This is a genomic window from Paenibacillus alginolyticus DSM 5050 = NBRC 15375, assembly GCF_000422905.1.
In the GTDB taxonomy this organism is placed as follows: Bacteria; Bacillota; Bacilli; order Paenibacillales; family NBRC-103111; genus Paenibacillus_E; species Paenibacillus_E alginolyticus.
This window is the reverse complement of the sequence record NZ_AUGY01000019.1, coordinates 1-104,352: the sequence shown is the minus strand read 5'-3', so window position 1 is coordinate 104,352 and position 104,352 is coordinate 1. Positions and strand designations below refer to the sequence as shown.

At 45.6% G+C, this 104,352-nt stretch carries 94 protein-coding genes, 1 tRNA gene, 1 pseudogene, 2 riboswitches and 2 other annotated features; of the genes and pseudogenes, 21 read left to right on the top strand and 75 right to left on the bottom strand.

The annotated features are described in order from the left end of the window. Window positions 1–333 (top strand): IS1595 family transposase (locus tag G519_RS52100; protein ID WP_036632625.1); only part of this gene is annotated, 333 nt, incomplete at its 5' end. A 770-nt stretch (window positions 334–1,103) separates the two neighbouring features. Here the strand turns inward: G519_RS52100 and ruvB are convergent. The 4 genes from ruvB to G519_RS0110755 form a co-directional block, all read right to left on the bottom strand. After that, window positions 1,104–2,111, bottom strand: a complete 1,008-nt coding sequence (gene ruvB, locus G519_RS0110770; protein ID WP_029194687.1) for a Holliday junction branch migration DNA helicase RuvB — start codon at window positions 2,109–2,111, stop codon at window positions 1,104–1,106. Window positions 2,112–2,209: 98 nt separating this feature from the next. Further along, window positions 2,210–2,839: a Holliday junction branch migration protein RuvA gene (gene ruvA / locus G519_RS0110765; protein ID WP_029194686.1), complete on the bottom strand. Its 630-nt coding sequence runs from the start codon at window positions 2,837–2,839 to the stop codon at window positions 2,210–2,212. Continuing rightward, a complete protein-coding gene (gene ruvC, locus G519_RS0110760) occupies window positions 2,836–3,339 on the bottom strand; it encodes a crossover junction endodeoxyribonuclease RuvC (RefSeq protein ID WP_029194685.1) in 504 nt (167 codons plus the stop codon). The genes ruvA and ruvC overlap by 4 nt, the downstream gene beginning before the upstream one ends. Before the next feature lie 123 nt (window positions 3,340–3,462). After that, the gene (locus G519_RS0110755) at window positions 3,463–4,143 is read right to left on the bottom strand and encodes a BofC C-terminal domain-containing protein (RefSeq protein WP_029194684.1); all 681 of its coding nucleotides are present in this window, start codon (window positions 4,141–4,143) and stop codon (window positions 3,463–3,465) included. 561 nt (window positions 4,144–4,704) lie between these two features. Here G519_RS0110755 and sigW point away from each other — a divergent pair. Beyond that, on the top strand, window positions 4,705–5,316 hold the full coding sequence (sigW, locus tag G519_RS42595) for an RNA polymerase sigma factor SigW (protein ID WP_051253315.1): 612 nt from the start codon (window positions 4,705–4,707) through the stop codon (window positions 5,314–5,316). A 71-nt stretch (window positions 5,317–5,387) separates the two neighbouring features. Here the strand turns inward: sigW and G519_RS47370 are convergent, their stop codons facing one another. The 5 genes from G519_RS47370 to G519_RS0110725 all read right to left on the bottom strand — a co-directional run bounded on the left by G519_RS47370 (window position 5,388) and on the right by G519_RS0110725 (window position 10,646). Then, a complete protein-coding gene (locus G519_RS47370; RefSeq protein WP_029194683.1) occupies window positions 5,388–6,752 on the bottom strand; it encodes a LysM peptidoglycan-binding domain-containing protein in 1,365 nt (454 codons plus the stop codon). Window positions 6,753–6,981: 229 nt separating this feature from the next. Then, on the bottom strand, window positions 6,982–7,845 hold the full coding sequence (gene pheA / locus G519_RS0110740) for a prephenate dehydratase (RefSeq protein WP_029194682.1): 864 nt from the start codon (window positions 7,843–7,845) through the stop codon (window positions 6,982–6,984). After that, window positions 7,842–8,819, bottom strand: a complete 978-nt coding sequence (gene thrB, locus G519_RS0110735; protein ID WP_029194681.1) for a homoserine kinase — start codon at window positions 8,817–8,819, stop codon at window positions 7,842–7,844. Before thrB ends, pheA begins: the two co-directional genes overlap by 4 nt. A 27-nt stretch (window positions 8,820–8,846) precedes the next feature. After that, window positions 8,847–10,133: a homoserine dehydrogenase gene (locus G519_RS0110730; RefSeq protein WP_029194680.1), complete on the bottom strand. Its 1,287-nt coding sequence runs from the start codon at window positions 10,131–10,133 to the stop codon at window positions 8,847–8,849. 30 nt (window positions 10,134–10,163) lie between these two features. After that, window positions 10,164–10,646 carry an ACT domain-containing protein gene (locus tag G519_RS0110725; protein WP_084160112.1) on the bottom strand — a complete coding sequence of 161 codons (483 nt, stop codon included), beginning with the start codon at window positions 10,644–10,646 and terminating at the stop codon, window positions 10,164–10,166. Window positions 10,647–10,813: 167 nt separating this feature from the next. Here G519_RS0110725 and G519_RS0110720 point away from each other — a divergent pair, with 167 nt between their 5' ends. Further along, window positions 10,814–11,323, top strand: coding sequence for an NUDIX domain-containing protein (locus G519_RS0110720; protein ID WP_029194678.1), 510 nt, complete (start codon window positions 10,814–10,816; stop codon window positions 11,321–11,323). Window positions 11,324–11,381: 58 nt separating this feature from the next. Here the strand turns inward: G519_RS0110720 and G519_RS0110715 are convergent, their stop codons facing one another. The 20 genes from G519_RS0110715 to G519_RS0110620 all read right to left on the bottom strand — a co-directional run bounded on the left by G519_RS0110715 (window position 11,382) and on the right by G519_RS0110620 (window position 28,097). After that, a complete protein-coding gene (locus G519_RS0110715; RefSeq protein WP_029194677.1) occupies window positions 11,382–12,170 on the bottom strand; it encodes a C40 family peptidase in 789 nt (262 codons plus the stop codon). Between the two features lie 226 nt (window positions 12,171–12,396). Next, window positions 12,397–13,470, bottom strand: a complete 1,074-nt coding sequence (locus tag G519_RS42585; protein ID WP_036632623.1) for an anthranilate phosphoribosyltransferase — start codon at window positions 13,468–13,470, stop codon at window positions 12,397–12,399. 554 nt (window positions 13,471–14,024) lie between these two features. Next, window positions 14,025–15,326: a GTPase ObgE gene (gene obgE, locus G519_RS0110705; RefSeq protein ID WP_029194676.1), complete on the bottom strand. Its 1,302-nt coding sequence runs from the start codon at window positions 15,324–15,326 to the stop codon at window positions 14,025–14,027. A 52-nt stretch (window positions 15,327–15,378) separates the two neighbouring features. Then, entirely contained in the window at window positions 15,379–16,071 is a 693-nt protein-coding gene (locus G519_RS47365; protein WP_161632916.1) for a Spo0B domain-containing protein, read from the bottom strand. Between the two features lie 328 nt (window positions 16,072–16,399). After that, a complete protein-coding gene (rpmA, locus tag G519_RS0110695) occupies window positions 16,400–16,711 on the bottom strand; it encodes a 50S ribosomal protein L27 (protein WP_029194675.1) in 312 nt (103 codons plus the stop codon). 4 nt (window positions 16,712–16,715) lie between these two features. Next, window positions 16,716–17,069 carry a ribosomal-processing cysteine protease Prp gene (locus G519_RS0110690; protein ID WP_029194674.1) on the bottom strand — a complete coding sequence of 118 codons (354 nt, stop codon included), beginning with the start codon at window positions 17,067–17,069 and terminating at the stop codon, window positions 16,716–16,718. Window positions 17,070–17,080: 11 nt separating this feature from the next. Further along, window positions 17,081–17,392, bottom strand: a complete 312-nt coding sequence (gene rplU, locus G519_RS0110685; protein WP_029194673.1) for a 50S ribosomal protein L21 — start codon at window positions 17,390–17,392, stop codon at window positions 17,081–17,083. 12 nt (window positions 17,393–17,404) lie between these two features. Next, window positions 17,405–17,493: a sequence feature (ribosomal protein L21 leader region), on the bottom strand. A gap of 52 nt (window positions 17,494–17,545) precedes the next feature. Beyond that, window positions 17,546–18,709, bottom strand: a complete 1,164-nt coding sequence (locus G519_RS0110680) for an Rne/Rng family ribonuclease (protein WP_029194672.1) — start codon at window positions 18,707–18,709, stop codon at window positions 17,546–17,548. A gap of 23 nt (window positions 18,710–18,732) precedes the next feature. After that, window positions 18,733–19,608, bottom strand: a complete 876-nt coding sequence (locus tag G519_RS0110675) for a M50 family metallopeptidase (RefSeq protein WP_029194671.1) — start codon at window positions 19,606–19,608, stop codon at window positions 18,733–18,735. Beyond that, the gene (locus tag G519_RS0110670) at window positions 19,601–20,491 is read right to left on the bottom strand and encodes a M23 family metallopeptidase (RefSeq protein WP_029194670.1); all 891 of its coding nucleotides are present in this window, start codon (window positions 20,489–20,491) and stop codon (window positions 19,601–19,603) included. Before G519_RS0110670 ends, G519_RS0110675 begins: the two co-directional genes overlap by 8 nt. Window positions 20,492–20,603: 112 nt before the next feature. Further along, window positions 20,604–21,752: an FtsW/RodA/SpoVE family cell cycle protein gene (locus G519_RS0110665; protein WP_029194669.1), complete on the bottom strand. Its 1,149-nt coding sequence runs from the start codon at window positions 21,750–21,752 to the stop codon at window positions 20,604–20,606. 7 nt (window positions 21,753–21,759) lie between these two features. After that, entirely contained in the window at window positions 21,760–22,554 is a 795-nt protein-coding gene (minD, locus tag G519_RS0110660; RefSeq protein ID WP_029194668.1) for a septum site-determining protein MinD, read from the bottom strand. Window positions 22,555–22,594: 40 nt separating this feature from the next. Then, window positions 22,595–23,254, bottom strand: coding sequence for a septum site-determining protein MinC (gene minC / locus G519_RS0110655; RefSeq protein WP_029194667.1), 660 nt, complete (start codon window positions 23,252–23,254; stop codon window positions 22,595–22,597). A gap of 72 nt (window positions 23,255–23,326) precedes the next feature. After that, window positions 23,327–23,854, bottom strand: coding sequence for a rod shape-determining protein MreD (gene mreD, locus G519_RS0110650; RefSeq protein WP_036632618.1), 528 nt, complete (start codon window positions 23,852–23,854; stop codon window positions 23,327–23,329). Between the two features lie 13 nt (window positions 23,855–23,867). Next, a complete protein-coding gene (gene mreC / locus G519_RS0110645; RefSeq protein ID WP_244280088.1) occupies window positions 23,868–24,731 on the bottom strand; it encodes a rod shape-determining protein MreC in 864 nt (287 codons plus the stop codon). 21 nt (window positions 24,732–24,752) lie between these two features. Continuing rightward, a complete protein-coding gene (locus G519_RS0110640; protein ID WP_029194664.1) occupies window positions 24,753–25,787 on the bottom strand; it encodes a rod shape-determining protein in 1,035 nt (344 codons plus the stop codon). A 36-nt stretch (window positions 25,788–25,823) separates the two neighbouring features. Beyond that, entirely contained in the window at window positions 25,824–26,513 is a 690-nt protein-coding gene (gene radC / locus G519_RS0110635; protein WP_029194663.1) for a RadC family protein, read from the bottom strand. A 111-nt stretch (window positions 26,514–26,624) separates the two neighbouring features. After that, window positions 26,625–27,074 carry an RrF2 family transcriptional regulator gene (locus tag G519_RS0110630; protein ID WP_029194662.1) on the bottom strand — a complete coding sequence of 150 codons (450 nt, stop codon included), beginning with the start codon at window positions 27,072–27,074 and terminating at the stop codon, window positions 26,625–26,627. Between the two features lie 120 nt (window positions 27,075–27,194). Next, on the bottom strand, window positions 27,195–27,797 hold the full coding sequence (locus G519_RS0110625; RefSeq protein WP_029194661.1) for a Maf family protein: 603 nt from the start codon (window positions 27,795–27,797) through the stop codon (window positions 27,195–27,197). Between the two features lie 57 nt (window positions 27,798–27,854). Continuing rightward, window positions 27,855–28,097: a DUF4321 domain-containing protein gene (locus tag G519_RS0110620; protein WP_029194660.1), complete on the bottom strand. Its 243-nt coding sequence runs from the start codon at window positions 28,095–28,097 to the stop codon at window positions 27,855–27,857. A 146-nt stretch (window positions 28,098–28,243) separates the two neighbouring features. Between G519_RS0110620 and G519_RS0110615 the strand changes: the two genes are divergently transcribed. Next, window positions 28,244–29,491 (top strand): N-acetylmuramoyl-L-alanine amidase, encoded by a 1,248-nt coding sequence (locus G519_RS0110615; protein ID WP_029194659.1) that lies wholly within the window; start codon window positions 28,244–28,246, stop codon window positions 29,489–29,491. A gap of 139 nt (window positions 29,492–29,630) precedes the next feature. Here the strand turns inward: G519_RS0110615 and G519_RS0110610 are convergent, their stop codons facing one another. The 6 genes from G519_RS0110610 to G519_RS0110585 form a co-directional block, all read right to left on the bottom strand. Next, a complete protein-coding gene (locus G519_RS0110610) occupies window positions 29,631–30,980 on the bottom strand; it encodes an SPOR domain-containing protein (RefSeq protein WP_029194658.1) in 1,350 nt (449 codons plus the stop codon). A gap of 160 nt (window positions 30,981–31,140) precedes the next feature. Continuing rightward, on the bottom strand, window positions 31,141–32,529 hold the full coding sequence (gene murC / locus G519_RS0110605) for a UDP-N-acetylmuramate--L-alanine ligase (RefSeq protein WP_029194657.1): 1,389 nt from the start codon (window positions 32,527–32,529) through the stop codon (window positions 31,141–31,143). Between the two features lie 7 nt (window positions 32,530–32,536). Beyond that, entirely contained in the window at window positions 32,537–33,913 is a 1,377-nt protein-coding gene (locus tag G519_RS0110600) for a bifunctional folylpolyglutamate synthase/dihydrofolate synthase (RefSeq protein ID WP_029194656.1), read from the bottom strand. Between the two features lie 70 nt (window positions 33,914–33,983). Beyond that, entirely contained in the window at window positions 33,984–36,653 is a 2,670-nt protein-coding gene (locus G519_RS0110595) for a valine--tRNA ligase (protein ID WP_029194655.1), read from the bottom strand. Between the two features lie 99 nt (window positions 36,654–36,752). Continuing rightward, window positions 36,753–37,005, bottom strand: a binding site (T-box leader). A 178-nt stretch (window positions 37,006–37,183) separates the two neighbouring features. Beyond that, window positions 37,184–38,218, bottom strand: a complete 1,035-nt coding sequence (locus G519_RS0110590; protein WP_029194654.1) for a LysM peptidoglycan-binding domain-containing protein — start codon at window positions 38,216–38,218, stop codon at window positions 37,184–37,186. A gap of 117 nt (window positions 38,219–38,335) precedes the next feature. Next, on the bottom strand, window positions 38,336–39,223 hold the full coding sequence (locus G519_RS0110585; protein WP_029194653.1) for an RluA family pseudouridine synthase: 888 nt from the start codon (window positions 39,221–39,223) through the stop codon (window positions 38,336–38,338). A gap of 281 nt (window positions 39,224–39,504) precedes the next feature. On the opposite strand from G519_RS0110585, the gene G519_RS42575 reads away from it, so the two are divergent. Further along, a complete protein-coding gene (locus G519_RS42575; protein WP_051253312.1) occupies window positions 39,505–40,983 on the top strand; it encodes a phosphodiester glycosidase family protein in 1,479 nt (492 codons plus the stop codon). A 62-nt stretch (window positions 40,984–41,045) separates the two neighbouring features. On the opposite strand, the gene hemL is transcribed toward G519_RS42575, so the two are convergent. Beyond that, on the bottom strand, window positions 41,046–42,344 hold the full coding sequence (hemL, locus tag G519_RS0110570) for a glutamate-1-semialdehyde 2,1-aminomutase (protein ID WP_036632617.1): 1,299 nt from the start codon (window positions 42,342–42,344) through the stop codon (window positions 41,046–41,048). 70 nt (window positions 42,345–42,414) lie between these two features. On the opposite strand from hemL, the gene G519_RS0110565 reads away from it, so the two are divergent. Continuing rightward, window positions 42,415–43,074, top strand: a complete 660-nt coding sequence (locus tag G519_RS0110565) for a Crp/Fnr family transcriptional regulator (RefSeq protein ID WP_029194651.1) — start codon at window positions 42,415–42,417, stop codon at window positions 43,072–43,074. Here the strand turns inward: G519_RS0110565 and hemG are convergent. The 15 genes from hemG to lonB all read right to left on the bottom strand — a co-directional run bounded on the left by hemG (window position 43,071) and on the right by lonB (window position 60,786). Beyond that, a complete protein-coding gene (gene hemG, locus G519_RS0110560; RefSeq protein ID WP_029194650.1) occupies window positions 43,071–44,537 on the bottom strand; it encodes a protoporphyrinogen oxidase in 1,467 nt (488 codons plus the stop codon). The genes G519_RS0110565 and hemG overlap by 4 nt on opposite strands. After that, the gene (hemH, locus tag G519_RS0110555; RefSeq protein ID WP_029194649.1) at window positions 44,534–45,481 is read right to left on the bottom strand and encodes a ferrochelatase; all 948 of its coding nucleotides are present in this window, start codon (window positions 45,479–45,481) and stop codon (window positions 44,534–44,536) included. The genes hemG and hemH overlap by 4 nt, the downstream gene beginning before the upstream one ends. A gap of 1 nt (window position 45,482) precedes the next feature. Further along, entirely contained in the window at window positions 45,483–46,547 is a 1,065-nt protein-coding gene (gene hemE / locus G519_RS0110550; RefSeq protein ID WP_029194648.1) for a uroporphyrinogen decarboxylase, read from the bottom strand. 235 nt (window positions 46,548–46,782) lie between these two features. Further along, complete coding sequence (hemB, locus tag G519_RS0110545; RefSeq protein WP_029194647.1) at window positions 46,783–47,775, bottom strand: porphobilinogen synthase; 993 nt, start codon at window positions 47,773–47,775, stop codon at window positions 46,783–46,785. A 74-nt stretch (window positions 47,776–47,849) separates the two neighbouring features. After that, complete coding sequence (gene cobA / locus G519_RS0110540) at window positions 47,850–49,382, bottom strand: uroporphyrinogen-III C-methyltransferase (protein ID WP_029194646.1); 1,533 nt, start codon at window positions 49,380–49,382, stop codon at window positions 47,850–47,852. Between the two features lie 5 nt (window positions 49,383–49,387). Further along, window positions 49,388–50,335, bottom strand: coding sequence for a hydroxymethylbilane synthase (hemC, locus tag G519_RS0110535; protein ID WP_029194645.1), 948 nt, complete (start codon window positions 50,333–50,335; stop codon window positions 49,388–49,390). Between the two features lie 2 nt (window positions 50,336–50,337). Next, a complete protein-coding gene (locus tag G519_RS42570) occupies window positions 50,338–51,090 on the bottom strand; it encodes a precorrin-2 dehydrogenase/sirohydrochlorin ferrochelatase family protein (RefSeq protein ID WP_051253311.1) in 753 nt (250 codons plus the stop codon). A 5-nt stretch (window positions 51,091–51,095) separates the two neighbouring features. Beyond that, window positions 51,096–51,926 carry a cytochrome C assembly family protein gene (locus G519_RS0110525; protein WP_029194644.1) on the bottom strand — a complete coding sequence of 277 codons (831 nt, stop codon included), beginning with the start codon at window positions 51,924–51,926 and terminating at the stop codon, window positions 51,096–51,098. A gap of 33 nt (window positions 51,927–51,959) precedes the next feature. Further along, window positions 51,960–53,363: a glutamyl-tRNA reductase gene (gene hemA, locus G519_RS0110520; protein ID WP_029194643.1), complete on the bottom strand. Its 1,404-nt coding sequence runs from the start codon at window positions 53,361–53,363 to the stop codon at window positions 51,960–51,962. A 295-nt stretch (window positions 53,364–53,658) separates the two neighbouring features. After that, window positions 53,659–54,195: a hypothetical protein gene (locus G519_RS51600; protein WP_029194642.1), complete on the bottom strand. Its 537-nt coding sequence runs from the start codon at window positions 54,193–54,195 to the stop codon at window positions 53,659–53,661. Between the two features lie 126 nt (window positions 54,196–54,321). Then, window positions 54,322–54,729, bottom strand: coding sequence for an adenosylmethionine decarboxylase (gene speD / locus G519_RS0110510; protein ID WP_029194641.1), 408 nt, complete (start codon window positions 54,727–54,729; stop codon window positions 54,322–54,324). Between the two features lie 250 nt (window positions 54,730–54,979). Then, window positions 54,980–55,567: a hypothetical protein gene (locus G519_RS0110505; RefSeq protein ID WP_029194640.1), complete on the bottom strand. Its 588-nt coding sequence runs from the start codon at window positions 55,565–55,567 to the stop codon at window positions 54,980–54,982. Window positions 55,568–55,811: 244 nt separating this feature from the next. Beyond that, window positions 55,812–56,471: a ribosome biogenesis GTP-binding protein YihA/YsxC gene (yihA, locus tag G519_RS0110500; protein ID WP_029194639.1), complete on the bottom strand. Its 660-nt coding sequence runs from the start codon at window positions 56,469–56,471 to the stop codon at window positions 55,812–55,814. Between the two features lie 23 nt (window positions 56,472–56,494). Further along, entirely contained in the window at window positions 56,495–58,840 is a 2,346-nt protein-coding gene (gene lon / locus G519_RS0110495; RefSeq protein WP_029194638.1) for an endopeptidase La, read from the bottom strand. Between the two features lie 227 nt (window positions 58,841–59,067). Continuing rightward, complete coding sequence (gene lonB, locus G519_RS0110490; protein ID WP_029194637.1) at window positions 59,068–60,786, bottom strand: ATP-dependent protease LonB; 1,719 nt, start codon at window positions 60,784–60,786, stop codon at window positions 59,068–59,070. 229 nt (window positions 60,787–61,015) lie between these two features. Here lonB and G519_RS0110485 point away from each other — a divergent pair, with 229 nt between their 5' ends. Beyond that, window positions 61,016–61,690, top strand: a complete 675-nt coding sequence (locus tag G519_RS0110485; RefSeq protein WP_029194636.1) for an N-acetylmuramoyl-L-alanine amidase family protein — start codon at window positions 61,016–61,018, stop codon at window positions 61,688–61,690. On the opposite strand, the gene G519_RS0110480 is transcribed toward G519_RS0110485, so the two are convergent. From G519_RS0110480 to G519_RS0110455, 6 genes are all read right to left on the bottom strand, one after another. Further along, window positions 61,683–62,501 (bottom strand): divergent polysaccharide deacetylase family protein, encoded by an 819-nt coding sequence (locus G519_RS0110480; RefSeq protein ID WP_084160107.1) that lies wholly within the window; start codon window positions 62,499–62,501, stop codon window positions 61,683–61,685. The genes G519_RS0110485 and G519_RS0110480 overlap by 8 nt on opposite strands. 207 nt (window positions 62,502–62,708) lie before the next feature. Further along, window positions 62,709–63,806: a flavodoxin-dependent (E)-4-hydroxy-3-methylbut-2-enyl-diphosphate synthase gene (ispG, locus tag G519_RS0110475; RefSeq protein ID WP_029194634.1), complete on the bottom strand. Its 1,098-nt coding sequence runs from the start codon at window positions 63,804–63,806 to the stop codon at window positions 62,709–62,711. Window positions 63,807–63,903: 97 nt separating this feature from the next. Beyond that, a complete protein-coding gene (clpX, locus tag G519_RS0110470) occupies window positions 63,904–65,172 on the bottom strand; it encodes an ATP-dependent protease ATP-binding subunit ClpX (protein WP_029194633.1) in 1,269 nt (422 codons plus the stop codon). Window positions 65,173–65,184: 12 nt separating this feature from the next. After that, the gene (clpP, locus tag G519_RS0110465; protein WP_029194632.1) at window positions 65,185–65,775 is read right to left on the bottom strand and encodes an ATP-dependent Clp endopeptidase proteolytic subunit ClpP; all 591 of its coding nucleotides are present in this window, start codon (window positions 65,773–65,775) and stop codon (window positions 65,185–65,187) included. A 199-nt stretch (window positions 65,776–65,974) separates the two neighbouring features. Further along, window positions 65,975–67,276 (bottom strand): trigger factor, encoded by a 1,302-nt coding sequence (tig, locus tag G519_RS0110460; protein WP_029194631.1) that lies wholly within the window; start codon window positions 67,274–67,276, stop codon window positions 65,975–65,977. A 110-nt stretch (window positions 67,277–67,386) separates the two neighbouring features. Then, on the bottom strand, window positions 67,387–68,301 hold the full coding sequence (locus G519_RS0110455) for a hypothetical protein (RefSeq protein WP_051253310.1): 915 nt from the start codon (window positions 68,299–68,301) through the stop codon (window positions 67,387–67,389). 156 nt (window positions 68,302–68,457) lie between these two features. Here G519_RS0110455 and G519_RS0110450 point away from each other — a divergent pair. From G519_RS0110450 to G519_RS0110430, 5 genes are all read left to right on the top strand, one after another. Further along, window positions 68,458–68,531: transfer RNA gene (locus G519_RS0110450), tRNA-Arg, on the top strand. Window positions 68,532–68,678: 147 nt separating this feature from the next. Continuing rightward, window positions 68,679–68,871, top strand: a riboswitch (cobalamin riboswitch). Window positions 68,872–69,017: 146 nt separating this feature from the next. Further along, on the top strand, window positions 69,018–69,797 hold the full coding sequence (locus G519_RS0110445) for an energy-coupling factor ABC transporter permease (protein ID WP_029194629.1): 780 nt from the start codon (window positions 69,018–69,020) through the stop codon (window positions 69,795–69,797). Beyond that, window positions 69,794–70,078: an energy-coupling factor ABC transporter substrate-binding protein gene (locus G519_RS0110440; RefSeq protein WP_029194628.1), complete on the top strand. Its 285-nt coding sequence runs from the start codon at window positions 69,794–69,796 to the stop codon at window positions 70,076–70,078. The genes G519_RS0110445 and G519_RS0110440 overlap by 4 nt, the downstream gene beginning before the upstream one ends. Further along, a complete protein-coding gene (gene cbiQ, locus G519_RS0110435) occupies window positions 70,075–70,881 on the top strand; it encodes a cobalt ECF transporter T component CbiQ (RefSeq protein WP_029194627.1) in 807 nt (268 codons plus the stop codon). Before G519_RS0110440 ends, cbiQ begins: the two co-directional genes overlap by 4 nt. Further along, window positions 70,878–71,714: an energy-coupling factor ABC transporter ATP-binding protein gene (locus G519_RS0110430; RefSeq protein WP_029194626.1), complete on the top strand. Its 837-nt coding sequence runs from the start codon at window positions 70,878–70,880 to the stop codon at window positions 71,712–71,714. The genes cbiQ and G519_RS0110430 overlap by 4 nt, the downstream gene beginning before the upstream one ends. Window positions 71,715–72,051: 337 nt before the next feature. On the opposite strand, the gene G519_RS0110425 is transcribed toward G519_RS0110430, so the two are convergent. From G519_RS0110425 to G519_RS0110410, 4 genes are all read right to left on the bottom strand, one after another. Beyond that, window positions 72,052–72,420: a (2Fe-2S) ferredoxin domain-containing protein gene (locus tag G519_RS0110425; protein WP_029194625.1), complete on the bottom strand. Its 369-nt coding sequence runs from the start codon at window positions 72,418–72,420 to the stop codon at window positions 72,052–72,054. A gap of 33 nt (window positions 72,421–72,453) precedes the next feature. Further along, window positions 72,454–72,657, bottom strand: a riboswitch (cobalamin riboswitch). A 135-nt stretch (window positions 72,658–72,792) separates the two neighbouring features. Next, window positions 72,793–72,924, bottom strand: coding sequence for a hypothetical protein (locus tag G519_RS52945; protein WP_268616027.1), 132 nt, complete (start codon window positions 72,922–72,924; stop codon window positions 72,793–72,795). A gap of 167 nt (window positions 72,925–73,091) precedes the next feature. Then, window positions 73,092–73,205 (bottom strand): DUF4023 family protein, encoded by a 114-nt coding sequence (locus tag G519_RS48855; protein WP_082562468.1) that lies wholly within the window; start codon window positions 73,203–73,205, stop codon window positions 73,092–73,094. Between the two features lie 46 nt (window positions 73,206–73,251). Beyond that, window positions 73,252–73,608: a hypothetical protein gene (locus G519_RS0110410; protein ID WP_029194624.1), complete on the bottom strand. Its 357-nt coding sequence runs from the start codon at window positions 73,606–73,608 to the stop codon at window positions 73,252–73,254. Window positions 73,609–73,786: 178 nt separating this feature from the next. Here G519_RS0110410 and asnB point away from each other — a divergent pair, with 178 nt between their 5' ends. Next, window positions 73,787–75,631: an asparagine synthase (glutamine-hydrolyzing) gene (gene asnB, locus G519_RS0110405; protein WP_029194623.1), complete on the top strand. Its 1,845-nt coding sequence runs from the start codon at window positions 73,787–73,789 to the stop codon at window positions 75,629–75,631. Window positions 75,632–75,686: 55 nt separating this feature from the next. Here the strand turns inward: asnB and G519_RS0110400 are convergent, their stop codons facing one another. From G519_RS0110400 to G519_RS0110385, 3 genes are all read right to left on the bottom strand, one after another. After that, the gene (locus G519_RS0110400; protein ID WP_029194622.1) at window positions 75,687–76,334 is read right to left on the bottom strand and encodes an XTP/dITP diphosphatase; all 648 of its coding nucleotides are present in this window, start codon (window positions 76,332–76,334) and stop codon (window positions 75,687–75,689) included. After that, a complete protein-coding gene (gene rph / locus G519_RS0110395; RefSeq protein WP_029194621.1) occupies window positions 76,318–77,076 on the bottom strand; it encodes a ribonuclease PH in 759 nt (252 codons plus the stop codon). Before rph ends, G519_RS0110400 begins: the two co-directional genes overlap by 17 nt. A gap of 198 nt (window positions 77,077–77,274) precedes the next feature. After that, the gene (locus tag G519_RS0110385; RefSeq protein WP_029194620.1) at window positions 77,275–78,288 is read right to left on the bottom strand and encodes a GerMN domain-containing protein; all 1,014 of its coding nucleotides are present in this window, start codon (window positions 78,286–78,288) and stop codon (window positions 77,275–77,277) included. A gap of 288 nt (window positions 78,289–78,576) precedes the next feature. Between G519_RS0110385 and G519_RS48850 the strand changes: the two genes are divergently transcribed. After that, a complete protein-coding gene (locus G519_RS48850) occupies window positions 78,577–79,539 on the top strand; it encodes a phosphatidylglycerophosphatase A family protein (RefSeq protein WP_051253309.1) in 963 nt (320 codons plus the stop codon). Between the two features lie 458 nt (window positions 79,540–79,997). Here the strand turns inward: G519_RS48850 and G519_RS0110375 are convergent, their stop codons facing one another. From G519_RS0110375 to G519_RS0110365, 3 genes are read right to left on the bottom strand one after another with little or no spacing between them, the layout of a single operon-like run. After that, entirely contained in the window at window positions 79,998–80,975 is a 978-nt protein-coding gene (locus tag G519_RS0110375; protein WP_029194618.1) for an MBL fold metallo-hydrolase, read from the bottom strand. A gap of 10 nt (window positions 80,976–80,985) precedes the next feature. Beyond that, window positions 80,986–81,717, bottom strand: coding sequence for a class I SAM-dependent methyltransferase (locus G519_RS0110370; RefSeq protein ID WP_029194617.1), 732 nt, complete (start codon window positions 81,715–81,717; stop codon window positions 80,986–80,988). Between the two features lie 19 nt (window positions 81,718–81,736). After that, window positions 81,737–82,441, bottom strand: a complete 705-nt coding sequence (locus G519_RS0110365; RefSeq protein ID WP_127527906.1) for a DUF6483 family protein — start codon at window positions 82,439–82,441, stop codon at window positions 81,737–81,739. Window positions 82,442–82,633: 192 nt separating this feature from the next. Here G519_RS0110365 and G519_RS0110360 point away from each other — a divergent pair, with 192 nt between their 5' ends. Together G519_RS0110360 and G519_RS0110355 are read left to right on the top strand one after the other, a co-directional pair. Further along, complete coding sequence (locus G519_RS0110360) at window positions 82,634–82,855, top strand: helix-turn-helix domain-containing protein (RefSeq protein ID WP_028556998.1); 222 nt, start codon at window positions 82,634–82,636, stop codon at window positions 82,853–82,855. A 191-nt stretch (window positions 82,856–83,046) separates the two neighbouring features. Beyond that, window positions 83,047–83,232, top strand: coding sequence for a hypothetical protein (locus tag G519_RS0110355; RefSeq protein WP_029194615.1), 186 nt, complete (start codon window positions 83,047–83,049; stop codon window positions 83,230–83,232). Between the two features lie 199 nt (window positions 83,233–83,431). Here G519_RS0110355 and G519_RS48425 read toward each other — a convergent pair whose 3' ends face one another. Then, window positions 83,432–85,453, bottom strand: coding sequence for an S-layer homology domain-containing protein (locus tag G519_RS48425; RefSeq protein WP_064743426.1), 2,022 nt, complete (start codon window positions 85,451–85,453; stop codon window positions 83,432–83,434). A 251-nt stretch (window positions 85,454–85,704) separates the two neighbouring features. Here G519_RS48425 and G519_RS0110345 point away from each other — a divergent pair, with 251 nt between their 5' ends. Continuing rightward, window positions 85,705–90,057: a DEAD/DEAH box helicase gene (locus tag G519_RS0110345; protein WP_029194614.1), complete on the top strand. Its 4,353-nt coding sequence runs from the start codon at window positions 85,705–85,707 to the stop codon at window positions 90,055–90,057. Window positions 90,058–90,064: 7 nt separating this feature from the next. On the opposite strand, the gene G519_RS42555 is transcribed toward G519_RS0110345, so the two are convergent. From G519_RS42555 to G519_RS42550, 4 genes are all read right to left on the bottom strand, one after another. Further along, a complete protein-coding gene (locus tag G519_RS42555; protein ID WP_051253308.1) occupies window positions 90,065–92,173 on the bottom strand; it encodes a molybdopterin oxidoreductase family protein in 2,109 nt (702 codons plus the stop codon). A gap of 76 nt (window positions 92,174–92,249) precedes the next feature. Next, window positions 92,250–92,600, bottom strand: coding sequence for a nitrite reductase small subunit NirD (gene nirD / locus G519_RS0110335; protein ID WP_064743424.1), 351 nt, complete (start codon window positions 92,598–92,600; stop codon window positions 92,250–92,252). Between the two features lie 29 nt (window positions 92,601–92,629). Next, window positions 92,630–95,056, bottom strand: a complete 2,427-nt coding sequence (gene nirB, locus G519_RS0110330; RefSeq protein ID WP_036632610.1) for a nitrite reductase large subunit NirB — start codon at window positions 95,054–95,056, stop codon at window positions 92,630–92,632. A gap of 243 nt (window positions 95,057–95,299) precedes the next feature. Next, window positions 95,300–96,541: a nitrate/nitrite transporter gene (locus G519_RS42550; RefSeq protein WP_036632608.1), complete on the bottom strand. Its 1,242-nt coding sequence runs from the start codon at window positions 96,539–96,541 to the stop codon at window positions 95,300–95,302. A gap of 464 nt (window positions 96,542–97,005) precedes the next feature. Here G519_RS42550 and G519_RS42545 point away from each other — a divergent pair, with 464 nt between their 5' ends. Then, complete coding sequence (locus tag G519_RS42545) at window positions 97,006–97,656, top strand: ANTAR domain-containing response regulator (RefSeq protein ID WP_051253307.1); 651 nt, start codon at window positions 97,006–97,008, stop codon at window positions 97,654–97,656. Then, the gene (locus G519_RS0110315) at window positions 97,653–98,684 is read left to right on the top strand and encodes an anthranilate phosphoribosyltransferase (RefSeq protein ID WP_029194611.1); all 1,032 of its coding nucleotides are present in this window, start codon (window positions 97,653–97,655) and stop codon (window positions 98,682–98,684) included. The genes G519_RS42545 and G519_RS0110315 overlap by 4 nt, the downstream gene beginning before the upstream one ends. 46 nt (window positions 98,685–98,730) lie before the next feature. Here G519_RS0110315 and G519_RS0110310 read toward each other — a convergent pair whose 3' ends face one another. Both G519_RS0110310 and G519_RS0110305 read right to left on the bottom strand, forming a co-directional pair. Then, window positions 98,731–99,498, bottom strand: coding sequence for a peptidoglycan-binding protein (locus G519_RS0110310; protein ID WP_029194610.1), 768 nt, complete (start codon window positions 99,496–99,498; stop codon window positions 98,731–98,733). A gap of 123 nt (window positions 99,499–99,621) precedes the next feature. After that, window positions 99,622–101,880, bottom strand: coding sequence for a helix-turn-helix domain-containing protein (locus G519_RS0110305; protein WP_029194609.1), 2,259 nt, complete (start codon window positions 101,878–101,880; stop codon window positions 99,622–99,624). 258 nt (window positions 101,881–102,138) lie between these two features. Between G519_RS0110305 and G519_RS0110300 the strand changes: the two genes are divergently transcribed. After that, the gene (locus G519_RS0110300) at window positions 102,139–103,083 is read left to right on the top strand and encodes an ABC transporter permease (protein ID WP_051253306.1); all 945 of its coding nucleotides are present in this window, start codon (window positions 102,139–102,141) and stop codon (window positions 103,081–103,083) included. Window positions 103,084–103,107: 24 nt separating this feature from the next. Continuing rightward, a complete protein-coding gene (locus G519_RS0110295) occupies window positions 103,108–103,992 on the top strand; it encodes a carbohydrate ABC transporter permease (RefSeq protein WP_029194607.1) in 885 nt (294 codons plus the stop codon). Between the two features lie 197 nt (window positions 103,993–104,189). Here the strand turns inward: G519_RS0110295 and G519_RS53890 are convergent. After that, window positions 104,190–104,352, bottom strand: a pseudogene (locus G519_RS53890) (IS110 family transposase); the annotation flags it as partial.

The following is a 104,352-nucleotide window of genomic DNA, read 5'->3' as shown; positions in this document are numbered from 1 at the left end:
GCAACCACCTACATTGAAGCTGGATCAACGATTGCCAGCGATAGATATCGTTCTTATCAAGCTTTGGCCAAAAATGGCTTCCACCATGAAGCCAAAAAGTACGACCTGAAAGAAAATCCAGATCATCTAAAGTGGCTTCATACGATCATCTCTAATGCGAAAGCTTTTATTGGTGGTACCTACCACGGCTTAGATCCTAAGCACCTACAAGCATATCTCGATGAGTTTTGCTATCGATTCAACCGCCGTGAGGTCAAAAGCGAGTTATTCAATAGGTTAGTTCATTGTTGCCTATCGTCTACGACGATTACCTATCCTGAGCTAGTTGGATAATCAAAAAAAAAAATACTTTTGCAATGTTTGAAGTGACTTCGCTTGTTGTAAAAAGTGCAACAATTCATTCGGATTCCCCCTATAATCCTCCTCATGTTGCAAAAAATACAACAATTTTCAACTTTAGGAGTCTAAATGGGGAGGTATTGCCTTAAACTGTTGTACTTTGAAAAACAATCGCTGTTTAAAACCATATAAAGGCTGGAAATTGTTGTAGATAGTGCAACATCGCTATACATTCCGCTCTGGAATCAGAGATTTCCCCCACCTACACTTCTAATTTATAGAAAGTGCATTAAGCTTCCTTGAGCTATTTAAGCAGGACGGAAAACAAAGAAACAAAAAACAATACGCTTTCTTGCTCCGCAAACTCGACGGGAAACAAAAAAGTGGTCAAATCCACTGGATTATAGGTCGGCTTGAATGCGGAACTCTGTGGAGTGATTTCGAACATCTAGGCTGCAAATCTGAGGATCGCGGGGAACCAGGTGCCGTTATTTCGGTGATTATGTCGATGCGGAACTCGCACGCGGAACGTAGGGCCCTATTTTCGCGTTTTACCGGTTTTTCCACCTCGAAAGCGGGAAATAGAGGCTTCTACGTTCCGCTAAAACCTGGTGATGCCGGTACGTGTTGAGTTCGGGAAACAGATATAAGAGAGTATGTTCACAGGTGGATGAACAAATATTGTTTGGCTACATCTATCATAATTTCCAATACAACAAAAAAAATCTTTTGCCCGCCTTTCAGCTGCGGCAAAAGATCACGAATTATCGTTGCTCCGGCACCGGTAAACCTAAATGATGGTAGGCCTGAGGCGTTACCATCCGGCCTCTAGGGGTGCGCTGCAAGAATCCAATTTGCAGCAAATAAGGCTCGTAGACGTCTTCGATCGTCTGACTCTCCTCGCCGATGGTGGCGGCAATCGTTTCGAGCCCAACTGGGCCGCCCTGAAAGCTTTGAATGATGGCGCGCAGCATCTTATGATCAATCTCATCAAGTCCAAGGTCATCGACTTGTATGAGCTTGAGCGCCTCTTTGGCGATGTCCAGCGTGATAATGCCATCGCCTTTCACTTGCGCAAAGTCGCGCACCCGCTTCAGCAAGCGGTTCGCGATTCGCGGTGTTCCCCGCGAGCGCATGCCGATCTCGCGCGCAGCTTCACCGACGATGCCGACCTGCAGGATGTCGGCCGTTCGGCTGACGATGTAGGTGAGCTCCTCCACCGTATAAAACTCCAGCCGACTGACGACCCCGAAACGGTCGCGCAGCGGCGCAGAAAGCAGTCCGACGCGTGTCGTCGCGCCGATCAAGGTAAACGCCGGCAAGTCTAGACGCACCGAGCGTGCGCTCGGCCCCTTGCCGATGATAATATCAAGGGCAAAATCCTCCATCGCCGGATAAAGCACCTCTTCCACCGTACGGTGGAGGCGGTGAATTTCGTCGATGAAGAGCACATCGCCCTCCTGCAAATTCGTCAGGATGGCAGCTAAATCGCCCGGCCGCTCGATGGCAGGGCCGGAGGTCGTTCTTATATTCACGCCAAGCTCGTTGGCGATGATGTTGGACAGTGTCGTTTTGCCGAGGCCAGGCGGCCCGTACAGCAGCACATGATCAAGCGCTTCCTTACGCTGCTTGGCAGCTTCGATGTAGATCTTGAGGTTCTCCTTTGCCTGCTTCTGGCCGATATATTCGGCCAAATAACGAGGACGTAGGCTGTACTCAATCGTGTTGTCCTCCATCATTAAATTAGCCGATATAATCCGGTCATTGTCCATGGTGATCCTCCTTAGAGTTTTGCTTTAGCAAAACTGACTTCGTAAGCACTTTTTAAACATTCGCTGGGTCTTGCTTTTGCAAGCCAAATCCACCTTCACTACATCGTATACAAAGCTTGCAACGCAAGCTTCATCAACACATCAACAGAATCCGACGGATTCGCTTTTGGCTTCACTTGCAACCAAGCGCGATCAGCTTCAGCTTCCGTGTAGCCAAGCGTCATCAATGCTTCCTTCGCTTCGCTCCAAGCATGACCACCATCGCTAAGCTGCGCCGATCCGACAACGCTTAATGCTACCGCAGCCTCCGGGCTTGAGAAGCTTACCGAACCCAATTTGTCCTTCAGATCCAAAATAATCCGCTGTGCAGTCTTCTTTCCTATGCCGGGAAGCTTGGTTAAGAAGGCCAGATTTTCCTGGCTAATTGCCAGAATCACAGCCTCCGGTCTTCCACCTGCAGCAAGAATTCCCAGTGCAACCTTTGGGCCAATTCCCGTTACATCAAGCAATAAGCGGAACAAAGACTGCTCATCCCGTGAAATAAAACCGAATAGCAAATGAGCATCTTCACGCACATGATAATGAATGAACATCGTCACATCTTCATCTTCTTTATGCGGCAGCGCATAGGGATTCGGGCAGAATACACGATACCCTACGCCGTTCACATCCAGCACAGCATAGTCGCTCTCACGGAGCGCAACTTTTCCTCTTAAGAAATCTATCATCGTTTCCCGACCTCATTTATCCTAGATTGCAAAGCTGAAGAATGCGCATGGCAAATAGCAATCGCAAGCGCATCCGCCACATCATCAGGTTTAGGTATTTGCGATAGCTTAAGTAAAATTTTGACCATTTCCTGCACTTGATGTTTCTCGGCATTCCCATAGCCTACAACGGATTGTTTGACTTGAAGCGGTGTATATTCAGCAATCGGCAACCCAGCCTGGACACCCGCAAGAATCATGACCCCCCGCGCTTGTCCTACTGTGAATGCCGTCGTTACATTCCGATTAAAGAACAATTTCTCTATCGACATCGCGTCAGGTTTATACTTCTCTATTAATTGCGTCGTAGCATCATAGACATCTTTCAGCCTGATCCCAGGGTCCGTATGTGCTTCGGTTTGAATTGAACCATACTGCACAGGAATGAGCTTACTTCCGATCTTATCAATAAAGCCAAAACCAACGATCGCGATCCCCGGATCAATACCTAGAATACGCAAAGCAATTCTCTCCCATCTTTTAAAAAAGCGAACATATGTAGTCATTTCATTATAGCAGATAACAAAAAAAAGAGATAGACTCAGGAATCTCCCGATCTACCTCTTCATCCTACGATCACCTTATTATGGACTTGTCATTGCCCGTTCAGTCTCTTGTGGCGGCATGGCATAATCGCTGAAAGTTGATAATACGCTATTATACTCCTCCAAATCAGTGACTCGAATCCCTTCATGGAGCTGCTTCACCGTTTCGCGCGGAAGACTGCTTTCTAAATGCTTAATATTCAATTGAAAAAATGTTCGAATCACATTATCTTTGGCTGGTGTTCCATTAAATAGGGACAGATTGCTGCTGCCGTCGATGCCGAATACCGCCTTTTCCTTGCATGCCGGCGATAAATCATCAATATTTTCGGTAAAAGTGACCTCTCCATTCGCCCCTATGCTTAGTAACCAATTTGGATGCTTCATTTGCATTTTCATTAACTCTTGAGGGGTTTGCAGGCCCAACTGACTGCGCTCTTCGCCACAAACATAAGTCTTAAGTAAATAGCTCTTTCTGCTATCCGTTATACTTTTCAACGTTGTCGTCGCATCTTGAAGACGTTGATCGTCTACCGGTGTAAGACCAGCAAAGGTCGATCTTACTGCTCCTTCGGGGTTATCACCAGCACTTAGAAGGCCTCCAGTTGCATATAATATATAGCTAACCATAACTACGGCAAGGAACATTCCTAAAGTCAACCAACTACGTTTCCAACGCAGCCTTCTTTTCAAATGCTTCAAAAATTGTCTTACATTCACCGATATCCCCTTCTATTCTCGTTTTTCCGTATTGTTTCCATTTGCATGTGACACTATACATCATTTACCATAGAGGGAGTGTATGAAACCAATCAAGACGGACGGTGAAGCCCAAACATGAACGGTAGAAAACGAATCAAACGTACAACACTCCTAATTATAGGAGTTGTCCTGTTATGGGGGGCAGTCGCCATTTGGAATGAAGTACAAAAAAATGAATCCGGTGTAACCTCACCGCGATCAACTTCAGCCTCCTATCCAACTCCAGCTCAGAAAAGTCACCAAACATCCATGAATTCGGTAACAAATGGGTATAAAATAAGCTCTCCCTAGCTTTAAAATTTGACTGTAGCCACAGAAATGATATAGTCAGAAGTAGATGAAAAATTCACATACTTATTCAGGGAAACCGATATATATTTGAAAAGGCAAATGCTAAGTTTGCGATACCAGTTTTCTTACGAAAACTATAAGCGGAGAGACTTTGAGATCAGCTCAAAGATCCCAAAGCAGAGAGACTTTGAGCACGCTCAAAGATCCCTATATTAGGAGGGGAACAGCATGAATGTGGCAGAACTTCAATTAATTCAATTATCCAGACGGGGAGACCGCAACGCTTTCGTGGAGCTAGTCGAGTTATACCGTAACAAAATACAGAAACTTGCTTTTCGTATGCTGCATAACAGACCTGATTCAGAGGACATCGTTCAAGAAACATTCATCCGTGTTTATTTGAACTTAAACCACTTTGATGAAAGTCAGAACTTCTCTACTTGGATTTATCGCATCGGTAAAAATGTCGCCATCGACTTGCTGCGCAAAAAAAGACCCGTTCAATCCTTAGATGCCGAGCTGAACGATTATGACGATGATTACAGCTACTACAGTAAGCTTGCGAGTCAAGATCAGTCTCCTGAGCACGTTGTACTCCAGTCAGAAGTTCAAGAACATATGCATACATCCATTAATAAATTAGCTGACAAATATAGAAGTATCATTACGCTATACTATCTGGAAGAGCTCTCCCTTCAGGAAATCAGCGAAAAGCTGAATTTACCGATTACAACCGTGAAAACTCGTTTACACCGCGGACGTGAACTGCTTCGCAAAAAATGGGGCATGAATTTCGTTATCGGTTTAATGACCTTTTTCACATTGGGTATGATTGCTTAATCCATAGCATAACGAGATTAAGAAGCCTCCTATTCCACAAGTCCTGTGGTTAGGAGGCTTCTTGTTCTTTTTCAGACGTTAATCCAAGGTGAGTTTTGCTTGGCTTCCTGCTTTTCAGAAGCTCTCTGTTGACGTTTCAAGAAAGCATTGAGTGCTTCTGTACCTGACAATTTGACTTTTTTGGAAGAATTGCCGCTGCTCGACCTATTTGCTTTTTTATCTTTACGGATGTCAATTTCAACAACTTCTTCGGTATCGGTCTCTTGCGCTAGTTCATGTGTGTGGACTTGTGGCATAATTGGCGACTCATAAGGAGCCTGGTAATGAGCTCCAGCATAAGGAATCCCATAAGGAGCTTGCTGGTAATCATATGGATTATGTCCAGTATGCTGCATGCCATAAGGAGCCTGCTGGTAGTCATATGGATTATGTCCAGTTTGCTGCATGTCATAGGGAGCCTGTTGGTATTCATACGGATTATGTCCAGTATGTTGCATGTCATAGGGAGCAGCTGGGGGATATAACCCAGGAACTGTAGGAAAACCATACTGATAACCATCCCAAGGACTTTCTACGGTTCCGGTTGGATAACCCGCCGGGAATGTCGTCCATGGGTGTTCGATCATCGAGTGCCCTCCACAGCCACAACCATCTTGACTCATTGGATAGGAGGTTGGCTCTGCATGATGCGGAAATTGCTCATATGGTGACTGTTGATACGGTGAAATAGCCGGATATGTTGGCACTTCTTGTTGCTCGGAACCTGGGTAGGCAAATACCTCAGTCGCTTTAATGTGAAACTGCTTGAAGGGATGGACCGCTTGCTGCTCATAGGGTGCATTGAGACCAATAACTCCAGGCTCAGGTGCTGGAATGACTGGCTCCGAGGCCATCGGTGAAGGTACAAACGGTTGCTCCGCCAACGGCATCGATTCTACATACGGCGTAGATGGCATTTGACTTATCTTTTCTTCCGCAATGGGCATAAATGGTTGCTGATACGGTTCTTCAACAGTCCACGGCTGAGCTGATGGGACTGGAGCAAATGGTTCTGTCGATACTTTAGACATCGACAATGGCTTAGCTTCTACGTGATCATGATGCATCTTGGGCACATAAACAATTTCTCCCGTCATTAAGACATTGGGATTCTTCAGATGAGGATTCGCTTTAATCATCTCTTGGAGGGGTACATCCCAAGCCTTACCAAGCTTCCATAAGCTATCTCCCTGCTCCACAACGTGTTTATAGACATAATCTGAAACTGGTGGACTAACTGGCTTCGGTTTGGAAGGTATTTTCACCTTCATCCCGATGTCAAGATGATCCGGTTGTGCAATTTGCGGATTAAGTGCGATGACTTCGTCCAACGTGGTTTGATATTTTTTCGCAAGCTCGTAAAGGGTATCGCCCTTTTTGACAATGTGGATTTTCAACACCATACCTCCTTTGAGTTTTCGTTAGAAAACTTACTTCGTAAACATAAACTCGAGTTTTCACTAGAAAACTTGCTTAGAGAGCATAATCTCGAGTCCTCGCAAGAAAACTTGCTTCGTAAGCATTCGCTTAGTCACAATGATATTACAGTTTATGCAGGTTCCTAGGCTTTTGCCCCTTTTGGACAAAAAAAATCCCTCGCGTAATGAACGCAAGGGAAGAACGGTATTAACTCGTGTACGAATAACTCGGATAACAACCCAAAATTCGAACCTGACAACCAATCGCTTCAATTTCTTGAATGGCAGATGGCAAGAGAACGGAATCTAGGGAACCTGCAATATCAATATAGAAATAATAAGTACCAAGTTTCTTCTTAGTCGGTTTGGATTCAATCTTAGAAAGATTAATTCTGCGCCAAGCGAAGGCAGAGAGTACCTGATGCAGGGCACCCGGGTAATCTTCAGGCAGTGTGACTAAAATGGTAGTTTTCATCTCTTCCGAGGACTTCAGTTCCGAAGCTTCGGTACCAACCAGCAGAAACCGAGTCATATTGTCTTTATGATCCTGTATCTCCCTTTGAAGCATAGGAACACCATAGTTGGTAGATGCAATAGCCGTTCCGATAGCAGCCACGGTAGGATCCTGCAGCGTCGATACAATACGCACTCCCTCTGCTGTGGAGCTTACTTGCTCAAACTCTGCTTCGCTCAAATACTGCTTCATAAATCTATTGCACTGTGCAGGGACGACCTGATGAGATAATACCTTACGAATATGTCCATATGGGTTTGAAGCTTCCGTTTGTCCGTCAGGATTCGAATATCCAATGAGGTTCATATCAATAGGAAATACCCACTCTGCGCGAATAGGCAGATCAACTTCATGAACGAGCCAGTCGACATGCAAATGAACGGAGCCTTCAAGTGTATTTTCAATGGGAATAACGCCTAATTCCGTTTCACCTGACGCTGTCGCATTGAACACTTCAGAAATTAGCTTGTATGAAACGTAAGTAAAGTCTTCACCCAAAAAATGACGGGTGGCTTCTTCCGAGAAGGTACTTGGTCCTAGGATGGCTACCCGCTTCATGCAAGAACCTCCTTTTTAACGAATGATAACAAATCTCCGTCATCTTCCTGTAACAGAATGGCCGCCACGCCTTCTACGCTCGGCTTTAACCATAACGTCTGAGCTTCAATATCTTCCTTAGCAAGCGTGTCCTTTAGGAATGCCTCCAGCTCCTCTTTCTGACCGCTTCGCGCATCCACTAGCGCAAGCATCGTCGGTCCAGCTCCGCTGAGTGCAACCCCTAGCGCACCATGGTTCTCTGCTTGCTCAAGCAGCGTCTTCATGCCCGGGATGAGCTCCGCACGGTAAGGCTGATGCAGCGCGTCCTTCATGGCATGACGGATCATCCCCAGATTGCCGGTACTTAGCGCGGCAACAAGCAAAGATGAATGGCTGAGGTTGAACACCGCATCCTTCATAGCTACTTGCTTCGGCATCACACTTCTCGCCTTCTCTGTAGAAAGCTGGAATGCTGGTATAGCCACCAGCACTTCCAAATTATCGTCCGGCTCTATTCGAATAGATTCTGCTTTCTCGCCGTCCCAGAACGCAACCACGATCCCGCCGAACAAGCTGGCCCCGACATTGTCCGGGTGCTTCTCCAGGCGGCTCGCGATCTGGAACAGCTCATATTGCGTGAGCTTGTTCCCGATTAGAGCATTCGCGCCAGCGAGCGCACCAACAATGGCTGACGCGCTGCTGCCTAGACCGCGTGTGAGCGGAATATCGCTGTACATGGCAATGTCCAGCTCAGGGTGTGCAACGTCCGCCTGTTCAAATACCATTTGCGCGACTTTATAAATTAAATTGGACTTGTCCGTTGGAATTCCGTTCATCTGATCGCCGATTAAATGAATCGTCGTTTGCTCCGAGATCGCCATGTCAATCCAGGCATATAAGTTCAAGGCCATCCCCAGTGAGTCAAAGCCAGGACCTAAGTTTGCCGTGCTTGCCGGCACTTTCACTCTTACCTTTTTCACTGCCTTATAACTCATTTCGAAATTGCGCCTCTTTTCAATAGTTTAGCCTTCTACGCGATAGACGCTTTTGATGGCGTGAATAACATCCATGGATTCGAATTGTCTCAGCACATTTTTCATACTGGCTTGGTTCGCATCATGAGTGATAATAATAATTTCAGCCTTCGGATTGGACTGGTTCGGGTGCTGGAACACAGACTCCAAACTAACTTCGTGCTGAGCAAAAATTTGCGTAATTTGTGCAAGTACACCCGCTTTATCTTCAACGTGTAGAAGAATAAAGTTTTTGGAAGCAATCTGTTCGTCTGTCTTCAGCTTCATTTCTTTGTAAGGCGCCAGCACCGTACGTCCGTTCACGCCCAGCCTCAAGTTGCGAACAACAGCAACCAAATCTGCTACGACAGAAGTTGCCGTCGGCAGCTCGCCTGCTCCAGCACCGTAGAACATCGTTTCGCCTACTGCTTCGCCCGTTACATAAACAGCATTAAATACACCATTCACGGAAGCAAGCGGATGCGAGTTTTTCACCATAGTAGGTTGTACACTCACAGAGATATGGCCATCATGATTTTCAGCAATTCCTAGCAGCTTCACTTCGTAGCCTAATTTTTTACCATAAAGAATATCCTCTTTGGATACCTTCGAAATACCTTTCGCTTCAACATCACTCAGAGCAACATTGGCGTGGAAGCCAAGTGTGGATAAAATGGTCATTTTACGAGCTGCATCCAGCCCTTCAACATCAGATGTTGGGTCTGCTTCTGCGTAGCCAAGCTCCTGTGCTTCTTTCAAAACATCGGCATAAGCAGCGCCTTCTTGACTCATTTTAGTCAAAATGTAATTAGTAGTACCGTTCACGATGCCCATAATCTTCGTAATACGGTCAGAGGAGAAGCCCTCTACGAGTGCACGAATGATCGGAATACCGCCGGCAACACTAGCTTCGTAGAATACATCGCAGCCATGTTCAGCTGCTTTTGCCAAGATTTCAGCACCATGCATCGCCATAAGATCCTTATTAGCCGTAACGATGTGCTTGCCATTGCCTAGCGCAGTTAGTATATGCTCTTTGGTTGCCGCAACTCCGCCCATCACTTCAACGACAATATCAATTTCACTATCACCAATAACGTCCCATACTTGTTCAGTCAATTTATCTGCATCCACGGAGATGTTGCGAAGCTTTGATTTATCTTGTACTAAAATTTTTGAAATTTCAATGGATGAGCCCGTTTGACGCTGTAAATCCTCTTGATGTCCTTCGATAATGCGGACTACGCCTGTTCCTACAGTGCCTAATCCGAGTAAACCAACCTTGATGGGTTTCATGAATGTTACCTCCTGAATTGTTTTTCTATCTTAACTGCCCTGACCGATGACCATGGCACGTTTGACCCCGTCTTGCGCTTGAAGTCGATTAATCAATTGACGGATCTCTTCCCCCATCGACGAGGTCTCTACTGAAATGACGACATTCGCCATACCCTGCAGAGGAATTGTCTGATGTATCGTTAATACATTCCCATCCAAATTAGCAATGAGAGCCAGCACACGAGACAGAATCCCGGACCGATGCTCCAAATCCATGGATATGGTGATAATGCGCTCTCGTTCCAGTTTGCTGAGAGGGTGAATACCATCCTTATACTTATAGAAAGCGCTGCGGCTGAGTCCAACTTGTTCAACGGCATCGTGAATCGTCTTCACTTCACCCCGTGCAAGCAGCTCCTTAGCCTGAGCTGTCTTGAGTACTCCTTCTGGCAATATATCTTCCCGGACTAAGTAGTACCTCTCAGGACCGGCGTGCTTGATCGTTTGTAAAAAATCTTTGCTTTCCGGCACTTCACCACCGTCCTCTCTGGAAAGACCAATGTGTCTCTATAGAGGACATTATATCGAATCGCACGGATTGAAGCAATAGGCAATTCACATCTTCATTTTTCATCTTTTGCAGCACCTGACTTCACTATGATAAGCTGATAGTACTAGATTAGAAAGGGATCGCCTCCATGATTACATTACGCATGATGTCTACGGCTCTCCTGTGGAACAGCCAGAACGAATTACTAATGATGAAACGCTCCTTAACACGTTCGCTATCGCCAGGATTATGGGCTGCGATCGGCGGTCACCTGGAGCCAAGTGAATTGAATAACCCGCGGGCAGCCTGTTTGCGCGAAGTGTGGGAGGAGACTGGCATTGAGCATGATGAAATCCAAGGGCTGCGCATGCAGTATGTTTTACTTCGATTGAACGGTCAAGAAGTTCGCCAGCAATTTTTTTATATCGGTACGACAGATGTGAACCCGCGAATCGTCACACCCGAAGGGGATTTACATTGGATTCCTAAAGATCAGGTGCTGGAGCGCCCAATCCCTTTTATTTTTCGATGCTTGCTTGAACATTATTTCAGCGTAGGCCTTACGGAGCATCCATGGGTAGGTTCTGCAGGAATTCAACTGGACACAGGCGAACCTACGATTCACTGGAACCCCTTGGTAGATCCCCTGCAGACTTAATAAGAATAGCAAAAAAAGGCAGATATCGACTTCTCGATGTCTGCCTTTTTTACAACTATTATAACGCACTGCCTCCAAATAAGAAACGATACTCCCAATGGCGATTTTCAATGGAATCAATCCGAACACCGCCACTGTCGTTGGAGTATGTCGATAAGATTTGTCCATTTCCTAAGTAAATAGCCACGTGCGTAATGGTCTGAGTAGACTTATTAATCCCGCTGTAATTTGATTGGCTTGTCCCTTTGTAAGACATGAAGAACATGAGATCGCCAGCCTTCAGATCGTGCCAATTTGTTTTGGCATGCCCGAGAGATTTCACATAACTCCCTTGGCTTCTAGAGTCACTTGGCAGCTTCTTTCCAACGCCATCCAAGAAAGCTTGTCGGACAAAGTCAGAGCAATCAAAGGTTTTTGTATTATCACGACTTGATCCATACTCATAGGGCGTGCCTAGATACTTTTTACCAGCAGCAATGATTTTTTGAACACTTTCATTTGTTGAACCTCCTGAACCACTGCCGGAATCACCATTCGTGTTGGAATCCCCAGGGGAAGTAACACCCGATGCTTGTATGTATTGCGCGCTTGTGCTTATGTAACCCTCACGCCCGTCTGAAGCTTTTACTTTGTACCACCAACTGTTCACTTTGGACAGGATGGTCACTTTCTCGCCTTCCTTCAAGTAACGGATACGCGTAGAATTCTCATCGGCACTTTGACGAAGACTTACACTTTTAATAATTTGACCTGTCGATGCAGCCGATGCTTCTTTAGGTAAAGGAATTGTCACAGCGCCAAAGATAAGGGCTGGAACAAGTACGAGAGTCAGTAGTTGTTTTTTCATGATGTTGGCCTCCTAGCCTTCTGTGATCCAGAACGAGCATCTGCTTCTATTTCGTCAGTCTACTAGGCTTCGAAAGCCGTCGTCTTTCATATCCATTCGTAAAATAGACCTCCTTTCGGTGGGTACAAGCACAATTAATTGGCGTTACACCCCTAATCATTCTAGTTTATGGAAATAAAAAAAGCCTTCCTTTAGCTGAATACCCTACAGCACAGAGGAAAGACTTTTATCCAATTTTGGCGGATGAATCTCGGATTTTCGGATGATCTTGGAGTGTAAAGTGATGACTCTGATCCACCCATCGCTGCATGACTTTGTGGGCTTCTTTCCTTTGCAGCAACGATTCCGCTAGTTGAAAGCCTTCTTCATAACTCCCCACTTTATCAAACCACATCAATCGAAGTCCCGTATTAAAAATGACATGATCACGTTCCCGCTTCAATTCCTCTGAATCTTCTCCAGCAATGATACGCCGCACCATGGTAACCTGATCATCTTTGCTTAAAGGCTGCAGAGGCTCACTCATAAAACCAAATTTCTGCGGTTCAACCACTCGCGACTCATCTCCCCAGGGGGTTACGATCCTTATTGTACGGTTCTGGTAGATCGGCAGATCCTCGGATCCTTCAATCCCGTTGACAATATACACATTTTGAAAACCTGATCGGATGGATATGGGAATCAGAGATTCCATCGCTTTCCGCTGATTGACGCCTATAATCATATTCAATGAACGTACGGGATTTATGACTTTCTCAACGGTATTCATCATCGTTCGCAATCCTAACTGCTCGCGAATCTGTTTAAGCTTCCCTAGCGGCGGACAAAGCTGATCTGTGTGAAGAAATCCAATATGCAGGTGAAACAACATCGTTTCCCATGCTTTCACTGACAAATCTATCGCAACACCGAAGCTTTCCAGCAGTTCTTTCATTGCGGTCCCCTGTCTCGGCGGAAGTGAATCACCTCCAATTAGCACCTGGGAGAAACCCACTGAAGCAAGCAGGAGGCTAACTGGCAGTGTGATAGGAAAATATTGCCGGCCTTCTGTCGGTCCCGCACAATTGAGTGAATCTGCAAAAGCATGGAAATTCAAAGAGTAGCTGCGGAAAACATCAATGAATGCCATCAGCTCTTCGTCAGCTTCCCCTTTCATACATAGGGCCATTAAGAAAGCTGCGCATTGAGCGTCTGTTGAATCTCCTCTGGCCATCTCATGTGCTGCTTCTACAGCTTCCTCATAAGATAAATCACGTGAGCCTTGCATACCTGTTCCCATCGCTTGAATCCATCTTTTCATCAAAATTCCTCCTTTCTCCTATATCCACACGACTTATTATGTTATATTAAATGACATAAATTTATGTTATTCAGTAAAATCGTAATCTTTTTCTATTTACGTGTCAAGTTTTATGACATAATTTCGTATTTAAATGTAAAAGAACGGCTAATGCCGTCCTTCGGTTAAAGCATTTATTAAGGTTTGAGTAATGAATGCTACAACGTGTGTGACGTATGCGCTTTGCTGTTGTTCTTGCTCTCTTGATCTTGATCTTGCACTCGCTTATCCGTGTGTTGTTGTACTTTGTGCAACATTAGACAAGCTAATCCGCGTTAAATTCCCATTTATTCCAAAAGGCAGAAAACAGAAATCTAAATACAGAAAAACTAAATACAAAAAACATGGCCTCTTACCGAATCAATACATAACTATCCTCAATCTAACTTATCTCAGCAAAATTCATAGCTTAATGTTAAACAAGGAGCAAGCTCGAACATATCACCTAACCCAAAAAAATCTAACTTCTTAAACACAAAAAAACACTCATCCATTGGATAAGTGTTTCCATTATTCTAATGCTTCTCATCAAATTCGAAGTCAAAATCACCAATTTGGATCGTCTGTCCATGGACAGCTCCACGTTTACGCAATTCGTCATCGATTCCTATATTACGTAAAATACGAGCAAAACGAGCGATGCCGTCCTGCGTGCTGAAATTTGTTCGTTTGATCAACTTCTCAATGGAAGGACTTTCGACAATGAATACATCGTTCTCTCGACGAATCGTGTAATCATTCTCCTCGCGCTTCTCGAAGCGATACACTTTACGCTCTTCTTTATCAGCTACACCTTCTACTTCAGGAGCATTCGGGATACTTTCCACAATGTCCGAGATCTTGTAGAGAAGCTCCTGCACACCGCCTCGTGTCAAAGCTGAGATCGGATAGATCTCGAACTCTTTGCCATCCGCCGCCATCTGCTCTTTGAACAAAGCCAGATTGTCCTCTGATTCCGGCATGTCCATCTTGTTGGCAACAACAATTTGCGGACGCTGCTCCAGCTTAGCATTATAGAGCTTAATTTCCTCATTAATTTTGAGGAAATCCTCGTAAGGATCGCGGCCGTCTGCAGCAGACATGTCCACGACATGCACAATTACTCGCGTCCGTTCTACGTGACGCAAGAACTCATGACCGAGCCCCACGCCCTCGTGGGCCCCTTCAATAAGACCGGGAAGGTCCGCCATGACGAAGCTGCGTCCATCGCCAACATCCACAACCCCAAGGTTCGGGGTGAGGGTTGTAAAGTGATACGCCGCAATTTTCGGTTTTGCGGCAGAGACAACCGACAATAGCGTGGATTTCCCAACGCTTGGGAAGCCCACTAAGCCGACGTCGGCCATGACCTTCATCTCCAGCACAACCCAACGCTCCACACCTTCTTCGCCGTTCTCAGCAATTTCTGGCGCCGTTACTCGTGCTGTAGCGAAGCGTGTGTTGCCTCGGCCGCCTCGGCCGCCTTTGGCCACGACAACCTCTTGACCATGACGCGTCAAGTCGGCAATAACCTCCCCAGTGTCATCATCGATGATGGTTGTGCCTGGAGGGATGCGTACAATCATATCTTCCGCATTAGCGCCGTGCATCGACTTGTTACGGCCTTTCTCGCCGCGCTCCGCTTTAAAGTGCTTCTGATAGCGGAAATCCATCAGTGTACGAAGACCCTCGTCTACACGGAATATAACGTCGCCGCCATTTCCTCCGTCGCCACCTGCAGGTCCACCCTCTGGTACATATTTCTCACGGCGGAAAGCAACTAAACCGTCGCCACCGTCGCCACCTCTAACAAATATCTTCGCTTTATCAACAAACATTTCTACACCTCAACTAAGGAGAGGCTTTGGTCTTGGGCCAAAGATCCCTTTATTATGTACGAAACGGCAACCGCAATGTGATGACCGCTTCTTCCTCTTGCCATTCACTCTGCTCTAGTGAATAAGAATTCGCTCTCGAAAGCAGGGTTTCTTTCAAAGCTTTTTCAAGTTGCTCCCTGTTATAGGGGCCTTGATATACAAAATCAAGCAGTAAGCCATCTTCTTGAACATCAAATTCCAGGCTAAGTGTACCACTTTCACCATAGCTTGCCGCAGCATGCTCTTGAACGCATTCCACGGTTTGACGTACCAATCTTTCGATGAGGCCGTCATGCAGAGGGAGTTGTCCAAGATTGATTTCTTGATCTAATTCAACTTCCAGCTCAAGTGATTTCGACTGGACGCGAAACAACAACAAGAAAGCAATTAACGATGGAATACCTAACTTGGAGAGATTACTTTCCTGCTGCATAGTCATTTTTATTTTTTCCATATAAGGCTGTAAATTATCAAACTTCTTCAACTGAATATAACCAAATAAAATTTGGGTATCGTTCATCCAATCATGACGCAAACGATTTATGACCTGAATTAACTGCTGTTGAGCCTTTTGTTCCTGTTGACGGAGCTCTTGGCTCCATTTCTCTTCCAATCTACTCGCTTCCAACTTGAAGGCGGTATAACCGCAAAAGACAATGATCAGTAGTAATGCCCCCCTGACAATCCAGGGTTCCACAAACATCATTCCCGTCAATCCTATGAGCACAAGTGCTAATAAATAAACTTGCGTACTGCCCGCTCGTTTCATTCCCCGTTCGCTCCGTTCTCCCTGCTTTGTAACCGTTCATCCAGTATATCATGATGTACTAGCAAACTTCACCAAACAAATGAGAAAACCTCTGCCATTCGAGATGAGTGACCGCGTTTATTAGATGAGAGACTTTGGTCTCCAACAAAAGATCCCTATATTATAGATGTGAGACTTTGGTTTACAACCAAAGATCCCTATATTAGGTTTGTTTCGAATTAGAAAAAAATCCCTGGGCGGGCTTATCGCTCGCCAGGGATTCACATTACGCTTCTAAAGCTGCAGCCACAGGAGCTACATCAACTGGGTATACGCTCACTTTTTTGCGATCGCGACCCCAACGCTCGAATTTCACTACGCCTTGTACTAAGGCGAAAAGTGTATCATCCGAACCGATGCCTACGTTCGTTCCTGGGTGAATTTTCGTACCGCGTTGGCGGTAGAGAATGCTTCCAGCAGTAACGGTTTGACCGTCAGCACGTTTAGCGCCAAGGCGCTTAGAGTGTGAGTCACGTCCGTTCTTTGTGGAACCCACCCCTTTTTTGGAAGCGAAAAACTGGAGATCCAATTTCAACATGGTGTTATCCTCCTTTGTGATAGATTGTTTCAATCGTTATATAGTCACCGTAATTGTCTGCAATGGTTTGTAGCATGACGACCATCGATTCTAGAATCAATTGGACCTTATTCCATGTCTCCGGAACAGATCGTGTACTCTCTGGAATTGTAACATCCATCAAGCCTCGTTCCATCTCGTGAATGGGAATCACGCCCGTCAGCGATTCAATCGAATTATAAGTACCAAACGTTACCGCTGATACTGCAGCGCAGACCAGGTCTTTGCCAGGTACGTCATATTCAGCATGGCCTTCCACTACAAAAGATGAGATCTGAGGTGAATCCGGTGCAAGACGCTCTATGGTCACATAGATCATAAGGCTGCCTCTTACGCTTGGATTTTCTCAACTACTACTCTTGTGTACGGTTGACGATGACCTTGCTTTTTGTGATAGTTCTTTTTCGGCTTGTACTTATAAACGATGACTTTAGCGCCTTTGCCGTGTTTCTCCACTTTCGCGGAAACTGAAGCACCAGCAACCAATGGAGCACCTACTACTAAGCCACTCTCTTTGGAAACCAAGAACACACGATCAAAAGAAACAACTTCACCTTCAGCTGCGTTCAATTTCTCGATGTAAAGAACATCGCCCTCTTGAACTTTGTACTGTTTACCACCTGTTTCAATAATTGCGTACATTTTCATTACCTCCTCATGTCTCAGACTCGCCTTGTCCAGGTGACGGTTAGGAACCCATCCTTATCCGTGCTTAGACCCGATTCGTGCGGTTACAGCATGCCTAAACAACACACTCCGAATATTATATCACAGAAACATTTTGCAATGCAATTATTATTTCCGCTTACGTGTCATCTCAAGCAAGCCTAACTTGGTCCAACCGACAATAATCGTTTTGGAGCGATCCTTACGCACGGCTTGTGTGATGTTCTCCATCACGGCTGCTCGATTTACTTCCGAGCTCATGTCTATAAAATCAACAATGATAATGCCTCTTAAATTACGAAGACGCAGAAGCCTTGGAATTTCACTCGCCGCTTCTCGATTAATATCGGTAACTGTTTGCTCTAAATCAATGGAACCGGTATACCTGCCCGTATTCACATCTATCACGGTAAGTGCTTCGGTTTGATCAATGATCAAATATCCGCCGCTAGGCAGCCAAATTTTACGTCTAAAGCTCTGATTCAGCTCTTCTGTGACACCAAATTGATCAAATAACGGAATCTTGCGGTCATAAAAAGCTACGCGCCCACGCCAACTCGGCTGCTGCTTTCGCAATAATTGTTTCATCTCTTCGTACACCTTGGCGTCATTTAGCCAAACTTCATGAACGTCATCGGTAATGACATCTCGGGCCAGTCTGGGCAGGAGATCAAGATCCTGATATAGCTGCGCCGGCGCATGTGTCTCTTCCGTTTTGGACACGATAGCACTCCATAATTCTCGTAAATTGTGCAAATCATCACGAATCGCTTCTTCACTTTGACCAATAGCACCTGTTCGTATAATAACACCTTCACCAGGCAGCAAGCTGCCTTCTGCAAGCTGTTTGAGGCGTTGCCGTTCTGCGTCCAGATCAATTTTACGGGATATAGCAATATAATCAGCGTCTGGCATATAGACAATCCAGCGGCCAGGAATGGAAACATGCGTTGTTACTCTTGCACCTTTGGTACCTTGCGGATCCTTCGTCACCTGCACCATCAGCGTCTGACCGACTTCGGCGAGCTCCGTTATAGAAGGTTTAATCTTAGGCTGCTTGTCCAAGTGGACGGGTAGGAGGTCGTCTATATATAGAAAGGCATTCTTCGCAAGACCGATATCGACGAATGCCGCCTGCATGCCGGGAAGTACGTTGACGATGCGACCCATGTAGATGCTGCCTGCTCTTTGAGAATCAAGCGGATACTGCGTATCATACTCAACAAGACGACTATCTTCAAGCAATGCCGCTTGTGTAAGATCAGGTGCGCAGTGAATTATAAGTTGCTTCATACACGTTCACCTCAACAGTTATTTTACATGAAAAGATCGGAAACTGCACTCCCCGGTTTTTTCCCATCCAAATAACCGCTCACTAATTGCTGTTCCGGCAATACGGCTTGTATGCGCCCCGTTTCTCCGACGATATAGATTAAATGATATTTTTCTCTCATAAAAAGCTTCAGTGTTTCCGCCATTGTGCGATGTTTCGTAATGACAATCGGCTGTGCTAATGTCCCGCGGCTCAATAATTGACTCATTCGGTTCCCACGACCAATAAGAAAGCGAAAAAAGTGATAGGGCAGCTGCCGATAGGCGTACCAATTGGATACAAGCAAGAAAATACCGATGGCTAATATATTTAGCGGGAGGTGTCCGTTGATCAGCTGGATTATGGCTATAACAATAATGGCCAAGCTTAATATCATACTAATCCAAGTTGTATATAAAATCGTGTTATGGTAGGACAATAAATATCCTAACAATGACTGCATCACTTTGCCGCCATCAAGCGGCATAACTGGAATGAGATTAAATAAGCCAATCATCAAATTAGCTTCAATGAAATAATCCCACCAACTGCTTGCGCCCACATCCACCCATTTCATGAGTAAAGCAACAAGAATCATCCATACGTGCTGCAGCGGCCCAGCTAGAGAAACAATCAGCTCTTCTCGAGTCGGCGCCGTCCCAAGCTCATCAACGATCAAAACCCCCCCAAAAGGCAGAAGCTGCACTTCCCGCACCCTCCAGCCAAAGCCGTTGGCAGCAGCCAAATGACCAAACTCGTGAACCAGTACGATGCCAAATAACGTAACGGCCTCCAGAAAGTACCCTGTAATGGCTGAGCCAATCATAATGAGCGTAAATAAGGGGTGGAATCGGTACGTAGTTCCGGCCCATTTAATCAAAGCTGATCACATCCGATGGATTGACAGGATGCCCGTCCTTCGTAACGGCAAAGTACAGCGTCCCCTTTGCAGGATCCTTCTTCGAAGCCTTGCCGATGGGTTCACCAACTTTCATCCAGTCACCTACCTCGACATTGGCCTCACTCAATCCGCCATATAAGGATTGTAGACCTCCCGGGTGGCGAATCACAATCGTTAGACCTGTATCAGCAGCTACTCCGGAGAAAATGACCTGACCGGTATCCAACGCATAAACCGGCACAAATTCAATGGTATTCAAATTAACTCCCATATGGGAAGTCCCGTCATATCGTGTAACAATACTCCCCTTTGCAGGAGAAAAAAAGGTGCGCTTAGAGGCATTCACTCTTATGGCCTCATTCCCTTCTCGATTAAAGCTGGGAATGAATGAAGGTGATCCTCCAAACTTATCGCTATACCAAGCTGACAGCGACGAGAAATCGTACGACTGTGTAAGCGAAGAGGTCACGATTTGCTTTCCTTTATTAGCCCAAGGCTGATTAAGCTGGAACATCCCGTACAACGCTGCAAACAATACGCAGCTAATGAACAGCTTGACCGCAATCTTACGAGGCGAAGGCGGCGCCAACACCCCTCTTTCACCATCCCTCAGATAATCACGTCCGACTAATGCCGGGTCCATTAATAATTTTTGCTGCCATGCATACTCGGGATCCTCCATTCGCCGTTTCCAATCGGAATCCACATAGAGAGGTACTTCGGAATGATGTATGGGCAACGAATTCCCCCTATTTCTAGAGGGTCCTACTAGACTTCCACTCCCGTTAGAAGGATCTGACGTTTCGCGCAAATTGCGAAGTCGTTCTATTCTTCGCTGTTTCACTTTATCTTTGACTTCCATGGAAGCCCCTCCCCATCGTTAACCTTTGTACAGCCTATGAGAAGAGGGACAAGATTATGTGGACAAAAAAAGCCCCTGACCGAAGGTCAAGGGCCATGCATTTGCAGTACGATTAGAAAAATTCAGGTTCACGTTCTTGATGCAGCTTTACGCTCATCACGAGGCCTAATGAAAGCATGTTAATCAGTAGAGAGGTTCCTCCATAACTGACGAAAGGAAGAGTGATACCCGTTAACGGCATGATCCCAATCATCATCCCGACATTTTCAAAAATTTGAAAGACGAACATGGAAACCACACCGACCACAATGTAAGCTCCGCTAATCTGAGTACTTTGGATCGAGATGAGGATCATACGGTAGATGAGTAAAAAATAGATCAACAGTAGAACCGCTGACCCGCGGAAACCGAATTCTTCACCAACGACGACGAAAATCGAATCGGAATACGCGAATGGAATGAAATTACTGTGAACGGAGGTCCCTTTTAGAAAACCTTCGCCTTCCAAGCCTCCTGAACCGATCGCTCTTACCGCATTACGAACCTGATAATTATCGTCAGCAGATACATCTTGGGGATAAAGGAACGTATCGATACGATCCATCCAATGACTAAAACCGTAACCCTTAAGCAAATCAAACAAGGACTGATGGAAATACTTATATAACGTCAAAAACAAGAATCCAAAGCCTATGATTACGACTGTGCTAAGTAAGACATGCGAATATTTAATATTACCAATCCAAATCATGCCCAAAAGAATGATCACAAAAATGATCGCATTCCCTAGATCAGGTTGAATGAGGACCAAGATAAACGGTAACAACACAGCTGCAAAGACTGGGATAATATCATTCTTGATTTGCAGTAAATCACCTTTGCGCCTTGCCAATAGTGCAGTAACAGCCACGATTAAAATTAATTTTACTAGCTCAGCTGGTTGAAAGGTTAAGCCACCCGGGAGCTCAAACCAGCCGCGCGCCCCATGGATTTTCGTCCCAAAAAAGTAGACAGCAACTAGAGAAAAGATGCCGATACCATAAAGATAGGGAGCGATTCTAATTAGTACTCGATAATCAAATAAACTGCTTGCAACGAATGCTGCTAAACCAACGCCATATAAGACCAGTATTTTCGTGATACTAACGTTAATTTTAGGATGATCGATAGATGCACTGTACACAAGCATCGTACTAATGACCATAAAGGCAAACAAAATGACAACAATAGGAATATCTATGTTTTTCAGTTTGGCAAGCACTGACCTATCATCCTATTCCGATAAACTTTTTCATACGTTTGACCCAGCCTGTTTTGTCCTCCAATGGCATGAGCGGCACCGTGTCGCCCAAAATACGGCGAGCGATATTGCGATAAGCAATAGCTGCTCGCGACGACGGATTCATCACGGTGGGTTCACCTAAGTTGGCTGCTTTGATCACATGCTCGTCATCTGGAACTATCCCTAATAAATCTATGGCCAGCACGGAGCATATTTCATCTATATCCAGCATCTCGCCTTTCTTCATCATCATTGGACGAATGCGGTTAATGACTAACTTAGGCGAGGAGATTTTCTCATTCTCCAGCAAGCCGATAATGCGATCAGCATCGCGTACAGCCGCGTTTTCGGGTGTTGTAACAACGATTGCTTTGTCTGCACCGGCTACGGCATTCTTGAAGCCTTGTTCGATGCCAGCTGGACAGTCGATAATGACAAATTCGAAATCTTTTTTGAGCTCCAAAATAATATCTCTTACTTGCTCTGGAGATACGGCATGCTTATCCTTCGTTTGAGCAGCTGGCAGAAGGTAAAGCTCTTCAAAGCGCTTATCCTTAATCAATGCTTGCGGCAAACGGCAGCGGCCTTCTGCAACATCGACAAGATCATAAATAATACGATTTTCCAGACCCATGACCACATCCAGATTGCGCAGTCCTATGTCGGTATCTACCATGCAAACTTTTTTCCCCAAAAGTGCTAGTGCCGTTCCAAGATTCGCTGATGTCGTTGTTTTACCAACGCCACCTTTCCCTGAAGTGACGACGATTGCCTCTCCCATATTTTCTCACCCCACACGCTATTTTCACATATACAAACGATTATTTCACAGTCGATTCCGGCCAAATTCGATGAAGCTGGTGAAGCTTGTCGATTTCCATTTTACCTTCTTTTACATAAGCAAATTCCATGAAAGCCTCTTCGATTCCCCATTCGTCCGGAGGACGACTAATGACTCCAGCAATCCTAAGCTGCGTGGGACGCATATGAGAAGCAGCAATAATCGCATTCTCATCGCCATCCACCCCCGCATGCGCCATACCGCGAAGAGACCCCATTATATAAATGTTCCCTGTAGAGGTAATCGTTCCGCCAGGATTAACATCGCCTAAATATAATAAATCACCCTCGTTGTGCAGGGTTTGTCCCGATCGAATCATTCCTTTGAGCGTTGTCATAGAAACCGCAGACTCTTCTGCAGCTTCCTCTTTAGGCAACTCACTTTCGATCGATTGGATAAGCAGATTGCCTTTTTGCCGAATGACGGATCGAATTTCTTCCTTCTGTTCTTCGGTCGCTTCTCGGCTGCCTAATTTAACGTGCACATGAATAATCGGTCCAGTCAATATTTGTTGATGCGTTTTCTCAAGCTTATGCTGCAGCTCTTGCAGCAAGATCTGCCATTCGCATGCGTCATTTAGCAAAAAAACAAGGCCATCCTTGACCCCTTTTATCATCACATGGTGCTTTGTTACGGACATAATTGCGCTACGACCTCCCAACCTATACATTTCGGCTCATGTCCTGGATTCTCCTGCCTAGAGCCTGGAAAATTAATCTTCGTTTCCGGACTTCGCAATCCGCTTTCCTTCAAGCAGCTTGCGGATGGGAACGTAGCAAATCAAGGCGATTAGCAGATTAAATAGAACACTCGGAAGCATGTAATGGGTGAGAGCAAACTTCAAATCAATATTAATGAGCTTGAACAACCGATTGATACCATAATTAATAAACTCAAACAAGAACAAACCAACGCCTGTTATAAGCAAATTATAAAAAATCAAATTAGGCTGCCTTCGCTGCGCCAGTCCGGCCAAATAGCCCGTAAGCCCCATACCGAAGGAATATACACCTAGCATCGATCCATAATAGTTAAAGTCGTGCAATAGTCCGAACAAAAGCCCATAAATTAATGCGGTATGACGATGATGAAAAAGTCCGATAAACAAGATGAATACAAGCGTTAAATGAGGTGTAACATGAACGTTAGATTGCCATGCTGAAGGGATCAGCCATACAAGCAAGGTTCCTTGCAAGATAAACAAACCGAGTAGAATGAGCCACAATAGATGTCGAATCACTTAACGGCTCACCTCATTTCACTTCCGGGACTTCGACTACAAACACTTCACGGATACGGTTAAACGAAGCTTTGGGCTTCACCATAACCTTGTATGTAATACCGAATTCCCCTGGACCGATGGAAGATATTGTCCCTACTTCAATACCCTTAGGAAATACTTGCCCCATGCCTGATGTAATGATTGTATCCCCGATTTTCATATCGTCGGCATGTTCGACCTTATTCATCACAAGCTCGCCGGTTTTGGCATCGTAAGACTCAATCATCCCGAAGGGTTGATTCTCATTCCCCTTCACCGTGACAGCAATTGCCTTAGAGTTATTATCGGTATCATTGGTTTCCGTGAGTAATTGAACATTTGAGTGGAAACCAAACACCTTACTGACCCTGCCGACCAACCCATCTACAGTCATGACGGCCATATTCTCCTTGATGCCATCCTTATCGCCTAAATTAATCGTAACTGTGCTATTATACGGATCCGGATCAATGGTTACGACCTCTGCAATGCGATACGTATACACATTAGCCTGTCGCTGTCTTTCTGTGAAGCCAAGAGCCTCCATTAACCGCTTGTTTTGTGATTCCAGCTCATTCAGCCGCTGTGTGTCTCGTGCATACTGCGTTAGAGTCAGTTTCAGCGTCTTATTTTCCTCGTAGATGACTCTTAGCTGACGGATATCTTCGAAGAAACCCGCTACCTGCGCAGCGGGCTTGTAGAAGAGTCCTTGCGTCCACGATACCGAGTCTTTAACAAATTTCTCCGGCCACGTCATGGGTGCCCGGTTCCCGAGTGTCAGTCCCATCAATATAAAGAAGCAGACTAGACCGAACATCAGGAAAATCAGCCTCTTGTTGCCCATAAATTTAAACAAATTAGCACCTTCTAACGAATATTAACGCTTATATCTCGAACTGGATCCTGATCTGTTCTTGAACAAATGGATATTTTCCAAAGCGCGGCCCGTTCCAATCGCCACACAATCCAACGGATTATCAGCGACGAGTACTGGCATTCCAGTTTCTCTGGCAAGCAAGCGGTCAAGATTACGCAGTAAGGCACCGCCACCCGTCAGCACAATTCCCCGATCCATGATATCCGCTGATAATTCTGGCGGACACTTCTCTAGAGTAACCTTCACAGCGTCAACGATCGCATTCACCGTATCCGTTAACGATTCCGTGATTTCATCGGAAGTAACGCTTAGCGTTTTGGGTAATCCGGAAACAAGATCACGTCCACGTATTTCGAGGGACTCTGGCTTTTCCATAGGTAATGCCGACCCAATTTCCATCTTAAGCGTTTCGGATGTACGTTCCCCAATCATCAAATTATACGTTCGCTTAATATATTGAATGATGGCTTCGTCCATTTCATCGCCTGCTATACGGATGGAACGGCTCGTTACAATCCCACCAAGAGAGATGACTGCAACCTCCGTTGTTCCCCCTCCAATGTCGACAACCATGCTTCCTGTTGGTTCCCAAACGGGCAGATCCGCACCAATCGCTGCTGCGAAGGGCTCTTCAATCGTGTAAGCTTCACGAGCTCCAGCCTGCTTCGTTGCATCTTCTACAGCACGCTTCTCAACAGCTGTGATGCCTGATGGCACACAAACCATAACATTCGGGTGGCGCGCGAACAACCAACGCTGCTTCTGTGCTTGTCTTAAGAAGTAGCGAATCATCGTTGCGGTTGTCTCAAAATCAGCAATTACCCCATCCTTCATTGGACGAATTGCGCGAATGTTGCCTGGTGTACGACCGATCATTTTTTTAGCGGCGTCTCCGACAGCCTCGATTGTTTTTGTATCAGTACGTAGAGCAACCACGGACGGCTCCCTAACGACAATTCCTCTGCCTTTTACATAAACCAGTGTATTCGCTGTACCTAAATCAATCCCTAAATCTTTGGTAAAACCACCGAACATGGCAGCTGCTCCTTTCCTATTGCGTTATCTATTATATTACATAAAGCCTTGTTCCTTCAAACTTATGAATCTCTGATCACCAATGATAACATGATCAAGCACTTCAATACCAATTATAGTTCCCGCTTCCACTAGCCGATGCGTGAGCTGAATATCCTCCGGACTTGGAGTCGGATCACCGCTTGGATGATTGTGCACACAGATGATTGAAGCACTGCTGCGTTTGATTGCCGCTCGAAACACTTCACGAGGATGAACAATAGACGCGTTCAGGCTGCCCATCGATAATGTTTCCTGCGCAAGTAGATGATTCTTTGTATTGAGAAATAAGCAAACGAAATGTTCTTTCTGCAAATAACGAAGATCTTCACTCACTAAATCGGCGATATCCTTGGGAGAACGAATCGTAACTCGCTCCGCAAATGTACTTTTGGCCAGCCTGCGACCAAGCTCGATCCCGGCTTGAATTTGCAGAGCCTTCGCATCGCCGATTCCCTTGATTTGGGTAAGCTGGTCTTTGCTCATGTCAACAAGGCTGCGCAGCCCTCCGCTTTCACTTAATATACGACCTGCTAAACGCAGCGCCGACTCCGACACCGTCCCTGTTCGAAGTAAAATGGCCAGCAGTTCAGCATGGCTTAATGCACCTGCTCCGTATTGGAGCATACGTTCTCTAGGTCTTTCCTCCTGCGGTACTTCTCGTAGCATCAGGCTTGTGACTTCCATGAATTCCCCTCTTTCATTATGTAGGTTGTGTTACTTAAACGCATCCCATTCATAAGGATAAGTGCTCAAAAAACAAAATAAAGCCCGCGGATTTGTGAGATCCGAGGGCTTCTAGGACAATTGCTCTTTATTCGATTGTGGACACTCAAATGCTCTGATTTGTTCCAGCATACTGCCGATGGTATGTCCATCAAAGTATAATTCCATCTGCTTCTCTGCGTCAATGAAAACCTTCCCCATCAATAAATCCATTTTGGATGAAATGACGCAGGTCTTATTCTCATCACCAGAGCACCAGCTCGGTTTCAAGGAACCTTGACAAGTTAATCGGTAAATTTCGCCGAGTGTCACCTCGTCCGGATTGCAGCTAAGTATGAATCCGCCACCGATCCCTTCTTTCGTCGAAACGTAACCTGCTTTTCGTAGAAAGCCCATAACTTTACGTATACGAGCAGAATGGGTAGATACATTCACAGCAATTTCTTCGCTGGTTGCCATATGATCCGGTAAATGAGCCAGAAATACGAGACTGTGGACGGCTATTGTAAATTCGCTGTTCATGGCAAATACCTCCCTGAAGAATGCGAAGTCATGTCGCTTACTGTCATTGTAACCGTTACAGATTACACAGTCAATGTATGAGTCCTATTTTGGACATAAATTCCAGCTAGGATCTGACAATTAAAGAACTTGAATTTCAAAGCTTAGCAGCAGGTCACTAAGCAGAGAAAGCGGCAATCCAACAACGGTAAAGTAATCACCTTCAATAGATTCCACGATCGTTGCTCCGATCCCTTGAATCGCATAGGAACCAGCTTTATCCTTAGGTTCTCCTGTGGCTATATAACGTAAAATCTGCGCGTCAGACATGGGCTTCATCTTCACATTTGTCACACGATGAGAGACAACCTGTTTACCTGTAGCCGCGTCTACACAAGCAACTCCGCTGTAAACCTGATGCGTACTGCCTTGCAGTGCTTTAAGCATCCGGAAAGAATCCTGTTCATCCACCGGTTTGCCTAAAACTTCATCTTGATAGACAACAACGGTATCAGATCCGATAATGATTCCTTCTTTTTCACTAACTTCAAGCATTTCTAGAACCGTAGAGGCTTTACGCAAAGAGAGCACTTCCACGAGCTCTGCAGGCGAAATTTTTTCTTCGACGGTCTCATCTGCGTCACTCACTCGAATGATATAGGGTAAACCAAGCGATTGAATAAGCTCCTGCCTCCGCGGCGAAGACGAAGCAAGAATTAGTCTTTGTTTAGGGGAATGACTCAAAAGAAACAACTCCTAGCTGATTGTAATATTTTCTATGGCTTTCCAATTGCAATCCAGTTACACCTTACGATACAGGAGGTACGCCCCCACTAATCCAAGAATACTGCATAGGTTTAGTTTCACCAAAAGATGGAACTCATATTTCACGACTTGTAAATCAGCTTTGGGCTCCCATGAAATTTGCGCCGATTTGGTCAAAAATGCGAGAGCAGGCACTCCAGCCAACAGCTGGCCTATGATAATCCCGGTAATTAAACCGACGATTAAAAATACGATCAATGTGAAGGTACCTTTTTTCATTCCTGTCATCCTCTCTTTATGTACAAGCCCTATTATACGGGTAGACTCTTCTTTTTTCCAAGTAAAAATAGGATTCGATGGTGATTCTTACCAGCTTACAACGTGAGCCGATCCTAGTAAGATAGTTAGCGGAGGTATTTCAACTTATGACTCTACTTAGAAGACTTATCCTATTATCCTTATTACTTACCTTTGCCTTTCCTTATCAAGCATTTGCTTACAAAGTTGTCCTCGATGCCGGACATGGTGGAAGTGACCCTGGAGCGACCGGTATTAATGGTCTCCGTGAAAAAGATGTCAATTGGGACATCACCCAGAAGGTACGGGATGAGCTAATCGCAAAAGGTTACGAAGTCGTCTTAACAAGAACAGATGACTCCTATTGGTCACTTGCCCAGCGAGTCGAATTTACAAATGCTCAAAAAGCGGATTTATTCGTATCTATCCACGCCAATTCGCATCCGGACGGCAAAACGAAGGGAACTATGGTTCTCTACTACGATAATGATTATCCACAAGAAGATTATCCAGCAAGTGAAACGATGAAAAAATTAACTCCGTATAGTAAAGACCTCGCACAGCATGTTTTGGATTCTCTACTAGCTGCTGCCGGCACCAAAAACTTAGGTCTCATTCCAAGTGCCGTTTATGTAGCCAGAATGGGAACAATTCCAAGTATTCTCGTGGAGACAGCCTTTCTTAACCAAGCAAGCGACGCAGCTTTGCTTGCAAGTGACTCCGTTCGGTCTAAAATGGCTGCGGGTATTGCGGATGGTATTGCTGCCTACACACCGCCCTTGTTCACGGATTCCCTTGGTCATTGGGCCAGAGAAGCAATTTTGCGGATGAAAAATAAAGGGATCATCGAAGGCATTGCTAATCGTTATGAACCGGAACGCGCTTTAACAAGAGCGGAATTTCTCACATTAATGGATCGTGTATTTACATTTAACCAATTGAAATCCGTTTGTGAGCCGGGCGGAACCGTGACATCCATCGTTTATGGCTTCCAAGCTCCCGCTGAGCAAAGCTACAAAGACTTGCCGTCTTCTCATTGGGCTAGCCCCGTATTCGCCAAAGCCAAAAACTTAAATCTCCTGCAGGGCTACTCCGATGGAACGATTAGACCCGATCAGTCGATTACGAGAGGCGAAGTCGCTTTTCTCTTCGATCGCCTCTTACAAATGGCTTCTATTACAACGAATAGCCCGCCTGTTGCAGCAGCATCCGCATCATTCAACGATGTGCCTGAAACATTATGGAGTGCCAAGGCCATTTATGCATTAAAAAATAAGGGCATCATTGATGGGATAACGGATACCGCATTTAAACCAAGTCAATCCATTACGCGTGGAGAGATTGCTGCCATGCTCAATCGCTACTACCAAGGATAAACGACTCCGTCGTCCTTCAGGGACGAACGCGTTTGTCAAGGTAGATGCGAAGCAAAAGTATATAACTTATACTTTCTTATCTACAAATAAAAAGCAGTGTGTCCTAACTCCCGGGAGCTTTGGACACACTGCTTTTTTATTAGGATACGCTGATTTTCTTCAGCAGCTCTCTTTGAGCAATAATGTACTGCATCATGGACGATTGAGCTTGCCACAGCATAGCGGTGGAAGGACTCTTCTTATACTCTTCCATCGATTGAACCGCACTGTTGATCGATGTGGTCATTTTTTGCACGAATGACTTCGTGTCTTCACCTAATCCCTCTCCTAGCGACGCCGACAATGTCGTAAGCTGCTGATGCGAAGAACGAATCGATTGAAGCGACGTTTCAGCCAGCGGGGTTGGCTTCGTCTCGGCCAGATGAACAAGCGCTAGTCCATTAATCGTATTCACCAGTTTATCACCTTCACCAATGAAGCTTGAAACCGACTCTGGTTTCGATCCACTCCAACGAATCCCTGTGGCCGCGGGGATATCCACGTTTTTCATATAAACCTCAACGGTTTTATCCACTGCTTGCAGTTGTTCTCTTAAAGCAAGAGCGTCATCTCGGCTTTTGGCAAATCCGACGAATACAGTTAGCTTATCTGTCGTGTCAAGCGCAGCGGCTAATCCTTTTTTCTTCAAAGTATCTTGAATAGCTTGAGCGCCTTGTAAGTTACTAAAAACGCCATTTTGAAGGAACGTATACGATTTCGCAGGAATTTGAACCGCTGTGACAGCCGAGGCAGCAGCAGGAACAGCAGGCGCTTGATCTGTCGTCGTTTTCGTTGCACCCGTTGGGGCTTTCAATGGGACCGCTGCTTGTACATTTGGCGAAGAAACCGTGATCGGATTAGTAATCGTTGCCGTAGTTTTGGTATCACGATCGCTTGAAAACATGGAGAGAACAAAGAATCCAAACGCAATCCCCGTCACCACCGCTCCTGCCACTGATGTAGCAATTCGAATCCAAGGAGTACTCGTTGATTTCGCGTATCTGGCACCTGTCCCTGTTTCCGAATAAGGCTCCTTAGACGTCCAAGTTGACCACTCATCTCGATGACGGTCAGAGGTAGGCTCAGCTCTCTCCGTTGAAGGATTTCTAACCGTTTGATTCTCTCGAGCCGCCTGTGATTCACGAATGATCCTTTCGACTCGCTCACCTTCCGATTCAATCTGACTGTTCCAGCTTCCAAAATCCGTCGTGAACGTATTTAAAGCATGAGGTTCAAATAAATGTTCGACTTGCTCCCTCTCCGCTTGATGATAGGGCGTCACCTCATCCGACATCTGAGGGTCAATTGTAGAATCTATAACCTTAAATTCTTCCTGATAGAGTGGTATCACTTTCTCCTCTTGATCAGGTACCCGCGATGCTCTGCGGGTTGATTCCGACCTTTCTTGTGGATCGAAACGGTAGGTTATTCTTGCTTTATTCTTGTTCATCTCTCAATCACTCCTCGTAAAATTTATTTGGAATCGGGCATAGCGCCGCGTCGTCTTGTCCAAATCTTCTGTTACTAGATTATGATTGAGAGAACCCCATTATGTTTCTTTCAGCAAAAAAAGACCGCCTCCAGCCATTTGGCTTGCAGCGATCCTTCTTTTAACTATTCGTATCGTACTTTTTACGCAGCGATTTCGCTAGACCATCAGCTGCTTTCCAGATGTCGCCCGCTCCCATAGTTAGCACAAGGTCACCAGGCTGCACATGCTGAATCAAATAAGAGAGCACCTCATCCCGAGTTGCAATATGCTGAACGTTCGGGTTGCTGTTGTTGCGGATTAAATCAACCAGCTTGGCTGAATCTATTCCCTCAATTCGCTGCTCACCGGCAGGTGAGTAGATATCGGTAATAATAACCTCATCAGCTTCCTCGAATGAGCGGCTGAACTGTTCAAATAAATAATAGGTTCGCGTATAACGTTGCGGTTGGAACACAGCTATGATGCGTTTCCCTGTTGCTTTTGCTGCGGAAATGGTTGCTTGAATCTCCGTAGGATGATGCGCGTAGTCATCAATAACCAACATGTTCGCAACTTCTCCCAGCACTTGGAACCTACGCTTTGCACCGCGGAATTCCTGAATGGCTTCTGCAACTTGTTCGAAAGTGAGTCCTGCTTCAAGACAAGTGATAAGCGTTGCTAGTGCGTTATATACGTTGTGTTTACCTGGTACGGACAAGCTTACCTGACCGATTTCAGCCCCTTTGAACTGAACAGTAAACGTAACCTTACGATCACCTAACGTAATATCGCTTGCAACATAATCAGCCTCAGTATCTATACCATACGTAATAACTTCACTTTGAATCTGCGGAATCATTTCACGTAAGAACGTATCATCATGACAAACAATAGCTCTCCCGCCAGGTCTAACTTGACTGAGGAATTGCTTGTAAGCTTTCTTCAAATTCTCGAAATCACCATTGTAATTCTCCAAATGATCCGCTTCTATATTGTTCACAAGTGCAAGGGTTGGGTGATATTGAAGGAAGGTTCCATCACTCTCGTCCGCTTCTGCCACGACGAATTCACCTTTGCCGGCTTTAGCATTACTCCCAACATTCATGATCTCGCCACCGATAATATAGGTCGGATCTATTCCACAAATCTCCATGACTAAAGCAATCATTGATGATGTTGTTGTTTTCCCGTGGGCCCCGGCAACCGCAATCCCTTTGCGTTCGTTCATTAGCCGAGCAAGCATTTGTGAGCGATGAATGATCGGAATATTCAATTGTTCCGCAGCCTGCATTTCTACGTTGTCTTTGGCCAAAGCGGTTGAATACACAACCAAATCGGCTCCTGACACATTCCTAGCTTCATGTCCGATGAAAACTTGCGCACCCTTCGCTTTCAGCTTTTCTGTAAGCTCTTGCTGTGCTAGATCGGAACCAGATATCCGGTATCCCATTTCCAGCATGACTTTGGCAATGGCACTCATGCCGTATCCGCCGATGCCTATAAAATGTACGTGTTCTGCTTGACTCACGCCGTTCTCACCATCCTTTTTCAGAATCGGTTTGATAGGTAATCCAAGAACGAACATCAGAGATTAAATACAGCGTGCCGGATACGACCGCCAGATCATCCTGCTCAGTTCTACTTGTAAGTGTTTCTAAGGCTTGCTTCCAGTCTCGTTCGATAATGATATCTACCGTTCGATTCATCTCGCTCAGCAGCTCTCTTGCAATCTCAGCAAGCATTGAAGCGTCGCCTTTTTTATGAAAATCGGGTTCCGTAATAATAAGAGTATCCACCAATGGTAGTATATGCCTTAGGTAGCCTGTATGATTCTTCGTGGAGAGCATTCCTACCATCATATGAAGCTTACGGTACGTATATACACTTTGAAGCGCGGCAGCCAGTGTTGCGGCCCCTTCTGGGTTGTGAGCGCCATCAAGTAATATACGTGGCTCGCTCGAAACCATCTCAAGTCTGCCTGGCCAACGTGTCTCCTTGAGTCCTTTGAACAGATCTTCGTCATCTACGATGCAGGCATAATATTGACGAAGAACTTCAAGCGTCATTACGGCCACTGCTGCGTTCTTCAATTGGTGCTCACCGTTTAACGTAATCGGCATACCATTGATATTTCGAAACGGCCCGCTAAAATCAAACGTTTGGCTATCAAGCTCACTTGTGACATTCGAGAAATTGAATTGTCCGCCAAGTGAGTAGAGTGTTGCTTTTTTCGCCTTGGCTGTTTGATCGATCACACTCCAAACCTCATGGGGCTGGGCAGCGGTAATGACGGGTACACCAGCTTTAATAATTCCCGCTTTTTCTGCTGCTACTAATTCGAGTGTATCTCCCAAGATTTCCATATGGTCATGGCCGACATTCGTAATGATGGTTACGACAGGATTCACAATATTCGTGCTATCCAGCCTTCCCCCGAGACCTGTTTCCCATACTACATAATCGGGATATGCCACTTTACCGAAATACATAATCGCTAGTGCGGTCGAAATTTCAAACATAGACGGAGGACCGACCTCAGTCTCTGCAATTTCGTCTACGATTGGCTTCACATCATTCACCAGTGTGAGCAGCACGTCGTCTGGAATGTCGGCTCCATTCACTTGGATACGATTCGTATACTTCTCCAAATAAGGAGAGGTGAATGTACCTACGTCATATCCGCAAGCCTGCAACACAGAAGATAGATAGGCACATGTAGAGCCTTTGCCATTCGTCCCAGCCACATGAATGAACTTCAGCCTACGTTCGGGGTGACCTAATTTCTCCATTAACATCTGCATTCGTTGAAGTCCCGGTTTTATGCCGAGCTTCTCCATTCGGCCGACAATCCAGGCAATGGCTTCTTGCGCGGTCTGGAATTCAGCCGAAGGGGTGTCTTTGATTTTATCCATCGATCTCATCCTCATTTACTATATGAATCAGCTTGTTTTCGTCGCTAGGCATTCGTTTGATTTGCCACAATTATCCTTTTAACTCCGCCAATCGAGCAATCACTTTGTCTCGCTTATCGGCATAATCAGCAAGTTTTGCTTTTTCTTCCTCGATAACCTTGGCTGGTGCCTTGGCAACAAAGCCCTCATTGCCCAGTTTCTTCTCAATACGTTCTACTTCTCCATGCAAAGTTTGCAATTCTTTATCCAAGCGCGCGAGCTCTTGTGCAATGTCAATAAGACCTGCTAGCGGCAAGTAAAGCTCAGTTCCTGTAATAATAGCTGTCATAGCTTTCTCTGGAGCTGCCATCTCTGCGTCGATCTGGAGCAGGGACGTGTTACAGAAACGCTTCAGGTATTCTTCATTGCTGTTTAGAATAGTCAGCGTTTCGCTGCTCGCCGGTTTTACAAGCAGTTCAACTTTCTTGCTCATCGGCACATTCACTTCAGAGCGAATATTACGAACGGAACGAATAACGTCCATTAAGAGCTCCATCTCGTGAACTGCATCAGGCGATTCGAAAGCCTCATTTTCTACTGGCCAAGAAGCAAGCGTAATCGTCTCACCCTCATGCGGCAGATGCTGCCAAATCTCTTCCGAAATGAAAGGCATGAACGGATGAATCAAACGCTGTGTTTGGTCAAGAACATAAGCAAGTACGGACTGCGTTTTACTCTTAGCAGCTGCATCAGCCCCGTATAAGCTTAATTTACTGAACTCGATGTACCAATCACAGAGATCATCCCAGATGAAATTATACAGCAAGCGGCCGGTTTCACCGAATTCATAGCTGTCGATTAGACGAGTCACGTCACGAACAGTTTCGTTCAGGCGATGCAGAATCCAGCGGTCTGCCGTACCCAGTTGACCAGTTAAATCAATATCTGCTGCGTTTACACCTTCGAGATTCATTAAAGCAAAGCGAGATGCATTCCAGATCTTATTGGCAAAATTCCGCGCTTGTTCTACACGTTCTAGGCGGAAACGCAGATCTTGCCCCGGTGTGCTGCTAGTGGAAATCATATAGCGCATAGCATCAGCGCCGTAATTCTCGATGACTTCAAGCGGATCTACACCATTGCCAAGTGATTTCGACATTTTGCGACCTTCGGAATCCCGTACAAGACCATGCATCAACACATCTTTAAACGGAATTTGCTGTGTAAATTCCAGCCCTGTAAAGATCATGCGAGATACCCAGAAATAAATGATATCATAGCCCGTTACAAGCACATTCGTCGGGTAGAAACGCTTCAAATCCTCTGTTTCATTAGGCCAGCCCAATGTTGAAAAAGGCCACAATGCCGAACTGAACCATGTATCAAGTACGTCATTGTCTTGATTTATATTCGTGCTTTGGCAATGAGAACAAGCCGTAGCGTCCTCACGTGTTACCGTGATTTGACCACAATCTGCACAGTGCCATGCTGGAATCCTATGTCCCCACCACAATTGACGAGAAATACACCAGTCACGAACATTTTCGATCCAGTTCAAGTACGTTTTCTCGAAGCGATCCGGTACGAAATTAACGCCATTGCCTGATTTTTGCGTATCAATCGCTTTCTCAGCAAGCGGCTGCATTTTCACGAACCATTGTGTTGACAAATAAGGCTCGATAACCGCACCACTGCGTTCACTGTGACCCACTTGATGGACATGCTCTTCAATTTTAATAAGAACACCTTGCTCCTTCAAATCCGCCACGATTTGCTTGCGGCAATCAAAGCGATCTTGCCCTTGATACGGCCCCGCATTCGCGTTCATCGTACCCGTTTCATCCATAACAAGAATTTGCGGCAGGTCATGACGTTTCCCGACCTCGAAATCGTTCGGGTCATGCGCAGGTGTAATTTTAACAGCGCCGCTTCCGAATTCTTTTTCTACGTATTCATCCGCAATGACCGGAATCTCACGATTCACGATAGGGAGCAACAGCATTTTGCCAATGAGGTGCTGATAACGCTCATCCTTCGGATGAACCGCAACCGCAGTATCACCGAGCATCGTCTCAGGACGTGTCGTGGCGACAACGATGGAACCAGTTCCGTCGGTCGTTTTGTACTCTAAATGATAGAGGGCGCCTTGCACCTCTTTATACTCTACTTCGATGTCAGATAGCGCTGTACGAGCCGCTGGATCCCAGTTAATAATATAATTCCCGCGATAGATGAGGCCTTTCTCATAAAGGCTTACGAATACTTCACGAACGGCTTGTGATAGGCCCTCATCCAAGGTGAAGCGTTCACGCGAATAGTCCAGCGAGAAGCCCATTTTAGCCCATTGCTCACGAATCGTGTTCGCATATAGCTCCTTCCACTCCCACACCTTCTCCAAGAACTTCTCGCGTCCAAGATCATAGCGTGATTGTCCTTGCTCGCGGAGCTTTTGCTCTACCCTAGTTTGAGTGGCAATACCAGCGTGGTCAGATCCAGGCAGCCAAAGCGCGTCATATCCCTGCATCCGTTTGGTGCGAATTAAAATATCCTGCAGTGTGAAATCAAGCGCATGCCCAATATGCAGCATACCCGTAACGTTCGGAGGTGGAATCACAATGGTGTAGGTTTCCGCATCAGGACGGGTGCCCGCTTTGAAAAATTCATTTTTAATCCAGTAATCATACCACTTGCGCTCAGCTTCTTTAGGATCGTACGTAGTAGGCATTTGCAATTGTTCTTTGGTCTCATTAGCTTCTGTCATAAGATTACCTCCATTACTTTTATCTCTGTTAAACAGGCTTATGATGCCTGCTAGTCATCTCGCATCGGTGTTCATTCAAACAAAAAAAGCCCTCCGCCCGCAAAGGACGAAAGGCTTGCTTCCGTGGTACCACCTTCATTCCGCGCAGCTTCAAAAGAAGCGCGTGGCTCTCAAACAGATAACGGCTGCGGCCGGCGAATGCTAATGCTGCTCTCCGAATAAACGGGCGCATACAATCACATTCACAACTCCAGGGCGACTTCGTTCGGTTGCTTCCTATGGAACCTTTCAGCGCTACCAGTTCCACTCTCTGAAGGGCTTACCGCCTACTACTCCCTATCAACGTTTCCAATATTACTCAAAATGGTTTACATCATATGATATCGAACATTTGAAATAGAGTCAATATATCATTCCAGTATTACCGTTTATGCATAAATTATGCTTGCTTCCGAAAGATGTTACGAAAATGAATAAGAGCCTCCAGCCGCTATAAGCAGCCAGAGGCTCTTGCCTATGTAACAGGTTATTTATCTAGGCAGATAGATAACCTGCCCAACGGATATTTCTTGATCACTCATGCGGTTCAGAAGCTGAAGCTCACGCGGGTTGAGTTGATAGCGTTTGGCAATGGATTCCAGCGTATCTTCTTTTTGAACAATACATAGTTTGAGTTTCCTAAACTCTTGGCTTCCTGTGTTGCTTTGAAGAAAGAGTCGTTTCCACTCCACAGCATCTATTCGCGTTTCTTCCGCAAGTGCAGCTTGAGCTTCTGCTTCTGCATTCCTCTTATCGGTTAGATACGAGCCTGCCTTAGAAAGCAGCGATTTAATACCGTACGGGTTGATGTCAACAGCCTCATTCGCCTTTTTGCCAAAGGCGACCTTGAGTTCTTTCTTGTCTTCCGTAACCACCGTGCTTTCTTGATGGGGTGTCACTTTTAGTTCGGTTTGTTCAATCTCCACAACAACAGCACCATCGTTAGAGCCAAATTCAGAAGCAACCTCATCTTGAGCGGGAGCCTCATAGGGAGGAGGAGCCGCATAAGACGATACGTTTACGGGTTCTTGAATGATCGGAAGTGTCGGTGGTTCCTGGACGAACTGTGGCGTATAAGGCACAGCTGGCTCGAACCTTGGGATGTTAACCTCATGCACAAAAGTAACTTCCTCTTCTTCCCGCCAGCTCTCCAACGGAGCCGAAACAATTTCGACGCCTTGCAGGGAAAGCACACCTGTAACGTTCAGACTTCGTGCTGATAAAAGATCAATATCAAAATTTTCAATTTCGACTTGAATATCTTCTACACGATGAATGCGATTTAAAGGCAATGTGATCTCGACTGGAATCAGATGCTCTAGTGATCTGGGTGCATCCCTTTCTTCACTGAAATAATTGCCCGTGAGCAGCAAATTTCCTTTCAGTATTGCTTGATCATCCAAAGTAATTACCTGAATATGAGGAAGCAATTCTACATCATTCAATTCTTGTATCCCCGCTAAATCTTCTTGCAAATGAACGCGTTCATAGATATCGAATCTTAAACCTGGTTGTTGTTCAGACACCGAATTAATCCTCCCTTCCATCAAATCCAGATGCTGGACAGCATGCGGATTGTTTGGCCATTTACTTGTTTGTCTCTAAAAGTATATGGGTGGGTAGGGCTAGGCATGACTACATTTTTACAGGGCTGAAACTTCCTCTAGCAAAAGTTTGAAATCTTGCGGCAATGGAGCATGCACGATGACCTGCTTCTGAGTAACAGGATGATCGAACGAAAGCCTCTCTCCATGCAGCGCTTGTCGATGAAACAAACGCGATGAACCCCCGTATAGGGAATCCCCTGCTAATGGGTGGCCTATGTGACTGAGATGGACCCGAATTTGATGGGTTCTCCCTGTTTCCAGCTCTAATTCCACAAAAGCTGCCTTCTTCATTTGCTCTAAAACCCGATAATGCGTAACCGCTTGATCACCGCTTGGTGAAACTCTTCGCTTGCCTGAGATATAACGATCTTTACCGATAGGCTCATCTATCGATCCTTGTTTTAGACGAAATACGCCTTCAGCTAGCGCCACATAGCGTCTATCAATCCGTTTGTCACGCATTGCTTCATCCAGAAGCACATGCGCCCACTCATTTTTGGCATAAAGTACAGCTCCGGTCGTATCTTGATCTAAACGATGGATATGGCGAATCCCACAAGCCTGGCCAGTCGATTCAAAATAGTAGGCTACCGCAGAAGCCAACGTACCGCTTTGCCCTGCTTCTGCTGGATGTACGGACATGCCTGCCGGTTTATTAACGACAAGGCAAAAGTCATCCTCATACAAAATGGCAAGATCAAAAGGCTCTGGTCTGAAAGCAGCCTTCTCTTCAGGAAAAGCATGAAGTCGAATTTTGTCATCCTGAATCCGAATAAGGCCTTGAGAGGCAAGTCGTAGAAAATACTTTCTAGGAACTGGCAGTATAGCTGCTAATTCTTCTATTGCCCCTGGTTTAAGAGGTTTCCATAACGAATTGGGTAGGGGGATCTCTAACCATTCTCCGCTGCGCTTCCACTCTGTCATTGATGTGTTCCTTTTCGAAAAGATAGATAGATTGCGAGCAAAATCACTAGAAAGACAAAAACAACGGCCATTAAATCTATTGGAAAATCAAAAAAGTAATATCGTTTCATAGCATTCATGGCTCCTTAAGGAAATAGGGATTATGTACACTTTATTTTAACAATTACCAATAACAATTGCATGCAAAAATATGATAATATAAATCTTGTATTGTCTTTTTTCGACATTACTTATCAAAATATCTAATACCAAATAGAATAATAGAGCAGGAGAGGGACACCTTGGGTAGTTCAATATTAGAGCATTTTCGGAGTTATAGTTGGCTGAAGCGCACTTTTCTCGTAATAGCTGTTTGTACTTTTCTTAGTTCAAGCTTCTTATTTCTAACCCCTCCGGGGGGATATATCCGCGAATATTTGGCTAAAACCGTTATTACGACGCAGCATCGTGACTGGGCCTGGATTTTCGTTGGTGCGGAACGTAGAGATCAGATGGTTCTCGAAATGCAAAACTTGACCGAAATCAACTCTGTTGAAAAACAAGATTTGCGAGCGGTTCAATTCAATAAAAATCGTTCAAGGGAAAGTCTCGTGAAAGTGGAAGATATTTCTGGCCAGTTATGGAAGGGCAAGAAAATGTATGTATATGACCCACGTACGATTCGTGTCGTTGTACCCGCAAAGCAAGGTGAAGGGGAAAGAATTACCTCCATGGTAGAGCGTACTGGCGCTGTCGCCGGCGTAAATGGCGGTGGCTTCAACGATCCAGACGGACTTGGAAACGGATTTGCGCCAATTGGTGCTATTATGTCCGGCGGTGAAATTCTTTATACAGACCAAGAGGGCAGCGTTCCTCAACATATTGTTGGATTCACAAAAGAAGGCACACTCATTATCGGGAAGTATACGATTGACGAGCTGCTCAAACTTGGTGTCACGGACGCCGTATCCTTCTATCCGCGTGTTATTGCTAACGGAAAACCGCTCATTACTAGCGGTGACGGAGGCTGGGGACGCGCACCTCGTACAGCTGTGGGACAAAAAGCCGACGGAACAGTTATCTTCATCGTGATCGACGGCCGACAAACGCACAGTGTAGGCGCAACACTCAAAGAGGTACAAGATCTATTTCTCGCTGATGACGTTATTAATGCCGGCTTCTTGGATGGTGGAGCTTCCTCCGAGATGGTATACAACGACGAACTGATTACAAAGCCCTCCAGTCGTTATGGGGAGCGTCGCTTACCTTCTGCTTTTCTAGTTTTTGATCATCCTGATCAAGTAAAGGTCAAGAATGTTTGGGAAGGGCTTAAGACAATCGATCCAGGTGGTGCTTATGACCACCCTGAATTCTTGAAAGAACAAGCGAATAAAAAAGCGAACCCGCCTAAAGAAACAGCTACACCGAAGCCAACAACATCAACCAAGCCTGAATCCAGCAGTGAAGCTGGTAAGAATGGCACGTCTAATCCTCCTTCAGGAACAGATCATGGTACGGTCAAACCAAGTCCGTCAACGAAGCCTGAAACTTCACCGACGCCTTCTACGAAGCCGAGTCCATCTCCGACTACGGGCACTGGCAACGGCAATACAGGCACAGGTTCTGGCACTGGCACAGGAAGCTCCTCACCGGGAACTTCCACATCTTCAAAGCAGAGCCCTACGCCTACACCGAGTACAAGCCCTAACCAAGGGCAAACAAACAATGGGAATCCTGCATTGCCATCTCCAACCGCTGCTCCTACAATAAAACCAGAATAAATCTTCTACATAAGTCGCAAAAGACCTGGCCGCATTGGCCAGGTCTTTGTATGTTCACAAACTTATAATCGTTTCAATGCTTCACGATGAGCATCGATTGTGGCATCGATATCTTCATCGGAATGTACCGTAGATACAAACATGCCTTCGAATTGCGAAGGTGCAACTGAAACGCCTAAATCGAGCAAATGGCCAAAATAAGCATTAAACTTAGCCAGATCAGACGTTTTGGCTGTATCGTAATTCGTGACAGTCTCCTCGGTGAAGAATGGACATATCATGGATCCTACTCGGTTAATTGTGCTTGCTACGCCAAATTCAGCAGCATTCCCAGCAAAGCCAGCTTCCAGCTTCGCGGATTTGCGTTCCAGTTCCTCATACACATTAGGCTCACCCAATAAGGATAACGTTGCGAAGCCTGCTGCCATCGCTAGTGGATTGCCGGATAAGGTTCCCGCCTGATAGATTGGACCTGCAGGAGCAATCTGCTCCATGATGTCCAGTCGGCCTCCATAAGCGCCAACAGGGAGTCCTCCGCCAATAACCTTACCTAGACATGTTAAATCAGGTGTAACGCCGTACAAGCCCTGAGCACAGTGTTTATGCACGCGAAAGCCAGTCATCACTTCATCGAAGATTAACAAGGTGCCATATTGCTGCGTAATGGAACGTAATCCTTGTAAAAACCCTTCAGCTGGAGGCACTACGCCCATATTCCCCGCAATCGGCTCAACGATAATAGCCGCGATTTCTTCCCCAAACTTTTCAAACACTAATTTGACCGATGCCAAATCATTGTAAGGCACCGTGATCGTATTCGAGGCCACGCTATTCGGTACCCCTGGACTGTCTGGAAGGCCTAGTGTAGCTACACCGGAGCCAGCTTTGATCAGCAGCGCATCTGCATGTCCGTGGTAGCTTCCTTCGAATTTCACGATCTTGTCACGCTTCGTAAAGCCACGTGCTAACCGCAGGGCGCTCATGGTCGCTTCTGTCCCCGAATTCACCATGCGGACCATATCCATGGACGGCACCCGTTCAATAACCAACTTTGCCATTTCCGTTTCTAGAAGCGTCGGAGCACCGAAGCTCGTCCCTTTTTCCGCTGTACTTTTAATAGCTTCCAGCACGACAGGGTGAGCATGTCCTACAATTAACGGACCCCAAGATCCTACATAATCAATAAAGGTATTGCCGTCAATATCCGTTACGCGAGAACCTGAACCCTTCTCCATGAACAAAGGTGTTAAACCAACCGACTTGAAGGCGCGAACAGGACTGTTCACTCCACCCGGAATGATCTTTTTAGCTTCTTGAAAGGCTGCCGAAGAGCGCGTGTCGATTCTGCTCGAATTTTCCATAATTTCATACCCCCCGTAAACTATCTATGATAAAATGAGTGGACTTACTATACATAAAGGCGGTACCCCTATGATCGATATCATCAAAAAAGTACCTTTATTCTCCCAATTGAATGAAGAACAATTGGGCGCTCTAGCTCAGATTTGTACAAGACGCACATTTACAAGAAGTACCGTCCTATTTTCCGAAAAAGAAGTCGGCTCCGTCTTTTATATGGTCCTCAGCGGCTCTGTCAAAATCTTCACAACTAGCAGCTCTGGTGAGGAAAAAATCTTGTCCATCTGCAAATCAGGCGAAAGCTTTGGTGAACTTTCACTCATTGATGGCAAGCCGCGCTCTGCTTCAGCCCAAACGTTGGAGGACAGCGTGCTCCTCACATTGACAGGACAAAATTTCCTCGAATTGCTACGCACTCATTTTGACATTACCTTGGGCATTATGCAAGAGCTCAGCAGTCGACTGCGCGATACGAATCAACAAGTGTTCGACTTGACCTTCTTAGACGCGAGAACGCGTGTCATCAAAAGTTTGATCAAAATGGCGAATAAGCATGGACTGCGTAACGGAAATACGATTACGATTAAGCTGGTCCTTAACTTTGATGAAATATCTCAACTGGCCGGCATACAAAAAGTGACGCTCATGCAGGTGATTCGTGATCTGGAAGAAAAGCAAATCTTGATCATTTCATCATCCGATTTCAAAATAGATCTGGCAAAACTTCGTTAAATCGAACTGACTGTTTCTACGGCTTCCGGCGGCTGGCTTTGGATCAGATCTGCAAGCTGCCACGCAGCCTCTTTACCTTGCCTAATACAGTCAGGAAGACCCACTCCATGAAACCCCGCACCTACGATAAGGACTTGAGGCATAGCTGCTTCAAGCTCTTCACGGAACTGTGCAATCTGCTCCAGATGACCCACTGGATATTGCGGCATGGAATGCATGAGTCGCGTTACATCCGTAAAGAGCGGTTCAGCCGTTAGTCCTAACAGTTCTCGAAGGTCATGGCGAGCTTTGCTAACTAGTTGTTCATCTGACCATTCCGGCCACTCTTGTTCACCAGCACGACCGATATAACAGCGCAGAAGAACCTTCCCGTCTGGGGCTGTATGGAGCCATTTAGCAGATGTTAACGTACACGCCGTAATCGTCCTGCCCTCGGTTTTCGGTACTAGAAAGCCCGATGCATCCAGTTCAAAAGGGATGTCTTTGCGATCGAAAGCCATAATAACATTCGCCACGGAAATGTAATCAATCTTCTTAAGCTTATTTGCTGCAGGGAAATCAGCTAACAACTGCGCTGCCTGATAAGTAGGCGTAGTCAGGATAACGCCATCAACTATTTCACTATGCCCGTCCTCAAAGATAACCTCGGCTTGCTGCTGTCCCATTTTACGAACGGATACAACCCCAACGCCATTTCGTAGATCCACAGTTTTTAAGGCGTCTTCTAAGCCCGCAACCAATGTTTGAAGTCCCTTCTTGAACGTCACGAAAACCGAGCTGCGAACCGCAGAAGGTAAGTGAGCACTCTCTTCATTCACGTTTTTGCGGCTGGCCATCATCCCTAGAATTAAACTTCTATGCTTTTGCTCCATCGCTCGAAACTGCGGGAACGTTGCTTTCAAACTAAGCTTAAACGTATCTCCCGCATAAATCCCTGCTAGAAGCGGCTCCACGATACGTTGAAGCACTTCTCTCCCTAAACGGCGCTCCAGAAAATGCCCAAGAGATTCATCTGCCGATACATCTCGCTTAGGCAGGATCAAATCCAATGCGGCTCGCATTTTGCCTAATGGGGAAATGAGGCCTGTCTTCATGAACGGTGTCATTTGCGTTGGTATGCCGAGCACTAAGCCAGGCGGCATGCGGTGCAGCTTGCCTTGGCGTACGATGTACGTCTTTTTTGCACCAGGATTGGTACCAGTAAGCTCATGTTCAAGCCCAAGGTCATAAGCCAGATCAATGATAGGGCGCTTCCGTGCAAGGAAGGAATCCGGCCCCTTTTCAATGACGAAACCATCTCGCTCTATGGTATGAATTTTCCCGCCAAATGTCGGGGACTTCTCCACCACAGAAAGACGAAAAGGAGCCCCCGCTGACTCCAACCTTTTCTTTAAGTAAAAAGCTGCGCTAAGCCCCGTAATCCCCCCGCCAACAATCATGTAGTGAGGAATCCTAGTACTCATGATAAACTAGTGACCTCTTTCCATTTCTTGTACACAACATCACTCAATGTTTCCAGGTATAGAGGGTCTGTATTTAGGGATTCTGTTCGTTCCAAATGCAGTCCAAGCTCCTTAGCCAAAGCCTGTGCTTCAATATCGATATCGTAGAGAACCTCCAAATGATCCGAAACAAAACCGATTGGACATAGGAGAACATTCTTGACATTCTCTTCTTGATTGATTTTTCGAATAACATCCAAGATATCCGGACCGAGCCACGGCATCGCTGTTTGCCCAGCACTTTGCCAACCGAACTGCCAATTCGTTAGACCTACACGTTCGGCAATAACTTTGGAAGTGGCAAGCAATTGATCTGGGTAGGGGTCTTTCATTTCAAGAATTTTCTCAGGCAAGCTGTGCGCAGTAAAGATAACACGCACATCATTTCGATTCACACCTGCGAATTTCTCCAAGGCTTTGTCAACACGATTACTAAGGGCATCCACCAGTTTAGGATGAAGATGGTAGTCAAGAACGAAATCAATCTTCAGACCAAGCGCCTCTGCCTTATCTTTCGCTCTCTTCACATAGCCGCCAACGCTCATCGTGGAGTAGTGAGGGGCAAGAACGATTCCCACAGCCTCCGTAATACCATCTTTGACCATTTGCTCTACACCGTCTTCTACGTAAGGCTGAGCATGCTTCAGGCCCTGATAACAAACGAATTCAAGGTCAGGATGTTCTTGACGAAGTGTATTCTCCAAGCCTTTAACCTGCTTGTTCGTATTTTCACGCAGCGGGAAGAACCCTCCAACAATTGCCTCATAACGAGCCGTTAGTTCATGCAGCTGCTCAGGTGTTGGAGGATGACCACGTCTAATATGTGTGTAATAGGCTTCAACTTGATCCAAACTTTCCGGCGTACCATAAGACATGACTAAAACACCTATACGCTGACTCACCATGCTAAACACCACTCTTTTCTGATTGCTGAGATAATACGGAATGTGAGTAAGTATGAATGAATGTAGTCAAATCCTTTAGCTTCTCAAGCGATGCTTCCGGGAATAAACCATGGCCAAGGTTAAAGATATAACCTGGTTGCTGGATTCCCTCATCTATGATGGCTTTCGCCTGCTGCTCAATAACGCTCATCGGAGCTGTTAAAATATAGGGATCCAAGTTTCCTTGCACGGCAAAACGCTCGCCAACTCTCGCGCGGCCTACAGAAATTGGAATCCGCCAATCTAGACCAATGACATCCGCTTGAATGTCTTTAAGATAAGGAAGCAGCTCCCCTGAACTCACGCCTGGGAAATAAATCTTTGGCTCCTTCAAGTCCGCAAGTTCTTTGAAAATACGCGTCATTGTCGGCAGCACATACCTTTGGAAATCCGCAGGAGAAAGCGCGCCAACCCAGCTATCAAATACTTGAACAGCTTTGGCACCCGCTGCGATATGCGCTCGTAAGTAGGTAATGACCATATCGCCTAGCTTCTCCATTAAGGCAAACCAAACCGTAGGTTCGGAGTACATAAGCTGCTTCGTACGAATATAGCTTTTGGATGGTTTACCTTCGATCAAGTAGCTCGCAATCGTAAATGGCGCACCCGCAAATGAGATGAGGGGAACCTCTAGCTCCTTGTCTAAGATACGAATCGTTTGAATAATATGCGATAAATCTTTCTCCACATCGATAGGACGCAGGCGCTCAACATCTTGCGCTGTTCGAACTGGTGTATGAATCACAGGACCCACATCTTTGACAATATCAAAATCAACCCCAAGTGAAGCTACGGGATTCATGATGTCCGAATATAAAATGGCCGCATCAACACCCAACTTTTTGATGGGCATCATCGTAACTTCCGCAGCTAGCTCTGGTTGCTGACAAATTTCGAGCAGTGAATACTTTTCTTTGATTTTGCGATAATCCGGATCGTAACGTCCAGCTTGGCGCATATACCAAACAGGCAGCATATCCACCTGTTCTTTTCGGCATGCTTTAATAAAATTATCGTTGTAGGTCATGAGGCACCTTCCATATATAGGGATCTTTGGCCCTAAGCCAAAGTCTCTCCGATTGGTTTCCATCTATTCTCATTCATTATGCCCTAATTATACCCCTGTCACAACTGAGGTAAGCTTAGGTTTTGCGACAAAAGTATGACAAAAGAACCATCCGCACTAAGACTACATGCTGATCGTTTCCACCGGAAACTGCTCGCCTTTGCATCTTAGGTGAATGGCTCTATTTGGAAATTATTTATTTTTTCAAATAACGAGCAATATCTTTGGCAAAATAAGTCAAGATGATATCAGCGCCGGCACGTTTGAAGCTCGTCATTGTTTCCATTACGATAGCTTCTTCATTCACCCAGCCCTGCAAGGCAGCAGCTTTAATCATCGAATATTCCGCACTCACGTTATAGGCTACTACCGGCAAATCGAAGTTATCCTTCAGCATCCGAATGATGTCCATATAAGCAAGAGCCGGCTTCACCATGAGGAAATCAGCGCCCTCTGCAACGTCACTCTCCGCTTCACGCAAAGCTTCGCGACCGTTGGCTGGATCCATTTGATACGTCTTACGGTCACCGAATTGCGGCGTTGAATCCACAGCATCTCGGAATGGACCGTAGTAAGCTGATGCATATTTAACGGAATAGGCCATAATCGGTGTATTCTCATAGCCAGCTTCATCTAAACCTGAACGAATCGCATGCACATAGCCATCCATCATGTTGGAAGGAGCGATAATGTCAGCACCCGCTTTGGCTTGTGATACAGCCGTTCGAACCAATAGCTCCAAGGAAGCATCATTTGCCACATCCGCATGTCCTGTAATCGGATGATGATGGATAACACCACAATGGCCTGTATCTGTAAACTGACATAGACACGTATCGGCGATAACGAGCAAATTCGGGTTCAATTCTTTAATCAAACGAGTTGCTTGCTGCACAATGCCTTCATCCATAAAAGCGGATGTTCCTTTCGCATCTTTATGATCCGGAACACCAAACAGAAGAATAGCTTGAATGCCAAGCTTTGTAATTTCTTCGATCTCTTCCTGCACTCTATCTAAAGAAAAATGATAAACACCTGGCATCGAAGGGATTTCGGACTTGATGTTCGAACCGTGAGTGACAAAAATCGGTTGTACAACATCGTGAACAGTCACTTGATTTTCACGTACCAGATTACGAATAGCTGCATTGCCGCGTAAGCGGCGATGACGAATGATAGGGAAACTCATATAGAATTCCGCCTCCTTATTGGCGCTCAGAAGCAGCTCCTTATCCTTATGAAGCTGCTTCTGAAGCATATTTATTATTTATGTTGCGAAATACTTTGTACCAATGAAGCAACGGTAGCCTCTTCTGCCATATACGTAACCGGCAGTCCACATTGACTAGCAGTCTCTGCGGTTTTGGGTCCAATACAAGCAATTTCAACCCCTTGCAGCAAGGATAGCGGGTCTTCCACACCCAGCTGACGCAAGGCAACAAGCAAGTTTGTAACCGTGGATGAACTTGTAAAAGTTATGATATGAATGCTTTGATTTTGCAGAAGATGAATGATTTCATCCCCATCGTCTGTTGTGAGTACATTTTCGTAGACATCAACTTCCGTTACTTCAAGACCGAGCTCTTTAAGCTTATCAGGCAGATAATCACGTGCCAAGTCAGCCGTAGGTAATAGCACCTTCTGACCGGCTTTCAAATCTGCTTGAATGGCTTCCAGGATACCATCGCCGTGAAATTTGGCTGGGAGTACATCCGCAATAATGCCACGCTCAGCTAGCGCTTCGGCTGTCTTCGGGCCTACGGCTGCTATGCGAGCATTCCTCATTTTACGTACATCAATCCCTTTTTCACGCAGCCTGCGGAAAAAATACTCAACACCGTTTACGCTTGTCAGCAGCACCCAGTCAAATTCATGAAGCTTGTCTAGCGCCAGATCCAACGCTTGTATGGCCTCTGGGCGGCTTGGCGGTTGTAATCGAATTACAGGGAATTCGACCGCTTCCCCTCCCATGTCATCGATTAAATCCACAAGCTCACTTGCTTGGCTTCTAGCTCTTGTGACAAGCACTCGGCGCCCAAAGAGCGGCTTCTTCTCAATCCAGGCCAGCTTCTCACGCAGCTTAACAACTTCACCAACAATAATAACGGCTGGCGATTTGAAATTAGCTGATCTCACCTTCTCCGTAATATCAGCCAAGGTTCCCGTAATCGTTTCTTGATCTGCCCATGTCCCCCATCTGACGAGGGCAACTGGCATTTCTGGCGGTTTGCCGCAGCGAATCAATTCACGGCAAATTTGTTCAAGATTCGCTACACCCATCAAGAAAACCATGGTGCCAATCGCCTTGGCCAGATGCTCCCAGTCCAAACTGGAATAGGTCTTATTCGGGTATTCATGACCGGTAATAATCGCAAATGACGAAGTGAAGTCGCGATGAGTTACTGGAATCCCCGCATAGGCAGGAACCGCTATGGAGGATGTGATACCGGGAATAATATCGAAGATCACATCGTTATCTGCGAGCAGCTCCGCTTCCTCGCCCACTCGACCGAAAACGCTGGGATCGCCGCCTTTGAGACGAGTCACTACTTTCCCTTGAAGGGCTAGATCCACGAGCAATTGATTAATTTCTTCTTGCTTAAGTATATGTTTGTCCGGAAGCTTACCGACAAAGATCAGCTCAGCTTCCGGTCTACGATGCTTGAGGAGACGTGGGTTGGCCAGCCGGTCATATACGATGACATCGGCTTTCTGGATAGCTTCCATACCGCGAACCGAGATGAGCTTAGGATCTCCGGGACCCGCACCAACGAGATAAACTCTTCCTTTGTTCACGAAGCTCACTTCCTTACCTCAGCCAGGATACGTTCTGCGCCTTGCGCAATAAGCTTATCGGCAACAAGCAAACCTAGCGCTTCCGGATCGCTCCCGGAAGCTGTTTCCTTGAGCATGGTGACGCCGTCCGGCGTACCAACCATGCCCGTTAAAGTGAGCAGCGGCGCCTCTGATGAGCTGCTGTCTTCACTTATGCTCGCGTAAGCGCCGAGCGGCACTTGGCAGCCTCCATTGAGTCTGCCAAGGAAAGACCGCTCCGCTCGCACCGCGAGCGCGGTAGGCTCATGCTGGAACCTGCTCAGCAGGTCCAGCATGAAGGCGTCGCCGCCCCGGCACTCGATGCACAGCGCCCCCTGCCCTACGGCAGGGAGGCAGATCTCGGGCGGCAAGTACGCGCTGATACGATCCTGCCAGCCGATCCGGTGCAAACCGGCCGCGGCAAGCAGAATCGCATCGAAGTTCTCCTCATCGAGCTTGCGCAGCCTCGAATCAATGTTCCCACGGACCGACTCGATGCGGAGGTCCGGGCGGAGGTGCTGCAGCTGGCTGGCGCGCCGCAGCGAGCTTGTTCCGACGAGCGCGCCTTGCGGCAGCTCGTCCAGGGAGCGGTGCCCGCGTGTGATCAGCGCATCGCGCGGATCCTCACGCTTCGGCACCGCTCCGACGACCAGCCCTTCGGGTAGCTCGAAGGGCATATCTTTCATACTGTGGACGGCCATGTCGATGTCGCCGTCCACGAGTGCCTGTTCGATTTCCTTGACGAACAGACCCTTGCCGCCTACCTTGGACAAGGTGACATCCAGAATGCGGTCGCCCTTCGTGACAATTTTCTTTATTTCAAATTGACAATCGATCCCATGGTCCGCTGCAAGCTGTCTTAAGAGCTCCACAACTTGCCCTGTCTGAGTTAATGCCAACGCGCTTTGCCTAGTTCCTACAATGATTGTTCTCATCTCTACCCGCCTCCCTGTACTTGCTGCCCGATATCCTTGATAACTGCTAACCAAGCAGATAGATCTATACCTCTATCACCAACTTGCTCTTGTATCCAAGGTTCTTTCTCTAACGTTATATAGAGCTTCTTTTTCCAACTCTCGAACGTGCCGTCCCGAATTTTGGCCAGCACGTCCCATTCAAGCATCTCTTTAAACACACGTTGTCTAGCCTGTTTATCGGCCACCCTGCTCTGAATCAGTAACCGCAAATCACTAAGAAAATCGAGGTAAGTTTCATACTCCTCACCATAAGCGTTGTCCAATTCTTGAGCGATTTTACGAGCAGCTGAAGGACTTGCTCCACCAGTTGATACAGCAATAACTAACTTCCCTCTACGAACAACAGAAGGCACGATGAAGGAGCTCAAATGAGGTTGATCAACAACGTTGATCAGCTGTCCCTGCTTTGATGCTATCTCATGCACGTGAGCGTTAACTTCCGCATCATTCGTTGCAGCTACAACCAAGGTGTAAGGAGCAAAATCTGAGTCCCTATCGATCATTATCGATGGATGAAACGTTTGCCTACACAGAACCACTTCAGACTGGTTCTCCATCTCCATAAGCCCCAAAGTAAATTCTGTGCTTACGATTGTTACATGGGCACCTGCTTGCAGCAGCGATTTCACTTTTCTTTCAGCTACAGCACCGCCTCCGATGACTAAACATCGGCGTCCGGACAGTTTCATCATAATCGGATAGGGATGATTCATCGTCGTTAGCTCCATATCCAACCATGAAAGCCTGAAACCAGATTAGAAACCACGAAATTGAGAACAACAATCAAGAATGCCGCGAGATTCCATGCTGCCAGCTTATTGCCCGAAATACGCATAGAATGCTGCTGAAATAAATAAAAAGCGTACGCTGCCAAAACAAAAAATGAATTAATCACCTTAGGATCATAAAGTAAATTACGATCTCCCTGCAGCACAACCCAGACCACACCCAGACTTAAAGCCATAAGAAGCAAAGGTGCACCGACAATAACGGAGAGATAAGTGTAATGTTCAATCTTCTCAAGTGAAGGTAATCGCATAACCGTTTTTGAAAATTTCTTCGCTTTCAACATTTTGTGTAGGAATACATACATGCCTGAGAAAATAGCTGCAATCGAGAACGCCACGTAACTGCTAATCGCTAGGGTAATATGGATAAATAATAACTCATCATTGATGTTCCAATCAGGCTTAATTGGCGTTACATGCGGATTACCGAATACATTCAAAGCCAAAATGGCAAAACCGAGCACATTCACAAAAAATACAAACAATTCAATGCGGAAAAATCGGTTTATCAACAGTGAAATCGTGACTATCAACCACGAAAACATAAAAAGTACGTCCGACCTGGCAAACGCCCATTCCGTTAAATGACCGTACAAATTAATTCCTAAGTAAGCAGTTTGCAGCACCCATACAAACAAAAGCAGCCCCGTCCCCATCCGTTTCGCGCTTCGGTTCGCATTAGCGAAATCCGAAAAGTAAAACAATAGGCTCAGGGCATACATATAAATCATCGCATCAAACAACCAGCTACGTGTTACCATGGCACCTCTCCTAGGCGATTAGCGCCCTTTTCTTCAAGATTGGGCTAGAACATCAGCTGTCTGTAAACTAAGCACGGATAACTTGTCATCCAGCATCTGCTTAGCTTCAACTGCTTTATGCCCGGCTTCTAGTTCTTGTGCTAACTGATTGGCTTTCTCTTGTTGTTCAAGGGTCTCTTCCAGGGCAAACAGTTTCGTGAATAGCTCAAGCGCTTCATCGCCATGACGCTCTCCTGCCATTTCCTTAATTCGCAGGATCGGGTCTCGCAGCACTTGATTCACAATGCTTTTCGTCAATTTACGAATAACTTTAATCTCACGTTCATCTAGGTCCGGCAGCTTCTTTAACATATTATCCATCGTCTCTTCGTGGATCTGACTCGCTTTTGTTTGAAGAGCGCTAATGACAGGACTTACACCCAGCGTCTTTGTCCATTGTTCGAAAACACCGATTTCAGACTCAATCATCGTTTCAATCTTTGCAGCTTCTTTCTTTCTCTCTTGCAAATGCTTGTCTACGATATTCTCCAGATCATCGATATCATAAAGAAAAACATTCGGTAATCCGCTAATTTGTGGATCTAGATCCCGAGGGACCGCAATATCCATCATGAAAAGCGGACGTGATTTTCTTTTTTGAACATAGGACTGAATATCATTTTTCGTAAGAACATATCCCGGAGCGCCCGTCGAGCTAATTATAATATCCACTTCCGCTAAATGCTCCATCATGTTATCCAAGGTACATGGAATGCCGTTAAATTTCTCGGCCAATTCTACTGCACGTTCAAACGTACGGTTAACCACGATAACTTTGTTAGCGCCATTGGCGTAAAGGTGCTTCACAGTGAGCTCGCTCATCTTACCAGCACCAATAATCATAACCGTCTTGTTCATGTAGGTACCGAATATTCGTTTACCAAGTTCCACCGCGGCGTAGCTGACGGAAACTGGATTATTGCTAATGCCTGTTTCGGAGTGTGCTTTTTTGGCAAGTGTCACGGATTGCTTAAACAAGGTATTGAAATAAGCTCCGGTTGCTTTCATATTTTGAGATGATAAAAAAGCATCACGCACTTGTCCTAGAATTTGGGTTTCCCCAATGACCATGGAATCTAAACCGCTTGTTACGCGGAATAAATGTTCAATCGCTTTTTCATTTTCATACATATATAAATGCTTTTGGAATTGATCCTTGCCGACTTGGAACCAACGTTCAATGAAGTGAGTCAAGTAATGACTGCACATCTGCGGTCGATCCACAACAGCGTAGATTTCCGTGCGATTGCAGGTGGCGACAATTACACACTCCAAAATGCTTTTCGTGTCTTTCAATTCTGCCAATGCCTTAGGTAAATCCTGCTCGGAAAAAGCAAACTTCTCCCGAATTTCTACCGGGGCCGTACGATAATTCAAGCCAAGCGCGATAATATGCAAAGGTACCACCTGCCTTTCCGTCTAATTCTATGTACCATTATAGCACAGCAAAACAAGCAATCCGACAAACTTTTTGTATAAATTATGAATGCTTTCATACTGCTCGTTAGTTTTAACCGCATTCCGTTCTTATATACCTAATATAGGGATCTTTGAGCGTAGCTCAAAATCTCTCCGCTTTGGGATCTTTGAGCGTAGCTCAAAATCTCTCCGCTTTGGGATCTTTGAGCGTAGCTCAAAATCTCTCCGCTTTGGGATCTTTGAGCGTAGCTCAAAGATCCTCCCTATAAACTCTTTATTGAAGTGCTTTTTTTCGTATAAAAGAGGTTAAATTCCGATCTAATTCTGCCATCTTCGTATTTTGAGACGAAACAATATCGCCATTCGAAGCCATCATTTTCTCATAAAGATCGTACATACTTTTGTACTGAAGACAAACTTCCTTCAAAACCTGGATTTCATCCGGCTTTAAAGCTCGCTTTCCACCTACCTGCAGACGCTTTAAATACTGCATTAGCTGAGTCATACTGTCCAGTGAAGTCAAATATTCGCTTCCTCCCGCAGCAAGCACTAACCGTTCATGCGTATAACTTGCCGAGTAAAGGGCTTGCCCCACAGCGTTCAATCCTTCTGTATCTTTGCTTTGAGCAGCTTCTTCCAGATAGCTCTTCAGAAGTTCCATCTGAAACAGAGATACTTGATACAGTAGATGAGTAGCATCATGCGCTTCTTTATGCGGGCCTAGTATTTGAACGAGTTGATAGATAGGCCAGATGATGAGAAAGGCAACCAAACTGTAAATCACTGCTTTTCTAACTATTTTCTGCTTCAAATCCGTTCCCCCAGTTCATGTTAGCTTCATGTTTGGACATATGTCGCAATAACATTGTATGGGTATCTGGACAAACAAATAACCACGGATCTCTCCGTGGCTATCGTTATTGTTATGCGCAGATTCTTATTTAACAAGCTCTGCTTGCTTTATTTCAGGAGTTTCTACTTGCAGTTCACCCATTCCGCGAACTAATTTCTTCGCATAGAATGTTTCTGGTTTCAATACGGATACCATAAAGTCAATTGCTAATTGAGGGTCCACTGTATCACCGCAAGTATAACAATCAAGCGCGGCAAAACCTCTCTCAGGATAAGTATGAATGGAGAGATGACTCTCGGACAACATAACAAGTACAGTTGCTCCTTGTGGTTCAAATTGCTTGGATTGTACAGATAATACGGTTGCTCCGCATACCTCGGCAGCTTCTACCATCTGAGCCTGCAGCCAATCTGCATTGTTCAGAAGTTCGAAATCTACCCCCCAAGTATCTACAGCAACGTGTCTTCCGAAAGTTGAGTATTCTGTTTCCATCTTTCGGTTCCCCCTTCCTAGGAATAAAATGTCTGAAAAAAATTTCATCCGCTAGGACCTACGTCATTCACTTCCCGAGGGTATAATCTCTCGCAACATTCAATGTCCTGAGTGAATCCTGGTTCCTATATTGTTTCAACGAGAATAAAAATAACATCTATCGACGAGAAATGCAATAGTTTTTTTTGCCAAGTGACGGAAAACAAAAAAGACCCTAAAAAGGGTCTATTGTAATTGGGTATATGTGTAGTTAAGCCTCCAATATAAACAAACGATGCGTTAGCTCATTGAGGCGAGTGTCGATCTGCTGATGTTCTTCCTGTTCCTGCAGCATATTACGCAAATCAAGAAGATGGTTAATTTGATCGTAGATCATTTCAATCTCTTGCTCGACTTCTCTCTTTTGAAACATTTGCTGCATGAGACCAATGGTGTCTTTGTACTCATAGATAACGGTCAACAATTGCCCTTTGACTTCCTCGATTTTAACGACGGTCCCACGCTCATAGTAGTAAACCATAGTATAACTAGGGTAAATCCGATTTACTTTTGCGCTTCCTTTAAACTCTGACACCGCTTTACGCATCAAATTAGCCAGTAATGTGTTACTTAATCTGCAGGATCCTGTGCATTCATATAGGCCCGATTTCTTCTCAAATGAAAGGACGATTTCCTGACCTGCTCCATCTTGAAAAACAACCTCTTGGTTGCCATTTTCCAAGACCTTCACTTGCAATGTCACTTGATGATCCACAAACATTTGAAAAAACCTGAACATCTCGGCTTCTGTTAACTGGAGGCAGGTTTTGACATATTCAGTCGCTAACCTTTGTGCCATAAAAATCCCTCGATTCTTTGTTTTCAAGCCATTAACTATTACCTTGTTTATTATTATACTACATGCGTCTCTAATATTCCTGCGTGCAATTCATTATAATCAGCCAAATATTCTGAAAAAACCAAGGAATTACGGAATGCCAGCAAATTTTCCCCAGTAAACCTCGCTTTCCCGTATACTTCTTCTTGATTTTCTCTGTCTTTTGACGTCCTTCTTATCCTTACACAAAAAACCGCCCTATGAATCAGGACGGTTCTTGTTCTTTATCTTGTACTTTCTCAATCACCAGTTCATTTGCTTCTTCAGGCTCTGGCTCTCCATAAGCAATGGCTTGCTCTAGAATCCCCCAAAGCTCGTCCTTGCCGAGCCCAAGCTCCGAGGAAAACATCAACGGTTGGACACCTTTATCCATCCCCAGTGTTTCTCGGACAATTTTGATGTGCTTAGGCCATCTGCTTTTCGGGATCTTATCGGCCTTAGTCGCGATGACGATGACAGGCACATCATTATGTCTTAGCCACTCGTACATGGCTTGATCATCTTTGGACGGAGGATGCCGCAAATCAACTAATTGCATAACAAGGCGCAGTGTTTCTCGATTCATTAAGTAGCTCTCAATGAATTTTCCCCACTGCTCCCGTTTCGTTTTGGAAACTTTGGCGTAGCCATAACCTGGAAGATCTACGAAATATAAGTCCTGGTTGATTTTATAATAGTTAAGCGTTTGGGTTTTGCCGGGCTGTGAGCTGGTTCTAGCCAAATTTTTGCGGGAGATCATACAGTTAATGAGCGAAGATTTCCCGACATTAGAACGCCCTGCCAGAGCAATCTCTGGCAAGGCATCCTCTGGATATTGGCTAGGTCCAACCGCACTGATAATAAACTCAGCTTGATTGACTTTCATGGATGTTCAACTACTTTCTATCGTTATCCGACTTGCACGGGAGGCTTATTTTTGACAAGCGCATGTTCAAGCACTTGATCCATATGGCTGACTGGAATGAAGGTCATCTCGGCGCGGACACTTTCTGGAATTTCGATGATGTCTTTTTCATTATCCTGAGGCAGCAGGATGGTACGTATACCAGCTCGGTGTGCCGCGAGCGCCTTTTCCTTGAGTCCACCGATTGGCAGTACTCGGCCGCGCAATGTGATTTCACCTGTCATAGCAACCACACGAGAAACAGGAATATTCGTCAATGCCGAAATCAATGCTGTTGCCATTGTAATTCCTGCAGATGGGCCATCCTTTGGAATAGCGCCCTCAGGAATGTGAATATGGATATCGTTCTTCTCATGAAAGTCAGGTGCGATGCCAAGCACATCAGCCCGCGAGCGTGTATAACTGAAAGCAGCTTGCGCTGATTCCTTCATTACATCGCCGAGTTTACCCGTCAAAGTCAACTTGCCTGTTCCTGGCATAACGGTGACCTCAATGACTAAGGTATCCCCGCCAACCTCCGTCCAAGCAAGGCCTGTTACAGCACCTATTTGATCTTTCTCTTCAGCTACATTATAGCGGAACTTGATGGGTCCTAGATAGTCCTTCAAGTTTTCTTCCGTTACATGTACCGGTGTAGTTGGATTAGATACGATTTTTTTGGCTGCTTTGCGATTCATGCCTGCGACCTGCTGCTCTAAATTACGAACGCCCGCTTCACGCGTATATTCACGTACGATTTTCATTAAGGCAGCTTCATCCACTACAAGTTGATCTTCTTCTAGACCGTGCTCACGCTTCTGCTTAGGCAGCAAATACTTTTTCGCAATTTGAAGCTTCTCAATCTCTGTGTAGCCAGGAATGTAGAGAACCTCCATCCGGTCTAACAAAGGGCGAGGAATATTGTGAACAGCATTCGCCGTTGTCACGAACATGACATTGGACAAGTCAAACGGAACTTCAATGAAATGATCACTAAAAGTGCTATTCTGCTCGGGATCAAGTACTTCAAGCAATGCCGAAGCCGGATCGCCGCGGAAATCCATTGCCATTTTATCAATTTCATCAAGCAAGAAAACAGGATTATTCGTTCCAGCGTTCTTCATCCCTTGGATGATCCGTCCCGGCATAGCCCCAACATACGTACGGCGATGACCGCGAATCTCAGCCTCATCTCTAACCCCGCCAAGCGAGATACGGATGAACTGTCTTCCCATGGATCTAGCAATCGATCGAGCAATGGAAGTTTTCCCAACGCCCGGAGGGCCAACTAAACAAAGGATAGGTCCTTTCAGCTTCTTAACAAGCTTCTGTACCGCTAGGTACTCGAGTACGCGCTCCTTTGGCTTATCAAGTCCGAAGTGATCCTCATTCAAGATTTCCTCAGCCTTATCTAGATCCAAGTCATCTTCGGTATTTTTGGACCAAGGCAGTCCCAGCAGCCAATCAATATAGTTGCGGATGACGCCTCCCTCGGCAGAAGTCGCTGGCATCTTCTCAAGACGGTCGATTTCCTTCTCAACCTTCTCGCGGACTTTCTCCGGCAATTCGGCTTCTGCCAACTGGTTGCGTAGATCATCCACTTCGCCAGCGCGGCCTTCCTTATCGCCAAGTTCCTTCTGGATGGCTTTCATTTGCTCGCGAAGGTAGTATTCCTTCTGCGTTTTTTCCATTTGTTTCTTAACACGCTGGCTAATTTTACGTTCGAGTTCAAGCACTTCCCGCTCATTATTCAAGATATTGAGCATTTTCTCGAGACGCTCGCGTACATCTACAGTCTCCAGAATCTCTTGCTTATCCTTAATTTTGAGCGATAAGTGGCTGCATATGACATCTGCTAAACGGCCTGGCTCATCAATGTCCGAGACAGCAGCAAGTGTTTCTGGTGTAACCTTTTTCGACAAATTAATGTAATGCTCGAATTGGCTTAGTACGCTTCGCATGAGCGCATCGATCTCAGGATCGGTGATTTCTTGCTCCGGTAATTCCTTAGCCGTGACTTCATAATATTCATCATTCACGAGGTATTCAACAATCTCAGCACGCAAAACACCTTCTACCAAGACACGAATCGTTCCATTCGGCAGTTTCAGCATTTGCCTTACCTTAGCAATCGTCCCGATGCGATAAATATCCTCTTTGGCAGGTTCTTCTATGTTGATCTCTGATTGAGAGCAGAGGAGAATCATGCTGTCATCCACCATTGCCCGCTCGAGTGCTTTAACCGACTTTTCTCGCCCTACATCCAGATGTAGAACCATGCTCGGATAAACCAGCAGTCCCCTTAGAGGCAATAGCGGCAATCTGCGCACCTTGATTTTTCCGGGTCCCATCCTCTGCACCTCCTAATATATGGATCTTTGAAGTTCAAAGTCTCTACGCTTGGGATCTTTGAGCAGAGCTCAAAGTCTCTCAGTTTTGGATCTTTGAACGGAGTTCAAAGTCTCTCCGCGTTGGAACATATTTCTATACCTTCGTTGCCCTTTACATTTTATCAAAACTGCAAACAAAACACCAACTAGCACCCTGACTCGTCATGTGAGGTTTCCGTCCCTCTGATTTAAGAGTCAATTGTATGTTGGGAATTTGCATGTAAAATGGGTAACGATGAAGCCGGAATCGTCCTTTCCGAAGTAAAAGGCAAGTGAATCACATTATCATGAAGCTCTAAGCCTAGGGCAACTTCAAGCACTTCTTCGATCGAGTCAGCAGCAATCACCTCTACCCCCGGCAAATTAGCGAACATTTCTTGCCAGTTTTCTTTAGGGATAATGACTTTGGTAGCTCCCGCTTGGAATGCAGCTTCCACCTTCGCTACAACGCCGCCAACGGGTTTAACTTTACCATGGATACTCATTTCCCCCGTCATTGCCAGTTTATTATCCACAGGTATTTTATGTATGGCAGATGCAATAGCTGTCGCCATGGAAATGCCTGCAGAAGGGCCATCGATCGGCACTCCGCCAGGGAAATTAATATGCAGATCGTAATCTGACGTATTAAATCCGAGTTTGCGAAGGACTGTCAAGACATTTTCCACCGATCCGCGCGCCATACTCTTTCTGCGAATGGTTCGAGAGCCTCCTCCCATTTCCTCTTCATCTACAACACCTGTAATGTTAAACTTCCCAGTGCCCGCAGCGGCAATAGGTATCGCGGTCACTTCGATCTCAAGTAATGTACCCAAGTTAGGACCATACACAGCTAATCCATTTACGAAACCAATTTGCGGTTGTGCTGGTATTTTCCGCTCTGGTCTAGGTGGAATTTGTGAGGAGTTGACCACCCACTCAATGTCGGCAGCGGTGATCTCATCACGCTTATCCGTTAAGGCAATACCCGCGGCAAGCTGAATCACATTCACAGCCTCTCTCCCGTTGGTTGCATATTTCATTACAACTTGAACAGCAGCCTCACATTTCTTGAAGCTAATTTTATCAAGGGCTTTCCGTGCAATTTCTCCCACCTCATCCGGTAAAAGAGGACGGAAATAAATCTCCAAGCAGCGCGAACGAATTGCAGGAGGGATCTCACTAGGCGTCCTCGTCGTAGCCCCTACCAAACGGAAATCAGCAGGCAAACCATTTTGAAATATATCATGAATATAGCCTGGAATATTCGTATCCTCGGAGCTATAATACGCGCTCTCCAGAAATACTTTACGATCTTCCAGTACCTTTAATAATTTGTTCATTTGAGTGGGGTGCAATTCACCGATCTCATCGATAAATAAAATACCGCCATGCGCCTTCGTTACCGCACCTGGCTTAGGCTGTGGAATCCCCGCAACCCCCATTGCACCCGCACCTTGATAAATAGGATCATGAACAGAACCAATCAACGGATCGGCAATACCTCTTTCATCAAAACGTGCTGTTGTGGCATCGATTTCTGTAAATTTAGAGTCCGGCCGGAAGGGCGACTCTTGATTTTTCTTAGCTTCTTCTAAAACAACACGAGCAGCAGCCGTTTTACCAACCCCAGGCGGGCCATAAATAATAACATGCTGCGGATTGGGACCGCATAATGCCGCTTTTAGGGCTTTCAATCCTTCAATCTGGCCAACGATATCCTGCATGGAAGACGGTCTTGTTTTTTCTGAAAGCGGTTTTGTTAGCGAAATGGATCTCAGCTTTCTTAATTTCTCCAATTCTTTCCTGGACTCTCTATCGACAGCAGACCGGTTCGTCTGTTGATTACGCAGCAAATTCCAGAAATACAACCCAATCACAACGGCAAAGAAAACTTGAATTACCATCAGAATAATACTTAAACTCATTTGTCGTAACCTCCTTAGAGTTTTCGCTAGAAAACTGTCTTCGTAAGCGTAAGCTGAGCTTTGGCAAATCTGTTGTCGTAGAAGAATACTCATCTTATTTGTCATAGCTTCCATTATTCCCGTGTAAAAGAAGGTTAATCCAATTCATGCAAACTTTTGCATGGTGAATGACAACCCTCGTACAGAAGAAGGATAAGAGTAGATATTCATGTAAAAAGGATGGGTTCCCATGAAGCAAAGCTTGATGATTCTGTTACTTTTCCTTTGTCTGTGTAAGACATCTGATGCATACGCTTTGGCCAATGATCCCCTTCTGCCTAATGCTGATATCATCATCGACGTTGGGCATGGGGGCATAGATAGCGGTGCTTTGCACGGTAAATATTTAGAAAAAGATATGAATTTATCCATATCCAAAAAAACATACAAGTTGCTTAAGAAACGGGGCTACCGCGTCATCATCAACAGGACGGAGGACTACGCTTTAAGTGAAGATAACACGTGGTCGTACGGCAGCAGACACCGTAAGGATTTAGCGCAGCGTTCTGGACTCGCCAACACCATTAAGCCCAAAATGATGCTAAGCATGCATATTAATTGGTCAGGCAAATCTGATCGTAGAGGACCACTTGTTATTTATCAAAATCAATCGGACAGCATTTTGCTTGCGGGGCTTTTGCAAGAATCCCTGAATCATCTTTATGGTACCGATGAACTTCCTGTTCTTGGTAAAAAGTATTATGTGCTGAAGCACACGAAATGCCCTGCAGTTATCGTTGAATTAGGCTTTATTTCAAATAAAGCAGACCGCAAGCTTCTGAATGATTCTAACCATCAAGCCAAGCTAGCAAAAGCGATTGCACAAGCGATAGACCAATACTTTGCCATGATTCATCCTAATTAGGATTGAGCTTCATTGTTTGTGAAATCGGAACAAAGGTCGCTTCCTTTTGAATGATCGGAATAGCCTCTTTAATGACTTGGGCTGTTTTTTTCCCTGGGGGACCCACATGTCCGATCGCAATGACCACGTCTCGTTGATGGATTAACTTTTTAAACTTCACCATTTGATTGCTGATGTGACTATACGTGTAAAGATCATCGAAGAACAATTGATTCTCAGAATATGGAACTCCATTTTGCCCCGCAAGCTTGCCAATTAGGCTTTTTGGAGTCGTACGGCTATCTAATAAAATGAGATTTTTCTCTTTGCAGATATCAATGAGAATTTTCATCACTCTCTCATCCGCAGTAGCTTTGGAGCCCATATGATTATTGATTCCTATTACATAAGGAATATCATCGATAGCTGCTACAATCCTTTTGTGAATCTCATCACTCGACAAGTCTGTAGTAATGGCTCCTGGACCTAACCAGCTCTTCTTGCCCCGTACAGGCTCCATAGGAAGGTGTAGAATGACTTCATGCCCCTTATCGTGCGCTAATTGCGCATCTTGCTTGGAAGAAGGCAGGAAGGGCATGACAGCGACAGTGAATTGGATCGGTAAATCCAGCATCTCTTTGGTGCCGTCCATATTATTGCCAAAGTCATCAATGACAATGGCCACCTTCTTCGTCTTGATCTCAGCCGCATGCTGTGAAGGCATCGCCACCTCTGAGGCACCTGTATGCAAGGGTAAAAGAAGCAAAAAAATCCCTACGATTACCGTAAGGGTAATGTGACGAGCAGTCTTATACTTGCTTAGCAAATTCATAGCATCTCCTTGTTTGCATATATTCGTTAGAAAAACTTACTTCAAATGAACAAGCTTTCCAGTTTTACTCATTATGCTTCTCTTGCGCAACAAATATGCGAGAAATGATTCATTGGCTCTGATCTCCAACTGATTGCACAAAAAAAACCGTTAAAAGCACCTCACCCGAGGCATCTTTAACGGCTTACTTTATTAACATTTAGGCTATTAGTGCTTACGTCCTGGAATAACACCCGTTTTTTCATAAGAATCAACGATGATATCAATTTCTTTTTTGAGCTCAGCCAGCAATTCAGCTTCTGGCACTTTACGGATCATTTCTCCGTATCGGAACAACATACCTTCACCGCGGGCGCCTGCGATGCCGATATCAGCTTCACGAGCTTCACCTGGACCATTTACGGCACAGCCAAGGACAGATACCTTAATCGGTACTTTGATCTTAGCAATATAATCCTCGACTTCGTTAGCAATCGAAAACAGATCAATATCTAACCGGCCACAAGTAGGACAGGAAACGAGAGTTGCAGCATTCGTAATCAATCCGAACGTTTTGAGCAGCTCACGAGCTACTTTAATCTCTTCAACAGGATCCGCGCTAAGCGAGATACGGAGTGTGTTACCGAGTCCCATGTTAAGGAGCGTTCCGATACCTGCCGCACTCTTCACAGCCCCAGTAAAGAGCGTTCCAGCCTCTGTAATGCCGAGGTGAAGTGGGTAGTTGAATGCTTTAGCCGCTTGGGAATAGGCTGCAATCGCCATAGGAACATCGGAAGCTTTGAGTGAAACGATAATATCATGGAAATCAAGCTCTTCCAGAATATTAATGTGGAATAAGGCACTTTCTACCATCGCCTCAGGCGTCGGGTAGCCATATTTTTCGAGAAGATGATTCTCCAGAGAGCCAGCATTAACCCCAATACGAATGGGGATGCCACGTTCTTTACAAGCTTTAACGACCGCTTCTACCTTCTCGCGACGGCCGATATTGCCTGGATTGATGCGCACTTTATCAATGCCATTCTCAATAGCAGCGAGCGCTAAGCGGTGGTCAAAATGAATATCCGCAACGAGTGGAATATGAATTTGTTTTTTGATTTCTTTAATTGCCTCAGCGGCTTCCTTGTTGTTCACAGTGACACGAACAATTTGGCAGCCTGCTTCTTCCAAACGAAGAATTTCAGCTACTGTCGCCTTCACATCTGCGGTCTTCGTTGTACACATGCTTTGCATGATGACTTCATTACTGCCACCGATCGTCAAATCGCCTACACGAACGGCCCGCGTATCTTTTCTATGGAACATTATGGTTTCTCTCCCCATGACACCAAACATCCTCCGCTCCAATTCCCATTAGCAGGGAATCAGATTGGAGGCTGTGTGTAATTTGTGAAATTATGGGTTACGCACTTTCTTCTTTCTTCTTACCAGTCGTCTGCGCGCCATCTTTGGTCGTCAAAACAGGAGTAATCTTGTTTTGAACAGTTTCCTTGGATACCACACATGTCGTGACGTCTGTTCTCGAAGGGACTTCGAACATCACATCAAGCATAATGCTTTCAATGATGGCTCTCAGACCGCGCGCGCCAGTATTACGTTTGATCGCTTCTTTGGCAATGGCATCAAGTGCCTCTGCGTCGAATTCGAGCGATACGTTATCCATCTCTAGCATCTTCTGGTACTGCTTAACGAGCGCATTCTTAGGCTCGGAAAGAATACGAACAAGGGCTGCTTCATCAAGCGGCTCAAGCGTAGAGATGACCGGTAAACGACCAACGAATTCCGGAATTAATCCGAATCGCAAGAGATCTTCCGGAAGTACCATGGATAAGTACTCGCCTGGTTTCAAATCAACTTTAGCCCCATCTGTGCTAAAGCCAATTACTTTTTTACCAATTCTGCGTTTAATAATTTGCTCGAGTCCATCGAAAGCTCCACCGCAAATAAACAGAATGTTGGTTGTATCAATTTGAATGAATTCTTGGTGCGGATGCTTGCGTCCACCTTGTGGAGGAACAGAGGCAACCGTGCCTTCAAGAATTTTGAGCAAAGCTTGTTGAACACCTTCGCCGGAAACGTCTCTTGTGATAGACGGGTTCTCGGATTTACGTGCCACTTTATCGATCTCATCAATATAGATAATGCCGCGTTCGGCTTTTTCTACATCATAATCGGCTGCTTGAATCAATTTGAGCAAAATGTTCTCTACGTCTTCGCCCACATAACCTGCTTCTGTCAAAGAAGTGGCATCAGCGATCGCAAAAGGAACATTCAAAATTTTGGCAAGCGTTTGCGCAAGCAGCGTTTTACCGCTTCCTGTTGGTCCTAGAAGGACGATATTACTTTTTTGAAGCTCAACATCTTCAAGCTTGTTCTGCGAATTGATCCGTTTGTAGTGATTATAAACCGCTACAGCCAATGATTTTTTCGCTTGTTCTTGCCCAATAACATACTGGTCCAAGATATTACGAATTTCTTTTGGTTTAGGAACATCTTTGAGATCTAGCTCTTCTTCATGTCCTAATTCTTCTTCCACAATCTCCGTGCAAAGCTCTATACATTCATCACAAATGTAAACTCCCGGACCTGCAACAAGTTTGCGTACTTGGTCTTGGGATTTTCCACAAAAGGAACATTTGAGTTGGCCTTTTTCATCGTTAAATTTAAACATGGGATCACTCCTTTATTTCAAGTCGTTTCGAGTGATAACCTCGTCGATTAACCCATATGCCTTCGCTTCTTCAGCGCTCATAAAGTTATCCCGGTCGGTGTCTCTTTCGATCTTTTCAAGCGGCTGTCCCGTACGGTCCACATAGATCTGGTTGAGTTTTTGCTTCGTTTTGATAATCCAATCCGCGTGGATTTTGATATCGGTTGCTTGACCTCTTACACCGCCGAGCGGTTGGTGAATCATAACTTCTGCATTCGGCAGCGCGTATCGCTTACCTTTGGCGCCTGCTGTTAACAGCAAAGAGCCCATACTTGCAGCCATACCTACACAAATCGTAGATACATCCGGTTTAATAAACTGCATGGTATCGAAGATACCCATTCCAGCTGTTACAGATCCACCTGGTGAATTGATATATAAGTGGATATCCTTGTCGGGATCCTGAGCTGATAAAAAGAGCAGCTGGGCAATGACCAAATTAGCCACATCATCATCAATAGCGCTCCCAATGAAGATAATGCGGTCCTTTAGTAAACGCGAGTAGATATCGTAAGAACGTTCCCCACGAGCCTCTTGTTCAACAACCATAGGAATAAGACTCATTGTACCAACTCCTTTTGCGGCAATAGCCAAGTTCTCTCATTTGAGATTCAGATACAGTTTAACACGTTTGAACAGCAAAGTCATTTTTTCAGAGAACTGCTATGTATGAGGGTATTACTTATGGTCTTGGGCAGTTTGGGGGCTAAAATAGGGTAAAAGAAAGGCACGTTGCTTACGTACGTGCCTTTACTTACCTTATTTATACTGCTGCGGAAACATGCTTGCTATTTTCAAGCAAGAAGTCAACCGTTTTTCTAATCACAAGATCGTTGCTCAGACCTTCTAGGCTGCCGTTAGAAGCAAACAGTTCACGAAGTTCTGCCGTTGTCTTTTGGTAGGATTGTGCATATTTCTCAAGCTCCGTGTCAACTTCTTCATCGGAAACTGTGATTTTTTCTGCAGCTGCGATGGCTTCAAGAACAAGGTTGTTACGAACACGCTTGTCAGCATCTTCTCTCATTTGTTCTTTCAATACGCTCTCGTTTTGACCGGAGAACTGGAAGTAGATCTCAAGCGTCATGCCTTGGGAGCGAAGACGTCTTTCGAATTCCTTCACCATAACATCAAGCTCTGCTTCTACCATAGAAGCTGGAATTTCAACTTCAGCGTTAGCTGCAGCTTTTTCAACAACAGCTGTTTCCAGAGCAGCCTCTGAATCTTTTTCTTTCCGTTCTTGAAGACTTTTTTTCAACTCTTCTTTGTACTCTACAAGTGTATCGTACTCGCTCACGTCTTTAGCAAATTCATCATCAAGCTCTGGCAAGTTTTTGCGTTTAATGTCGTGAATTTTCACTTTAAACACAGCCGCTTTGCCTTTCAAATCTTCGGAGTGGTAGTTTTCAGGGAAGTTAACATTAACTTCTTTTTCTTCGCCTTTACCAAGTCCTACGAGCTGCTCTTCGAAGCCTGGAATGAAGGAGTTGGAACCAAGCTCAAGGGAGTATTTCTCCGCTTTGCCGCCTTCGAACGCTTCACCGTCTACGAATCCTTCGAAATCAAGGACTACGACGTCACCATTTGCTGCTTGTCCTTCTTCAAGAACAACCAATTCAGCATGACGCTGTTGCAAACGAGTAAGCTCTTCATTCAATTCTTCTTCCGTAACATCCGTGCTTACCGCTTCAACTTCGATACCTTTGTAATCGCCAAGTGTTACTTCAGGCTTAACAGTAACTTTTGCTTTGAACTTCAGCACTTGACCTTTGCCGAATTGTTCAACGTCTACTTCAGGACGATCAACAGGCTCGATTTTAACCTCTTCGATCGCTTCCACATAAACTTCTGGCAAAATGATATCTAAAGCGTCTTGATACAAGCTTTCAACACCAAATTTAGCTTCAAAGATAGAACGAGGCACTTTCCCTTTACGGAATCCTGGAACATTCACTTTCGCTGATACCTTTTTAAATGCTTTATCCAAAGCATCTGCTACGCGCTCTGCGCCAACTTCCACTTCAAGAACGCCTACGTTCTTCTCTATTTTTTCCCAACTTGCTTTCATTTTATGCTTTCCCCTCCAAAAATGTACGATGACATATTTTCACGTTACGCTCATTACAACCATTCTATTATACCATATAAGATTTTCATTTCAAGGCAGCCTTTCTTGCCTTATGATGGATCTGGATTAAACTGCTTCACAAACGTCTGCAGTACAAGATTAGCTCGCTTCCACTGAAGCTTCATGGAATCAACAATACCGTAATTGTCTAGTAATTCTTCCCGATTCACCGCACCAAACAGTTTCTCTTGAAGAATAGCATGAAGTGCAGATGCCCAGACATCAACAGCGCCTTCTTCCACTTTCTGTAGATCTGTATAGATCGATGTCCCATAGGCATAGGCTAGAAATTCCTGCCAAGTCTGCTTGGCAAAATAAACAAAATCAGGTTGGCTTATTTCACTAATGTCCCCGACTCTGCGAATCATATCACGAATCCGTGATGGAAAATCCTCCGGACACAGCGGTGTCTCTTCGATCTCGACAAGAATCTTTTCCCCATTCTTGGGGAACTCGATAAACCCTCGCTCCCCCATCTGTTTAAGCGCCTGCAAAGCTTTGAACTGGATATGAGGGTGCCGCGGCTTCTCGCATAGCCATTCCTTTACTCGTTCGCTTACACTAGATTGATCGATGAAAGCCAATTGCTCAAGAGCATTGACTTGCTGCTCCAATGTGCCGTCGTTTAACATATTCAGAAGCTTAAGTGCAAATGTGCCATCGTCAGTTGTCTTTTCTTGTATGTATTGCCGTAATAAATCTGATTCTTCCTCTGGGTCCTCTTCCATTGGCGTCATGGCAAACATGGATTCCGGATACATCGTATACAGCCAGTTCCTCAGAGCTTCCCATTGTTCAGCTTTGTGAGGGTCTACTGTCGGAAATTGCAGCAGAAAGGTTAGCAGTTGGAGCGCATCACTATACTGCTCTGTTCGTAGAAACCGAGTCAGCTCCTCTTCGTAATACTGCTCTGTTTTCGGAAAAAGAATTAAGTTATTGATGGATGGGTCTGTTATGATGATCACCTCAGAAATCTTGGTCTCGCTGGTGACAGTTTACTTGATTGTTAAAGTGAATGCAAAATAAATATGAATCGAGGGTTGACTTCCTATAAAACGATATGATATATTAACTCTCGCTTCGCTAAACGGATCACATCCGCGAGGTAAGAAGAGGTCTATGTCTCAGTAGCTCAGCTGGATAGAGCACACGCCTTCTAAGCGTGCGGTCGGGGGTTCGAATCCCTCCTGGGACGTTCATGCACGGCAAAAAGGATCGCGAGAAATCGCGATCTTTTTTTGTTTACCTAAATGTGTCGTATTGTCCGGTAAAGCGAAAAAGAAAAATAACATTCCCTATGCTACGAATCTTTCATATTGTGTTATACTCTTTTCAATTACATATTTTTTCGAATAAATGAGGTGCCTTTGCGTAGCAAGCAAGGGGTAACAGGGAATCGGGTGCAAATCCCGAGCGGTCCCGCCACTGTATTCGGGGAGTTTATTTCTATCATGTCACTTGATGCATATTCAGGGAAGGCTGAAAGAAACGATGATCCGAGAGCCAGGAGACCTACCTTCATTTATGCACCCAGAAACCTTCGCGGAAAGGAGCGGTGTACGTCAAGTCTTTCGACATCTAGCTTATAGTTGTCGTTTATTCGTACGTACCCATGACCAATCCATTAGGATTGGTCTTTTTTGTTCGTTTATCAAATTTTAATAGGAGGAATTAAAAAAACATGCTAACAAAAACACGAAAGACAAAGATCACTAGCTTCTCTCTTGTGGTTATTGGGTTAGCCCTCTATCTATTCATTAATGAACCGCAAACCGTCTACGGCATGCACATTATGGAAGGCTTTCTCCCCATAGGTTGGGCAATATTTTGGTGGGCAGCCTTCCTTCCGTTCTTCTTTCTAGGTGTCCGAGCACTTATCAAAATTACGAAAGAACATCCAGAGCTCAAAATAATGCTAGGTCTTGCTGGTGCGTTCACCTTCGTACTCTCGGCCCTGAAAATCCCTTCCGTAACCGGAAGCAGTTCTCACCCAACGGGTACAGGTTTAGGAGCTGTGATGTTCGGGCCGCTCCCTATGAGCGTCCTAGGATCGATTGTTTTGTTATTTCAAGCGGTTTTACTTGCTCATGGGGGACTTACGACACTCGGGGCAAATGCTTTCTCTATGGCCCTTTCCGGTCCAGTAGTTGGTTACTTCATATATAAGTCCATGATGAAAACAACCGGCAAACAAAAATGGTCGATATTTTTAGCGGCCGCTCTTGCCGACTTATCCACATACATTGTTACTTCTGTCCAATTAGCTCTTGCATTCCCAGCTGAACAAGGTGGATTTATAGCATCTTTCTTGAAATTTGGCAGCATTTTTGCCATTACGCAAATCCCTCTTGCCATTAGTGAAGGCATTTTAACCGTATTAATATGGAATTGGTTACAATCTTATGGCCCTAAAGAGCTATCTATTTTACAACATAAAATGAAGGGAGCTTCTGAGCTATGAAAACGCGTACCGTAAATACCCTGATGGTAATTGCCGTTGTATTATTGGCAGTCTTACCCCTTATCTTCGCAAAAGGAGAATTTGGCGGATCGGATGCTGCTGCTGAACAATTGATCCAAAGTATTGCACCTTCCTATAGGCCATGGTTCTCTTCTTTATTTGAGCTCCCCTCTGAAACAGAAAGTATGCTGTTCGCCTTACAAGCAGCCATCGGGGCTGGCTTCATAGGGTTTGCTTTTGGCTTTTTCAAAGGGAAAGCGTCTAAGTCCAAAAACCAATGATGAAACGGATCGATTCGCTCTCCTATAAAAATGCTTTACGTCCCCTATCACCAATGTGGAAGTGCGGTTTTGCAGTTGCTATGCTGCTGTTATCTTATCTAACACATCCAGCGATTCAGGCAGTTATAGCGGTTTGGATGACCCTGTGGACGATTGGCTATGCTCGTGTTCCAATCAAATATTATTTAACCGTCATCGGTGCTGCATGCCTTTTTTTTGTAAGCAGTGTGCCCGCATTAGTTGTAGAGATCCGTCCTCTGCAAGCTTTGCCTGACATTCACGAAGTGGCGACCTTTACCTTCATCGATTGGAAGTTGTCCGTTACTTCAACAGGTCTATTGCTAATTGGCAAATTATTCGTTCGTATTATAGCCAGCCTAAGCTGTGTGTCCTTTATTATGTTCAGCACTCCTTTTTCCGAATTACTGCAAGTGTTGCATAAAGTTCGCGTTCCCAAGTTGGTTTTGGAAATAATGCTTATTATGTATCGGTTTCTGTTCATCCTATTTGAAATTGCCAATAACATGTATGTTGCCCAGCAATCAAGAGGCGGTCAGACCGGTTTCCAAAATAGATTAAAGGATACAGCCATTATTATTGTTCAAATGTTTATCAAAACGATGCAGCGGTATAAATCACTGTCAAATGGCCTTGTCTCCAGAGGTTTTACAGATGACATTCACATGGCCCCTTATCGAGCTAATCCTGTACCTTTTCGATATAAATTGGAAAGTTATATAGGGTTCACGATGCTGCTGCTGCTCGAAATTTGGCTGCGTTGGAATTGGAGGAGTATCGGATGAGCACGCTTTTAGAAACCATAGAAGTTAGCTTCAGCTATCCCGCTTCACAGACGAAGGCTTTAAACAAATTAAAGCTCCGCATCCCCGAGGGGAAAAAAACCGCCATATGCGGCCATAATGGCTCTGGCAAATCAACATTATTTCTTCAGGCTATTGGCATTCATACACCTTCATCAGGGCAAGTTTTATGGAAGAACAAGCCTTTAACTTACGAACGCAAAGAGCTCAAACAATTACGTCAAGACGTTGGACTTGTCTTTCAGGATCCGGAACAGCAGCTCATTCTGAATACTCCCTATGAGGATGTCACCTACGGTCTGCGGAATGCCGCCGTTCCTGAGCCTGAGATTACTCGCCGAGCAGAAGCTATCTTACTCACATTGGGACTCGAACATTTAGCACACACTCCCATTCACCACTTGAGTCTCGGTCAAAAGAAACGAGTAGCCTTAGCCGGCGTGCTCGTGCTTGAACCAAAGCTGCTGCTGCTGGATGAACCAACGGCCTATCTGGATCGGATATCGGAACAACAGCTTGTCGAGGAACTGGACCGGATCCATAGCCGCGGAATCACGTTAGTCATGGCCACCCATGACATGAATCTAGCTTATTCATGGGCTGATTGGATTCTGGTGATGGATCGGGGACAGTGCGTCATGGAAGGCACGCCAGCTGAAATATTCAAAGATAGCAAGGCACTTAATAGTCTCGGACTTGACAGGCCCATGCTGCTAGATCTGTGGGATGCACTGCCTGAAGCTAGCCGTCAGGGAGTCTCAGCACCAAGGAATGTGAGTGACTTTACAACATTATTGCAAAAAGTCTTTGCATAATTATAATCAACGACAATATAAAGTTAAAAGAGGCTGTCCCAATTATGATTAGAGGGACAGCCTCTTCACGTGTACTTGCATGCATCCATCCATCTATCAATGAGATAGGCCCTCTCGTTCCGCTAATTCAATGTTTAGCTCTTTTCATCCACCTAAGTGGCTTGTCGTTCCATTATGAACAAGTATGACCAATAAGCGCGGAAAACGCGCGCATATATGACCAAAAAGGACCTCCCCCTAATGGCGAAAATCCTTTTGGATACGTGCTTTAAGGTAGATTCCCAAAAAGGTTTATTAACCTTTCGGGAAGCCCCCTTTTTAAACTTTCATTATCTGATTATTTACTTTGTATGCGACTAATGCCCTTATTTCCTATTCCAGTTGGCACAAAGCGCTCCTCAAAACTATAAATCATATGTTCCTCGAGTGGCTTCCCCTCTAGTAAATGCTCTCTCACAAGCCTTCTACCCGTCTCTGGTGTCATTTCCTTGTACCAAATCCCTTGCGGATACACCGTAACAACACCTTCATCCTGACAGCGGCCATTGCATCTAGTCCGAGTTGTATGAATAAGATGCTCGGCTCCGTGCTTCGAAATTTCATCTCGGATGGCTAGCGTTGTTTCATCTCCTGAATGTTTCAGACAAGATCCTCCGTTACAGATAAGCACATGATGTTGGACTGTTGATAGATCCCACGTACTCATAAGAACACCTCCCTATCTCCCGTAGGTATATAAAATGTGCTGCTGAAATAGGCAGGTCTCCTGGCTTCAGGATCTTCATCGAACGTCAGCCTTCCCAATCGGTCGATCAGTGGCATACAAGACGTTGACTCTTCTGTTACAGTGGCGGGACCGCGTCGGCTTCAAACCGATCTTCCCTTTTAAGCTTACGCTGCGCTTGGATAGCGAAAGGTAAGCACCTATTTCGGATATGAAATTGTGACCGAGTTTATTCAAATCTTTTAAACTCAAATCTCATCTTACCTCATACTCTATTTACAAACAAGGAAAAAGCCCCCACCAAATGGTAGGGACTTCCTCGGAAGCTGTATTTACAAATTCAAATCGCTGCATTTAAACGGAAGGACGATTCGGTTGGTGCTTTCCAGGCTCTGTTGAATCCAGATTGGACTGTATGCGAGAAGATTGCTTCGAATGATCGATTGTGCTTTGTGTTCGCTGGTCCATACTTTTCTTTTTGCTCATAATGGGATTAATCCTCCTCTGAGTTGAAATAATGATCACTTGATTAGTATGGAGAGATACCGCGCTAAATATGCTGTATAAACTACCCATTAAGGACAGTGGAGAAGGAAACAAAGCAAAAGCCTGTAAGGAAATCTCCCTACAGGCTTTTGATGGTGCCATTAGACTTAGTGCTTCTTGTGCGGCAAATTACTGCCTGGCTGACCGTCACCTTGCGTCCTGAAATTCTTCGCGGCTTTCCTCTGCTTGTCGTGCAGCTTGCTAATGAAATGACTATCCATGAGCATTCGCCTCCTGAAGAAAGAATGGCACTACCTCTTTAGAATGTCACGCAAGCTCTAAATTTAAACGCATGGCAAGATTAAGAATCGCGCCTCTTGCTTCTGCATCTGTTTTGACTTTTTCGTACAATTCCTCAAAATTAGTGCGGTTTTGAATAAATTCCGGTTCGGTTTTGATAGCCGTTTGCGTCCAGTTAATCAAGACATTCTCCGCTTGGGTAAGTTCATTGTAAGCACGGTGCAAGCCGACACGCTCAATGATTTCTTCCATTTCTTCTTGCCCAACTTCTTTACCTTCCTCTTTTAATTCCGCTATTCGTTTATCCGCTTGGTTGCTGATTTGCAGAAAATGCTCTCTTGATGCCAAATAGTCAATTTGTGCTTTGGAGTGTTTCTTTTTCATAGTCATCACCTTTGTCATTTAATAAATAAGAATTGGGTTTATTGTATCAGGCCTGTCTACAAAACACAAAATCCGTCCAGTTGTCTGCGCCCATCTCATTCTGGACAGACATTATATACCTTGCGTTTGCATACCCTTTATCATCATGCTGTCTTTATAAGGAAAGGAAGGAACGTCTATGTGCGGAATAACGGGTTGGATAGATTGGCGGAAAGACTTGACCGGGTACCCGTCCATTCTAGAAAATATGACGGAAACGCTCCATTTGCGCGGACCCGATGCTTCTGGTACTTGGATTTCACAGCATTGTGCCCTCGGCCATCGACGTCTTAGTGTAATGGATCCGGAAAACGGCGCTCAGCCCATGGTACGGAAACAAGGAGACTACACGTACACGATCGTATATAATGGCGAACTCTATAACGCCCCAGAACTCAAAAAAGAGCTCGAACTTCGTGGGCATCATTTCCGCACAAACTGTGATACAGAAGTGCTGCTTGTTGCTTTTATTGAGTGGGGGAGAGCTTGTGTAGACCGGCTTAATGGCATTTTCGCTTTCGCGGCCTGGAATGATCAAGAACAATCCCTTTATTTGGTCAGAGATCGGCTCGGTGTAAAGCCGCTTTTTTATTCTCATCAAAATAGTGTGCTTCTATTCGGCTCAGAGCCGAAAGCCATACTCGCACACCCCGACTTCCAAGCAGAGGTTGGCGCAGAAGGCTTGGCCGAAATCTTCGCAGTAGGTCCGGCTCGCACACCTGGTCATGGGATTTATCGCAACATGTCAGAGCTCAAACCAGGACAATGCGCTGTATTTGACCGCAATGGCTTATCCATTCGAACATATTGGAAGCTCGAAAGCCACCAGCACTCCGACGATATCGCTGCTACGGCATTGCAAGTTCAGCAACTGCTTAGTGATACATCCCAGCGCCAACTTGTGTCTGATGTTCCCATCTGTACCCTTCTATCAGGTGGTCTTGACTCTAGTGCGCTTACGGCACTTGCTTCTGCTCATTACAAGGAAAGCGGGCAAGGCGCTCTGCATACTTTTTCCGTTGATTACAAAGATAATGACAAGCATTTTAAAGCCAACATCTTTCAGCCGAATTCAGATGCACCTTGGATTAAACGGATGACGGAGCATCTAGGCACCGAGCATCACTATATTGAATTTGACACACCCGAGCTTGTCGAATCTCTGAAAACAGCAGTATTCGCCCGTGATACACCAGGAATGGCTGATGTTGATGGGTCTCTTTATTTATTTTGTCGTGAGATCAAAAAGGAAGCGACCGTTGCCATTTCCGGCGAAGCAGCCGACGAAATATTCGGTGGATATCCTTGGTTCCACAACGAAGAAGCTTTGGGAGCGGGTACGTTCCCTTGGTCTTTGAAACTGAACAATCGCGTTGACCTGCTCGCTCCCGATCTTGTGGATTGGATCAAACCTGTCGAGTATGTCAATAATCGATATCAGCAAGCGCTCAGCGAAGTGCCACGGTTAGCTGGGGAAACACAGCAGCAAAACCGTATGCGAGAAATGTCTTATTTGAACATTACCCGGTTCATGCCTACACTTCTGGATCGAAAGGATCGTATGAGCATGGCCGTCGGACTTGAAGTTCGCGTCCCTTTCTGCGATCACCGTCTTGTCGAGTATGTTTGGAATATTCCCTGGGAAATCAAAACATCGGGGGATCGTGAGAAAGGTATTTTGCGCAAAGCGCTCAGAGGTGTTCTTCCTGAGGATGTGCTAACTCGCAAGAAAAGTCCTTATCCAAAGACTCACAACCCCAATTACTTGGCCGCTGTGAGAAAATGGGTGCTGGAAATTCTGGATGACCCCAGCTCCCCCTTGCTTCCCTTCATTGATGTTAAGAAAATTCGCGCACTTGCCAGCTCAGAAACGAATGATTTCGATCTCCCATGGTTCGGTCAGCTGATGACGGGTCCTCAACTATTCGCCTATTTGGCACAAGTGGACACCTGGTTACGTTCCTATAAAATTTCCATCCGATAAATGAAAAAAACCTGCTGGCCACCGATAAAAGTGGAAGCAGGTTTTCTTTGTGATACTAGTCATTCTGATCAGGAAGTCTATCCAAAAACATGCGCAAAGCTTTGGCTCGATGACTCATCTCATTCTTCTCTTCCATCGTTAACTCCGCCATCGTTCTCCCAAGAGCAGGGATATAAAATAAGGGATCATAACCGAAGCCGCTTTCGCCGCGTTCTTCGCCAATGATGTAACCACGGCAAGAGTCCTCCGCTTCGATGACTTCATTCGCTACAGGATCGATGAGTGTCAGCGCACAAACAAAGGAAGCTTCGCTAAGAAGCTTTGGGTGCTCTGCGTCTGCAGGCAAACCGTCTATAGAAACTACCTCTCTTAATGCTTGCAGCAGCTTAGCATTATTGTCCGAGTCCGTAGCATTTTCTCCAGCGTACCTGGCAGAATAAACACCCGGTTCACCATTTAAAGCAGCTACACACAAACCTGAATCATCAGCAAGAACCGGCACATGGAGATGTGCTGAAATGATTTGGGCTTTAATGCGTGCATTTTCTGCAAACGTTGTACCGCTCTCCACGATTTCCGGCAGATCCGTATAGTCCGTTAAGCAGCGAACCTTGTATCCTTTTGCTCCAAAAAGCTTCTCAAACTCTTTGACTTTGCCTTCGTTACGCGTTGCAATAACGACGAAATTACTTTGTAGCAGCATGATGTACACCTCGAATGCGATCAGCGATCGGGCCTAATACGTTAGATTGCTCCTCAATCATCGTATGGATACCTGTTTCAGCCAGAGCGAGCAGTTCATCCAGTTCTTTACGGGAAAAAGGAGCATCCTCGCCAGTTCCTTGGATTTCAACGAATTGACCCTGCCCCGTCATAACGACATTCATATCTACTTTCGCATGTGAATCCTCTTCATAATTCAGATCCAGCCGCGGTGTTTGGCCGATAACCCCAACACTTACAGAAGCCAGAAAATCGTTAATCGGGAATTTGGATAATTTTTTGTCTGTCGCCAATTTGTCGATTGCAAATGCCATGGCAACAAAAGCACCGGTAATTGACGTTGTACGAGTACCGCCATCCGCTTGAATAACATCGCAATCCAATGTGATGGATCTTTCGCCTAATGCTTCCAAATTCACAACGGAACGAAGCGCACGGCCTATAAGACGCTGAATCTCCATTGTACGTCCACCAAGCTTACCTTTAGCAGCTTCACGCTGATTTCTAACTTGCGTAGCTCGAGGCAGCATCGAATATTCAGCCGTAACCCAGCCTTTCCCTTGACCTTTCATAAAAGGCGGGACGCGTTCTTCAATCGTCGCCGTACAAATCACTTTGGTATCCCCGACCTCAATTAGCACCGAGCCTTCCGCGTGTTTTATATAATGAGGGGTTATTTTCATAGGTCGCAGTTCTTGATTCGTTCTACCGCCAATTCTCATAAATGTTGTTCTCCTCCTGTTGCTTCCATCAGAAGCTTTGTTCCTACGCCCCATTGTAACAAAGTAGCCAGCGAAAAGCATCCCAAGCCCAAAACAATGATGCCGAACATTGATTATAATGCTGAGAAAACCCCTATACAAGCGCCTTGTCAAAGACAAACGCTAATGCATAGAGGTCGTTAGAACCGGGCAAGCTTCTTAAAGCTTAGCCGGATTAATATGAGCTGGTTTAGCTACAGGCTTCACGGCGCCATCCACTTTAATTTGCACTTGTTTAAAGCTTGTGTTCTCCGTCAATGAAAGAATAACGGACTGCATGGCCTCGGCCGGTGCTTTCTGATCTGCGCCAAGGAATTTATTGGAGAAGTCAACGGTTATAACGCCATCCGCAGGCTTAATGCTCTTCACTTCCGTTGTAGCATTCAGAACAGCAGCCAGACCCTTCTTCTGATCAGGCCCTTTGATCAACTGTTCGACAACCGCTTTCGCAACATCATCAGTCCTTTTGACAAGCCTTGTAACAGGTACATAATATTTGTAATTTTGATCATTTTGATTCAAGAAATAGAGGGTAACTGGTGTGGATTGACCAAATTCAGCGTCCTCAGCTTTCTCGATGTTGATCCCCATAGAGCGTGCAAGAGGTATATCCAGCGGTGTCTTTCCTTTCGGCATCTCCTTCAGATCTTTCCCATCTACACGCAGCTGTACTTTCTCTACGGTTGGGAAGCTCGTCAGGTTCCAAGTGATCGCCTCCAAAATCTTTCTCTCATTCGCCCCATCGTAATTGAGGAATTCCTTTGAGAAATCAACAATGGCACGCTTGTCTGATGTGACATTTAAACTAATGACCTTCGTACCTTTAGGCAGCAGAGCCCCAAAACCAGATGGAAGCATGCTTGCAACCGGTCCTCCGTCCACCATATACTCGAGAGTCGTTTTGGCGACAGACACCGTCTTAGGTAATCCAAGACTAAGCGGAGCTACGAAGCCTTTACCATCTTTCACATAAACCGTCATCTGTGATGAATTGTCTTCGATCATATCGATCGTAACGGCTGCTGATGTCGTCTTCGCGTCAGCTCCCGCACCCGTTGTCGGAGGTGCATCGATGTCACTTTTCTTTCCAGTGCCCAGAACCGAACATCCCGTGGTCAGCAAGGCAATTACCCCCGCGATAGCGGCTGAACGAATCCAATGTTGATGTTTCATTAGCTTATTTCCTCCTCCAAGTTTTCGCAGACACCGGAAGCATCTGCCTATATTTTCTTAACATGGCCTGTACACTGTCTTTTTCGTATTATTATGTATACGAGGCTTTGTCCGATTTATAACTACTTTTTGTCCTCTTTATAAAAAAAGTCATACCCCCGGATTAACACCCTGCTGCGTCTTGTAGAACATGATGATTAGTTATCTTGGGAGCTAACTTCCTTCGGCATCTTTTGAAGATATGCTATACTCAAAAATAAAGAAAAGACCTAATTTGGAGGCATTGCGATGAGAACTTTCCTTAAAGAAAAAGCAAACATTTTCAACGAATTCCGTGAAGAGGTCTTCAGTCACTATCCCCAAGCTGTCATCGAAGAAGCCGTTGCTCGCCTACTCGTCGAAATTAAAGGAATTAAGAAAATTCCCTATGAAACGATCACAACGACTCTACTGGGTGTATTAAGCAAAACAGAAACTTATAACGTTATGTCCACACTCATGGAGCTCCAAAAGAAGGTCAAGCATGATTCCGAGCTGCTAGCCAGTATGAAAGACCCTGCTTATAATGTTCATCGCACCATTGCAATGTCCATCTGCGGACTATATGGCAGCGGCGCGATTTCTCTTTTTGGATTTATGGATTGTAAATTCCGCTTCTTTTTCCCGACCAAACGTCCAAAATCTTTCATTTCCAAAGGGATCTGTGCCATTGTTGCATCCACGGCCAGTTCAATCATTTCTGAAAATGTGAAAGAGGATTATACCGCACGTAACCTGGCACTGTTCGAGTCGAGAGGCGTGGTTTTGGAGGATATGGTGGATATTTTGGATCAGCTTCAAAGGCCCTACAATCCGGATATGGAGCGCAGCCTTTGTGAAGAGCATATTCTTGCCGTATTACGAAAACAGCAAACCTTCCATGCCCTTCAATTAGCGATCAAAATTGATACAGCCGTCGAAGCAGAAGAATTTAATCCCCAGTATAATCATATTGTTGGGCAAGACGAAGGGCTTTTCGGGGTTGATGAAAGCATCGCTACAGCCGTTCCGCTCATGTATGGGACCATTGCACTCACGAATTTCGGATACCTAGACAAGGAGAAAATCGGGATTATTAAAGACCTCGATAGCGATCATTCCGAAGGAAAATGCAATACATTTATCGATGATATGGTATGCGGCATCGTAGCTGCCGCCTGTGGCCGTTTGGCGCATAATAATGTTCCTACTTATAGTAAGCCTTTAAAGTGAGGTTGGTTGTAAGGGTTCTAGGGGCATATCCAAAACAACTATACATAGCAGACAACTAGTCTACTCTCTAGCCTCTAATAAAGACATGTAAAAAGTGCATCAAATCATCGTAAGTTTTCGTTTTTCAGAAGTGAAGATGTATTTTGTGCATCAAATATCAGCATTTTGAACTACAATGGGGACTATCGGGAGAATTTGATGCACTTTCTGCATGATTTCGTCCGAATATGGCAATATCGGCTGAATTTGATGTACTTTATGCATCAATAGTGCCAATGTTGGTTGGTTACGCCTTCACTCGCCCCCGCGTAGAGGCGAAGAGAACGAAATGAAAGTAATGAAGTGACTTCATAAACACGAGAATAAACAATCGATTCGATCTCCTTCAGAGACATGCGCGTTTATCAACAAACAAAAGCCTCCAGCCACTAATCCTGTGGTTGGAGGCTTTTTGGCTGCTACTTCGATATCGCTATATAATGAATGAGCTCCGCGGCGGGGTCTACCTGTTGGATGCGGCCTTCGGCTTCCAGCAGGATGAGGTGAGCGATCGTCTCCGATAGCGCGAACCTCATCTGATGTATGCTCAGCCGGTCACCGAACGTCGCACGGCACACTTCATAAGCGCTAAGCGGCGCGCTTAGCTGCCCCTCCATGAGCGCAAGCCGCTCATGATGATGGCGCACAAGCTCCTCTGCGCGCGCGCCAAAGCCGGACCATGGCTCCCGGTGCCCCGGGTAAGCCATCTTCACAGGCAGCCTGCCGATCTCCTGCAGGCTGCTGAGGTACGCACCGAGCGGGTTTCCTTCCACCTGCGGGAGGAAGGAAACGTTCGGCGATATTTGCGGCAGGACATGGTCGCCGCAAAAGATCACCTCCGCCGCGGCGTCGTAGAAGCAGAGATGACCCGCGGCATGGCCGGGGGTCTCGATGGCTTCGTACACGCGGTCCCCGAGGCGCACAGGCCCTTCACGCAGCACCGTTACCTGCGGCTGCGGCGACACCAGCGAGACGAAGCTCACCATGTGCTTCGTCATCTCCTCTAGCCCGTCCTGCGGGAAGCCGTGCCGGGCAAAGAGCGTCAGGAGCAGCGCCGACATCGGCTGCTCCGGGCCCCATAGGAGCTGCACCTGCGCTAGGCCGGTCTCCGAGAGGAGAACCGGCGCGCCTGTGCGCTCCTGGAACCAACCGGCCATCCCGTAGTGGTCGGGATGGTGGTGGGTGAGCACGATCTGCTCCACGTGCTCGAAACCGATCCCGCGCTCCTGCAGCACCTGCTGCCAGAGCGCCTCCGCATCCGGGGTGCGGAGCCCCGGATCAATCAAGGTATAGCCGCTGCTGCCGCGTACGAGGTAAGCATTCACCCAACGCAGAGGAAAGGGCAGCGGAACCTTTACTTGCGTGATCTCATCCGTATGTTCAGTCACGATGTTCATTTCCAACTATTCATCCTTCCTTATGCCCTACAAAAATCAACCGGCTAGATGTATCAGCATCATAAGCCTGCCCATCGTAACCACCGTATACATGATCAATATGTAAACCCGCTTTTACCAGCATCGCCTCGAAACCCGCTCGGTCATATAGCTTGACCTGCTCCAGATAATGCCGGTCAGGCGCACCCTTTTGCGAAATTACAATCCGTTTACGCACACAGCCATCTTCAATGGCTCTAGCTTCGCGAATCCATAGATCTTCTTCCGTACGCTCCGATTGAGGAACGAGATTCGTCTGAACATAAACCGGATTCAAGAAATCGATAATGAACCGGCCGCCCTCTTTTAGAAGCCGATGAATTTCATGAAGCACCTTCTCATTCTGTTCATCCTCATCAAAATAGCCAAACGAAGTAAACAAATTCACAACGGCGTCGTATTGCCGATCGAGAGGTACTTCACGCATATCTCCGCGCAGCCAGGTTACATGCTTTCCATCATCTAGCTTAACCGCCTCATTCAAAAGCACCTCGGATAAATCAACGCCCGTTACATCGTAACCAAACTCAGCCAGCGCCATTGAATGACGGCCCATCCCGCAGCATAAATCAAGCACTTCGGCCCCTTGCTTTAATCCAAGCCAATCAATCATTTTTTTCACTTCATCATAAGCACCTTGCAAATCTCTGTGTTTATAAACGATTAAATAATCATTCCCAAAACTTTTCTGATACCAAGCCATTTCTTCACACCTTCAATTTCTACGATTTATAAATGTTAGGATTATTAAATGATTGCAATTTTTGCTTCATAATAAGCAGACCATCCAACGCTTCTTCTTTGCTAAAATTGCCTGCTTGCAGGAGTTCTTCGTCCATAGCCATTAATTTTTCGTAAAAGATTACACCTTGTTCGAGTACGACGGATCGGTCCGGATGATCTTCCATATAATGAAATAAAACATCCTCTACTTTGGCGTAATTGCCCTGTTTCTCATAATGCGCGAAAAGAAGCCTCTTGATCTCCTCCGGGATGATCCATCCTTGTAAACGTTCCATGCTCTGGTTCAATCGGGATTTGATCTCATCGTTCACTTCATCCATAGGTTCAACCTCAGGTGAGAGCGAAAGGTGAAGCAGCAAATCAACGGATTTCAAGTACGCGTGATAAACCTCGTCAGTCTGCTCATGCTGCTGAAACAGATCACCGTGTCCTACAAACATATCGCTAAGCACCAGTGCTTTGGCGGTATCCACGCTGCTATGATAGGACAATAATTCAAGGATATCCTTACTCGATAATGCCTGTAAAGAGCGAATATTCAGCCCCAAGAGATGGCGGCTTGCTTCATCCAGCTGCTGCTGGGCATCTTCTAATGGGATATGTTCCTTATTAAAAAGGATGCGATGCAGTACCACGGTCATTTGCTCAATCTGCCGCATAAAATAATCCCGCTTGAACATCATTTGAGCCTCCTTCGTTCAAAAGAAATGCTTCATTTCAGCTTACCACGCCTCGGAAAGAAACTCAAAAGCGGATATCGCCTATTTTTATGCATATACCGCACCATTGACAACAGCCCTTCATAAAATAATTTTGACTGTATCCCTAAACCTTGTATTTCCCAATACCCGAGCAAGGAGGGGTGACACACATCCATGGGCAGCGACCACAAAAACAAATTTCTACTTACTAACCGCGAAAGAGAAGTATTCGAACTCTTAGTACAAGACAAAACCACGAAAGATATCGCGCAGCAGCTTTTCATAAGCGAAAAGACTGTGAGGAATCACATTTCTAACGTCATGCAAAAGCTGAACGTAAAGGGTCGTTCACAAGCGGTTGTAGAACTGATCAAGCTTGGGGAATTAAAGATCTGATTCCGTCAGCAGAGGGATCCATGTAAGCCTTTGAGCCTCCTTGTAGAGGAATCAAGGGCTTTTATGTTTGGCAGGCTGGTTAGAAATCATCCAAATATTGAAATTTTTGTTAACCCGATATTTCGACAACAAGTGACTTCGAGCATGTACTATGATACATATAATTCAATCTAAGGAGGTCATAATGTTAAATGGTTGAAGCAACCAATGATCAAAAAAACATTTTTTCGCTTTCAACACTTCTAAACATAGAACCCAAAATTTTGCTTAGACTTTGCCAATATATTGAATCCAGAGGATATTTCTTTTCGAAATCAGAAGAGGGTACCCTTCAATTTAATGATAGAGATATCGCTGTTATATTAGCCCATTACTGAAGGGCTTTTTTTGTGCTTCCATGTAAAAAGAATATCGCAATCTTAATAGTCCTTCATTAGGGCCAATCTAAAAAAACTTATAGCACGAGCCGAAGCTCACCCATAGAGTCCGAGAAGCCGGAAATCGACTTCTCGTCAGATCTTCTCGCAAAAAAAAAGAAGCCCATGAATCATAAATCCATAGGCTTCTTTTCGCATATTATTTGATTGTAATGTTGGTTACGAGCCTATTAACGCCTTTAAGCTGTATAAGATTGCCTTCCTTGAATAAGGCAAGGTTGCCGGAAATCGTGACACCAGAGGATACCTGATAGATCGTTGTTTGTTCCACACCATTAATGGTTTGAGTAATGGAAATCGTGGCAAGTTCACCTTGGGCATTGAGGGTGGTTCCTTTTAACTTTCCTAAAAGATCGAATGGTAGATTCGCATCAATCATTTTGGTGACTTCAATGTAAATGACTTTATTATCAGAGGTGCGGATATCGACTTCATCGCCTACTTTTAAATCAACAGCTCTGACCTTCACACCGTTCCTATAAACAACGACATCCGGATGAAGGGTGAATACAGTTGTAACTCCCGACTTCGTGAGCTTCAGTTCATTGTTGCTCACCAAGGCGCTTACCGTGCCGTTGTTTGTAATGGGTTGAACCATTTTGGTCACTTCAATATAAATGACTTTATTTTCGGTCGTGCGAATATTGACTTCGTCTCCAACTTTCAAATCGGAAGCATTGACTTTCAACCCATTGCGATAGACGATAACATCCGAGTGAAGTATTAACTCAAATGTAACACCTGACTTCTGAAGCTTAAGCACATTATTGCTGACAACTGCGCTAACTGTCCCGCTATTCGTAATGGCTTGTGCCGTTTGCGTTACTTCAATAAAAATGACTTTATTGTCGGATGTGCGAACATTCACCTCATCGCCAACCAGCAGGGAGGCAGCAGTAACTTTCACGCCATTCCGATAAATGACCACATCTGGATGCAGGGTGTATGAAGTTGTAACGCCTGCTTTCGTAAGCTTAAGCACATTGTTACTAACGGTCGCGCTAATCGTACCGCTGCTTGAAATAGGTACAATCGATTTAGTGACTTCGATGTAGATGATCTTATTATCCGAAGTACGAATGTTAACTTCATCACCAACTTTTAGGTCATACGCACTCACTTTAATGCCATTACGATAAACGACGACATCCGGATGAAGCGGTAGCGTAGAGGTAGCTCCAGCCTTCGTTAGCGTCAATGTATTATTCGTAACTGCCGCACTTACGGTGCCGCTGTAGATAATTGATTGTACGGCATTGGTCACTTCGATGAAGACAATTTGACCATTAAATGTGCGTACTTTCACTACGTCCCCTACCTGTAAAGCAGATGCGTTTACTTTAGCCCCGTTCCGATAAATGAAAACGTCTGGATGCAGAGGATAGGTTGATGTTGTGCCTGAACTCGTAATACTAAGCGTGTTGTTGGTCACAACACTACTTACAGTTCCATTTATCGTGTTATTCCCTTGCTCTGGCAATTGACCGCCCGTACGATCGAGCAAAGCTGCGAGCTGAGCCCGTGTTACCGGTTGATTAGGCCTAAACGTGTTGTCTTCGAAACCATCGATCAAACCTTTCTCGATGGCAACAGCTACATAACCCACAGCGCCTGCAGGAATTTGTTTCGCATCTTTAAATGGCAGTGTCGTGTTCATTTTGGCTTTCGCTTGAGCTTCCAACTTCAAAGCTTTAACTAAAAGTGTCGTCGCCCAAAGCCGGTCGCCTTCCTTTTGAGGCTGAACCATGTCATCATTTTCCGAGAATAAATCATTTTCTAAAGCTACAGCTACATAACCGACAGCCCAAGAAGGAACTTTATCCGCATCTTTAAAATTCAAATGAGTGCTCATTTCTGCTGCTGATTCTGCTTGGCTGCGAAATCCCATCAAACGAACGGCTGCCGTAATCGCTTCGATTCGGGAAACCGTATTATGAGGCTTAAAGGTACCATCCTCATACCCTTCAAACACACGTTTCGATGCTAAGCTCGCGATATAGCGTATCGCCCATTCTGCCGATTGCAAATCGTCAAAGGTGAGATGTATCTGAACCTTACTGTCATCTTTTTTATTTCCATTGTCTTTGGCTAATACTGCTGTGCCGCTTCCCATGATCATAACGAAAGCAAGTCCTGTCGCGATTACTTTTTTGAACGTCACGCTTTACACACTCTCCTTCTTTATTTGAATACTACATGTATCAAAAGAATTCGTTTCATTGGTTATTTTTAGGAGGGTAGCCTTTTATTTTCCATTGAAATTTTTTCCTTTACCCATCCAATAAAATGATCAAGTAATCTTTAACCACTTTAGCATACGAGATGTAAATAAACTGTCATATTCTGTCCCGCTGGCGATGACCTTCACAATATGCTATGTTGGAAGAAATTGTGAGCAAGGGAGCGAAGGCAATGACGGAAATTGCGCTGGATCTATCTCATTTTCATCCCGTTCTGAGGGCTTGGTTTACTTCTCGTTTCGGTGAACCTACGGATGTTCAGAAGATGGCTTGGAAACAAATAAATTCTGGCACACACACGCTCATCTCTTCCCCAACAGGCTCAGGTAAAACACTGGCAGCTTTACTGCCTTGTTTGGACGGAGTTATTAAAAAGAAACAAGAACTTGAGGACATTTATACAGCCGGTGTTCGCGTCCTTGTCGTGACACCACTCAAAGCGCTGAATAACGATATTCATGATCATTTGATTCATTTTATGGCAGAAATTGAGGAGACCGCTTCCTCTTTCGAAAAGGAAACCGCCTGGCGGGGACTCACGATTGGGGTTCGTACGGGCGATACCAAACAAAGCACTCGGGCATCGATGCTGAAGCAGCCGCCAGATCTTCTGGTGACTACGCCAGAATCGTTGTATTTACTGCTTACTTCCCCGCGCGCGAGAGAAATGCTTAAGAGCGTGGAACAAATCGTCGTCGACGAAATCCACGATCTGGCAGCGGACAAGCGCGGTATGCACTTGTCGCTCACGCTGGAACGGCTGAACGCGTGGTGCGGGCGATCCGTCCAGCGGATCGGCGTGTCTGCCACGCAAAAGCCTATCGAGCGGGTCGCTCGTTATCTTGGCGGCTGGGAAGCTGAACAGCCGCGGCATGTAGCCATTATCGAGAGCAAAGCCGAGAAGCAGTACGCCCTTCAGGTGACGATGCCGGAACCTGCGCGGGCTGGGGCTGATCAAGAGGCGATATGGACGCCTCTTGTCGAGCACCTGCTGCAGCTCATGGAAGGCTGCAGCACCGTGCTTATCTTCGCCAATAGCCGCAGGCTTTGCGAACGTTTGACCCTGCGACTCAATGACCATGTCGGTCATGAGATCGCGAAGAGCCACCACGGCAGCGTCGCCCGCGAGAAGCGGCTCGAGGTCGAGCGCTTGCTCAAGGCCGGCGAGCTTCGCTGCCTGGTTGCCACGTCGTCGCTGGAGCTCGGCATCGACGTCGGCCATGTCGATCTGGTGATCCAGATCGACTCGCCTTTCACCGCTGCCGCAGGCATCCAGCGGATTGGCCGGGCCGGCCACGCCGTCGGCAGCGTCAGCCGCGGCGTGCTGCTTGCGCGCAGCCGCAGTCTGCTGCCGGAGCTGGCCGTGCTCAGCCGGCGGATCGCGGCGCGCGACATCGAGGCCATCCGCATCCCGCGGGGCAGCCTCGATGTTCTCGCGCAGCAGCTCGTCGCCATGGCAGCCATGGGCGACGAGCTCGATGTGCCGCGCCTAGAGCGCCTGCTCTCGCAGAGCGACTCCTTCCGCGAGCTGCCGCGCGAGCGCTGGCTCGCGATGCTCGAGGTGCTCGCAGGGCTTTACCCCTTCGTGCGTCCGCTCATCGCATGGGATCGTGAAACCGGCCGCTTAGAACGGTTGGCGGCCACACAGATGGCCGCGCTTACCGGCGCGGGCACAATCCCTCAGAGCACGGCATATCCCGTGCATCATAATGACACCGGACTTCACCTCGGTGAGCTGGATGAAGAGTTCATCCACGAATCGTCTGTCGGCGACGCGTTTCAATTGGGAACGGCTTCTTGGCGTATCGTCCGCAAGCGTCCAGAACGCATTTATGTTCAGGAAGCCGACAACCGTTACAGCGAAGTCCCCTTCTGGCGCGGGGAATCCGGCGGAAAATCCTTTGAGCTTGGCGTTCAAACAGGTCAATTATGGCGAGAGCTGCGTGATCGTTTGCAGCCGCTTCCTCATACACAAGCTGATCTCGACGTCCAGGAATGGCTCATGGAGCATTTCTACTTTGATTCGGAGGCTAGCCATGCTCTTATCGGTCTCGTTCGCAATCAAATTGCTGTAAATACGGTGCCAACTGACACAACCGTTGTCATCGAAACTTTTGCAGATGAAAATAATCAAACCCATTATATTTTGCACAGCCTATTTGGTCGCAAGCTCAACCGCACTTGGTTAATGGCGATCGATAAGCATCTTAAACAAATAGGGCAAACCGCCCTCTATACGAATGCGAAAGACAATGGCATCGAGCTTATTTTCCCAAGCTTCCAAGAATCGATTATACATGCCATCATGTCCATCTCTTCTACAGAAGCGGAACAGTTCGTCATTGAGTCTGTAGCCGAATCCGGCATGTTCGGAGCAGCATTTCAGCGACTAGCGGAAACATCTTTGCTTCTTTCTCGCAGCTTCACTCGTATGCCTGCTTGGATAAAGCGAATGCGTGGGCAAGAACTCATGAAGGAAGCTCTTCCCTTCAAAGAACGTTTTCCTTTGTTTCAAGAAGCTATGCGAGAATGCCTGGAGGAACATGTCGATATTCAGCATCTTCAGCGCATTTTAGAAGCTATTCATACAGGAAGTATTCAATTTGCCGTTCATCGCAACCATTTTCCATCGCCGCTCGCTGGACAATTCAAGTTCGACTACGTGTCGCAGAAATTATATGAATCCGATGCGTTAACGCAGGATCTGCAGGTTGAATTACTTGGCTTTAGCCGTCAAATGGCTGCCGATATTTTCGGATCCGAGGCGATCCGCAGCACCGTTAGCCCTCAAGTCATTGAGGCAGAAGAACACAAGCTCGCCCTGACCGATGAACCTCTAACCTCTGCACAAGAGGTATTTCGTTATTTGAAGGAACGCGGCGATTCCTCTTTGTCTGAACTCGTCAAGGCTAGTTCATCATCTGAAACAACTGTCACATCATGGATCCATGATCTTATCGGGCAAGGTAAAGCAGCAACAGCCTTCTTTACGAAAGAGACCCGATATATTTGCCGGGATGAATTAGAGTTCTATGCTTCACTTTCGGATTCTATGGTTGCCAGATCGTTCGTGTTTCAAAGATTTGCCGATGGCAGGCTTTCTTTCAAAACAGCTGATTTGGCTGCTCATTTTGAGGTAGAACCTGCCATCGCAGCCGATTGGGTTCAGAGCTCCCTTCAAGCTGGTATGCTATCTATCGCACCTTTTGCCGATCCAGAAATCGAAGAGCTGTGGACGAGCAGCAAGGTAGCTTCACGATTAATTCGTCTGTCCCTTCAGTCTTATCGACGTAGTGGCGAGACCGTATCTCCACTCACCTATTTGACGCATATGCCGCTTAGACGCAAACTCGCAGATCGAACTGACGTTCCTGGTATGGAGCATCTTCGCGAAATAATAGATGATTTGCAAGGCTTCTTCCTGCCTGTCTCACTCTGGGAGTCTGTCTTATTTCCGACGCGTCAGCTTTCGTACCGCAAACAGGACTTAGACACCCTATGTTCTTCAGGTCAAATTGTCTGGATAGGCCGCAAAGAGCCCGACGAAAAGGAAGGGCGCATTGCCTTCTTTTTGGCAGAAAGCAGCTCTCTGTATGAGCCCTGCCTCACTGTAGCCAACCAAAGAGCAGCCTCACACCCCGAGCTCCTTAGACTTTTGCAAGAAAAAGGAGCTATCTTTCTGAGCAAACTAGGAATTGAAACCGGGCGAGCTCCATCTTCTTTGTTGGAGGATTTACTGCAATTAGTGTGGGATGGACAGGCTGCTAACGACCAATTCGCTCCGCTTCGCTTACATGCCGCAGGAGCTTCTAAGAAACCTGATAAATTCCAGTCAGGCCTTGGTCGTTGGTATCCTCTCGATTCGCTGCTAAGCCCTGCCTTCGATAAGCAATCGTCCGCCATGCAGTGGACACATCATCTGCTGGAGCGTTATGGCATCATCACCAAAGATCTCGTCTCTGCTCTGTGTCCGTTTCCATGGGAAGCCATTCAGACAGCGCTCCGTCAGTTGGAAGAGTGGGGACTTGTTGTCCGGGGGCTATTCATTACCGATTTACATGCTCTGCAGTTCGCTTCCAAAGAATTCATCACTCTCCTGTACCAACAAACAGGTAACGCTTCTGCGAGTCAACATAAATTCACGCTATTAAGTGCTGTTGATCCGGCTAATCCCTTTGGACTGATTGTCCCATGGCCCGAGGTTTCGAACCTTTCATTTTCACGCAAAAGCGGCAACTACTTAGCCCTCAAAGGCAGTGAGTGGTTGTATTGGATCGAAAATAATGGCAAGCGGATTTATCATATCGCACCTAAGGCGAATCAAAACGACGATCAGATAACCATCGTCCACGAATTAAAAAGTATGTTTCGCCAGTTCCTTAAACAACATCAACTACGTAAAATCGTCATCGAAACCTGGAACGGTGTACGTATCTCAGAAGCGCCCGAACAGGAATATTTAAAACTTCTAGGCGCAGAAAAAGACCGCACCAACTTAGTTCTTTGGCCAAGCCAACTAAGCTGAGTGCGGTCTACTCGACACGCTCCACTTTCACTGCGCATATTTTAAACTCCGGCATCCGACTCGTGGGATCCAGCGCATCATTCGTTAATACATTAATCGAGTGCTCATCACCCCAATGAAAGGGCACAAACACCGTGCGAGGCTGAATGCCTTCGGTTACTTTGACGTCGAAAATCAAGGATCCACGGCGGCTCGTTAAGCGTACCTTGTTATCCATTCCCAGTCCAATTCGCTTAGCCAGCCAAGGATGGATCTCGGCGACTGGAACGGGAGCCTTCTTGTTTAATGCTTCCGTACGGCGCGTTTGTACGCCGCTTAAATAATGATTCGCCAGCCGCCCCGTTGTCAACACGAAGGGATAATCCGAATCAATGGGTTCTGCCGGCATTTTCGGCTGAATACCGAACAACCTGGCTTTGCCATCGGAATGATTGAAATGATTCTCAAATAATAGCGGCGTTCCCGGATGATTAGGAGCTGGACAAGGCCAGAATATGCCCTTCTCCTCCTGAAGACGCTCATACGTAATGCCGCTGTAATCGGCTTTCCCACCAGCCGTAGCAGCTGCTAACTCGCGAAACACATCTTCAATACCCGCATATTGAAAGTAGGCTCCCCGGCCTAGCGCATCCGCAAGCTGACAAATAATGTGGAAATCAAGTCTGCTGTTTCCCGGAAGCTCCATCGCTTTCTGGCGGTGAAACACGCGTCCTTCCAAATTGGTCATCGTACCCTCTGCTTCCGCAAAGGATGACCCTGGCAGCAAATAATGGGCATAACGAGCTGTTTCGGTTTCGAACATGTCAACGACAACAAGCAAATCCAGCTTCTGCAGCGCCCGCTCCACCATTCGGTTATTCGGACTGGATACGAGCGGATTCGATCCGAGGACGATTAAGGCTTTGATCTCACCTTCATCTATCTTTTGCAGCAGTTCATAAGCAGAAACCCCTTTACCCGGCAGTTCGCTCGGATCGATGCCCCATACCTTGGCAACATGCTCACGCGCAGCTGGGTCTTCGATTAGCCGATAGCCCGGCAGTTGGTCCGCCTTTTGCCCATGCTCGCGTCCGCCTTGCCCGTTCGCTTGGCCCGTTACGGCGCCATAGCCGCAGCCTTTACGCCCTATTTTGCCGGTGATCAAGGCTAAATTAATGTAATTCAGCGTGTTCTCTACCCCGTTCACTTGCTGTTCCAAGCCTCGTGCTGTGAGCACAATCCCTGTCTCCGCCTTCGCGAATCCACGAGCTATCGTACGAATTACGGCTTCTAGAACGCCGGTTAGCTCCTCCACTCTCTCTGGGGTGAAAGGCTTAACGGCCTCCTTCAATTGTTCAAACCCAACCGTACGTTCTTCGATGAATCGATTGTGAACGAGTTTCTCCTCCACCATGACATGTAGGAGTCCGTTTATAAATACAGAGTCGAATCCCGGTTGAAGTCGAACATGGATATCCGCTACCTTCGAAGTCATCGTATTACGCGGATCAATCGTAACGATCACTGCGCCTTTTTTCTTCGCTTCAAGTAAATAAGGCATCATCGTCGGCTGACATTCCGCAATATTCGTTCCTGCAAGAATGAGATATTTCGCATTTGGAATTTCGGTTAGAGGCATTGTCATCCCGCGATCGATCCCGAAAGCCTGATTACTGGCTGCGGCCGCTGAGGACATACAGTATCTACCGTTATAATCAATGTATTTGGACCTTAGTGCTACTCGGGTAAACTTACCAAGTAAGTAACTAACTTCATTCGTAAGTGAGCCTCCGCCATACACCCCAATAACATCAGGGCCATATGTCGCTTGAAGTCCTTGAATCCGTTCAGCAATGTCTGCAAACGCTTGGTCCCAAGAGACAGTTCGCCACCACCGTGGCTCACCAAGCTCCCTAGACAATGGCTCAAGTATCCGATCGGCATGAAGCACATGATCCAGTGCATTCAATCCTTTCTGACAAAGACGGCTAGTCGCCACAGGAAAGTTCGGGCTTGGTTTAATCGTGAGACCTGACGTCTTCTCACTCGGCATAATCTCCAATCCGCACTGCATGCTGCAAAAGCAGCAATGGGAGGAGGGTTGTTCTTTAAGTAAAGTCAATAGTGCTGATTTCAACGCACCCCACCCCCGATGATAAAGCTCTCTATGAAATCTCCATGTATCTGAATGTGCCTATGCGGTCAATAAAGCGTTAGCAGGCTAATTCTTTGTTTATCGGAAATCCAATAAATACCGTTCCATCATGAACTTTCGTTGAATACGTTCGTACACAGCCCGTATCCGGAGCTTGAACAAGACCAGAAGGGAGATGAATCTTGCGATCATGCATCGGACAGAAGACGTGGTCATCACATACAATTCCTTCTGCAAGGACGCCCTCTTTATGCGGACAGCGGTTCTGGATGGCTTGAAGCTTGCCGCTTTTCAGCTTGAATAGTGCTACCTCTTCGCCTTGATACCGAATTGTTTTTCCTGTGTTAACAGCTAAATCATCATAAGAAACGGCCTGCACCCAAATCATTTGCTCTTCTTGTGTTTTCATAGTCTGCTCCTCCCGACTTTCCTCTTTTTCTAGTTAAGCTCTACAACTTCATAAAGGTCACGTTGAATTTTTTTGCTATCAATCGCTTGTTTCCAAGGGTCCTTCGTCACAGAAAGCGCTAGATCCATACGAGCACACAATTGTTTGCGCTCTTCCTCATTCTCCACCACATCACGAATATGCTCGATACCAAGTCGGTGCACCCACTCGCTTGTGCGTTCACCATATTTACCCGTTTCACGATAGTACTGCAGGTAAGCTTCTGTATATTCAATAATGTCTTGCTCCGTCTTAACAGTAGTCAGGAGGTCACCCACGCGCACCTTCACACCGCCATTTCCTCCGGCATAAAGCTCCCAACCGCCATCAACCGAAACGACGCCTAAATCTTTGATCCCTGATTCCGCACAATTTCGAGGACATCCAGATACAGCTAGCTTCACTTTGGCAGGTGTGTTCAAGCGTTCAAAACGTTTCTCAAGCTCTATACCTACGCCCATCGCGTCACCCGTGCCGAATCGGCAGAAAGTTTCTCCCACACACGTTTTTACCGTCCGTAAGGCTTTACCGTAAGCATAACCAGAAGGCATATCCAAGGCTTCCCACATCGCGGTAAGATCTTCTTTCTTCACACCTAGTAAGTCTAAACGCTGTCCACCTGTAAACTTCACAGTAGGAACATTAAACTGCTCGGCTACTTCTGCAATTCGCTTCAATTCCGTAGGATTTGTTACACCGCCATATATCCGTGGAACAACCGAATACGTACCATCCTTCTGAATGTTGGCATGCATACGCTCATTTACAAACCGTGAAGTACTATCGTCCTTATAAGTCTCAGGGCTTACCATGCCTAAGTAATAGTTGAGCGCAGGGCGGCATTTCGAGCAGCCTTCTTCATTTTTCCAGCCAAGAACGTTCATCACTTCACGCACATGGGATAACCCTTTTTCACGAATCGCTGTAACGACTTCATCCCGTGTATGGTCTGTACAAGCGCATATTGTCTCTTTGGCAGCATTCTTATCATAGGAAGCCCCTAGTGTAAATGCCAACAAGTCACTCACCAGTGGTTTACAACCGCCGCAAGAACGAGAAGCTGTCGTACAATTTTTCACTTCATCTACTGTCGTTAATCCTTGATCCTTGATCGCTGAACAAATCGTTCCTTTTGTAACGCCGTTGCAACCGCATATGATGGCATCGTCTTTCATGTCAGCAACTCCTGATGACGCTCCACCGCTTCCACTTGAGCCATCCGTCAATATCGCCGTTTTCCCCATGCCGCTAATATCTGTTTCTTCCCGAATCATTTGCATCAATCGCGTACCATCCGCTGTATCTCCGAAAAGAACGGCACCGATGATTTTATTGTCTTTAATCACAACTTTCTTATATACACCGGTGAACTCATCATGAATGCGAATCGCTTTCGTACCTTCCGCATCACCGAACTTTCCGCCTGAAAATACATCAACACCAGATACTTTAAGCTTCGTATAAAGGATAGATCCTTCATAAGGACCCGTTTCCACGCCTGCCAAATGTTTAGCAAGCACAGCACCTTGCTCGTAAAGCGGTGCTACCAATCCATAAGCAATACCTCGATGCATCGCGCATTCCCCAACCGCATAGATATTGGGAACGCTCGTTTGCAAATAATCAGTCACGACGATGCCAGGATTGCACTCAACGCCAGCCTTTTTCGCAAGTTCAACATTGGGACGAATCCCAACAGCCATAACGATAAGATCAGCCTCAGCAACAGTACCATCTTTGAATTTTAAACCAGTTACACGCTTGCCGCCCACGATTTCTGCGGATTGCTTCTCGAGCAAGAAGTTGATACCTTGCTCTTCAAGCGCTGCTTGCAGCATTTTGGACGCTGTTCGATCCAGCTGACGCTCCATAATTGTATCTACAATATGAACAACATCAACCTTCATACCTAAGTTAAGGAAACCTCTCGCCGCTTCTAATCCTAATAAGCCGCCACCGATCACGATCGCTTTTTTATACTTTTTAGCGGACTCGATCATAATTTCACAATCCCGAATGGTTCGGTATGCCATAACCCCTTCTTTATCAGCGCCAGGCATTGGAATCATAAAGGGGTTAGACCCTGTGGCCAAAATTAATTTATCATAAGATACCGTCAGTCCTTTATCACTCGTTACGGTTTGAGCTGTTGTATCGATGTCTATAATGGTTTGGTTGGTATGCAAGGTGATGTGGTTATTCGCATACCATTCATATGGATGAATGACGATGTCCTCTACTTTGGAATCACCCGCAAGTACGTAGGACAACAAGATTCGGTTATAGTTCGGATGCGGTTCACTGCCAAAAATCGTAACCTCATATTTATCAGGTGTAAGTTTAAGTAAATGTTCAACAGCGTTAACGCCCGCCATTCCATTTCCGACCAGGACCAACTTCTCTTTCTTGACTGTCATTGTGATCATCCTTCCCATCCGTTTACTATTAAAAGGTGCATTTTTGCTGAAAAAAGGGCCATTCGGGAGCTCACGCCCCCAAATGACAAATTGGGATATGGAGCTTGAGAAGTTCGATTTGAACTTCCAAAGACGGTAAGCAAGTAAACGTCTTTGCGCATGCAGCCTGGATACTCAAGCTGCATGAGCAAAGGCTTTACTTTTATGCCGCTGGCCACACGACCAGCGGCTTGAAGCTGTTACTTAAGCATGCACACTATCCATAGAAGCTGGAGCTACCTTCACTTTGCCGCCTTCACCGATCCAAGTGCGTTTCCATTGACCTTGCACAATGGCGATCAACAAGAGACATGTAATCGCAATCGCACTTAAAATTAGGAATCCTGGAGTAAAAGAACCTGTCGTTAGTTTCAAGTTACCGAGAATCTTGGGTAAGAAGTATCCGCCCAAGCCGCCTGCTGCTCCAACGATTCCAGTTATAACACCAATTTCCGTCTTGAAACGCTGCGGAACAAGTTGGAAAACGGATCCATTCCCCATACCGAAAGCCATCATGGCGATGAAGAGCATAATCGTAGTTAAGGAAAGTGATGGCAGTGTGGAGATGCCAGCCATCATCAAAGCGACAACACCGTACAAGACCATTAACATCCGAATGCCGCCAATTTTGTCTGCCAGCCAGCCGCCTACTGGTCGGAAGAAGCTGCCGCCGATTACGCATAAAGTTGTAAAATCTGCTGCACGAACCGGAGAGAGACCGTATTGGGAATTAAAGAATATGGTCAAGTAAGAGGCCATTCCGACGAATCCGCCAAACGTTACACTATATAAAATACAGAACAACCAGGAATCTTTCTGTTTCAATACTTTGCCGTATTCCGCAATCGTTTTCGGCGCAGGTTTATTCGGGCTATCCTTTGCCAGTACACTAAAGATGATTAAGGTTAACGCAATCGGAATCATCGCAATACCGAAAACAACATGCCAATCTCCATAATGCTGCGCTATTCGGTTTGCAAATAAGGTAGCGAAGATCGTTCCACTATTGCCTGCCCCTGCAATTCCCATCGCTAAACCTTGATACTGCGGCGGGTACCAGCTGCTAGCAAGTGGTAATGCTGCCGCAAAACTTGCTCCTGCAATACCCAGCATTAGAGCAACGAAGTACATATCCCCCATCGTGTTTGCAAACTGCCAACCCCAGAATAAAGGTACTAAGGTTAACGTTAGTCCGATTTGTCCTGTAAGCTTAGGACCTATCTTATCTGTCAGAACACCCAATACCAATCTAAGTACGGCTCCACCCAAGGTAGGCAAAGCAACGAGATTCGCTTTTTCAGCAGCATTTAGATGAAAATCATTAGCGAGAATAACCGCTAGCGGCCCAAGAAGAACCCAAACCATGAAGCTCATGTCAAAATATAAGAATGAACTGAACAATGACCCTTTGTGCCCCACTTGCATAAAACTTTTCCGATCAACCATGCTTTCCCTCTCCTTTTGTGAGGCTTTTCGCCTTCTTTTTTCCTACCCAGACATGTTTGACTATTCTTTGACAGAAAAGGCCGACAAACATACCCCAACATGTGTGTGGGATGCTTATCGGCCTCTTTGCCACTGCTGCCACATCATCGTGAACAGCATGTTAGATGATTTTCTGTAAATAGAACATAAATAGCCTATCCGGTTACGTATTTGTAAGGGGATAGGCGCCATTGCCTTCGTTAGTGGCACATCATTGTGCCAGTTTCTAATTTGATTATAGTATGACATCCGAGTCGTGTCAATAAACATAACACAAAAATTTTATATGTGAGATTCCCTCTGCCATATCGACAAAATTTAAGGTCATATGCTATAGTAATGCCGTATAATAAATCATTTCATCAAGAAAACCTTACATGAAGTTACCATTTGGTAAGAAGCTATCCATGATAGGAGGTATTCAAATGTTACAATCATTTATACTGATCGACGAGTTTAAACCAACTCGCTCAGCTACCTCCTCCTCGTCGTCGACTACCGAGCTGAATGTTACGGATAACGAAAAGGAGTCCTTGCCTGAAGCAATGCTGAAGGATTTGGGATTTCGTATATATGCAGCATCTAATGAAAAAGAAATTTCATTTATGATTCCCAAGGTCGATGCGGTATTATTATCCGTAGGCCCTGATCAAGTAGAGCCATGGCGCTCCCGTGTGCTTGCTCATCGCAGCCTCCCCCTTTTCTGGTGGTGTGATGCTCGCACTTTCCCTTCTAATGAATGTAGAATGGATGCGGGTATTGATGGTTTAATCGGTTCTGCGATGAGTCCTCTAGAAATTCACTGTGCACTGCTCCTTGGTGTGAATCATTACTTTAGGCGAACTGAATGGCATCAAGAGCGCGAACAGCTTCTCTCCAAACTGGAGGAACGCAAATGGGTCGATCAAGCGAAGCGAATCTTATGTGAAATCAAGGGCATCTCCGAAGCGGAAGCTTATGATTTTCTGCGTAAACAAGCCATGAATGAACGTAAACGTATGGTAGACGTCGCTACCTCCATCGTCAAGGTATATCAAATACTAAAGGATCAGAATCAAGGAGGTCGCAAACGATGATATCATTATTAAAAGAAGTAGGACGAGGAAAGCGCGGAGCCAGAGATCTTACCTATGAAGAGGCTTCCCAAGCAGCGGAGCTCATTCTAACCGGAGCCGCAACACAGGCTCAAATGGGTGCTTTTCTCGTTGCAGAACGCATTAAAATGGAATCCCCTGAAGAGTTGAAGGCCTTCATCGATGCTTTGCGCCAGCGCGTTAATACTTATCCAATACCCGGCAGCATGGATTGTGCCGGACCTTATGATGGACGCTCGCGTACGTTCATCGCGACTTTACCGACCGCGTTCGTTCTCGCGGCCTGCGGACTTCCCACTACGCTGCACGGCAGCCCAAGCATGCCGCCAAAATGGGGCATTACGCTGTCCGACGTGCTAGCAGCTCTTGATGTACCCGCGCTTGACGCGTCACGCGAAGCGCTCATATCAGCTGCAGCGCGAACTGGCTTCCTGTTCGCACCAACGGAGAGCTGGTGTGCACCGCTCGGAGAGCTGCGCGAACTGCGCAAGGAACTCGGGCTGCGGACCGTGTTCAACACAGCAGAGAAACTGCTGCGCTTTACGGAAGCACCCTTCATGGCTGTCGGCGTGTTTCATGGTACTGTGTTCGAGAAAATCACCAATTTATTAATCGAATTGGGCGTCTCTCGCGGTATTGTTTTGCAAGGCATGGAAGGCTCCGAAGACCTTTCCGTTGACAAGCGCACACGGACATACCTTATTCAAGAGGGTTCCAGTGAATTATTCATTGTTGATCCAGAGATTTACGAATTAATGGTCGAAGTGCCGGAGATGGAATGGACGGCTCAGCTGCAAGCTGAAACGGCATTATCCGTTCTTCGCGGAGATGCCGAGCTCCCCTACTTGAATATGGTTTTACTGAACAGCGCTGTGCGTCTATGGGTTTCCCAGAAAGCTGGGTCCATTGAAGAAGGTATTTATTTGGCCCGACATGCGATTGAGCAAGGGGCTGCCCTACAAAAATTCACCGAGTGGACGGAAGCGATTAAGCCCGTATCTGCAACCTAATTTTATACTTATAAAAAAAGAGCCCCAAAGGGCTCTTTTTTCATTTTCATTTTCCAATAAACTGCTGGGTAAACATTTTACCGCACGGACCGCCGTTTACGATGCCGATCCCAATATGGGTGTAATCTTTGCTAAGAATATTCGCTTTGTGTCCTGCAGAATTCATCAGCGCCTCATGAGCCGCTTGGACACTTTGATTGCAAGCAATATTCTCTCCCGCCGCGTTATACGTAATACCGAATTTCTGCATCATATCGAATGGCGAGCCATACGTCGGTGAGTCGTGGGAGAAGTAGTTGTTATCGACCATATCTTGACTTTTAAGCCTAGCCGTTTTGGTAAGGGCCGGGTCGACAGCTAGTGGCGAAAGCCCCACAGCAGCACGCTCCTTATTAACCAAATCCAGCATTTGCTTCTCCTCCACCGTTAATTCCGTAGTCGATGGAACTTGCGGCTTAGGTGTAGGCTTAGGTGTAGTTGGCGGAGGAGCTGGTGTTGGTGGTGTCGGCTTCTTGGGAATTTTTAAATTACCATAAGCCCACAGGATGGATTGCAGCGTTTGATCATCTACATTCCCAGTCACAGGAAGGCCATATCTGCTTTGAAACGCTTTAACACCTAATGAAGTTTGATTACCATAGTAGCCCGTAATTGGTCCACTATAGTAGCCAAGTGACTTCAGCATCCCTTGCACCGCATAGACATCAGGTCCCTTTGCCCCTTTACCATAGGCAAAAGCGGTGGTTGTGGATGAGCAGAACAATGCGATACAGATTAGAATAATCCAGACATGCTTTTTTTTACCCTGTAACATGCGTTTACGTTCACTCCCCGTCGTCTTCAGTATCATTCGTCGCACAGTGGACGATAGCATTAGAATGACCAAATTCACGACTATTATCCATAATAATGAAATATGGGTTGGATGCCGTTATTTTCAATAAGCACTCGTACGCTCGCCCAGCTGGATGTTGTTTCTTCGATATTCACTTGGCGTAACTCCTAGATACTTTTTAAAGATACGGTTAAAGGAACTCATGGTTTGATAGCCTGCTTGAAGCGCAATATCTTGAATTTTCATATCCGTTTGCAGAAGCAAATGAACGGCTTGCTTGATGCGGAATTCATTAACGAAGTCAACGAAGTTGGTTCCTGTTTTTTCCTTAAAATAAGTGGATAAATAACCGCCAGTAATATTAAGTTTTCCTGCTATTAGATCCAATGTGATGTCTTCCGAGTAATGGTCTTGCAAATAGTCCACTATAAAGCTCACGATCAGGTCGTGTTCTTCCTTTTTCAACCGGATCAACCGACCTGCTTCGTTCAGTATCATCTCGAAATATTGTTCCAATTCCTGGGTGGTATGCATGAGCCGGATCGATTTCGCCGAACTCGCCACTTGGTTTGTTTCCAGATTCAGAGAGTTTAGCATTCGCTGGACTTTATCTGTGATTTCCTCCGCAAACCGATAGAAAACAGGCGTGCTCACCTCTTTCTTTTTCATTTGCTTAAGAACCCGACGCAGCGTTTGTAGGACCAGGGTATCGTTTCCTTCCTGCAGGTTGACGTTGATTTCCTGTTCCATGGTACCTGGGAGCAAGAAAGACTCCTCTTTCACGTCCTCGTCATATAAAATCCTTGTCTCATCGTCAAATGGGCGATGTTTGATCAATTTCACGACTTGTTCATAGGCAGAAGTCTGCTCAGAAGAGTGTTCATATAAATCACTAACGGCTATTGTGAAAAAAAAGTAGTCCTTATCGGTTGCCAGAACATGCTTAATCGTATTTAAAACTTCCATCCACTGTTGAGTCTGATCGTTGATATACACAATAGACAATATTTGATCCGTTTCGATTTGAAAGGTATGGGCATCATTCAATTCTTTGCCCATCGCTTGATTGACATACTCCCTAATATAATAGGTGGCGCGTTCCTTTTCTTCGCTTATATCCTGAGAGAACTGCATTTTGAACGTTAGTTGAAACAAGATAAAGCGAAACGGCTGGTTCATTTCATCGGAAGCATGGATCTCATTGGGATCACCATGGATACGTTTTAAACGGTTCATGTAACCATAATAACGTAGAAGTGATGTTTTTTTCTCCAAGTTCATGTGGGCATCCTGATTCGATTTCAACATAAAACCAATATTTTCTTTAATCAGGTCAAATTCGTTCGTGTGTTTGGCGAGCGTATTTTTTTCGTTAAAATGCCGAATCGAATCTACTATTTTTTTAACCGGATTGTTAAACCTCATGCTAAAAAAGATGGACACTGCAATGCTGATTAGGACCGAAATGACGAGAAGCGCAATCAGCGTCATATTCAAATGGAATATCTGGGACGAAATCGCGGCATCCGGGACAATATTGACGTACGTAAATCCAGTGACCTCCCCTTTTTTATAAAAATAGTAATTGCCGTTTTCCTTGATCCAATCTTTACCTGGTTCCAAAACCGGAAGCTGATGCCGACTGGTTGAATCGGACGAGAACAAAGGATGCCCTTGATTGTCCAACATGTAAAAGTTATCGTTGATCGATTGATGGAACGCCTTGTATAACCTATTGGTATCGATAAAGGCAAGCATCATATAGTCGGGATAAAAATCGCTTTTTATCATTAAAGGAAAAACAAGGCCGGTTTGCGACACGGGACTAAGATTAGGCGCCTCGGTAAAGGTAGCTGCCGGATACATTTTGAAATAGACTTTTTGAGCAAATTCCCGTTTCCAGAAGTCATAGGTGTAGCCGGGATTCGTATAGAGTTGGGAGAATATCGCTTCTGGACTTGCTCCTCTTGCTTTTTCGAGAATAAGTGAATGTTTGATATCGTACACAAACAAGTTATTTAAATAGAAACGGGGATTAGAGACCGTGTTTCGCAGATCATCAATCACATGATTAGCGGCGACATAATCGATGGATGCTGAATCTGAATCCCGTAGGTTTTTGTTCAAGTACAAATTGACAATGATGCTGTTCAGCAGTTGAAAATATTCTTCAAAGTCGTGAGTCGTATTGGACATGTTGGTATCGTTATATTTAATCAGTTCGTCACGTACGCTCTGTCTGAAAAATGTGAGTGAAAATAAATTAAACGAGACAAACAGGAGGATGATCACTAGGAAGCTTATCAGCAATTTGAAAAATATAGAGCGGGTATTGAGTTTCAACTGTCGTATTCTTCGCATGTTCTTGAATCCTCCTTCGGAATAAGAGTGATTATTTTATTGAAAATTGTGCTTTTTTACAGATTTTTCGAAGAAATGATGGGTAATGAAAATTTTATGGATAGTCTCTTCTCATCTTTCTGATTAGTATGGGTCATATAGCAACAACGACTAATGGTCCCGTAGCTCGACGTTATTCCAGCACCTATCATCTAGTTGAAAACGGTTACACCTACCTACGTGATCTTTTTATAGTACATAAATACAAGGGGGAAGACAATGGAAATAATCACAGAAAATAGAATTGTGAAGAAGAAAAACAAATCGCTCGCAACCAGACTATGGAAAGAGAAATATTTGTATCTGCTCCTTCTGCCGGGACTTGCTTATTTCATTATTTATCGCTACGTTCCTATGCTGGGCAATATTATCGCCTTTCAGGATTTCAGTGCATTTAAAGGATTTCTTCATAGCGATTGGGTTGGGATGAAACATTTTAAGAAGATTTTTGAAGATAGCGAAGTGATCCGTGTCATCTGGAACACGCTTTACTTGTCCTTTTTGCAGATTGTTTTTGCCTTCCCTTTTTCTATTCTGTTATCACTTATGCTAAATGAACTACGCAGCGAGAAGCTGAAGCGCATTATTCAATCCATCATTTATTTGCCTCACTTTCTATCATGGGTTGTGGTCGTTGGAATTGCAACGGTATTTCTCAAATCAGAAGGGATTGCGAATCAACTATTATCTCATGTATTTGGGATGCAGCCGATTCCCTTTCTGCAGGAGCCAGGCTGGTTCATGCCCTTGATCGTCTTGGAAGTGATCTGGAAAGAATCTGGCTGGGGTACGATTATTTTCCTCGCGGCCTTGTCTGCTGTGAACCCAAGCTTGTACGAAGCGGCTGTTGTCGACGGTGCAAGTCGCCTTAGACAGATTTGGCATATTACGCTGCCGGCTATTCGCAGCACGATTGTCATTTTGTTAATTTTACGACTCGGGAGCGTCCTCGATGTTGGTTTTGAGCAAATCTTTTTGATGATTAATCCGTTTAACAGAGAAATGGGCAATGTGCTGGATACGTTCGTTTACTACAAAGGTATCGAACAATCAGACTTTAGCTTTGCGACTGCGGTAGGTCTATTCAAATCGTTTGTTGGCTTGATCTTGATTGTTGGGGCAAACCGTTTGGCGAAGCGATTCGGTGAAGAAGGCGTCTTTTAATCGTTAGAAAGGGAGGTCAAGGGAATGAATTCATATTTAAGTTGGCGAAGTAAGTCGATGAATGCGCTCAATGCGTTTATACTTATTGTGATTAGTTTGATCATGCTGTTTCCGTTTTATTATATGATTGTTACTTCATTTACGTCTTACGCTGAATTTGTACAAAAGGAATTACAGCTGTTTCCGAAGACATGGGTGCTCGATGCTTACAATTACATTTTTGAATCCAAAGCGTTTGTCCGTTCGATTGGCGTTACCGTCTTCGTAACGATCATTGGTTCATTGATAAGTCTACTGCTGACTTCCATGATGGCTTATGCGCTGTCGCGTCAAATATGGGGCCAACGCTTTTATTTATTCCTTGTGCTGTTTACCTTTGTTTTCGGTGCAGGAATTATCCCAACCTACTTAGTGGTAAAAGCAACACACTTACTCAATTCTTATTGGGCGCTTATCATTCCGGGTGCGATCAACTCGTTCAATCTGATCGTGATGAGGCAGTTTTTCATGGGTATCCCTCAAGATTTATCGGAAGCGGCTTACATGGATGGTGCAAATGATTTACAAATTTTTTCCCGCATTATCATCCCGCTTTCTAAGCCGGCTCTCGCGGCATTTGGCTTGTTTTATGCGGTAAGCAACTGGAACACTTATTTCTCTGCACTAATCTATATTAGTGATCCAGCCAAATGGACCGTACAGGTCATATTGCGCCAAATCGTCATTTTGGAGCAAGCTTCAGGGACACTTTCTGATGGTCACCTAATGGGATTGGCTCAAAACCCGCCCCCCGCCGAGACGATTGGCATGGCTGCTGTCCTGCTCGCAACAATCCCGATTTTACTTGTCTATCCGTTTCTGCAAAAGCATTTTGCGAAAGGGGTGATGTTGGGATCCGTGAAAGGATAAGAGAGTACCGATTACATATCCATGAGAGCAGCGGTACTATGTCAAGACCTTAATTGGAAAAAATCTTGAAGAACCGTAACTTTTTTAGGGGGTGAGCCTAAAAAAGGCCGCACGAAACTAAACCCACCCTATTTTGGTTATATGGAAATATTTTCTAATTTCCAAAATAATAGGTGGAATGGTTGAGTAAGGTTATGTCATTTCTGTTGTCGGATCACCTCCTTGGGTTCGTAGAGTCGGTTGGTTCGAAGCAGATAGTCGACCAACCGCACCAATTTACGAGCTGTAAGCGCAAGGGCACGTTTTTCGGCGTATTTGGCCGGCTCCGCTTTCTTAAGGCTATAGTACTGCGCAAATACC

What these genes read in the sequence shown, in the direction of transcription:
- ruvB (WP_029194687.1), bottom strand. Translation starts at nt 2,111, where the DNA reads ATGGACAATGACCGGATTATATCGGCTAATTTAATGATGGAGGACAAC.
- ruvA (WP_029194686.1), bottom strand. Translation starts at nt 2,839, where the DNA reads ATGATAGATTTCTTAAGAGGAAAAGTTGCGCTCCGTGAGAGCGACTAT.
- sigW (WP_051253315.1), top strand. Translation starts at nt 4,705, where the DNA reads ATGAATGTGGCAGAACTTCAATTAATTCAATTATCCAGACGGGGAGAC.
- pheA (WP_029194682.1), bottom strand. Translation starts at nt 7,845, where the DNA reads ATGAAGCGGGTAGCCATCCTAGGACCAAGTACCTTCTCGGAAGAAGCC.
- thrB (WP_029194681.1), bottom strand. Translation starts at nt 8,819, where the DNA reads ATGAGTTATAAGGCAGTGAAAAAGGTAAGAGTGAAAGTGCCGGCAAGC.
- G519_RS0110730 (WP_029194680.1), bottom strand. Translation starts at nt 10,133, where the DNA reads ATGAAACCCATCAAGGTTGGTTTACTCGGATTAGGCACTGTAGGAACA.
- G519_RS0110720 (WP_029194678.1), top strand. Translation starts at nt 10,814, where the DNA reads ATGATTACATTACGCATGATGTCTACGGCTCTCCTGTGGAACAGCCAG.
- G519_RS0110715 (WP_029194677.1), bottom strand. Translation starts at nt 12,170, where the DNA reads ATGAAAAAACAACTACTGACTCTCGTACTTGTTCCAGCCCTTATCTTT.
- G519_RS42585 (WP_036632623.1), bottom strand. Translation starts at nt 13,470, where the DNA reads ATGAAAAGATGGATTCAAGCGATGGGAACAGGTATGCAAGGCTCACGT.
- obgE (WP_029194676.1), bottom strand. Translation starts at nt 15,326, where the DNA reads ATGTTTGTTGATAAAGCGAAGATATTTGTTAGAGGTGGCGACGGTGGC.
- G519_RS47365 (WP_161632916.1), bottom strand. Translation starts at nt 16,071, where the DNA reads ATGATGTTTGTGGAACCCTGGATTGTCAGGGGGGCATTACTACTGATC.
- rpmA (WP_029194675.1), bottom strand. Translation starts at nt 16,711, where the DNA reads ATGTTGAAATTGGATCTCCAGTTTTTCGCTTCCAAAAAAGGGGTGGGT.
- G519_RS0110690 (WP_029194674.1), bottom strand. Translation starts at nt 17,069, where the DNA reads ATGATCTATGTGACCATAGAGCGTCTTGCACCGGATTCACCTCAGATC.
- rplU (WP_029194673.1), bottom strand. Translation starts at nt 17,392, where the DNA reads ATGTACGCAATTATTGAAACAGGTGGTAAACAGTACAAAGTTCAAGAG.
- G519_RS0110680 (WP_029194672.1), bottom strand. Translation starts at nt 18,709, where the DNA reads ATGAAGCAACTTATAATTCACTGCGCACCTGATCTTACACAAGCGGCA.
- G519_RS0110670 (WP_029194670.1), bottom strand. Translation starts at nt 20,491, where the DNA reads ATGGAAGTCAAAGATAAAGTGAAACAGCGAAGAATAGAACGACTTCGC.
- minD (WP_029194668.1), bottom strand. Translation starts at nt 22,554, where the DNA reads ATGGGAGAGGCAATCGTCGTCACTTCAGGGAAAGGTGGCGTTGGTAAA.
- minC (WP_029194667.1), bottom strand. Translation starts at nt 23,254, where the DNA reads ATGTCCGTAACAAAGCACCATGTGATGATAAAAGGGGTCAAGGATGGC.
- G519_RS0110640 (WP_029194664.1), bottom strand. Translation starts at nt 25,787, where the DNA reads ATGTTCGGTGGTTTTACCAAAGATTTAGGGATTGATTTAGGTACAGCG.
- radC (WP_029194663.1), bottom strand. Translation starts at nt 26,513, where the DNA reads ATGGAAGTCACAAGCCTGATGCTACGAGAAGTACCGCAGGAGGAAAGA.
- G519_RS0110630 (WP_029194662.1), bottom strand. Translation starts at nt 27,074, where the DNA reads ATGAACAGCGAATTTACAATAGCCGTCCACAGTCTCGTATTTCTGGCT.
- G519_RS0110620 (WP_029194660.1), bottom strand. Translation starts at nt 28,097, where the DNA reads ATGAAAAAAGGTACCTTCACATTGATCGTATTTTTAATCGTCGGTTTA.
- G519_RS0110615 (WP_029194659.1), top strand. Translation starts at nt 28,244, where the DNA reads ATGACTCTACTTAGAAGACTTATCCTATTATCCTTATTACTTACCTTT.
- G519_RS0110610 (WP_029194658.1), bottom strand. Translation starts at nt 30,980, where the DNA reads ATGAACAAGAATAAAGCAAGAATAACCTACCGTTTCGATCCACAAGAA.
- G519_RS0110600 (WP_029194656.1), bottom strand. Translation starts at nt 33,913, where the DNA reads ATGGATAAAATCAAAGACACCCCTTCGGCTGAATTCCAGACCGCGCAA.
- G519_RS0110595 (WP_029194655.1), bottom strand. Translation starts at nt 36,653, where the DNA reads ATGACAGAAGCTAATGAGACCAAAGAACAATTGCAAATGCCTACTACG.
- G519_RS0110585 (WP_029194653.1), bottom strand. Translation starts at nt 39,223, where the DNA reads ATGACAGAGTGGAAGCGCAGCGGAGAATGGTTAGAGATCCCCCTACCC.
- hemL (WP_036632617.1), bottom strand. Translation starts at nt 42,344, where the DNA reads ATGGAAAATTCGAGCAGAATCGACACGCGCTCTTCGGCAGCCTTTCAA.
- G519_RS0110565 (WP_029194651.1), top strand. Translation starts at nt 42,415, where the DNA reads ATGATCGATATCATCAAAAAAGTACCTTTATTCTCCCAATTGAATGAA.
- hemG (WP_029194650.1), bottom strand. Translation starts at nt 44,537, where the DNA reads ATGAGTACTAGGATTCCTCACTACATGATTGTTGGCGGGGGGATTACG.
- hemH (WP_029194649.1), bottom strand. Translation starts at nt 45,481, where the DNA reads ATGGTGAGTCAGCGTATAGGTGTTTTAGTCATGTCTTATGGTACGCCG.
- hemE (WP_029194648.1), bottom strand. Translation starts at nt 46,547, where the DNA reads ATGACCTACAACGATAATTTTATTAAAGCATGCCGAAAAGAACAGGTG.
- hemB (WP_029194647.1), bottom strand. Translation starts at nt 47,775, where the DNA reads ATGAGTTTCCCTATCATTCGTCATCGCCGCTTACGCGGCAATGCAGCT.
- hemC (WP_029194645.1), bottom strand. Translation starts at nt 50,335, where the DNA reads ATGAGAACAATCATTGTAGGAACTAGGCAAAGCGCGTTGGCATTAACT.
- G519_RS42570 (WP_051253311.1), bottom strand. Translation starts at nt 51,090, where the DNA reads ATGAATCATCCCTATCCGATTATGATGAAACTGTCCGGACGCCGATGT.
- G519_RS0110525 (WP_029194644.1), bottom strand. Translation starts at nt 51,926, where the DNA reads ATGGTAACACGTAGCTGGTTGTTTGATGCGATGATTTATATGTATGCC.
- speD (WP_029194641.1), bottom strand. Translation starts at nt 54,729, where the DNA reads ATGGAAACAGAATACTCAACTTTCGGAAGACACGTTGCTGTAGATACT.
- G519_RS0110505 (WP_029194640.1), bottom strand. Translation starts at nt 55,567, where the DNA reads ATGGCACAAAGGTTAGCGACTGAATATGTCAAAACCTGCCTCCAGTTA.
- yihA (WP_029194639.1), bottom strand. Translation starts at nt 56,471, where the DNA reads ATGAAAGTCAATCAAGCTGAGTTTATTATCAGTGCGGTTGGACCTAGC.
- lon (WP_029194638.1), bottom strand. Translation starts at nt 58,840, where the DNA reads ATGGGACCCGGAAAAATCAAGGTGCGCAGATTGCCGCTATTGCCTCTA.
- lonB (WP_029194637.1), bottom strand. Translation starts at nt 60,786, where the DNA reads ATGAGTTTAAGTATTATTCTGATGGTAATTCAAGTTTTCTTTGCCGTT.
- G519_RS0110485 (WP_029194636.1), top strand. Translation starts at nt 61,016, where the DNA reads ATGAAGCAAAGCTTGATGATTCTGTTACTTTTCCTTTGTCTGTGTAAG.
- G519_RS0110480 (WP_084160107.1), bottom strand. Translation starts at nt 62,501, where the DNA reads ATGAATTTGCTAAGCAAGTATAAGACTGCTCGTCACATTACCCTTACG.
- ispG (WP_029194634.1), bottom strand. Translation starts at nt 63,806, where the DNA reads ATGTTCCATAGAAAAGATACGCGGGCCGTTCGTGTAGGCGATTTGACG.
- clpX (WP_029194633.1), bottom strand. Translation starts at nt 65,172, where the DNA reads ATGTTTAAATTTAACGATGAAAAAGGCCAACTCAAATGTTCCTTTTGT.
- clpP (WP_029194632.1), bottom strand. Translation starts at nt 65,775, where the DNA reads ATGAGTCTTATTCCTATGGTTGTTGAACAAGAGGCTCGTGGGGAACGT.
- tig (WP_029194631.1), bottom strand. Translation starts at nt 67,276, where the DNA reads ATGAAAGCAAGTTGGGAAAAAATAGAGAAGAACGTAGGCGTTCTTGAA.
- G519_RS0110445 (WP_029194629.1), top strand. Translation starts at nt 69,018, where the DNA reads ATGCTAACAAAAACACGAAAGACAAAGATCACTAGCTTCTCTCTTGTG.
- G519_RS0110440 (WP_029194628.1), top strand. Translation starts at nt 69,794, where the DNA reads ATGAAAACGCGTACCGTAAATACCCTGATGGTAATTGCCGTTGTATTA.
- cbiQ (WP_029194627.1), top strand. Translation starts at nt 70,075, where the DNA reads ATGATGAAACGGATCGATTCGCTCTCCTATAAAAATGCTTTACGTCCC.
- G519_RS0110430 (WP_029194626.1), top strand. Translation starts at nt 70,878, where the DNA reads ATGAGCACGCTTTTAGAAACCATAGAAGTTAGCTTCAGCTATCCCGCT.
- G519_RS0110425 (WP_029194625.1), bottom strand. Translation starts at nt 72,420, where the DNA reads ATGAGTACGTGGGATCTATCAACAGTCCAACATCATGTGCTTATCTGT.
- G519_RS52945 (WP_268616027.1), bottom strand. Translation starts at nt 72,924, where the DNA reads ATGAGCAAAAAGAAAAGTATGGACCAGCGAACACAAAGCACAATCGAT.
- G519_RS48855 (WP_082562468.1), bottom strand. Translation starts at nt 73,205, where the DNA reads ATGGATAGTCATTTCATTAGCAAGCTGCACGACAAGCAGAGGAAAGCC.
- G519_RS0110410 (WP_029194624.1), bottom strand. Translation starts at nt 73,608, where the DNA reads ATGAAAAAGAAACACTCCAAAGCACAAATTGACTATTTGGCATCAAGA.
- asnB (WP_029194623.1), top strand. Translation starts at nt 73,787, where the DNA reads ATGTGCGGAATAACGGGTTGGATAGATTGGCGGAAAGACTTGACCGGG.
- G519_RS0110400 (WP_029194622.1), bottom strand. Translation starts at nt 76,334, where the DNA reads ATGCTGCTACAAAGTAATTTCGTCGTTATTGCAACGCGTAACGAAGGC.
- rph (WP_029194621.1), bottom strand. Translation starts at nt 77,076, where the DNA reads ATGAGAATTGGCGGTAGAACGAATCAAGAACTGCGACCTATGAAAATA.
- G519_RS0110385 (WP_029194620.1), bottom strand. Translation starts at nt 78,288, where the DNA reads ATGAAACATCAACATTGGATTCGTTCAGCCGCTATCGCGGGGGTAATT.
- G519_RS48850 (WP_051253309.1), top strand. Translation starts at nt 78,577, where the DNA reads ATGAGAACTTTCCTTAAAGAAAAAGCAAACATTTTCAACGAATTCCGT.
- G519_RS0110375 (WP_029194618.1), bottom strand. Translation starts at nt 80,975, where the DNA reads ATGAACATCGTGACTGAACATACGGATGAGATCACGCAAGTAAAGGTT.
- G519_RS0110370 (WP_029194617.1), bottom strand. Translation starts at nt 81,717, where the DNA reads ATGGCTTGGTATCAGAAAAGTTTTGGGAATGATTATTTAATCGTTTAT.
- G519_RS0110365 (WP_127527906.1), bottom strand. Translation starts at nt 82,441, where the DNA reads ATGATGTTCAAGCGGGATTATTTTATGCGGCAGATTGAGCAAATGACC.
- G519_RS0110360 (WP_028556998.1), top strand. Translation starts at nt 82,634, where the DNA reads ATGGGCAGCGACCACAAAAACAAATTTCTACTTACTAACCGCGAAAGA.
- G519_RS0110355 (WP_029194615.1), top strand. Translation starts at nt 83,047, where the DNA reads ATGGTTGAAGCAACCAATGATCAAAAAAACATTTTTTCGCTTTCAACA.
- G519_RS0110345 (WP_029194614.1), top strand. Translation starts at nt 85,705, where the DNA reads ATGACGGAAATTGCGCTGGATCTATCTCATTTTCATCCCGTTCTGAGG.
- nirD (WP_064743424.1), bottom strand. Translation starts at nt 92,600, where the DNA reads ATGAAAACACAAGAAGAGCAAATGATTTGGGTGCAGGCCGTTTCTTAT.
- nirB (WP_036632610.1), bottom strand. Translation starts at nt 95,056, where the DNA reads ATGACAGTCAAGAAAGAGAAGTTGGTCCTGGTCGGAAATGGAATGGCG.
- G519_RS42550 (WP_036632608.1), bottom strand. Translation starts at nt 96,541, where the DNA reads ATGGTTGATCGGAAAAGTTTTATGCAAGTGGGGCACAAAGGGTCATTG.
- G519_RS42545 (WP_051253307.1), top strand. Translation starts at nt 97,006, where the DNA reads ATGTTACAATCATTTATACTGATCGACGAGTTTAAACCAACTCGCTCA.
- G519_RS0110315 (WP_029194611.1), top strand. Translation starts at nt 97,653, where the DNA reads ATGATATCATTATTAAAAGAAGTAGGACGAGGAAAGCGCGGAGCCAGA.
- G519_RS0110310 (WP_029194610.1), bottom strand. Translation starts at nt 99,498, where the DNA reads ATGTTACAGGGTAAAAAAAAGCATGTCTGGATTATTCTAATCTGTATC.
- G519_RS0110305 (WP_029194609.1), bottom strand. Translation starts at nt 101,880, where the DNA reads ATGCGAAGAATACGACAGTTGAAACTCAATACCCGCTCTATATTTTTC.
- G519_RS0110300 (WP_051253306.1), top strand. Translation starts at nt 102,139, where the DNA reads ATGGAAATAATCACAGAAAATAGAATTGTGAAGAAGAAAAACAAATCG.
- G519_RS0110295 (WP_029194607.1), top strand. Translation starts at nt 103,108, where the DNA reads ATGAATTCATATTTAAGTTGGCGAAGTAAGTCGATGAATGCGCTCAAT.